At 69.7% G+C, this 115,343-nt stretch carries 84 protein-coding genes and 3 rRNA genes (2 of these 87 running past the window's edge); 39 read left to right on the forward strand and 48 right to left on the reverse strand.

Annotated features, from left to right (window positions below; all coding sequences use genetic code 11):
* Positions 1-260: the 3' portion of a VOC family protein gene (locus tag OHA17_RS09670; RefSeq protein WP_406505854.1), read on the forward strand. Its footprint begins 133 nt before the window's first position; only the last 260 of its 393 coding nucleotides appear in the window; its start codon lies beyond the left edge, outside the window; it ends in the stop codon at positions 258-260.
* 123 nt (positions 261-383) lie between these two features.
* Here OHA17_RS09670 and rrf read toward each other — a convergent pair.
* The 3 genes from rrf to OHA17_RS09685 all read right to left on the reverse strand — a co-directional run bounded on the left by rrf (position 384) and on the right by OHA17_RS09685 (position 5,546).
* Positions 384-500: ribosomal RNA gene (gene rrf / locus OHA17_RS09675) — 5S ribosomal RNA — on the reverse strand.
* A 92-nt stretch (positions 501-592) separates the two neighbouring features.
* Positions 593-3,717 (reverse strand): 23S ribosomal RNA (locus OHA17_RS09680).
* Between the two features lie 303 nt (positions 3,718-4,020).
* Positions 4,021-5,546, reverse strand: a 16S ribosomal RNA gene (locus tag OHA17_RS09685).
* Together the 16S, 23S and 5S rRNA genes form the textbook arrangement of a ribosomal RNA operon.
* A 608-nt stretch (positions 5,547-6,154) precedes the next feature.
* Between OHA17_RS09685 and OHA17_RS09690 the strand changes: the two genes are divergently transcribed.
* The 10 genes from OHA17_RS09690 (at position 6,155) to OHA17_RS09735 (ending at position 16,609) form a co-directional block, all read left to right on the forward strand.
* A complete protein-coding gene (locus OHA17_RS09690; protein ID WP_406505855.1) occupies positions 6,155-6,889 on the forward strand; it encodes a 4'-phosphopantetheinyl transferase family protein in 735 nt (244 codons plus the stop codon).
* Between the two features lie 172 nt (positions 6,890-7,061).
* Positions 7,062-7,436, forward strand: coding sequence for a chorismate mutase (locus OHA17_RS09695; RefSeq protein ID WP_406505857.1), 375 nt, complete (start codon positions 7,062-7,064; stop codon positions 7,434-7,436).
* A 292-nt stretch (positions 7,437-7,728) separates the two neighbouring features.
* Positions 7,729-8,115: a hypothetical protein gene (locus OHA17_RS09700; protein ID WP_406505859.1), complete on the forward strand. Its 387-nt coding sequence runs from the start codon at positions 7,729-7,731 to the stop codon at positions 8,113-8,115.
* Positions 8,116-8,341: 226 nt separating this feature from the next.
* A complete protein-coding gene (locus OHA17_RS09705; protein ID WP_406505861.1) occupies positions 8,342-10,570 on the forward strand; it encodes a HEAT repeat domain-containing protein in 2,229 nt (742 codons plus the stop codon).
* Between the two features lie 217 nt (positions 10,571-10,787).
* Positions 10,788-11,963 carry a hypothetical protein gene (locus tag OHA17_RS09710; RefSeq protein ID WP_406505863.1) on the forward strand — a complete coding sequence of 392 codons (1,176 nt, stop codon included), beginning with the start codon at positions 10,788-10,790 and terminating at the stop codon, positions 11,961-11,963.
* Between the two features lie 227 nt (positions 11,964-12,190).
* The gene (locus OHA17_RS09715) at positions 12,191-13,219 is read left to right on the forward strand and encodes a serine/threonine protein phosphatase (protein WP_406505865.1); all 1,029 of its coding nucleotides are present in this window, start codon (positions 12,191-12,193) and stop codon (positions 13,217-13,219) included.
* A complete protein-coding gene (locus tag OHA17_RS09720; RefSeq protein WP_406505867.1) occupies positions 13,216-14,361 on the forward strand; it encodes a protein kinase domain-containing protein in 1,146 nt (381 codons plus the stop codon). Before OHA17_RS09715 ends, OHA17_RS09720 begins: the two co-directional genes overlap by 4 nt.
* Before the next feature lie 45 nt (positions 14,362-14,406).
* On the forward strand, positions 14,407-15,117 hold the full coding sequence (locus OHA17_RS09725; protein ID WP_406505869.1) for a vWA domain-containing protein: 711 nt from the start codon (positions 14,407-14,409) through the stop codon (positions 15,115-15,117).
* Positions 15,114-15,536: a hypothetical protein gene (locus OHA17_RS09730; protein ID WP_406505871.1), complete on the forward strand. Its 423-nt coding sequence runs from the start codon at positions 15,114-15,116 to the stop codon at positions 15,534-15,536. Before OHA17_RS09725 ends, OHA17_RS09730 begins: the two co-directional genes overlap by 4 nt.
* 29 nt (positions 15,537-15,565) lie before the next feature.
* A complete protein-coding gene (locus OHA17_RS09735) occupies positions 15,566-16,609 on the forward strand; it encodes a hypothetical protein (protein ID WP_406505873.1) in 1,044 nt (347 codons plus the stop codon).
* A gap of 70 nt (positions 16,610-16,679) precedes the next feature.
* On the opposite strand, the gene msrB is transcribed toward OHA17_RS09735, so the two are convergent.
* The 4 genes from msrB to OHA17_RS09755 all read right to left on the reverse strand — a co-directional run bounded on the left by msrB (position 16,680) and on the right by OHA17_RS09755 (position 19,995).
* Positions 16,680-17,081 carry a peptide-methionine (R)-S-oxide reductase MsrB gene (msrB, locus tag OHA17_RS09740; RefSeq protein WP_189965676.1) on the reverse strand — a complete coding sequence of 134 codons (402 nt, stop codon included), beginning with the start codon at positions 17,079-17,081 and terminating at the stop codon, positions 16,680-16,682.
* Between the two features lie 19 nt (positions 17,082-17,100).
* A complete protein-coding gene (gene murC / locus OHA17_RS09745) occupies positions 17,101-18,495 on the reverse strand; it encodes a UDP-N-acetylmuramate--L-alanine ligase (RefSeq protein WP_406505875.1) in 1,395 nt (464 codons plus the stop codon).
* A gap of 96 nt (positions 18,496-18,591) precedes the next feature.
* Positions 18,592-19,059 (reverse strand): indole-3-glycerol phosphate synthase, encoded by a 468-nt coding sequence (locus tag OHA17_RS09750; RefSeq protein WP_078966803.1) that lies wholly within the window; start codon positions 19,057-19,059, stop codon positions 18,592-18,594.
* A gap of 153 nt (positions 19,060-19,212) precedes the next feature.
* Complete coding sequence (locus OHA17_RS09755) at positions 19,213-19,995, reverse strand: pyrimidine reductase family protein (protein ID WP_398881254.1); 783 nt, start codon at positions 19,993-19,995, stop codon at positions 19,213-19,215.
* On the opposite strand from OHA17_RS09755, the gene zapE reads away from it, so the two are divergent.
* The gene (gene zapE, locus OHA17_RS09760) at positions 19,994-21,100 is read left to right on the forward strand and encodes a cell division protein ZapE (protein ID WP_398881252.1); all 1,107 of its coding nucleotides are present in this window, start codon (positions 19,994-19,996) and stop codon (positions 21,098-21,100) included. The genes OHA17_RS09755 and zapE overlap by 2 nt on opposite strands.
* 66 nt (positions 21,101-21,166) lie before the next feature.
* Positions 21,167-21,592 carry an OsmC family protein gene (locus OHA17_RS09765; protein ID WP_053729419.1) on the forward strand — a complete coding sequence of 142 codons (426 nt, stop codon included), beginning with the start codon at positions 21,167-21,169 and terminating at the stop codon, positions 21,590-21,592.
* A gap of 148 nt (positions 21,593-21,740) precedes the next feature.
* On the opposite strand, the gene OHA17_RS09770 is transcribed toward OHA17_RS09765, so the two are convergent.
* Positions 21,741-22,493, reverse strand: a complete 753-nt coding sequence (locus OHA17_RS09770) for a hypothetical protein (protein ID WP_406505878.1) — start codon at positions 22,491-22,493, stop codon at positions 21,741-21,743.
* A 231-nt stretch (positions 22,494-22,724) separates the two neighbouring features.
* Here OHA17_RS09770 and OHA17_RS09775 point away from each other — a divergent pair, with 231 nt between their 5' ends.
* Positions 22,725-23,588, forward strand: coding sequence for a polysaccharide deacetylase family protein (locus OHA17_RS09775; RefSeq protein ID WP_406505880.1), 864 nt, complete (start codon positions 22,725-22,727; stop codon positions 23,586-23,588).
* Positions 23,589-23,613: 25 nt separating this feature from the next.
* Here OHA17_RS09775 and OHA17_RS09780 read toward each other — a convergent pair whose 3' ends face one another.
* Genes OHA17_RS09780 through OHA17_RS09795 form a run of 4 tightly spaced genes read right to left on the reverse strand, consistent with a single transcriptional unit; the run spans position 23,614 to position 26,085 of the window.
* Positions 23,614-23,814, reverse strand: a complete 201-nt coding sequence (locus tag OHA17_RS09780) for a hypothetical protein (RefSeq protein WP_406505882.1) — start codon at positions 23,812-23,814, stop codon at positions 23,614-23,616.
* 32 nt (positions 23,815-23,846) lie between these two features.
* Entirely contained in the window at positions 23,847-24,515 is a 669-nt protein-coding gene (locus tag OHA17_RS09785) for an ABC transporter (RefSeq protein ID WP_406505884.1), read from the reverse strand.
* Positions 24,512-25,384, reverse strand: a complete 873-nt coding sequence (locus OHA17_RS09790) for an ATP-binding cassette domain-containing protein (RefSeq protein ID WP_406505886.1) — start codon at positions 25,382-25,384, stop codon at positions 24,512-24,514. Before OHA17_RS09790 ends, OHA17_RS09785 begins: the two co-directional genes overlap by 4 nt.
* A 23-nt stretch (positions 25,385-25,407) precedes the next feature.
* On the reverse strand, positions 25,408-26,085 hold the full coding sequence (locus OHA17_RS09795; protein ID WP_406505888.1) for an AIM24 family protein: 678 nt from the start codon (positions 26,083-26,085) through the stop codon (positions 25,408-25,410).
* A gap of 70 nt (positions 26,086-26,155) precedes the next feature.
* On the opposite strand from OHA17_RS09795, the gene OHA17_RS09800 reads away from it, so the two are divergent.
* The 6 genes from OHA17_RS09800 (at position 26,156) to OHA17_RS09825 (ending at position 32,541) form a co-directional block, all read left to right on the forward strand.
* Complete coding sequence (locus OHA17_RS09800; RefSeq protein WP_406505890.1) at positions 26,156-26,884, forward strand: peptidyl-tRNA hydrolase; 729 nt, start codon at positions 26,156-26,158, stop codon at positions 26,882-26,884.
* A 169-nt stretch (positions 26,885-27,053) separates the two neighbouring features.
* Positions 27,054-27,659, forward strand: a complete 606-nt coding sequence (locus OHA17_RS09805) for a DUF4142 domain-containing protein (protein ID WP_406510677.1) — start codon at positions 27,054-27,056, stop codon at positions 27,657-27,659.
* Positions 27,660-27,743: 84 nt separating this feature from the next.
* On the forward strand, positions 27,744-29,030 hold the full coding sequence (locus OHA17_RS09810) for a DUF692 domain-containing protein (protein ID WP_406510678.1): 1,287 nt from the start codon (positions 27,744-27,746) through the stop codon (positions 29,028-29,030).
* Positions 29,031-29,229: 199 nt separating this feature from the next.
* Positions 29,230-30,009 (forward strand): DUF4142 domain-containing protein, encoded by a 780-nt coding sequence (locus tag OHA17_RS09815; protein ID WP_406505892.1) that lies wholly within the window; start codon positions 29,230-29,232, stop codon positions 30,007-30,009.
* A 74-nt stretch (positions 30,010-30,083) separates the two neighbouring features.
* The gene (locus OHA17_RS09820) at positions 30,084-30,842 is read left to right on the forward strand and encodes a TIGR04222 domain-containing membrane protein (RefSeq protein WP_406505894.1); all 759 of its coding nucleotides are present in this window, start codon (positions 30,084-30,086) and stop codon (positions 30,840-30,842) included.
* 106 nt (positions 30,843-30,948) lie between these two features.
* Positions 30,949-32,541 carry an alpha/beta hydrolase gene (locus OHA17_RS09825; protein WP_406505896.1) on the forward strand — a complete coding sequence of 531 codons (1,593 nt, stop codon included), beginning with the start codon at positions 30,949-30,951 and terminating at the stop codon, positions 32,539-32,541.
* Between the two features lie 157 nt (positions 32,542-32,698).
* Here the strand turns inward: OHA17_RS09825 and hemQ are convergent, their stop codons facing one another.
* Together hemQ and hemG are read right to left on the reverse strand one after the other, a co-directional pair.
* Positions 32,699-33,415 carry a hydrogen peroxide-dependent heme synthase gene (gene hemQ / locus OHA17_RS09830; protein WP_189965643.1) on the reverse strand — a complete coding sequence of 239 codons (717 nt, stop codon included), beginning with the start codon at positions 33,413-33,415 and terminating at the stop codon, positions 32,699-32,701.
* 4 nt (positions 33,416-33,419) lie between these two features.
* Entirely contained in the window at positions 33,420-34,850 is a 1,431-nt protein-coding gene (hemG, locus tag OHA17_RS09835; RefSeq protein ID WP_406505897.1) for a protoporphyrinogen oxidase, read from the reverse strand.
* A 206-nt stretch (positions 34,851-35,056) separates the two neighbouring features.
* Between hemG and OHA17_RS09840 the strand changes: the two genes are divergently transcribed.
* Positions 35,057-36,433, forward strand: coding sequence for an FAD-dependent oxidoreductase (locus tag OHA17_RS09840; protein ID WP_406505899.1), 1,377 nt, complete (start codon positions 35,057-35,059; stop codon positions 36,431-36,433).
* A gap of 4 nt (positions 36,434-36,437) precedes the next feature.
* Here the strand turns inward: OHA17_RS09840 and hemE are convergent, their stop codons facing one another.
* Positions 36,438-37,505, reverse strand: coding sequence for a uroporphyrinogen decarboxylase (gene hemE / locus OHA17_RS09845; protein WP_406505901.1), 1,068 nt, complete (start codon positions 37,503-37,505; stop codon positions 36,438-36,440).
* Between the two features lie 91 nt (positions 37,506-37,596).
* Here hemE and OHA17_RS09850 point away from each other — a divergent pair, with 91 nt between their 5' ends.
* The 6 genes from OHA17_RS09850 (at position 37,597) to OHA17_RS09875 (ending at position 48,259) form a co-directional block, all read left to right on the forward strand.
* Positions 37,597-38,250 (forward strand): DUF3000 domain-containing protein, encoded by a 654-nt coding sequence (locus OHA17_RS09850; RefSeq protein ID WP_053729433.1) that lies wholly within the window; start codon positions 37,597-37,599, stop codon positions 38,248-38,250.
* Between the two features lie 261 nt (positions 38,251-38,511).
* Complete coding sequence (locus OHA17_RS09855; RefSeq protein ID WP_053729434.1) at positions 38,512-39,174, forward strand: response regulator transcription factor; 663 nt, start codon at positions 38,512-38,514, stop codon at positions 39,172-39,174.
* Between the two features lie 78 nt (positions 39,175-39,252).
* A complete protein-coding gene (locus OHA17_RS09860) occupies positions 39,253-40,536 on the forward strand; it encodes an HRDC domain-containing protein (RefSeq protein WP_406505903.1) in 1,284 nt (427 codons plus the stop codon).
* 148 nt (positions 40,537-40,684) lie between these two features.
* Positions 40,685-44,296, forward strand: a complete 3,612-nt coding sequence (locus OHA17_RS09865) for a beta-galactosidase (protein WP_406505905.1) — start codon at positions 40,685-40,687, stop codon at positions 44,294-44,296.
* Between the two features lie 607 nt (positions 44,297-44,903).
* Entirely contained in the window at positions 44,904-46,130 is a 1,227-nt protein-coding gene (locus tag OHA17_RS09870; protein ID WP_406505907.1) for a thiolase family protein, read from the forward strand.
* Positions 46,127-48,259: a 3-hydroxyacyl-CoA dehydrogenase NAD-binding domain-containing protein gene (locus OHA17_RS09875; protein WP_406505909.1), complete on the forward strand. Its 2,133-nt coding sequence runs from the start codon at positions 46,127-46,129 to the stop codon at positions 48,257-48,259. The genes OHA17_RS09870 and OHA17_RS09875 overlap by 4 nt, the downstream gene beginning before the upstream one ends.
* A 170-nt stretch (positions 48,260-48,429) precedes the next feature.
* Here OHA17_RS09875 and OHA17_RS09880 read toward each other — a convergent pair whose 3' ends face one another.
* From OHA17_RS09880 to ngcE, 11 genes are all read right to left on the reverse strand, one after another.
* Positions 48,430-49,581, reverse strand: a complete 1,152-nt coding sequence (locus tag OHA17_RS09880) for a hypothetical protein (RefSeq protein WP_406505911.1) — start codon at positions 49,579-49,581, stop codon at positions 48,430-48,432.
* A gap of 136 nt (positions 49,582-49,717) precedes the next feature.
* The gene (locus OHA17_RS09885) at positions 49,718-50,620 is read right to left on the reverse strand and encodes a hypothetical protein (RefSeq protein ID WP_406505913.1); all 903 of its coding nucleotides are present in this window, start codon (positions 50,618-50,620) and stop codon (positions 49,718-49,720) included.
* Between the two features lie 54 nt (positions 50,621-50,674).
* Positions 50,675-52,123 carry an amino acid permease gene (locus OHA17_RS09890; protein ID WP_406505915.1) on the reverse strand — a complete coding sequence of 483 codons (1,449 nt, stop codon included), beginning with the start codon at positions 52,121-52,123 and terminating at the stop codon, positions 50,675-50,677.
* A 195-nt stretch (positions 52,124-52,318) separates the two neighbouring features.
* Positions 52,319-54,244, reverse strand: a complete 1,926-nt coding sequence (dxs, locus tag OHA17_RS09895) for a 1-deoxy-D-xylulose-5-phosphate synthase (protein ID WP_053729452.1) — start codon at positions 54,242-54,244, stop codon at positions 52,319-52,321.
* A gap of 177 nt (positions 54,245-54,421) precedes the next feature.
* Positions 54,422-55,726: a sugar ABC transporter permease gene (locus OHA17_RS09900; protein ID WP_406505917.1), complete on the reverse strand. Its 1,305-nt coding sequence runs from the start codon at positions 55,724-55,726 to the stop codon at positions 54,422-54,424.
* Positions 55,723-56,511, reverse strand: coding sequence for an ATP-binding cassette domain-containing protein (locus tag OHA17_RS09905; RefSeq protein ID WP_053729442.1), 789 nt, complete (start codon positions 56,509-56,511; stop codon positions 55,723-55,725). Before OHA17_RS09905 ends, OHA17_RS09900 begins: the two co-directional genes overlap by 4 nt.
* Before the next feature lie 220 nt (positions 56,512-56,731).
* Positions 56,732-57,832: a sugar ABC transporter substrate-binding protein gene (locus tag OHA17_RS09910; RefSeq protein WP_406510679.1), complete on the reverse strand. Its 1,101-nt coding sequence runs from the start codon at positions 57,830-57,832 to the stop codon at positions 56,732-56,734.
* Between the two features lie 133 nt (positions 57,833-57,965).
* Positions 57,966-59,165, reverse strand: coding sequence for an ROK family transcriptional regulator (locus OHA17_RS09915; protein WP_398881212.1), 1,200 nt, complete (start codon positions 59,163-59,165; stop codon positions 57,966-57,968).
* A gap of 227 nt (positions 59,166-59,392) precedes the next feature.
* On the reverse strand, positions 59,393-60,289 hold the full coding sequence (locus OHA17_RS09920) for a carbohydrate ABC transporter permease (protein WP_398881270.1): 897 nt from the start codon (positions 60,287-60,289) through the stop codon (positions 59,393-59,395).
* A gap of 25 nt (positions 60,290-60,314) precedes the next feature.
* Entirely contained in the window at positions 60,315-61,241 is a 927-nt protein-coding gene (locus OHA17_RS09925; RefSeq protein WP_398881210.1) for a carbohydrate ABC transporter permease, read from the reverse strand.
* A 45-nt stretch (positions 61,242-61,286) separates the two neighbouring features.
* Entirely contained in the window at positions 61,287-62,711 is a 1,425-nt protein-coding gene (gene ngcE, locus OHA17_RS09930) for an N-acetylglucosamine/diacetylchitobiose ABC transporter substrate-binding protein (RefSeq protein ID WP_398881208.1), read from the reverse strand.
* A gap of 485 nt (positions 62,712-63,196) precedes the next feature.
* Here ngcE and OHA17_RS09935 point away from each other — a divergent pair, with 485 nt between their 5' ends.
* The gene (locus OHA17_RS09935; RefSeq protein ID WP_406505921.1) at positions 63,197-67,033 is read left to right on the forward strand and encodes a GH92 family glycosyl hydrolase; all 3,837 of its coding nucleotides are present in this window, start codon (positions 63,197-63,199) and stop codon (positions 67,031-67,033) included.
* Between the two features lie 93 nt (positions 67,034-67,126).
* Positions 67,127-68,077 carry an FG-GAP repeat domain-containing protein gene (locus OHA17_RS09940; protein WP_406505923.1) on the forward strand — a complete coding sequence of 317 codons (951 nt, stop codon included), beginning with the start codon at positions 67,127-67,129 and terminating at the stop codon, positions 68,075-68,077.
* A 68-nt stretch (positions 68,078-68,145) separates the two neighbouring features.
* Here OHA17_RS09940 and acnA read toward each other — a convergent pair whose 3' ends face one another.
* On the reverse strand, positions 68,146-70,875 hold the full coding sequence (acnA, locus tag OHA17_RS09945; RefSeq protein WP_406505925.1) for an aconitate hydratase AcnA: 2,730 nt from the start codon (positions 70,873-70,875) through the stop codon (positions 68,146-68,148).
* A gap of 424 nt (positions 70,876-71,299) precedes the next feature.
* On the opposite strand from acnA, the gene OHA17_RS09950 reads away from it, so the two are divergent.
* The gene (locus OHA17_RS09950) at positions 71,300-72,826 is read left to right on the forward strand and encodes a helix-turn-helix domain-containing protein (RefSeq protein WP_406505927.1); all 1,527 of its coding nucleotides are present in this window, start codon (positions 71,300-71,302) and stop codon (positions 72,824-72,826) included.
* Between the two features lie 88 nt (positions 72,827-72,914).
* On the opposite strand, the gene OHA17_RS09955 is transcribed toward OHA17_RS09950, so the two are convergent.
* Entirely contained in the window at positions 72,915-76,766 is a 3,852-nt protein-coding gene (locus tag OHA17_RS09955; RefSeq protein WP_406505929.1) for an FG-GAP-like repeat-containing protein, read from the reverse strand.
* A gap of 418 nt (positions 76,767-77,184) precedes the next feature.
* Between OHA17_RS09955 and OHA17_RS09960 the strand changes: the two genes are divergently transcribed.
* Positions 77,185-84,222, forward strand: a complete 7,038-nt coding sequence (locus OHA17_RS09960) for an RHS repeat-associated core domain-containing protein (RefSeq protein WP_406505931.1) — start codon at positions 77,185-77,187, stop codon at positions 84,220-84,222.
* A 576-nt stretch (positions 84,223-84,798) separates the two neighbouring features.
* On the opposite strand, the gene OHA17_RS09965 is transcribed toward OHA17_RS09960, so the two are convergent.
* From OHA17_RS09965 to OHA17_RS09975, 3 genes are all read right to left on the reverse strand, one after another.
* Entirely contained in the window at positions 84,799-85,734 is a 936-nt protein-coding gene (locus OHA17_RS09965; RefSeq protein WP_406505933.1) for an ornithine cyclodeaminase family protein, read from the reverse strand.
* A gap of 19 nt (positions 85,735-85,753) precedes the next feature.
* Complete coding sequence (locus OHA17_RS09970) at positions 85,754-86,755, reverse strand: proline racemase family protein (RefSeq protein WP_406505935.1); 1,002 nt, start codon at positions 86,753-86,755, stop codon at positions 85,754-85,756.
* 69 nt (positions 86,756-86,824) lie between these two features.
* Entirely contained in the window at positions 86,825-87,733 is a 909-nt protein-coding gene (locus OHA17_RS09975; protein WP_406505937.1) for a dihydrodipicolinate synthase family protein, read from the reverse strand.
* Between the two features lie 242 nt (positions 87,734-87,975).
* On the opposite strand from OHA17_RS09975, the gene OHA17_RS09980 reads away from it, so the two are divergent.
* Positions 87,976-89,346 (forward strand): aminopeptidase P family protein, encoded by a 1,371-nt coding sequence (locus tag OHA17_RS09980; protein ID WP_406505939.1) that lies wholly within the window; start codon positions 87,976-87,978, stop codon positions 89,344-89,346.
* Positions 89,347-89,382: 36 nt separating this feature from the next.
* Here the strand turns inward: OHA17_RS09980 and OHA17_RS09985 are convergent, their stop codons facing one another.
* On the reverse strand, positions 89,383-89,781 hold the full coding sequence (locus OHA17_RS09985) for a RidA family protein (protein ID WP_406505941.1): 399 nt from the start codon (positions 89,779-89,781) through the stop codon (positions 89,383-89,385).
* Complete coding sequence (locus OHA17_RS09990) at positions 89,778-90,887, reverse strand: acyl-CoA dehydrogenase family protein (protein ID WP_406505943.1); 1,110 nt, start codon at positions 90,885-90,887, stop codon at positions 89,778-89,780. Before OHA17_RS09990 ends, OHA17_RS09985 begins: the two co-directional genes overlap by 4 nt.
* A 132-nt stretch (positions 90,888-91,019) precedes the next feature.
* Here OHA17_RS09990 and OHA17_RS09995 point away from each other — a divergent pair, with 132 nt between their 5' ends.
* From OHA17_RS09995 to OHA17_RS10010, 4 genes are read left to right on the forward strand one after another with little or no spacing between them, the layout of a single operon-like run.
* Positions 91,020-92,636: an AMP-binding protein gene (locus OHA17_RS09995; protein WP_406505945.1), complete on the forward strand. Its 1,617-nt coding sequence runs from the start codon at positions 91,020-91,022 to the stop codon at positions 92,634-92,636.
* A gap of 4 nt (positions 92,637-92,640) precedes the next feature.
* The gene (locus tag OHA17_RS10000) at positions 92,641-93,522 is read left to right on the forward strand and encodes a PaaX family transcriptional regulator C-terminal domain-containing protein (protein WP_406505947.1); all 882 of its coding nucleotides are present in this window, start codon (positions 92,641-92,643) and stop codon (positions 93,520-93,522) included.
* Positions 93,519-93,890, forward strand: coding sequence for a BlaI/MecI/CopY family transcriptional regulator (locus OHA17_RS10005; RefSeq protein WP_406505949.1), 372 nt, complete (start codon positions 93,519-93,521; stop codon positions 93,888-93,890). Before OHA17_RS10000 ends, OHA17_RS10005 begins: the two co-directional genes overlap by 4 nt.
* 4 nt (positions 93,891-93,894) lie before the next feature.
* Positions 93,895-94,860 carry a M56 family metallopeptidase gene (locus OHA17_RS10010; RefSeq protein ID WP_406505951.1) on the forward strand — a complete coding sequence of 322 codons (966 nt, stop codon included), beginning with the start codon at positions 93,895-93,897 and terminating at the stop codon, positions 94,858-94,860.
* Between the two features lie 123 nt (positions 94,861-94,983).
* Here the strand turns inward: OHA17_RS10010 and OHA17_RS10015 are convergent, their stop codons facing one another.
* From OHA17_RS10015 to OHA17_RS10025, 3 genes are all read right to left on the reverse strand, one after another.
* Positions 94,984-95,439 carry a tellurite resistance TerB family protein gene (locus OHA17_RS10015; protein ID WP_053730888.1) on the reverse strand — a complete coding sequence of 152 codons (456 nt, stop codon included), beginning with the start codon at positions 95,437-95,439 and terminating at the stop codon, positions 94,984-94,986.
* Between the two features lie 191 nt (positions 95,440-95,630).
* Positions 95,631-97,928 (reverse strand): bifunctional salicylyl-CoA 5-hydroxylase/oxidoreductase, encoded by a 2,298-nt coding sequence (locus OHA17_RS10020; RefSeq protein ID WP_406505953.1) that lies wholly within the window; start codon positions 97,926-97,928, stop codon positions 95,631-95,633.
* A gap of 2 nt (positions 97,929-97,930) precedes the next feature.
* Positions 97,931-98,758: an enoyl-CoA hydratase family protein gene (locus OHA17_RS10025; RefSeq protein WP_406510680.1), complete on the reverse strand. Its 828-nt coding sequence runs from the start codon at positions 98,756-98,758 to the stop codon at positions 97,931-97,933.
* Between the two features lie 307 nt (positions 98,759-99,065).
* On the opposite strand from OHA17_RS10025, the gene OHA17_RS10030 reads away from it, so the two are divergent.
* Positions 99,066-99,506, forward strand: coding sequence for an ATP-binding protein (locus OHA17_RS10030; RefSeq protein ID WP_406505955.1), 441 nt, complete (start codon positions 99,066-99,068; stop codon positions 99,504-99,506).
* Here OHA17_RS10030 and OHA17_RS10035 read toward each other — a convergent pair.
* The 7 genes from OHA17_RS10035 to OHA17_RS10065 all read right to left on the reverse strand — a co-directional run bounded on the left by OHA17_RS10035 (position 99,481) and on the right by OHA17_RS10065 (position 109,671).
* Positions 99,481-100,923, reverse strand: a complete 1,443-nt coding sequence (locus OHA17_RS10035) for an amino acid permease (protein ID WP_398881178.1) — start codon at positions 100,921-100,923, stop codon at positions 99,481-99,483. The genes OHA17_RS10030 and OHA17_RS10035 overlap by 26 nt on opposite strands.
* Positions 100,924-101,067: 144 nt before the next feature.
* Entirely contained in the window at positions 101,068-102,093 is a 1,026-nt protein-coding gene (gene argF, locus OHA17_RS10040; protein WP_406505957.1) for an ornithine carbamoyltransferase, read from the reverse strand.
* Positions 102,094-102,178: 85 nt separating this feature from the next.
* On the reverse strand, positions 102,179-103,411 hold the full coding sequence (locus OHA17_RS10045) for an arginine deiminase (protein ID WP_398881174.1): 1,233 nt from the start codon (positions 103,409-103,411) through the stop codon (positions 102,179-102,181).
* A 90-nt stretch (positions 103,412-103,501) separates the two neighbouring features.
* Positions 103,502-106,069 carry a polynucleotide kinase-phosphatase gene (locus OHA17_RS10050; RefSeq protein ID WP_406505959.1) on the reverse strand — a complete coding sequence of 856 codons (2,568 nt, stop codon included), beginning with the start codon at positions 106,067-106,069 and terminating at the stop codon, positions 103,502-103,504.
* The gene (locus OHA17_RS10055) at positions 106,066-107,715 is read right to left on the reverse strand and encodes a 3' terminal RNA ribose 2'-O-methyltransferase Hen1 (protein WP_406505961.1); all 1,650 of its coding nucleotides are present in this window, start codon (positions 107,713-107,715) and stop codon (positions 106,066-106,068) included. The genes OHA17_RS10050 and OHA17_RS10055 overlap by 4 nt, the downstream gene beginning before the upstream one ends.
* Before the next feature lie 46 nt (positions 107,716-107,761).
* On the reverse strand, positions 107,762-108,739 hold the full coding sequence (gene mmuM, locus OHA17_RS10060; RefSeq protein ID WP_406505963.1) for a homocysteine S-methyltransferase: 978 nt from the start codon (positions 108,737-108,739) through the stop codon (positions 107,762-107,764).
* A gap of 2 nt (positions 108,740-108,741) precedes the next feature.
* Positions 108,742-109,671 (reverse strand): LLM class F420-dependent oxidoreductase, encoded by a 930-nt coding sequence (locus OHA17_RS10065; protein ID WP_406505965.1) that lies wholly within the window; start codon positions 109,669-109,671, stop codon positions 108,742-108,744.
* Between the two features lie 248 nt (positions 109,672-109,919).
* Between OHA17_RS10065 and OHA17_RS10070 the strand changes: the two genes are divergently transcribed.
* Complete coding sequence (locus OHA17_RS10070; RefSeq protein ID WP_406505967.1) at positions 109,920-110,150, forward strand: hypothetical protein; 231 nt, start codon at positions 109,920-109,922, stop codon at positions 110,148-110,150.
* Positions 110,151-110,250: 100 nt separating this feature from the next.
* On the opposite strand, the gene OHA17_RS10075 is transcribed toward OHA17_RS10070, so the two are convergent.
* The 5 genes from OHA17_RS10075 to OHA17_RS10095 all read right to left on the reverse strand — a co-directional run bounded on the left by OHA17_RS10075 (position 110,251) and on the right by OHA17_RS10095 (position 113,498).
* Positions 110,251-110,742, reverse strand: a complete 492-nt coding sequence (locus OHA17_RS10075; protein WP_406505969.1) for a DUF6099 family protein — start codon at positions 110,740-110,742, stop codon at positions 110,251-110,253.
* A gap of 125 nt (positions 110,743-110,867) precedes the next feature.
* Positions 110,868-111,248 carry a nucleotide pyrophosphohydrolase gene (locus OHA17_RS10080; RefSeq protein ID WP_406505971.1) on the reverse strand — a complete coding sequence of 127 codons (381 nt, stop codon included), beginning with the start codon at positions 111,246-111,248 and terminating at the stop codon, positions 110,868-110,870.
* The gene (locus OHA17_RS10085; protein ID WP_053730370.1) at positions 111,245-112,411 is read right to left on the reverse strand and encodes an AAA family ATPase; all 1,167 of its coding nucleotides are present in this window, start codon (positions 112,409-112,411) and stop codon (positions 111,245-111,247) included. Before OHA17_RS10085 ends, OHA17_RS10080 begins: the two co-directional genes overlap by 4 nt.
* Before the next feature lie 125 nt (positions 112,412-112,536).
* Positions 112,537-112,926 carry a cell division protein SepF gene (locus OHA17_RS10090; protein ID WP_053730371.1) on the reverse strand — a complete coding sequence of 130 codons (390 nt, stop codon included), beginning with the start codon at positions 112,924-112,926 and terminating at the stop codon, positions 112,537-112,539.
* Between the two features lie 158 nt (positions 112,927-113,084).
* Entirely contained in the window at positions 113,085-113,498 is a 414-nt protein-coding gene (locus OHA17_RS10095; protein ID WP_053730372.1) for a Fur family transcriptional regulator, read from the reverse strand.
* A 560-nt stretch (positions 113,499-114,058) separates the two neighbouring features.
* Here OHA17_RS10095 and katG point away from each other — a divergent pair.
* Positions 114,059-115,343 carry the 5' portion of a catalase/peroxidase HPI gene (katG, locus tag OHA17_RS10100; RefSeq protein WP_406505973.1) on the forward strand. It continues 947 nt past the right edge of the window, so only the first 1,285 of its 2,232 coding nucleotides appear in the window; the start codon lies at positions 114,059-114,061; its stop codon lies beyond the right edge, outside the window.

The following is a 115,343-nucleotide window of genomic DNA, read 5'->3' on the forward strand; positions in this document are numbered from 1 at the left end:
GCCCGCCCGGCGCCACGGCCGGCGCGGTCTCGCTGCTCCTGGCCCGGGCGAAGGACGACAACCAGTTGGCGAGCGTGGGCGCACAGACCGGTGGCCGGGTCGGGTTCTTCCTCCACACCGAGGACTTCGCGGGCGACCATGCCCGCATGGTGGCGGCCGGCGTCCGCTTCCTGGAGGAGCCGCGGCACGAGCCGTACGGTTCGGTGGCGGTGTTCGAGGACCTCTACGGAAATCGCTGGGATCTGCTGCAGCCGGCTTAGGGGATTTGTATTCAGGGCTCCGGTGCAGGCCTGAATGCATGCCTGATCCGGGTGTGAAACGTGAAAAAGCCCCGCACCGTGACCGTATTCCTACGGTCTGGTGCGGGGCTTTCCCCACAATTTGTTCGGCGGCGTCCTACTCTCCCACAGGGTCCCCCCTGCAGTACCATCGGCGCTGAAAGGCTTAGCTTCCGGGTTCGGAATGTAACCGGGCGTTTCCCTAACGCTATGACCACCGAAACACTATGAAGTTGAACACCGGAACCCACTGAAACCAGGGGTTCTGACGGCTGTTCATTGCTTCAGAACAAACACAGTGGACGCGAGCAACTGAGGACAAGCCCTCGGCCTATTAGTACCAGTCAGCTCCACCCGTTACCGGGCTTCCACATCTGGCCTATCAACCCAGTCGTCTACTGGGAGCCTTACCCTCTCAAGGAGGTGGGAACACTCATCTCGAAGCAGGCTTCCCGCTTAGATGCTTTCAGCGGTTATCCTTTCCGAACGTAGCCAACCAGCCATGCCCTTGGCAGGACAACTGGCACACCAGAGGTTCGTCCGTCCCGGTCCTCTCGTACTAGGGACAGCCCTTCTCAATGTTCCTGCGCGCGCAGCGGATAGGGACCGAACTGTCTCACGACGTTCTAAACCCAGCTCGCGTACCGCTTTAATGGGCGAACAGCCCAACCCTTGGGACCGACTCCAGCCCCAGGATGCGACGAGCCGACATCGAGGTGCCAAACCATCCCGTCGATATGGACTCTTGGGGAAGATCAGCCTGTTATCCCCGGGGTACCTTTTATCCGTTGAGCGACGGCGCTTCCACAAGCCACCGCCGGATCACTAGTCCCGACTTTCGTCCCTGCTCGACCCGTCGGTCTCACAGTCAAGCTCCCTTGTGCACTTACACTCAACACCTGATTGCCAACCAGGCTGAGGGAACCTTTGGGCGCCTCCGTTACTCTTTAGGAGGCAACCGCCCCAGTTAAACTACCCATCAGACACTGTCCCTGATCCGGATCACGGACCGAGGTTAGACATCCAGCACGACCAGAGTGGTATTTCAACGACGACTCCACAACCACTGGCGTGGCCGCTTCAAAGTCTCCCACCTATCCTACACAAGCCGAACCGAACACCAATATCAAACTGTAGTAAAGGTCCCGGGGTCTTTCCGTCCTGCTGCGCGAAACGAGCATCTTTACTCGTAGTGCAATTTCACCGGGCCTATGGTTGAGACAGTCGAGAAGTCGTTACGCCATTCGTGCAGGTCGGAACTTACCCGACAAGGAATTTCGCTACCTTAGGATGGTTATAGTTACCACCGCCGTTTACTGGCGCTTAAGTTCTCAGCTTCGCCACACCGAAATGTGACTAACCGGTCCCCTTAACGTTCCAGCACCGGGCAGGCGTCAGTCCGTATACATCGCCTTACGGCTTCGCACGGACCTGTGTTTTTAGTAAACAGTCGCTTCTCGCTGGTCTCTGCGGCCACCCCCAGCTCAGAGTGCAAGACTCATCACCGGACGTGGCCCCCCTTCTCCCGAAGTTACGGGGGCATTTTGCCGAGTTCCTTAACCATAGTTCACCCGAACGCCTCGGTATTCTCTACCTGACCACCTGAGTCGGTTTAGGGTACGGGCCGCCATGAAACTCGCTAGAGGCTTTTCTCGACAGCATAGGATCATCCACTTCACCACAATCGGCTCGGCATCAGGTCTCACCCTTATATGTCATCCGGATTTGCCTAGATGACGGGCTACACCCTTACCCCGGGACAACCACCGCCCGGGCTGGACTACCTTCCTGCGTCACCCCATCGCTTACCTACTACCACCTTGGGCCGGCGGCTCCACCACTTTCCATTCCCCGAAGGGTCCGGAACGGCTTCACGGCCTTAGCATTAATGGGCTCGATACTGGGCGTTTCAAAGCGGGTACCGGAATATCAACCGGTTGTCCATCGACTACGCCTGTCGGCCTCGCCTTAGGTCCCGACTTACCCTGGGCAGATCAGCTTGACCCAGGAACCCTTAGTCAATCGGCGCACACGTTTCTCACGTGTGTATCGCTACTCATGCCTGCATTCTCACTCGTGAACCGTCCACCACTAGCTTCCGCTGCAGCTTCACCCGGCACACGACGCTCCCCTACCCATCCCAGCAGGCGTTGGCCCTATATGCTGGAATGACACGACTTCGGCGGTACGCTTGAGCCCCGCTACATTGTCGGCGCGGAATCACTTGACCAGTGAGCTATTACGCACTCTTTCAAGGGTGGCTGCTTCTAAGCCAACCTCCTGGTTGTCTCTGCGACTCCACATCCTTTCCCACTTAGCGTACGCTTAGGGGCCTTAGTCGATGCTCTGGGCTGTTTCCCTCTCGACCATGGAGCTTATCCCCCACAGTCTCACTGCCGCGCTCTCACTTACCGGCATTCGGAGTTTGGCTAAGGTCAGTAACCCGGTAGGGCCCATCGCCTATCCAGTGCTCTACCTCCGGCAAGAAACACACGACGCTGCACCTAAATGCATTTCGGGGAGAACCAGCTATCACGGAGTTTGATTGGCCTTTCACCCCTAACCACAGGTCATCCCCCAGGTTTTCAACCCTGGTGGGTTCGGTCCTCCACGACCTCTTACAGCCGCTTCAACCTGCCCATGGCTAGATCACTCCGCTTCGGGTCTAGAGCGTGCAACTCAATCGCCCTGTTCGGACTCGCTTTCGCTACGGCTTCCCCACACGGGTTAACCTCGCTACACACCGCTAACTCGCAGGCTCATTCTTCAAAAGGCACGCAGTCACGACTGACAGCACAAGTGCTGCCAGCGACGCTCCCACGGCTTGTAGGCACACGGTTTCAGGTACTATTTCACTCCGCTCCCGCGGTACTTTTCACCATTCCCTCACGGTACTATCCGCTATCGGTCACCAGGGAATATTTAGGCTTAGCGGGTGGTCCCGCCAGATTCACACGGGATTTCTCGGGCCCCGTGCTACTTGGGTGTCTCTCAAACGAGCCGTTGATGTTTCAGCTACGGGGGTCTTACCCTCTACGCCGGACCTTTCGCATGTCCTTCGCCTACACCAACGGTTTCTGACTCGTCCTGTCGCCGGCAGACGACAGAAGAGAGATCCCACAACCCCGCATGCGCAACCCCTGCCGGGTATCACACGCATACGGTTTGGCCTCATCCGGTTTCGCTCGCCACTACTCCCGGAATCACGGTTGTTTTCTCTTCCTGAGGGTACTGAGATGTTTCACTTCCCCTCGTTCCCTCCACATACCCTATGTGTTCAGGTATGGGTGACAGCCCATGACGACTGCCGGGTTTCCCCATTCGGAAACCCCCGGATCAAAGCCTGGTTGACGGCTCCCCGGGGACTATCGTGGCCTCCCACGTCCTTCATCGGTTCCTGGTGCCAAGGCATCCACCGTGCGCCCTTAAAAACTTGGCCACAGATGCTCGCGTCCACTGTGCAGTTCTCAAACAACGACCAGCCACCCATCACCCCACCAACATCGTGGTGAGTTCACTGGGGCCGGCATCAGAAGGACAGACCTCACGGTCCGTACCCTCAGACACCCAACAGCGTGCCCGACCCGATCCTCCCTGGTTCACGTTCCACGCCGAAGCAGTACTGGTGACCCTGAAGCATCGTGCCGAATAGTCAACGTTCCACCCATGAGCTGACCACCGTCGGACGTTTGCCGACGAAATGGCCTCTGACCAGGCGAACCTGGTGAGAAGTGCTCCTTAGAAAGGAGGTGATCCAGCCGCACCTTCCGGTACGGCTACCTTGTTACGACTTCGTCCCAATCGCCAGTCCCACCTTCGACAGCTCCCTCCCACAAGGGGTTGGGCCACCGGCTTCGGGTGTTACCGACTTTCGTGACGTGACGGGCGGTGTGTACAAGGCCCGGGAACGTATTCACCGCAGCAATGCTGATCTGCGATTACTAGCAACTCCGACTTCATGGGGTCGAGTTGCAGACCCCAATCCGAACTGAGACCGGCTTTTTGAGATTCGCTCCGCCTCGCGGCATCGCAGCTCTTTGTACCGGCCATTGTAGCACGTGTGCAGCCCAAGACATAAGGGGCATGATGACTTGACGTCGTCCCCACCTTCCTCCGAGTTGACCCCGGCAGTCTCCTGTGAGTCCCCATCACCCCGAAGGGCATGCTGGCAACACAGAACAAGGGTTGCGCTCGTTGCGGGACTTAACCCAACATCTCACGACACGAGCTGACGACAGCCATGCACCACCTGTATACCGACCACAAGGGGGCGACCATCTCTGGCCGTTTCCGGTATATGTCAAGCCTTGGTAAGGTTCTTCGCGTTGCGTCGAATTAAGCCACATGCTCCGCTGCTTGTGCGGGCCCCCGTCAATTCCTTTGAGTTTTAGCCTTGCGGCCGTACTCCCCAGGCGGGGAACTTAATGCGTTAGCTGCGGCACCGACGACGTGGAATGTCGCCAACACCTAGTTCCCAACGTTTACGGCGTGGACTACCAGGGTATCTAATCCTGTTCGCTCCCCACGCTTTCGCTCCTCAGCGTCAGTAATGGCCCAGAGATCCGCCTTCGCCACCGGTGTTCCTCCTGATATCTGCGCATTTCACCGCTACACCAGGAATTCCGATCTCCCCTACCACACTCTAGCTAGCCCGTATCGAATGCAGACCCGGGGTTAAGCCCCGGGCTTTCACATCCGACGTGACAAGCCGCCTACGAGCTCTTTACGCCCAATAATTCCGGACAACGCTTGCGCCCTACGTATTACCGCGGCTGCTGGCACGTAGTTAGCCGGCGCTTCTTCTGCAGGTACCGTCACTTTCGCTTCTTCCCTGCTGAAAGAGGTTTACAACCCGAAGGCCGTCATCCCTCACGCGGCGTCGCTGCATCAGGCTTTCGCCCATTGTGCAATATTCCCCACTGCTGCCTCCCGTAGGAGTCTGGGCCGTGTCTCAGTCCCAGTGTGGCCGGTCGCCCTCTCAGGCCGGCTACCCGTCGTCGCCTTGGTAGGCCATCACCCCACCAACAAGCTGATAGGCCGCGGGCTCATCCTTCACCGCCGGAGCTTTTAACCCCCCACCATGCGGCAGGAAGTGTTATCCGGTATTAGACCCCGTTTCCAGGGCTTGTCCCAGAGTGAAGGGCAGATTGCCCACGTGTTACTCACCCGTTCGCCACTAATCCACCCCGAAGGGCTTCATCGTTCGACTTGCATGTGTTAAGCACGCCGCCAGCGTTCGTCCTGAGCCAGGATCAAACTCTCCATGAATGTTTACCCGTAATCGGGTGCACACATCACGTAAGAGCGGGACGACCAAGCCGGAATGAGGCCGGTCGTCCACAGCGTCCTCGCTGTGTAATCGCCACCCACACCCCAAAGGGGCGGGTGGACTTTTCAAAGGAACCTCGATCCGCCGAAGCGGATACGGGGTTGTCAATCTGGCGTTGACTTTTGGCACGCTGTTGAGTTCTCAAGGAACGGACGCTTCCTTCGTACTCACCCTCTCGGGCTTTCCTCCGGGCGCTTCCCTTCGGTATTTCGTGTTCCCGACTCTATCAGACTCTTTCGTGTCCGATTCCCCGTCGGGGCGGGGTTTGTCTTCCCGGCTGTTGGGCCGTTCCGACGTCCCGAACTCTAGCGGATTTCCCCGGCCGATTCATAATCGAGTCTTCCGGTCCGACCGGAAATAGAATTCGGCATGCCGAATTCACCCCGGGCGGGAGATCGTGCTGAGTTGGGTGCCGCAGAATCTGCGGCGGACGGTTGCTGCAGAACCGTTCCGGCTCCGTGGCAACTCGAAGGACCTTACGGCTCTGCCGGTCACGCGTCAACTTGGGCGTCAACCCGGCGCCGTCCAGGGGCGGTAGCGTTCCTCCGTGACCTTGATCCTCGAAACCGACACCGCCGTCGCGCACGCCTGGTGGTGGCGTACCGGAGACGGCCCCATAGATCCGGCCGACCTGGCCCTGCTCAGCAAGGACGAGCGCGACCGCGCCGCGCGGTTCGTGCACGTGGGGGCGAAGGTGGGTTACGTCGCCGGACGTGCCACGAGCCGGCGGATCCTCTCGGAGCTCCTCGATGTGCCGCCCGCGGAGATAGGCCTCGGCCGCAGGCCATGCCCGGGGTGCGGTGATCCGCTGCACGGGCCGCCCGCCGTGCTGCACCCGCAGTCCCCTCTGTGGATCAGCATTTCGCACACCGACGGCTGCGGCATGCTCGCCGTGGCCCGCGTCCCGGTGGGGGTGGACGTGGAAGTCGTACGTGAATTCCCGATCGAGGAGCTCGCGCCGTCCACGCTGACCGCGTCGGAGCGCCACGTCGTGCTCGGCACCCCCGAGGGGGATGCCCGCACCCAGGCTTTCCTGCGCTGCTGGACGCGTAAGGAAGCCGTGCTCAAGGCGGTCGGCGTCGGGATCACCACCGACCTGACCGCCGTCGAGACCCGGCCGGAGAGCTCCGGCCCGGCCGTCGTGGCCGCCGGGGTGCCCGGCACTCCCGAGTCCTGGGCCGTGACCGACCTCGCCGTGCCCAGCACCTGGGCCGCGGCCATCTCCGTGCCTGCGGAAGGAGACGGCGGCCACCTTGAAGTCCGCCTCCACGAGCACGCCTGAGCGGCGCCACCGCCGGGTCCCACCACCGGGCCCCGGCGCCTCAGGAGGACCTCCTGACGCAGGGGTTCTGGTGCTGAACTGTCCTGTTTCATCCGGCGAGTTCATCCGACCAACACGCCATCACTTGATAGGCGTTGAGGCATGGAAAACGACCCGTTGCCCGGCGCCCTCCATGGCTGACCTTCCCGTACCGGCATCCGCACCAGGCCGGCCGTCCCGCACGTCAACTGCCCTGCCCCACGAGGAGAGCACCATGACCCTGCAGACACTGCCGACCAGCGACAAAGCCACCACGGAAGCCGCCATCGCGGACCTCAGAAGCTCCATCGACGTGCTCGACGCCGAGATCCTCGCCCTCCTGGAGCGCCGCCGCGAACTGTCCGAGGCCGTTCAGAAGGTCCGGATCGCGGCGGGCGGGCGGCGTACCGAGTTCAGCCGCGAGAACGTGATCATCAAGCGGTACGCCGACCGGTTCGGGCGACCGGGCGGCGCCATCGCGATGAAGCTCCTCGAAATCTGCCGGGGCACCATCAAAGTGAGCCGTTAGCAGCCCGCGCATCTCGTGCGAAGGACAAAAAAAAGAGGGGCCAGTTCCGCCACCCGCCGACGTCCGCACCGCGCCCGGCCGACCATGCCGGGCTCGGAATCAGCCAACCATTCTCACCTGAGGAGGGTCTGGATACCGCCACGACGTCCCGCGCGGGACAGCAGAGCGGTCTCCTTCTGTCTGGCATATTTCGGCCAACGTTCCGCAACGCTCCCTTCGCGGCAGTGACCGAGGGCAAACTTGCCTGGTCCCACTTGCCTGTGGGGGAAATCGGGGGAGCAGTGTGGATCCGGTGACAGCTGTCGCGGCAGCAAGTGTCGCGCTCGTGGTCAAAGGCGCCTTGGAGGCCGCCGGCCAGGAGGCAGGACATTCCGGTTGGGGCGGCGGGGCAAGGCTCGTCCAGCGACTTCGCGCGCGGTTCCGCGGCGATCCCGATGCGGAACACGCGCTCGACCGCGTGACTCAGGCGCCGGACGATGAGCCGACCCGTCAGGAACTGGAGCGGATCCTCGCCGCCCACATGCTGCGGGACCGGGCATTCGAAACCGACGTGCGGCGGCTGGTCGACGAAGCGGTCGCCGCGACGGGGCATGGCGCACAAGTCAGCGCCGTTCTGATCAAGAACGCACAGGTGTTCAACGAAAAGGTCGAAGTGCAGGGGGACTGGAACGTGTCGTAGGCCCAAAGGCCCTGCGCGCTGCATGTTTCTCCCTCAGGTCCAGCATGGCTGGCGCCTCGACACGTCTTGCCGGACAAGGAGCCCGTATCCGGTCGGCCTCCCGCCGGTGACAGCGCTCGTCGCTGTCTGCGCCTCTCGCCTGGTCCCCCGGCCCCCCTCGTGTTCGCCGAGATGGGGACCGCGGCTGTCTCCCTTTCACTCGTCCCGCCCCGGAAGACCAAGAGTCATGAGCAAGGAATCCCCCGCCGAGACACCCGACATCGGGTCCGAAGGCCCCGATCCTGCTCCGGGAGCCCCAGAGTCGCCGAAGCCCGCGCCAGAGTCCGAGCGGCGGTCCGCCGACACGGAGCAGGACGGGCCAGTCAGTGAATCCGACGCCTTGCGCAACCTGACCGAAAGCACCACGGCCGACGACGCGGAACGGTCCGAAGCACTGCAGGCGGGTGCTATCGCCGATCTCATCGCCCAACGTCTCAACGACGACGCTTCCGGCACCCGGATCGGCACCCTCGCACTGTTCAACGACTCGGTGAGCTTCGGCGGCGGGTTCAACACCACGGGCGGCCGCGGCCCGGCGGCCCAGCGTGGCCTCCGGGCGCTCCCCCTGGAACCGTCCGAAGTCGTCGGCCACACCGAACTTTTCGTGCACCCCGAGGGGTACGACGACGCGCTCGGCGCTCTGTGTGACCAGCGACTGCTCGTACTGACCGGAGTACCGGGCAGCGGACGCGAGGCCGTGGCTGTGAACCTGCTCGGCGAAGCCTTTGCTCTGCGCGGTGGGGGCGATGGCGCCTGCCACCGCCTTCTGGACGCGACGACCATGCTGGAACCAGGCTGGGAACCCCCCGGAAAGAACACCGGGTACCTGGTGAGCATTGACGACGGACCTGCGGGAATGCGGGGTTTCGCCGACCGGATGCACCAACTGCCCTCCGTCGTGGCGGCGTTACGCGCCACGGGCGGTCTCCTGGTGCTCACCGGCGGCCACGACCTCACCATGGCATTGCGTGGACCTGGTGGCGCGGCGGTCGCCACACACGTGCTTGTGCCCGCCGATCCGCTGGCCATCCTTGAGCGGCGCGTGCTCGGTCACGGAGAAGACCCGGAGGCCCAAGCGAAGTTGCACGCGCTCATCGAATCCACCGGAGCCGCCCGCGCCTTACGCGAACAGCCGGCGGCCCGGCACGCCGCACGGCTCGCCTCTGTGATCGGTGCCGGTGGGGATGTGGCCGCCGAAGCAGCCGCACTGCGCGACCCAAGCGATCAGGTGCGCACCTGGTTCGACCGCTACCGCGAACCCGAGGCCCTTGCCTTCGCGCTTGCCTCGGCCACGCTTGAGGGCAGCACCTACCTCACCGTTTCCGAGGCCGCAGTAAAACTCCGCACGTCGCTCACCCCGCCGGAGCTCGCCGCGCCCGACCTGCGCTTCAGGGACAGAGTCGGCCATGAGCAGCAGTGGATCCATCTCGTCCCCACCGACTCGGGACCACCACAGGTGCGCTTCCGCAGCGCCCTGCTCGGACAGGTCATCCTCCGCTACGCGTGGACCAGCCTCGACGGACAGCGTGAAGCCATCCTTGCCTGGCTGCGGCAGCTGCTGAGCCATCGCGATGTCGAGGTACGCGCCCGGGCCGCGGTCGCCGCCGGAGTGCTCGCTTCGGCGGACCACCACTACGCCGTGCATCGCTTCCTCACCGCTTGGGCGGGCAGCGCCTCCTGGCCGGTGCGCCAAGCCGCCGCGACGGCACTGGGGGTGGCCGGGAGCCGGCCTGAATCGACGGATTCCGTATGGGATCTGCTGGACAGCTGGGCGCGCGGTGGCAGCTCGGCGCAGCAGCGACGGCTCGCCGGTACAGCAGCGAATGCCGTGGGCGGGCTCCTTGGCCGCGAAGCCCCCGAGCGGGCCGTCGCCGTCCTGCACGCCGCCTTGGACCGCGGCGACGACTGGGGCACTCTGCCGTCCGTGGCCTGGGGCGGCGTCCATCTCATCCACCAAGGGCAGGCGGGTGCGCTCCTCGATGCCTACCTGGAGTGGTCCGAGCCGCAGGACCTCTCGCCCCTGGTCGTCAAGTCCCTCTCCGCCTTCGTTTTCGCGGCGACCAGGCCGTACGAGCGGGTGGCCGATGGCCCCGCCGAGGGCGTACCCGGGACACCGTTGCTGCTGAGCGGGCTCCCCCTGCACGGCGAGCAGCTCGCGGAGCTGTGGGCCAGGGCCCTGGCGCGACGCCCGGTGCAGGAATCCGCGCTCGAAGCCCTGCGCAAGTGGATCGACACGTACTGCGATAAATGCCCCGGGTCACTGGACGCCTTGGGGACGCTCCTCGTCGATGTCGCGGGCAGGCCCGGCTCGCATCGCCGACGGCTGCTGTGGTGGCTGGATCAATGGGACCGCAGCCGCGACCGGCCCTCGAAGAACGCCGCGGTGCTGCACCGGCGGGTGGAGCGCGAGTCATGAGCACATCGACACAGGACGAGCCGGGAGGGGAACAGTGGAGGAACAGACCTACGATCCGGTGCTGCACAGCGAGGAGCTGCCCAGGTGGCGTCTGACGAACCCGGTGCGACCGCCGGACCCCGGCCGCGCTCTGGTTCTAGTACGGGACAGCGGACCTTCGCTGACGGTCTGTAGCGGCGAGGAGATTCCTTCCTCCCGCTTCGGCACGTACAGCGGCATGTTCATCATCGACATGGCCGAGCACCGTCTGCTGCTCGATATCCCGCTACTCAGCCGCGACCCCACGTTCTCCTTCCGTAGCCGGGTCGACCTCGTATGCCGTGTCGCTGACCCGGCGAAAGTCGTCTCGCGTGGCATTCGGGACATGAGCGCCGCGCTCTACGGATACCTGCGCAAGACGCTGCGCGGGGTGGCCCGCGACTATGACATCGCCGAGTTCCACGAGGCCGAGCAGGCGTTGAATGCCGGGCTTGCCGGATTTACGGGTGACGACGCGATTGGGCTGCGCAATGTTCAGGTCGAGCTTCTCGTCGACCAGGACGAAATCATCGGCAGCGGCCGGGAGTTCCGCGATGTGGAGCGGGAGACTCGGCTCGCGGGCATGCGACGCAGGCGTCATCTCGACATGATTCGCGAGGAGGGCGTCGACGGCCTGATCGCCGAGATCATGGAGCGGGAGGGGCCGCGGGCGGCGCTCGCCTGGATCGAGAAGGGCGAGGCCGAAAGGCGGGAGGTGCGCGGGGAGGTCATGCGCATGGTTCTGGAACGCGGCGACGCCGACCGGGAGCCGTTCGAGCAGGCCGAGCTGGAGCGGGCCGTCCTGGAGGAGGTCCTGCGCGAGGGGGACGGCCTTTTCGACACGGCGACGCGACGCGGCCGACTGCGCGGCACCCTGGCGCGCGCCCTGGAGTCGGATCCCGCGGCCGATGACGACCGGGTGCCGCTCAAGGGTGAGGTTCTCCGGGAGGACAAAGGGGCCCCGCCGAAGGCCCGCAGTGGCCGCGTGTCAGGTACCACCCCAGCGGAAGCACCCGGCGGGCCCGGCGCAAAGGATGCCAGACCACTTCACGGGACCGGCCGTTCGGGGCCCTCGTCCGCCTCTCGCGGTTCCTCGGCGTCCGCACCGCCCGAGGACGAGCCCCTGCCCGACGCGGTGAGCCGCCGGGACCGCCCCGTGGAAGAGCACTGGCCGCCGCGCTCGGGCCCTTCCGTCAGTGCGGGGCGATTCTCCGGAGGAGAGGGATCCCCGCCAAGGCCATTCGGCGACGACAAGGACCCGGCGGGTACTGGCGGCTCTGCCGGCACCCAGCCGTCCGTCCCAACGCCTCGCGTCAGCCGGGTGCGCGGCACCGCCAAGCGCGGGACGACAGGACAGGACGGAAAACACCGATGACCGAACACCAGCCACGGCGCTCCGCACCCGCCCTGCGACGCGAAGCACAGCCTGTGCCCACGTGGCACGATCAAGTCCCTTTGGGAAAGCATCGGTTGGTGTCCCAGCCGGACCCGCGTCTGCCGGCGTCCACCGCTCCGCGCGGCGTATCGCCATCTGCCCTCGCAGGTCCGGAGCCAGACCCTCTGCCGCATGGGATCTGGGCGACTTCTGGCGGCGCGGACCAGGTGCGGGCTCTCTCCGTATGGACCGAGCGGGTGCTGGGGCACGGCGAGGACGCCGAGGCGTTCGTCGCCCACCACTGGGACTCCCGCCAGGGGCTGCTCGCTGTGTTCGACGGCTCAGGCGGCGCGGGATCCGCGCCCGCCTGGCAGGCGCCGGACCGCCCGCCGCACACGGGGGCGTGGGTCGGCTCACGGGTGGCCCGCCTGGCCACGGACTGCTGGTTCCGGGAAGTGGCCCGAGACGGCGAACAGCCCGGACCCGAGAGCCTGCACGGGTATCTCCAGTGGTTCCTGTCCAAGGCGCCCCAACGGCGCAGCAAGATCGGCGGCACCATGCGCCGCCAACTGCCCACCACTCTGGCCGGGGTTCACTACCGCGTACTCGACGACTGGGCCGGTGTTGAACTTCAACCGCTGTGGGCGGGCGACTCCCGAGCCTACGCCCTCCATCCGCAGGATGGTCTGCAGGTGCTCACCCGCGACCACACGCGGGAGAGCGACGCGCTGGAACTGCTCCGCAGCGACCCGCCGATGACCAACCTGGTGTGCGCGGACCGCGATTTCGAGATCGCCACGCAGCGGCTCATGCCCTTTCCGCTGCCCACCATCCTCGTGGCCGCGACGGACGGATTCTTCGGCTACGTGCACACACCGGGCGAATTCGAGTCGGTGCTCCTTGGGACCTTGCAGAAGGCCACCAGTGAGCATGAATGGGCCGACCTGTTGCGCCGCGAGGTGCAGCTTTACACGGCAGACGACGCCTCGCTCGCTCTGGTGGCCCTGGGCCACCGGGACTTCGCCGAACTGCGGGAGACGTACGCGCCACGGCTCGCCCAGTTGCGGAACCGCCTCGACCGCAACCGCCCACGGGCTCTCGACCGGACGCCCCGCCCGTCCGCCGACGGGGCCGTCGCACCGGAGGACCCGGGAGATCTCAACGCTCGCGTCCGCGCCTGGCAGGACCAGAGCTGGCACGCCTACCGCAGCAGTTACGAGACCTACCTGCCGGCGGCACCCGAGGAGCACGCGTGAAAAAGGGCGACACGATCGTCGGCTATCGCATCGTCACGGATCCCACCAATGCCAACGGCGGCAAGTGCATTTGGGCATTCGCGGAGAAGGACGGGGCGAAGTACTTCATCAAGCAGTTCCTGGAGCCCAAGCGGCCTCGCGACGACGCCAGAGAGTCCCCGAGCCTGCAAATCCGGCGTCGGCTGGCTCAGGAGTTCGAGGAGCGCCACCACACGATCATGAAGCGACTGCGCCCGGACGCACGTGGCGGCGGCAACATCGTGCTCGCCACGGACTTCTTCCACGAGGGCAGCACGTACTACAAGGTCACAGAACGCATCGACACCTCCAGCTTGGAGAAGCCTCAGATCCTTGAGCCACGACAGAAGACGGTGCTCCTCAAGACGCTGGGCAACAGCCTCAAGCAGCTCCACGACATCGACGTCGTGCACGGCGACCTCAAGCCGCTGAACGTGCTGGTGCAGAAGCGGGACGGCGCCGCCTTCCACGCGGCGAAGCTGATCGACTTCGACGACTCGTACGTCTCCGGGAGGCCGCCGGAGCCCGAGGACATCTCCGGCGACTCCCTCTACGGCGCCCCGGAGTGGCGCCGCTACCTCCAGCACAACGCGGGGCCAGAGCAGCTCACATGTGCTGTCGACATCTTTGCCCTCGGCCTGATGACACATCTCTATCTGGTGGGCGAACTCCCCTACTACGACGGAAGGTTCGGCTCACCGGCGGATGCCGTGAACGCCGGGGACGAGTTGGCTCTCAGCACACGGCTCTCCGACCAGATGCTCGGCCTGCTCCGCCGGATGACAGCCGGCGACGCGAGCACCCGCCCCCGGATTTCGGCGTTCCTGGCGGCGCTCTCGGACCCGAAGGTGTGCGCGCTGCAGCACCGCCGCCCGGGGACGACCAAGCCGAAGGCCGCGTCCACGGCAAAGGACGAACCGACGCCGACGGCAGCCAGCGGGCGTACGAGCCGTATCCGCACAAATCCCAGCTCGGGGATGACGCCGGGACCTTCATCCTCACCGCCGCGGGCTGCGGATTCCACGGCTCCCGTGTCCGCCCCGGAGCCATCGGGCGAGGCTCCCGGCCCGCGGCCCTCCCGCGTCCGCATCAATCTGGGCGACCGCGGCCGCCGATCCCCCTGACCGCGGCGTTCCAGCACGCCCGAACCCACAAGGAGACCCACCCCCGTGAACAGCAATGCCGAGCAGTACCAGGGGAATCTGCAGTACGCGGTCGACATCGTGCTCTGCATCGATGCCACCGGCAGCATGTTCCCCGTTCTGGACACCGTGAAGTCGAGCGCGCTCCAGTTCCACGAGCGGCTCAACGACGTGATGGGCAAGAAAGGCAAGGCCATCAGCCAGTTGCGCCTGAAGGTGATCGCCTTCCGCGACTTCGGGGACGATCCCTCGACCGCCATCGAGCAGACCGGCTTCCTCCACCTGCCATCTCAGGCCGAGGACTTCAAGCAGTTCCTCAACGGCATCGACGCGTCCGGCGGCGGCGATATCCCCGAATCCGGCCTTGAGGCACTCGCCCTTGCCATCAACTCTCCCTGGGAGACCGGCCTCGACCGCAGGCGGCATGTGATCGTGATGTTCACCGACGCGCCCGCCCACCCCCTCGGCACGGCCGGCGCGGGAGCGCAGGAGTATCCGGCGAGCATTCCGCGCAACATCGACGACCTGTTCGAGCAGTGGGGTTATGCCCGCAGTCAGACCTCGGTGATGGAGCAGTCGGCGAAGCGGCTCGTCCTGTTCGCGCCCGAGGAGGCGCCCTGGTCCGACCCCATCGCCGAGGAGTGGGACCTGACACTCCACTTCGCTTCCAAGGCGGGTCAGGGGCTCGAGGAGTTCGAGATGGACGAGATCATCGAGACGATCGCGAACAGCCTGTGAGTCTGGCCTGGCCCGGATTCGAGCTGAAGTGGGGTTTCGAGGGTCTGCTCGAGTTCATCTGGGCCGATTCGGGAGTGTTCGAAGCCAAGGTGGAGCGCTGCGTCGCCGCCACGCTGTACCCCCCGGGCCAAGAGGGCGGCTGTCAACTGGTTCTTCGGTTCCGCTTCGGCACGGACCACGGTCCGGCCCCGGTCGTGGTCCGCCTGGATGTGCCGCCCGAAGAAGGCCTGGGCGCCAAAGCGTTCATGAGCGTGCTGTGGAACCGGCACGGGATTCCCGACCGGCCGCCTGAGGACACCAGCGCCGCGGACTTCGAGCGTGTTCCGAACGATGCGGGGTGGATCCTCAGTCCGGCGGGCCCGGGGTCCGAAGAACTGTTCCAGGCCGTCATGGCCCATGTGAACGCCCACGACGCTTAGGCGACATACAGCGGGAAGGCAGGACAGAGGTGGCGGCTTCGGCCAACTGGAGGTGCGCGGACTGCGACCAAGTCAACGGTCCCGAGGACCGGTCCTGCGGCGCCTGCGACAGCACCCGCCGCGCTGCCACGCCACGCGAGGGCAGTGCCGGGGCAAAGCCGCCGTCGGCGCCGCGCTCCCCGGCCAAGCGCCCGGCGCCGGCGCGGCCGTCCGGAGACTGGAGGTGCTCCAAGTGCGACACCAACAACGATGCTTCGGACCTCTCCTGCATCGGGTGCGGCACTAGTTGGAAGGCGGCCACAAAGAAGCCACCGTCCCGCAAGACCGCCGGGCCGGGTGGGACAAAGGCGTCCGGCACCAGGCCGACCGGCGCGAGGACGTCGGCCCCGAAGAGGCCGACGCCGAAGCGGAGCGCTTCGCCGCCGCCCCGCACCCCGCGCGCTTCGGCGCCACCGCCAACCGGGGCGACGAGTGCGCACGTCCACCCCGAGGGCGTCTTCTATCCCCCGCCCAGTACCAGTGGCTACTCGCCCACGGCGCCGCGGCCGTCCGCTCCGTACCCGCCGCCCGCTCCAGCTCCACCGCCGTACTTCGTCCCCCACACCCCGTACGCGCCCCCCAAAAGGCGTCCCAACGGGTGCATCGGCTGTCTCACCGCGATAGGTCTCGTCTTCGTCCTCGCCGTCTTCGCCGACGGCTGCAAGAGCCTCCTCGATTCCGGTCCCGCCCAGGCGAACCCGTCGTCGAGCCCGAGCAGCGGCGCTGGCCCCTGCCCTTCCCGCATCTCCGCCAAACTGCCGCGGGGCGACGGAGCCGTACTGGTCGAGGCGTTCCGTACGGCGAACAAGCAGATAACTCTCTGCCGTACGGCGGCTGGAAGTCTCTACTACTTCGGCGAGTTCAGTGACCGTCGCGAGCCGGGCATCGCCATGTCGGCGAAGAAGACAGGCAGCGGGTACGAAGCCGACAACGCTCCCTACCGCTACGTCATTCACGACGGTGTGGTGACCATCTACGAGTCGGGCAACAAGATCGGCCAGGAGACTCTGACTCCCGAGCCGTCCCCGTCCTGAGGTCCCGTCCCCGTGCCGGGAGGGCCAGCGGGACCCGCACCCGCCGCCCCTCCCCTTCCGGCCTTCGGCCCTACTTCTCGGTCAGCCGCAGCGAGATGCTGTTGATGCAGTACCGCTGGTCCGTCGGGGTCGGGTAGCCCTCGCCCTCGAAGACGTGGCCCAGGTGCGAGCCGCAGCGGGCGCAGCGGACCTCGGTGCGGACCATTCCGTGCGTGCGGTCCTCGATCAGTTCGACCGCGTCGGTGTCCTTCGGGTCGAAGAAGCTCGGCCAGCCGCAGTGCGACTCGAACTTCTCGCCGGAGGTGAAGAGCTCGGCCCCGCAGGCGCGGCAGGAGTACACGCCCTCCGTCTTGGTGTCGGTGTACTCACCGACGAAGGCGGGCTCCGTGCCGGCCTGGCGCAGCACCTGGTACTCGGCGGGCGTCAGCTCCGCGCGCCACTGCTCGTCCGGCTTCTCGACGTCGTACGACATGGGGTGCTCCTCGGTCGGATCAGTTCGACAGGCGGGCCAGGATGGCCGGGCCGAGGTCCGTCACGTCGCCCGCGCCCATGGTGAGAACGAGATCGCCGGGGGCTGCCATTCCCGCGACGACGTCGGGGACGGCCGACTTGTCGTGGACGGCGGTGACCTTGGCGCCGGCCGCCTTGGCCGCGTCGATGATCAGCGCGCTGGTGACGCCGGGGACCGGGTCCTCGCGGGCCGGGTAGATGTCGAGGACGACGGAGAGGTCGGCCAGCGCCAGGGCCTCGCCCATCTCCTTGCCGAGCTCCTGGGTGCGGGAGAACAGGTGGGGCTGGAAGACCACCAGGAGGCGGGAGTCGGATGCCGCGCCCCGCATCGCCTCCAGGTCCGCGGTCATCTCGGTGGGGTGGTGCGCGTACGAGTCGATGACCTGGACGCCCTTGGCCTCGCCCTTGAGCTGGAGGCGGCGCTTGACGCCGGTGTACTTGCCGAGCGCGGAGGCCAGGTTGTGCGCCGGGATGCCGAGCGCGACGCCGGCGGCGAGCGCGGCGACCGCGTTGTGCGCGTAGTGGCGGCCGGGGACCGAGACGGTGAAGGTCAGGAACTTCCCCTTCAGGAGGACGGTCACCTCGGAGGTGAGGCCGCGCGGGGTGACCTTGTGGACGCGTACGTCCGCCGTCTCCGACTCGCCGTACGTGACGACCTTCAGCGAGGACAGGTCGCGGACGCGCTGGGTGAGCTCCACCGCGCCGGGCTGGTCGGCGGCGATCACCAAGGTGCCGCCGGGCCTGACCTTGCCGACGAAGGTCTCGAAGGAGTCGTAGATCTCGTCCATCGAGGCGTAGTTGGCGTGGTGGTCGAGCTCGACGTTGAGGACGATGGCGACCTCGGGGTCGTACTTCTGGAAGCTGCGGTCGCTCTCGTCGGCCTCGGCCACGAAGATGTCGCCCTCGCCGTGCCGGGCGTTGGTGCCGGGCCCTTCGAGGTCGCCGCCGATGGCGTACGAGGGGTCCAGGCCCAGCTCGGTCAGGGCGACGGCCAGCATCGAGGTGGTGGTCGTCTTGCCGTGGGTGCCGGCCACGGCGATGGCGCGCAGGCCGCCCATGAGCGAGGCGAGCGCGTCGGAGCGGTGCACGACGGGCACGGACAGCTCGGCGGCGCGGGCCAGCTCGGGGTTGTCGGCGCGGATGGCGCTGGAGACGACCACGCAGGTGGCGTCGTCGGCGAGGTGCTCGGCCGCGTGGCCGATGTGCACGGTGGCGCCGAGCGCCCGGAGCGCCTCTGCGGTGGCGGACTCCTTCGCGTCGCTGCCCGCGACCTCGGCGCCGCGCTGGGCCAGGATCTTCGCGATGCCCGACATGCCGGCACCGCCGATGCCGATGAAGTGCGGCCGTTCCATGGCGGTGGGAATGGCGGATGCCATGCGGTTCTCTCCCGGGGTGCGACGTACAGAAGGAGCCCCCACCCTAATTCCTGCGGGGGCTCCGGCCGCGACACGGCTCCGGACGGGCGTGCGGGGCTACTCGCTGTGGGCGAAGAGCTTCAGGACGGGGACGCCGACCTTGTGGCGGGCCCTCGATGCCCAGTCCCGGTGGAAGAACTCCTCCACGTAGTGCGGGGCGGTCAGGACGATCACCTCGTCGGCGTTCACCTCGTCGACCACGCCCTTCAGCTTGTCCAGGGGGTGGTCGTCGACGATGTGGCCCACGGCCGTACTGCCGGCGTCCCGCAGCGACTGCACCGAGTGCTGGAGCGCCAGTTCGGCGGGGCCCTGCGCGGCCGGGCCCTCCGGTTCCTCACCTTCGTGAACGGCTTCGTCGAGTTCGCCGAGCGCCACGTCGTCGATCGCGCGCAGCAGCCGGTCCTGGTCGCCCCTGGGCTGCATGAGCACGACGAAGGAAGTCGGCTCGTCCCCGTGCAGAGTGGTGACGAATTCCACGTCGACGGAGGTCAGGGGCTTCTCGATCATCAATACGCTCGTGAACACGACAGGCGCCCTTCTGCTCTCTCCATGGCCGCCGCCACCACGAAGTGGCGGGTACGGCCCCTGCGGAAACCATCCTTCCCCGTGCCTGCACGGGGTCTGCGTGAGTAAGTGTGCCCAGCGTGAGCTAACCGGAACGGCAAATTCCGCCGATTGTCAGATCCGACGGTAACGCGTGTACAGGAACCCGGCGTCCTCCAGGACGGACGTCGGCGCGAACCGCTGGGGGACCTTCACCGCGGGGCCGCCGGCGATGCGCTGCGCGTCGCCCGCGGTCAGCGTCGGGGACACCGTCAGGCACAGCTCGTCGAGCACCCCGGCGGCCACGAACTGGCCGAGCAGCCGCGGCCCGCCCTCGGTGAGGAGCCGCAGCAGGCCCCGGTCGGCAAGGGCCCGCACCGCCCATTCGGGCTCGACGCCGGGGCCGTCGCCCGCGACCACCACCTCGGCGCCCGCCCGCTCGGCCGCCCGGACCCGGTCGGGGTCGGCGGCCGCCCCGGTCAGGATCAGGGTCGGGACGAGGGGCGAGGTGAAGAGGGGGAGGGAGAAGTCGAGGTCGAGGCTGGCGGTGACGACGGCGATCACGGGGGCGGGACCCTGCCCGGCCGCCTTGCGGCGCTCGGCGAACCCGGCCCGCGCCCGAGCCGGCCGGTACCCCTCCAGGCGTACCGTTTCCGCACCCACCACCACCGCGTCCGCGAGCGCCCGCAGGGTGCCGAAGATCCGCATGTCGGTGTCCGAGGACAGCGGCTGGGAGCGGCCTTCGTGCTGGCCCGCGCCGTCCAGCGAGGACACCATGTTGGCCCGCAGCCAGGGGCCGTCCGTACGGGGGTAGGCGTAGGCGTCGGCCAGCCGGTCGAGCGACCACTCTGCGCTTTCTGCCTGCTCGGCGCCCTCGGCGCCCGGTGTCTGGTCGGTCACAGGGAACAGTTGTCGCATGCCGTGCAGTCTGGCACGGCCCTTACAGTTAGGAACTGTGTCGACCAGCCCCATAACCGAAGCGGCCCCGGTGTCGCTCTGCGCCCGCGCGCCGCATGTCCCCGCCGATCGTCTGGTCGCCGAGATGGTGCCGCCGCCGCGGTTCGACTCGGTCCGCTTCGAGACGTACGTACCGGACCCGAACCAGCCGAGCCAGAGCGAGGCGGTCACCGTCCTCTCCTCCTTCGCCGCGGGGCTCGGCGGGGCGCATGCCGTCGGTGCCAGGCGCCGGTGGTTCGCGAAGAAGCCGGCCGCCGCGACCGGGCCGCGCGGGGTGTACCTCGACGGCGGTTACGGCGTCGGCAAGACCCATCTGCTCGCCTCGCTGTGGCACGCCACTCCGGCCGAGCCCGCGCTCAAGGCGTTCGGCACCTTCGTCGAGCTGACGAACCTGGTGGGCGCCCTCGGCTTCCAGCAGACCGTGCAGACGCTGAGCGGCCACCGGCTGCTCTGCATCGACGAGTTCGAGCTCGACGACCCGGGCGACACCGTGCTCGTGTCCTCGCTGCTGCGCAAGCTCGTCGAAAACGGTGTGGCACTCGCCGCGACCTCCAACACGCTGCCCGGCAAGCTCGGCGAGGGACGGTTCGCGGCGGTCGACTTCCTGCGCGAGATCCAGGGCCTCTCGGCGCACTTCCGCCCGCTCAGGATCGACGGCGAGGACTACCGCCACCGGGGGCTGCCCGAGGCTCCGGCCCCGTACTCCGACGAGCAGGTCACCAAGGCGGCGTACGCCACCGAGGGCGCGGCGCTCGACGACTTCCCGCAGCTGCTCGACCACCTCTCGCGCGTCCACCCCAGCCGGTACGGCGCGCTGACGGACGGGGTGCGCGCGGTCTGCCTGACCGATGTGCGCCCGGTGCCCGACCAGTCGACCGCGCTGCGGCTCGTGGTGCTCGCCGACCGGTTGTACGACCGCGAGGTGCCGGTGCTCGCCTCGGGCGTGCCCTTCGACCGGCTGTTCAGTGACGAGATGCTGAACGGCGGCTACCGCAAGAAGTACTTCCGGGCGATCTCCCGCCTGACCGCGCTCGCCCGCGACGCGAAGGGCCTTGTGGCGCAGTAGGTTTGGGGCCGAGGGGGCCGAAGCTGCATCCGTCCGTGACCCCCTCGGCCACAGAAGGGAATCACCATGGCCACCACGCGCACGGCGCACACGGTCTGGGAAGGCGAGCTCATCAAGGGCTCCGGCACCGTCACGTTCGACTCCTCGGGCATCGCGTCCCAGGCCGTCTCCTGGCCGTCCCGCGCCGAGCAGGCCAACGGCAAGACCAGCCCGGAGGAGCTCATCGCGGGCGCCCACTCCAGCTGCTTCTCGATGGCGCTTTCGCACGGTCTGACCGGCGCGGGCACCCCGCCCACCCGCCTGGAGACCAAGGCCGACGTCACCTTCCAGCCCGGCGAGGGCATCACCGGCATCCACCTGACCGTGCGCGGCGAGGTCCCCGGCCTCGACGCGGACGCCTTCCAGGCGGCCGCCGAGGACGCCAAGAAGAACTGCCCGGTGAGCCAGGCCCTTTCGGGGACCACCATCACGCTCACCGCCGAGCTGGCCTGAGGCTGCCGCCGGCGGTCATGCCGGACGCCGTTCCCTCGCCTCGCGCGGTCGAGGGAACGGACCGGACCTGAGGGTGGCGACTTCACCGGGCCTTGGGGAGGGCCGACTTCAAGGAAACCGCCCGGACGGGTGAACGTCTCGCCGGGGTTCAGGACGTGCCGCTCATCAGGCCCGAGATGTCGACCGTCTCGGCGGCGGGCGGGGTGGCGGTCGGCACCGGCCGGTCGAAGCCGTCGATGCGCACGGTCGCGTCGGGCGCCGCGCTGCCCTTGGCGACGGTGATCCGCACCGGGTAGGGCGTGCCGGTCGCCGCGACGTCGAGCGTGTAGGTGCGGCCCTGCTCGGTGGCCGTGACGGGGATGACCGCGGTGCCGTCGACCGTGGTCGGCCTGCCCTTGGTGAGGCCGGTGGCCGGCATCTTGGCGGAGGTGTCGAGGTACTTCTGGAAGGTGTCGAGGTCGCACACGCCGGTCGTGTCCCGCAGGACCGGGTCGTTGGTGGTGCCCTTGAGGTACCGGTTGCCGACGAGCGAGGCCAGCGCGCTGCCGCCGCCCGGCACCTCGTTCTTCCAGAACGCGGCGTCCGGCTTCATCCAGACGTCCGCGCCCCGCTTCACGATCTCGACCGAGCCCTGCGGGCCGAGGCTCACCGAACCGCGGCAGTTCCCGGACCGGTCGAGCGTGAGGTCGAACGAGGTCGGGGAGCCGGGCGAGGCCAGGTCGCCCGTGGCCATGACGTGCAGGGATTTCGCGCCGAGCAGGGCTTCGTGGGAGCGCTGGGAGATCTGCTGGGCGGTGAGCGAGCCGGTGTCGTCCGCGTGGGCGACGGCCGCGCCCGCGAGGGAGAGGAGAGCGGCCGAGCAGAGTGCCGCCGAGCAGGTGGCCGTACGGGATCCGGACACGTCGCCTCCCTGGGGCCTTGAACCGCGCCTTGCCCCCGAAGGGGCCTGTTCGGGCGTGTGATCCGTATGCAACGAGCGTAGTCCGCCGAGGCGGATCGGTCGCGTTGCGAGGCTGGGGGGCGGGGATTCCCGGGGGTGCCCGGACTCCCGCTGTGCGGCATTGGCCGGAATCTCCGGGGCGGCGGGAGCGGCGCAAACAAATACGCCGATACGATCGGATACGTTCCGTTTGTGACCATTACTGCACGAAAACTGCTCGCGATTGCCCTGCTCGGTGCCTCGCTCGCAGGCTGCGGCTCCGATCCCGCCACGGCCCCGCGCAAGGACAAGTCCGCTCCCTCCGCCCCGGCGCCCGCGGCCGCCCCCGGGACCGTGAGCGCTCCCACCATGGCGCCCGGCCCCGGCGGGATCACCCCGGTCTTCGACCGTGCGCCCAAGAACCCCCGGGGCGAGAAGGTCGTCGCGCTGACCTTCGACGCCGACATGACGGCCGACCAGGGTCCGCGCGCGGCGGGCGGCGAGCACTTCGACAACCCCGCGCTCATCGCCGATCTGAAGCGCATGAAGGTGCCGGCCACGCTGTTCATGACCGGGCGGTGGGCCAAGGAGTACCCGGCCGAGGCCCGCGCCATCGGGACCGACCCCAACTTCGAGATCGGCAACCACTCCTACAGCCACTACGCGTTCAAGGCCGACTGCTACGGGCTTCCCGTCGTCCCGAAGGACCGGACGCGAGCCGACGTGGAGAAGGCGACGGCCCAGTTCAAGAAGGCCGGGGTGCAGAACGCCGTGCCGTACTTCCGATTCCCCGGCGGCTGCTACGACGACGAGGTGCTGCGCACACTCACCCCGCTGAAGATGACCGCCGTCCAGTGGGACGTGGTGAGCGGGGACGCCTTCGCCAAGGACGCGAACGCGGTGGCCGAACAGGTCCTGGCCGGGGTCCAGCCGGGCTCGGTGGTGGTCATGCACTGCACGCGCAGCGCGGCGCCGGTGACCGACGCGGCGCTCCAGCGCATCGTGCCGGAGCTGCGCAAGCGCGGCTACCGCTTCGTGAAGGTCTCCGACCTGATCCGAAGCGCCGCACAGCACTGAGAGCCTCGCGGCACCGAGGCGCCGGTCAGCCGGAGCAGGCCGTGCGCTGGGCCTCCTGCCACTCGCAGACCGGGCACAGCGTGCTGCCCCTGGTCGACTCCGGGTACTCGGTCGGCCTACGGCACAGTACGCACTCGGCGAAGGGACCTCCGTCCACCGGGCCGGGTGCGGCGGCCTTCACGGGCGCGCCTTCGCAGTACGTCGTGTCGTCGCGCGTCTCGTCCATGCCGTCGAGCCTAATCGGGTACGGGGACGGGCTCAGCGGCGTCGCGAGCTGAGCGCGCAGACCCCGGCCGCTGCCGCCCCCGCGAGCACGATCGCGGCGGCCAGCGGCAGCACCGCCAGGTGTACGGCTCCGGTCCGCGAGCCGCTGACCAGGCCGAACACCGCGTACTGCGCGGGTGAGGGCGCGAGCACCAGGGCGAGCAGCGCGGCCAGTACGGTGAGCGAGAGGGACCAGCCCCTGCCGTGCAGCACCGGACGGCTGCCCAGGGCGCCGACCACCGCGCCGGTCAGCACGCAGACCGCGGCGGCCAGCAGTCCCGCCGCCGTGGCGGCACCCAGCGGCACCGCGACCTTGTGGTCCCCGCTCGCGGGATCGCTCACGGCGGCGACGTACGCCGTGCCGACCAGGCCGAGCAGGGCCGCCGAGCCCGTCGCCGCCAGCAGGGACGCGAGGTGCACCCGGGCCGGGCCGGCCGCCGCGGCGGCGCAGGTGCGGGCCGCCTCCGGCTCCTGGGTGACGCAGATCCGCACGAGCCAGGCCGCGACCGGCAGCAGCCCGGCGGCCGCGTACCCCATGGAGTCGAGCACCGGCTCCCCCGCCTGCACGCCGATGCCCATGAAAGCGGCGTACACCAGGACCGGGCCCAGCCAGCGCTGGGAACGCAGGAGCAGCGCGCTCTGGTAGCGGACGAGCGGGATCACTGGCTGCGCACTCCTTGGATGTGCCAGGGCGGACGGGCCGCGAGCAGGGCGCGCAGCAGGTCGTCGGAGTGGGTGGCGGCCACGCGCAGGGTGCGGGATCCGTCGGGGGCCGCCAACTCCTCGGGGGCACCGGGCAGTTGGGACGGGAGCGGGGCGGTTCCGACCACGTCGATGAGGAGCGTCGGGCCCACATGGTTGCGACCCACATGGTCCCCACCCACATGGCTCCAGCCCACATGGCTCCGACTCACATCGCCCCGGCCCACACTGTTCAGCGGCACGGGTGTGAGGGCCGCGCCCGTCACCGCGTACCGCGCATCCTCCTCGCCGGACAGCCGCATCGGGTCGTGGTCGACGAAGACGACCGTCGCGCCCGCCGCCACGCGCTCGTGCACCGCGCGGTCGAGTTCGGCGCGGGCCTCGGTGTCGAGGCCGGTCCATGCCTCGTCCAGGACGAGCAGCTCGGGGTCGGCGAGCAGGGCCTGGGCCACGGCGACCTTCTGACTGGTGCCCTTGGAGAGTTCGGCGAGCGGGGTGCCCGCGTGCGCGGCCGCGCCGAACCGCTCAAGCCACCGCGCCGCCCGCTCCCTCGCCGTCCGGCGCGGCAGGCCGTGGATGCGCCCCAGGTGCGTCAGATAGCCCACGGCCGTGAACGGCAGGGCCGCCGGGAAGCGTTCGGGTACGTACGCGGTGCGCGGGCGGCCGGTGATACGGCCCTCGGTCGGCGCGTCGATGCCGGCGAGGAGCCTCAACAGGGTTGATTTTCCTGTGCCGTTGACGCCTTCGACCCGGACCAGGGCGCCCGCGGGCAGATCCAGGTCGATGCCGCGCAGGACCCAGGGGCCGCCGATGGAGTACCGGCGGCCCACACCCCGCAGTGCGCGTGCGGTGCTCAGTGCTGCTGCGCCTTCTGCGGCGTCGCCTCGCTCGGCCGGACGATGACGTAACCCTCGCCCTGGAGCATCAGCTGGACGGCCTCGCCGGAGCCGCCGCGCAGCATCGAGCCGATGGACTGCGAACGGTGCAGGGAGGTCTGGAGGTTCGCGCTCCAGCCGACCACCGCGTCGGTGTCGACGTACACCGGCAGCTGCGGGGAGACCGGGATGACCAGCGGGTTGCCCTCGCAGACCAGGCCGAGCCGGCCGTGGCCGCTGAAGACGCTGTTGAAGAGGCCGCCGCCGGCGATGCCGGAGCCCTTGACCGTCTTGATCTCGTAGCTGAGCGAGGAGTCGAAGCACAGCACGTTGCGACCGTTGATCGTGAGGGCGTCGCCCTGCTCGATGTCGACGACGAAGCAGTTCTGCGCCTCGTGCGCGAACCAGGCCTCGCCCTGGCCGCTGACCGCCATCAGGGGCAGGCCCTCGCCGGTCACCGCGCGCTTGAGCATGCCACCGATGCCCTGGCCGCGCCGCTCGAACTGGAGGGTGCCGCGGTAGGCGATCATCGCGCCCTGGCGCGCGAGCATCTCGCCATTGACGGCGTACTTGATCGACTTGGCGTTCTCCAGCGTCATTCCGGCGGCGGTCGCCGGCTGGGCCATGTTGTCTTTGGCAAAAAGGTCGCTCTTCATGCGCGCATCCTGTCCCGGAACGATTCATTCCGCCAAGAATCACCGGTTCGGCGGCTGGCAGACTGGTGGGGTGAGCACTCAGGACACCCCTTCCGCCGGCCCCTTCCACGACGAATCCCCGCGCGACGAGGCGCCGCAGTACGTGCTGCCGCTCGTCGTGCGCATCGAGAAGGCCGAGCCCCCGGCGCGTACCGACGCCCTTGAGACGGCGGCCCGCGCGGTGCTCGTGATGCTCTCCGACGAGCGGTCCCTGGGCGAGGGCGACGACGAGGGCGAGTGGGCGCGGGTCATGCGCGACTGGCAGGACGCGCGGATCCGCAAGGTGGTGCGGCGGGCCCGCGGCGCGGAGTGGCGCAAGGCCTCGGCGCTGGACGGCATCACGGTGACCGGGAAGGCGGCGGAGGTACGCGTCTTCCCGCCCGTCCCGCTGGACGGCTGGCCCAAGGAGCTGGCCAAGCTCCAGGTGTCGGGGACGGACCTGGACGACCCGGCGGATCCGGGCGCCCCCGACCCGCTCGCGCCGGTCCTCTGGCTCAACCCGGACCTCGGCATGTCCGCCGGCAAGGCCATGGCGCAGGCCGGGCACGGCGCCCAACTCGCCTGGTGGGAGCTGTCGGACGCGGACCGCAAGGCCTGGCGCGAGGCGGGCTTCGCCCTCTCGGTGCGCACCGCGGACCCGGCCGCGTGGCGCGAACTGACCCTCAGCGGGCTCCCGGTGGTCCGCGACGCGGGGTTCACGGAGATCGCCCCCGGCTCGTGCACGGTCGTCGCGGACCACCCGGCCCTGCGCGCAGGCTGAGGCACGCCTCCGGCGGGCCCCCTCTCGCTGACTTCCCCCTTCCACTCCCCTGAACGCAACACCCGCCCCATACGTACCTCCCGGTACCGCCGAGTAGCGCTCGCGCTCTCAACTGGCCGTCCCGGGAGGCATCTTGTCGCGTGGAATAGTTCGTTCCGGTCGTTTTGCCCTGCGTCGCGTCAACGGCACGGGGCTGCTCATCGCGGTGCTCGTGGCCACGCTCGGCGCGCTCGCCTTTCCCGTGTGGTCGTACGCCGACCGGGCCGGGACCCCGCAGGCCAACCTCAACTCCTCGTCCACGCCGACCCCTTGGGGCCCGCTGTCCGCGACCGACCGGGAGTTCGTCACCAAGGTGCGGCTCGCCGGGCTCTGGGAGGGGCCGGCCGGGCAGCAGGCACAGCAGCGGGCGCCCAGCGCGGCGATCAAGGCGGCGGGAGACCATCTCGTCATGGGGCACGCGGCGCTGAATCAGCACGACCTCGACGTCGCGTCCAAGCTCGGCATCGAGCTGCCGAGCCAGCCCAACGCCCAGCAGCAGGGCTGGCTGCGCCAGCTGACGGCGGACACCGGCATCACCTACGAGCGGGACTTCGCGAACCTCCTGCGCGCCGCCCACGGCAAGGTGTTCGCGCTGGTCGCCCAGGTCCGCGCGACCACCCGCAACTCGCTCGTACGGGACCTGGCGACGGACGCCAACAACACGGTGCTCGACCACATGACGATGCTGGAGGCCACCGGCCTGGTCGACTTCGACGCGCTGGCCACCCCGAGCTGAGCACAGGGACCGGCAACCTCAAATCAAGCTCTGAACGTGCCCCGCGCGGGATTCGCCGGCGGGGCCCCGGGCCATGACCTGTCCATGAAGCATGTGGGCATCGGCATCGGCTGGCGGCCTGAGATCGCTCAGGCGGTGGAGGGCTTCGACGGCATCGACTGGGTCGAGGCGGTCGCGGAGAACCTCTGCCCCGGCCACCTCCCCGACTCGCTGGTACGGCTGCGCGAGCGCGGCGTCACCGTCGTGCCGCACGGGGTCTCGCTCGGCCTCGGCGGCGCCGAGCCGCCGGACGCGGGCCGCCTCGCGGATCTGGCGGCCCGGGCCGAGGCGCTCGGCTCCCCGCTCGTCACCGAGCACATCGCGTTCGTCCGGGCGGGCGGCGCGCTGACCGCCTCGCCGCGCCTGGAGGCGGGCCACCTCCTGCCGGTGCCGCGCACCCGGGACGCCCTGCGCGTCCTGTGCGAGAACGTCCGCATCGCACAGGACGCGCTGCCCGTGCCGCTCGCCCTGGAGAACATCGCGGCCCTGATCGACTGGCCCGACGAGGAGTTGACGGAGGGTCAGTTCCTGGCGGAGCTCGTCGAGCGCACGGGCGTCGGACTGCTCATCGACGTGGCCAACCTCCACACGAACCGGGTGAACCGCGGCGAGGACCCCGCGAAGGTCCTCGCCGAGCTGCCCCTGGAGGCGATCGCGTACGTCCATGTCGCGGGCGGCGTCGAGCGCGACGGGGTGTGGCACGACACCCACGCCCACCCCGTGTCCCGGCCGGTCCTCGACATCCTCGCCGAACTGGCCTCGCAGGTGACCTTGCCGGGCGTGCTCCTGGAGCGGGACGAGGCGTTTCCGCCGGCGGCGGAGCTGGCCGGTGAGCTCGACGCGATCCGGGCCGCCCTGCGGGCCCCGGAACCACCAAGCGTGCCCTCCGCCCCCATGGAGCCCAGGACCCACAGCGCCCCCGCGGACATCGGCCGCTCGCGTGAGCGCCTTGCGCTGGCCCAGACGGCCCTGCTCTCCTCGCTCACCGCGGGCACGCCCGCGCCCGCCGGGTTCGACGGGCCGCGCCTTGGCGTGCAGGCCCGCGCGCTCGCGGCCAAGCGGGCCGATGTGGTGGCCAGGGTGGCGCCCGAGCTGCCGCGGATCCTCGGGGACGGATACCGGGAGGCGTTCGCGGCGTACGCCAAGTCCCGTCCGATGCGGGGTGGTTACCGCCAGGACGCCCTCGACTTCGCCCGTTTCCTGCTCGACGCGGGGCGGCCCGCCGACGCGAACGCCCGCCGCGCGCTCGCGCGCTGGTGGAAGGAGCGGGCCGGCGCCAGGCCACCGGGCCGGGCGGCGCGGCTGCTCCGCACGCTCACCCGGGCGGCCTGAGCCGAGGTGACCGGGCGGCACCGCCGCACCTCGGGCAACACACCGCGTAACCGGTCAACGTACCTCGTGTGTACGGGAGTTGAGCGGAACTCCCGTACCACGTGACGACCCCCACACCATCCGGCCACCTATTTCACGAAACCGCCTCCGGGATCAGCGGAACCCGCACTACCGTGCGGCACCGCACCAGGAGGCATCCATGCGTCGCTTGTTGTCCGGTACCGGGCTCGTCGTCATCGCGCTTGCCGCGACCCTGCTCGCGCTGCTCTTCCCCGTCTGGTCGTACGCCGACCGCTCCGGCACGCCGCTCGCCGATCTCAACGCCGGTACGGTGGCGACTCGTTGGGGCCCACTGTCCGCCGCCGACCGGGACTTCGTGGTCCGGGTGCGGCTCGCCGGGCTCTGGGAGGGGCCGGCCGGCCAGCAGGCCATCGAGCGGGACCCCAGCGCCGCGGTCAAGGCGGCCGGGCAGCACCTCGTCGACGGGCACGCCTTCCTCGACGCCCGGGTCCGCGAGGTCGCCGCCGACCTGGGCATGGAGCTGCCGGACCAGCCCAACGCCCAGCAGCAGGGCTGGCTGCGCCAGTTGACGGCGGACACCGGCATCACCTACGAGCGGGACTTCGCGAACCTCCTGCGCGCCGCCCACGGCAAGGTGTTCGCGCTGGTCGCGCAGATCCGGGCCAACACCCGCAACTCGCTGGTGCGCGGGCTCGCCGACGACGCGAACACGACCGTCCTCGACCACATCAAGATGCTGGAGGCGACCGGGTTCGTCGACTTCGACGCGCTCGCGCGGGGCGCCGCGACCGCGAGCCCCACCGGGCCGCCGCCGCCCACGCCCGGGGCCACCTTGACGAGCCCGGCCCCCCTCACGCCCCCGCCCTCCAACAGCGCTTGGCCGTCGTTCCCGCTACCACCGGCCGCCTCGCGCCCGAAGGACGAGGCGTCACCGGACCCCGCCTCCCACACTCCGTAACGAAGCGATAACCCGACGTCCAAATTGTGGACAGGCTGTGGCGGCGAAGCGTCAACTTCGCATACAACTCGGCCATGTTCTGGGTCCTCTTCCTTCTGCCGGCAATCGTGGCGGCCGGGTTGTCCTGTGGCCGCCTGTGTCTCGCGGCCGTCGCCGCGGCCCGTCCCCAACCGAGGCCGGACGGGGAGCGGGGCCTGTCCTGTTACGAGGCCGCGTTCCTGGCGGGCGGCCCCTACCGGGTCGCCGACCTCACCCTCGTCTCCATGCACCGCACCCACCGACTGCTGCTCGCGCACACCGGCTGGGCCACCGTCGTCGACCCCGAGGGCCGCGACGACCTGGAGCGGTCCGTCCTCACCGCGATCGGGCCCGGCGGCCAGGAGCGGATAGCGGTGATACGGGCCGGCGCGGCCGCGGCCGACGCGGTGCGCTCGCTCGCCGACCGGCTCGCCGGGGCCGGCCTCGCCGTCCCGGACGCCGTGCGGTCCGGGGTCAGCTCCTCGGTGCGGGCGGTGCGCAGCGCCACCCTGCTGATCTCCGTGCTCGCCATCAGTGCGCTGCTCATGCCGGGCGAAGGCGACACCGGGCGGGGCGAGATCGCCGCCTGGTTCGCACTCCCCCTCGTCCTCACGCTCGGCTGCCTCGCCATCGCCCGGGTGGAGATCCATCCGTACACCCGCTGGGCCTCGCCCGACGGCCAGCGGCTGCTCGGCGGGCTCGACCCGGCGGGCGATCCGCTCACCGCGGTCGCGGTGCGCGGCCTGCGGGCGGTGGACGATCCCCAACTGCGCAGCGCCCTGACGAGCGGCCGCTTCGCGCATCGGGGTCAATGACCGCACCCCGCACGGCCCCGCTGCTTTACTTCACCCCGTGTGAAGTAGTCCCTTTTGATCTGTATGTACTTCTTTAGTACCGCAGCATGAAAGGGATGCACCGGCGATGAGAGCTGTAGCGCTGTACGGAACCCTGGGTTCCCTCGTCCTTTCCGCCCTCGTCGCCGCGCCCGCGGGCAGCGCCGACCCGCTGACCGCCGAGGCCCGGGGCGTGGCCGCGGCCGCCCAGCGCGCGGCCGCGGCCCCGATCCACTTCGGCCGCTGCCCGCAGGTCGAGTCGCTGCCCGCCTCGGTCCAGTGCGGCACCGTCGAGGTCCCGCTCGACTACGCCCAGCCGACGGGGCGTCAGATCGCCCTCACCGTCAGCCGGGCCAGGGCCAAGGGCGCCGGGCGGCAGGGCGCCCTGGTGTTCAACCCGGGCGGGCCCGGCGCCTCCAGCATGTACTTCCCGATGGTCGCCCAACTCGCCGGCTGGAAGCGCATCGCCGGGGCGTACGACCTGGTCGGCTACGCCCCGCGCGGGGTGGCCCGCTCGGCGCCGCTGTCCTGCCAGGACCCGGCCGACTTCGCCAAGGCCCCGACCGAGTCGCCCTCGTACCCCTCGGAGTCGTACAAGAAGGAGCGGATCGCGCAGGCCCAGGCGTACGCGCAGGGCTGTGCGCGCAACGCCGGGGAGGCGCTGCGCTTCTACACCAGCATCAACAACGCGCGTGACCTGGACGTGCTGCGGGCCGCGATCGGTGAGAAGAAGCTGACCTTCATGGGCGCCTCGTACGGCACCTACTTCGGGGCGGTGTACGCGACGCTGTTCCCCTCGCACATCCGCCGGATGGTCTTCGACTCGGTGGTCGACCCGGATCCCCAGCAGATCTGGTACCGCAACAACCTCGACCAGTCGCTGGCCTTCGAGAGCCGCTGGAAGGACTTCCGCACCTGGGTCGCCAAGCACGACGCGGTCTACCACCTGGGCGGCACGCCCGCCGAAGTGCTGGAGAGCTACGAGAAGGTGCGGGCCGCGCTGACCCGCGAACCGGCCGGCGGCAAGGTGGGGCCCGCGCAGCTGCAGGCGGCGATCCTCAAGGCCGGGTACTACGACGACTACTGGTCGAGCCGGGCGACCGCCCTGTCGGAGTACCTCAAGGGCAATCCGAAGCCGCTGGTCGAACAGGCCGCGCCCAAGGCGGAGTCGGCGCACGACGACGAGAACGGCAACGCCGTGTACACGGCCGTGGAGTGCAACGACGCGGCGTGGCCGACGGACTTCGCCACGTGGGACCGCGACAACAGCAAGCTCGCGGCGCTCGCGCCGTTCGAGACGTGGGACAACGCGTGGATGAACCTGCCGTGCGCCTACTGGCCCGCCCCGCAGCAGAAGGCGGTGGACGTACGGGCCGAGGAAGGGGCGCTGCCGCCGACGCTGATCCTGGCGGCCGAGCGGGACGCGGCGACGCCGTACCACGGGGCGCTGGAACTCCAGCGGCGGCTGCCGGGCTCCGTACTCGTCACGGAGAAGGACGCCGGCACGCACGGCATCGCGGGCGGCGCCAACGGGTGCGTGAACGGCTATGTGGAGGACTATCTGCTGAACGGTCGGACGCCGGTGCGGCGCGCATCGTGCGCGCCGCACCCGGAGCCGAACCCGGTGTCGCTGGACGAGCGGGCAGCCGGCAGGCCGGGGCATGTGTTGCCCGCTCTCTGATCTTCCGGGTCAGGGGTGACCGGGGTCCGCTCGCGTGGCGCGGACCCCGGTCACCTGGTCTTGCTAGGCCAGTGAGGCCACGAGGTCGGCCACGCTCTTGCGGCGCCCGGTGCCGCATCCCCCGGGGGACAACCCCCGGACCCCCGGCCGGAGGCCGTCAGGCGAGCCCGGCGACGAGATCGGCAACGGACTTCCTCCTGCCCGTGTAGAACGGCACCTCTTCGCGGACGTGCATGCGGGCCTCGGAGGCGCGCAGGTGACGCATCAGGTCGACGATGCGGTGCAGCTCGTCGGCCTCGAAGGCGAGCAGCCACTCGTAGTCGCCGAGCGAGAACGAGGCGACCGTGTTGGCCCGCACGTCCGGGAAGCCGCGGGCCATCTTGCCGTGGTCGGCGAGCATGCGGCGGCGGTCCTCGTCGGGCAGCAGGTACCAGTCGTAGCTGCGCACGAACGGGTACACCGACACGTAGTCGCGGGCGTGCTCGTCGGCGAGGAACGCCGGGATGTGCGCCTTGTTGAACTCGGCGGGCCGGTGCAGCGCCATGTTCGACCACACCGGTTCGAGCGCGCGGCCCAGCTTGGTGCGGCGGAACAGGTTGTACGCGCTCTGGAGCTCGTCGGAGGTCTCCGCGTGCCACCAGATCATGATGTCGGCGTCCGCGCGCAGACCCGACAGGTCGTAGGTGCCGCGGACGGTGATGTCCTTGGCGGCGAGCTGGTCGAACAGCTCCTGGACCTCGTCGGCGTAGCCCGACCGGTCCTCAGGGAGTACGTCGCGCAGCTTGAAGACAGACCACAGGGTGTAGCGGATGACCTCGTTGAGGTCCTTCGCCTTCTTCCCCGCGTTGGGAATCTTTTCCGGAGCAGCACTCATGTGGCTATTGTCCCGCGTCACTCTGGGTGTTCCGCGCCAGGGTCGACGTGGCGATGATCTCGTCCGCGGCGCGCCGGGCGCTCGCGACGCACGCGGGGATGCCGACACCGTCGTACGCGGCGCCGCAGACGCGCAGTCCGGGCAGCTTGGCGACCTCGGCCCGGATGCGGGCGACCTTGGCGAGATGGCCCACCGGGTACTGCGGAAGCCCGCCGATCCAGCGGGTCACCTCGGTCGCGACGGGCCGGGCGGACAGGCCGACGGCCTCGCCGAGATCGCCGAGCGAGACGTCCACGAGATCGGGGTCGTCCCAGTCCAGGTGCTGCTCCTCGCCGTAGCGCCCGATCGAGGTGCGCAGCACGAACAGGTCCGAGCCGCGCTCCTTCACCCACTGCCACTTGTACGAGGAGAAGGTGGAGGCCTTGATGGTGCGGCCGTCCACCGGCGGCACCAGGAACCCGGAGCGCTCCTCCAACCCGGCCAGATCGGCGCGCCGGAACGCGAGCGTGACCAGGACCATCGAGGCGTACTCGACCTCGGAGAGCTCGGCGGCCGCGACCGGCGACTCGGCGGCGAGCAGCGCGGAGGCGGACCAGGCGGGGGTGGAGAGGATCACGCCGTCGGCCTCGACGAGTTCCGTGTCGGTACGGATCTGCCAGCCGTCGGCGGTCCGGGTGAGGCCGAGCACGGGGGTCTCCGTGCGGATCTCGCCGCCCTGGGCGCGCACCGCGTCGGCGACCGCGCCGGGCAGCGTGCCGAGGCCGCCGTCGAGGCCCGCGAAGACCGGGCCGCTCTGCTGCTTGGCCGCGGCCTTCGCCTGGATGTCCTGGACGCCGTCGAGCAGCGAGTCGTGGGTGCGGGCCGCCTCGAAGAGCTGGGGGACGGCGGCCCGCATGGAGATCTTGTACGCGTCGCCCGCGTACACGCCGCCGAGCAGCGGCTCCACCAGGCGGTCGACGACCTCGCGGCCGACCCGCTTGGCGACGAACTCGCCGACGCCGATGTCCTCGCCGACCTCGGTCGGGGCGAGTTCGCGGTCCTGCTCGACGCGGGCCAGACCCTCGGCGGACAGGATGCCGTGGAGGGTGCCGGGCTGCGCGGGCACGCCCATCACATGGCCCTTGGGCATCGGCCGCAGCGCGCCCCGGGTCCAGATGGAGGCCGCCGCGGTGGCGGGCGCCTGCAACCGGTCGCCGAGGCCGACCGCGCGGGCGAGCTCGACGCCTTCGGGGCGCCGGGCCAGCATCGACTCGGCGCCGAGGTCGACGGGCGCCCCCGCGATCTCCCCGGCGAGCAGCTTGCCGCCGAGCACCGCGCTGCCTTCGAGCACGGTCACCCGGGCGCCGGCCCCGAGCAGCCGGTGGGCGGCGGCGAGTCCGGAGATTCCGCCTCCGACGACGACGATGTGCGGGGCGCGGGTGACGGCGTTGTCCATGCCTCCACTGTCTCAGACCCCGGCCGGCGCCCTGAAACGAGTCCCAGCCCCTTGATCAACTCCCTTTCGGCGCAGGCGAGTTGACCGGCCTGCGGGATCAACACCCGAGAGGCCACCGGCCGGGCGGGGAATTCCCCGCTCCCCCGGTACGTATCTTCACCAGGAGAAGGCGGATCCGGAGCGGCTCACGATCGGAGGCAACCCCCATGGCGGCGGAACGACTGGTGGTCATCGGCGGTGACGCGGCGGGCATGTCCGCCGCCTCGCAGGCCCGCAGGCTGAAGGGCCCCGAGGAGTTGGAGATCGTCGCCTTCGAGCGCTCGGGCTTCACCTCGTACTCCGCGTGCGGGATCCCGTACTGGGTGGGCGGCGACGTGCCGGGCCACGACGACCTGATCGCCCGCACGCCCGAGGAGCACCGGGCCCGCGGGATCGATCTGCGGATGCGTACGGAGGTGACGGAGCTCGATGTGGCGGGCCGCCGGGTGCGGGCGCGCGACCTCGCGTCCGGCGCCGAGGAGTGGACCTCGTACGACAAGCTCGTCATCGCGACGGGGGCGCGGCCGGTGCGGCCGGCGCTGCCGGGGATCGACGCCCCGGGGGTGCACGGGGTGCACACCATCGACGACGGCCGGGCCCTCCTTGAGAGCCTGGAGGCGGTCGGGGAGCGGCGCGCGGTGGTGGTGGGCGGCGGCTACATCGGCATCGAGATGGCGGAGGCGATGCTCGCCCGCGGCTTCGAGGTGACGCTGCTGACCCGCGGCCCCGAGCCCATGCACTCGCTCGACCCGGACATGGGCCGGCGCGTCACGGAGGCGATGGAGCGCTCCGGGATCCGGGTGGTCACGGGCGCGGAGGTCACCAAGGTTCTTACGGCCGGGTCGGGGCGGGTGCGCGCGGTGGCGACGGAGTCCGCCGAGTACCCGGCGGACGTGGTGGTGCTCGGCCTGGGCGTCACGCCCCGCACCGAACTGGCCCGCGCGGCCGGGCTGCCGCTCGGCGTCGCGGGCGCGCTGCGCACGGACACCTCGATGCGGGTGCGCGGGCACGAGGACATCTGGGCGGGCGGCGACTGCGTCGAGGTGCTCGACCTGGTGTCGGGCCGGCACCGCCACATCGCGCTCGGCACGCACGCCAACAAGCAGGGCCAGGTCATCGGCTCCAACGTGGGCGGCGGGTACGGCACGTTCCCGGGCGTGGTCGGCACGGCCGTCACCAAGGTCTGCGAGACGGAGATCGCCCGCACCGGCCTCCTGGAGGAGGAGGCGCGGGAGGAGGGCCTCCAGTACGTCACGGCGACCATCGAGTCGACCAACACCGCCGGGTACTACCCGGGCGCGGCCCTGATGACGGTGAAGATGCTGGCCGAGCGGCGCACGGGGCGGCTGCTCGGCGTGCAGATCGTGGGCGGTGCGGGCGCGGCCAAGCGGATCGACATCGCGGCGGTCGCCCTGACCGCCCGTATGACGGTGGATCAGATGACGGCCCTGGACCTCGGGTACGCCCCGCCGTTCTCGTCGGTGTGGGACCCGGTCCTGGTGGCGGCACGCAAGGCGGCGTCGGCCGTGCGCGCCGCCGGGTAAGCCGCTACTTGGCGGTCTGCTCGTGGACGTACGCGACCAGGCGGGTCAGCGCGTCCGGGTCCATCGACGGGAGCACGCCGTGGCCCAGGTTGAAGACGTGGCCCTCCAGGCCGGCGGCGGCGTCCAGGACCTCGCGGGTCTTCGCCTCGACGGCCGCGGTCGGGGCGAACAGGACGGCCGGGTCGAGGTTGCCCTGGAGCGCCTTGCCGGGGCCGACCCGGCGGGCCGCCTCGTCGAGCGGGACGCGCCAGTCGACGCCGACGACGTCCGCGCCGGCCTCGCCCATCAGGCCGAGCAGTTCGCCCGTGCCGACGCCGAAGTGGATGCGGGGGACGCCGTAGGAGGCGACCGCGTCGAAGACCTTCGCCGAGGCGGGCAGGATCGAGCGCCGGTAGTCGGCGGGGGCGAGCGCGCCCACCCAGGAGTCGAAGAGCTGGACCGCGGAGGCGCCCGCCTCGATCTGCACCTTGAGGAAGGCGGCGGTGATCTCGGCGAGCCGGTCGAGCAGGTCGGCCCACAGCTCCGGGTCGCCGTACATCATGGCCTTGGTGTTCTCGTGGTTGCGGGACGGGCCGCCCTCCACGAGGTAGCTGGCCAGCGTGAACGGGGCGCCCGCGAAGCCGATGAGCGGCGTGGCGCCGAGCTCGCCGGTCAGCATGCCGATCGCCTCGGTGACGTAGTGGACGTCCACGGGGGTCAGGTCGCGCAGCCGGGCGAGGTCGGCCCGGGTCCGGATCGGATCGGCGACGACGGGGCCGACGCCCGGCTTGATGTCCAGGTCGATGCCGATGGCCTTGAGCGGGACCACGATGTCGCTGAAGTAGATGGCCGCGTCAACCTTGTGCCGGCGCACCGGCTGGAGCGTGATCTCGGTGACCAGGTCGGGCCGCATGCACGACTCCAGCATGGGGATGCCCTCGCGCACCTTCAGGTACTCCGGCAGCGACCGCCCCGCCTGGCGCATGAACCAGACCGGCGTGTGCGGGACGGCTTCCCGCCTGCACGCCTTGAGGAACGCGGAGTCGTGCGTCTTGCTGTTCGGCTGGCCCACAGGGCGGTCGTTGGCGCTCACGCCCAGAATCTTCGCATGTGGCCGCAAGCCGCTGCCCCGGGCCGGGTGTCCCTACCGGCGCCGGGCGCCCGTTCCGCCTAGTCTTCCCCGCATGGCTGCCGCTCAGGGACGAACTTCGGATGGCGCTGACGGCAGGGAAGCCGCGGACGGGACCACCGTTCCGATCCCCTTCCGTCAGGCCGTCGACGCACTGCGCACGGCGCGACTGCGCCCCGAGATCGAGGTGGACGAGACCCGTCCGCCACAGCGTCTCGCGCCGCACGCCTACGCCCTGGAAGCGGCGGTCGTCGAGGGCGAGGACGACCTGGCCGACGGCCGGCTCGTCCTGCTGCACGACCCCGCCGGGCACGACGCCTGGCAGGGCACCTTCCGCCTGGTCACCCTCGTACGGGCCGAACTGGAGCCGGAGATGGCGGCCGACCCGCTGCTGCCCGAGGTCTGCTGGTCGTGGCTGACCGGCGCCCTGGACGCGCGCGGACTCTCGTACGGGGAGGCGAGCGGCACGGTCACGCGGGCCGGCTCGCACTACTTCGGCGGGCTCGCGGAACGGCTTCCGGCGACCCAGATCGAGATCCGGGCGTCGTGGACGCCGCGCGAGGGCCTGGGCGGGGTGCCGGACACGGCGGGCCACCTCGCGGCCTGGTGCGATCTGCTGTGCCAGATCGCGGGCCTGCCGCCGGTGTCGGGTCCGACCGAGGCGGGCAGCGGTGTCGTCACCCTGCCGCAGCGCCGCGACCCCCGCTGACGCACCCCTCCTGACGGCCTGCGCCCCGCCTCTGGTGGGGCGCAGGCCGTTTCCGCGGGCCCCCGCTCGGGTCCGGGCGCCCCGCCGATTACTCGACGATCGAGCACGCGTCCGAATTGCCCTAAATGTTTCTCACCAAATCGTGATCATTCTCTAAAGGCCGAGGGGTTTGGTGCCGAAGAGGTTTGTGACCCTAACTGCACGGTTCGCCCCGGCTTCATCCCCGAGCCGGCTTCGTCCCGCACCTTTCCAGGAGGCCTGGTGTCCGTTCTTCTTGAGCAGCCCGCAAGCCTGGTCGCCTACCGCCCGAACAAGCCGACGGCCATGGTCGTCGTTGCCGACCCCCGAGTCCGCTCCACCGTCACCCGTCACCTGTGGGCGCTCGGAGTACGTGACGTCATCGAGGCGTCGTCCATCGCGGAGGCCCGTCCCCGCGTCGGCAACCCGCGCGACATCTGCGTTGCCGACGTCCACCTGCCCGACGGTTCCGGGCTGACCCTGCTGTCCGAGACCCGAGCCGCGGGCTGGCCCAACGGCCTGGCCCTGTCCGCGGCCGACGACATCGGCGCCGTACGCAACGCCCTCGCCGGCGGTGTGAAGGGCTACGTCGTCACCGGTACCCGCACCAACGTCGGGCACCCCGGCCGTCCCGGCGCCGCCCCCATCGGCGCCGCGGCCGCCCGTATGCACCGCCGCCCCCCGGGTGCCCCGAGTCACCCGGGCGGCTACCGCGAGCTCTCCGGCCGCGAGGTCGAGGTGCTCCGGCTGGTTGCGGAGGGCCAGTCGAACAAGGCGATCGGCGTCTCCATGGGGCTGTCCGCCCTGACCGTCAAGTCCCACCTCGCCCGGATCGCACGCAAGCTCGGCACGGGTGACCGCGCCGGCATGGTGGCCGTAGCGCTGCGTACCGGAATCATCCACTGACTGGTTTACGACCCTCGCGCGCCCGTCGACGGAACGTTCCGTCGACGGGCGACGTGCATACACAGATACCCTTGACAGGTGACCGACGCCCATAAGACCGCAGCAGAGACAGCACTGCGAACCACCGGGGGCGCTCCCCCGGACGACGTCGACAAGGCGCCGATTCCCTTGCTGGAGCCCCGAGAGGGCATTCCGCCTGTCGTTGCCACCGATGAAGCACTGGCCGAAGTGGTCGCCGCCTTCGCGGCCGGCACCGGCCCCGTGGCCGTGGACGCCGAGCGCGCGTCCGGCTACCGCTACGGGCAGCGCGCCTACCTCGTGCAGATGCGCCGGGAGGGCGCGGGCACCGCGCTCATCGACCCCGTCGGCTGTCCCGATCTCTCCGCCCTCGGGGAGGTACTTTCGGACACCGAGTGGATCCTGCACGCCGCGACCCAGGATCTGCCGTGCCTGCGCGAAATAGGCATGGTCCCCTCCCGGATCTTCGACACCGAGCTCGCCGGGCGGCTCGCGGGCTTCCCGCGCGTGGGCCTCGGCGCGATGGTCGAGAGCGTGCTCGGGTACGCCCTGGAGAAGGGCCACTCGGCGGTCGACTGGTCGACCCGGCCGCTCCCCGAGCCCTGGCTGCGCTACGCCGCCCTCGACGTGGAACTCCTGGTCGATCTGCGCGACGCGCTGGAGAAGGAGCTCGACCGGCAGGGCAAGCTGGAGTGGGCCCGCGAGGAGTTCGACGCGATCGCCTCCGCCCCGCCCGCGCCGCCCCGCAAGGACCCCTGGCGCCGCACCTCCGGCATGCACAAGGTGCGCAGGCGCCGGCAGATGGCCGCCGTGCGCGAGCTGTGGACCGCCCGCGACAAGGTGGCGCAGCGCCGTGACGTCTCGCCGGGCAAGGTGCTGAGCGACTCCGCGATCATCGAGGCCTCGCTCGCGCTGCCCGCGCACGTGAACGCGCTGACCGCGCTGCCCGGCTTCGGGCACCGGATGGGCCGGCGTCAGCTGGAGCAGTGGCAGGCGGCCGTCGACCGGGCGAAGGCGCTGTCGGAGGCGGAACTCCCGCAGCCCGGCCAGCCGTTGCAGGGCCCGCCGCCGCCGCGTTCCTGGGCGGACAAGGACCCGGCCGCGGCGGCCCGGCTCTCGGCGGCCCGCGCGGCCGTCTCCGAGCTCGCCGAGCGGCTGAACATGCCGCAGGAGAACCTGATCACCCCGGACACCGTGCGCCGGGTCTGCTGGGAGCCGCCGGGCGACCGCTCCGAGGCCGCCGTCGCCGAGGCGCTCGCGGCGTACGGCGCCAGGCGCTGGCAGATCGAGCAGGTCACGCCGCTGCTCTCGGCGGCACTGACGGCCACCCCGGCCAAGTCCTGACCGGCTGAACGGGTCGGGCCCGCGGCACCTCCATGGCGCCGCGGGCCCAGAATTCCCCAAGACCGGACCGTATCCAACAGCCTCGAACAGCTTTAGGCTGTGCGCCGCATCAGATTCTTTCAGTGCACCGCACCACGGAAGGAATGACATGCGCACGCCATTACGCGCGGCGGCTCTCGCGGTCACCACCGTGCTCGCCCTGGGCGCCGCCGGCCTCACCGCCACCGCGCCCACCGCACAGGCCCGCCCGAAGGCGCCGCCCGCCGCCCACACGGTCGGCCACGACGACCACGCCCTCACCATCGACGGCAAGCCGCTCTCCATCTGGTCCGGCGAGTTCCACTACTGGCGGCTGCCCAGCCCCGACGCGTGGCGCGACGTCCTGCAGAAGATGAAGACGGGCGGCTTCAACGCGGCCTCCATCTACTTCGACTGGGACTTCCACTCGCCCAAACCCGGGGTGTACGACTTCACGGGCGTCCGCGACGTCGACAAGCTGCTCGACATCGCGCGGGAGGTGGGGATCTACGTCATCGCCCGCCCCGGCCCGTACATCAACGCCGAGACCGACGGCGGCGGCTTCCCCGGCTGGCTGGTCACCCAGAAGGGCAAGGCCCGCACCACGGCGCCCGACTATCTGGCGGCCGCCGACGAATGGCTCTCGAAGATCGACCCGATCCTGGCCCGCCACCAGCTGACCAACGGCACCGGCACGGTGATCGCCTACCAGGTCGAGAACGAGTACTACCAGGACACCCCCGACGGCCACGCCTACATCCAGCACCTCGTCGACAAGGCGCACGCGGACGGCATCACGGTGCCGCTGACGGGCAATCACAACGGCGTGTTCGCCAAGGAACTCGACATCGACGGGCACGACTCCTACCCGCAGGGCTTCAACTGTTCCAGCCCCGACACCTGGCACGGGCTGCCCGATCTGTCCGGTGCGAAGAAGAGCGACGAACCACTGTTTCTGGCCGAATTCCAGGGCGGCTCCTTCGACCCGTGGGGCGGCCCCGGCTTCGACAAGTGCCGCCGGCTCACCGACGGCGACTTCGAGAAGGCCGCGTACGAGAACAACATCGCCTCGGGCGCCACGATGCAGAACTTCTACATGGCCTACGGCGGCACCTCCTGGGGCTGGCTGCCCTCGCCGAGCGCGGTCTACAGCTCCTACGACTACGGCGCGCCGATCCGCGAGGACCGCCAGCTCAGCGAGAAGTACCTGGTCGACAAGCGGCTCGGGTATCTGGTGCAGTCGGTGGCGCCGCTGACGAAGACGGAGGGCGTGACGGCGAGCGCGCCCGACAACACCGCGGTGCTGCGCCGCGACCGGCGCAACCCCGACGACGGCACCACGATCACGGTCGTGCGGCACAAGGACGTCAACAACAAGGCGAAGGACACCACGCACCTCGCACTCGGCGGGTACGCATCGGTGCCGCAGGAGCCCGGCACGGCCCTGACCGTCGACGGCCGCGACTCGAAGCTACTGGTCTCCGACTACGCCATGGATCACCAGCGGTTGAGGTACTCGACGTCCGAGCTCATGACGCACGGCACGTTCGGCACGCGGGACGTGGCGCTGCTCTACGGCCGGCACGGGCAGGACGGCGAGAGCGTGCTGCGGTACGCGGCGCGGCCCGGCGTGCGGGTGCTGAGCGGACAGGTGAAGCAGACCTGGGACGCGACGAGCGGCGATCTGCGCCTCAACTACACCCACGACGGTCTGACCCAGATCCTCATCACCCCGTCCGACGGCTCAACTCCACTTCTTCTACTGCTTTCTGACGATGCGACAGCCGACACGTACTGGCGGCTCGACACCCCGCAGGGGCCGGTCCTGGCGAGCGGTCCGGAGCTGCTGAGGACCGCCTCGTACGACAGGGGCGTACTGAAGCTCACCGGGGACACCGACAAGGCTGCCTCGCTGCACGTCCTGACCGGCGCGCCCGCGACGTCCGTCAGCTGGAACGGGCGGCCCGCGCCGGGCGCGCTCGACACGACGGGCAGTTTGCTTGCCGGACCCAAGCCGGTCTCCCTTCCCTCGCTGGGGAGTTGGAAGGTCCAGCGCGAGACGCCGGAGGCGGCGCCCGGGTTCGACGACGCGGCGTGGCGGGCCGCCGACAAGCCGGCGCTCTCGGCGGACGACTACGGCTTCCATGCCGGGTCGATCTGGTACCGGGGCCACTTCACGGCGGCCGGATCGGAGTCCGGGATCCAGGTCAACGCCAGTACGGGCAAGGGCGGTTCGTACCTGGTGTGGCTGAACGGCACGTATCTGGGCAGCTCCGCCGACGCGACCCATCTGTTCGCGGTGCCGGGCGGGGTCCTGAAGGCGGGCAAGGACAACGTCCTCGCGGTGCTCGCGGCCGACATGGCGCACGAACAGGACTGGTCGGCCGACGACAGCCACAAGCAGCCGCGCGGCCTGACCTCGGTGCGGCTCGTGGGCTCGGCGAAGCAGATCGGCTGGCGGCTGCAGGGCGCGCTCGGCGGCGAGGACCTCGTCGACCCGGTGCGCGGCGGGCTCAACACCGGTGGCCTGTACGGCGAACGCCAGGGCATGCACCTGCCCGGCTACCCGGACGGCGGCTGGCCCGCCACGTCCCTGCCGGACACGCGGGCGGGCGCGGCCGGGGTCTCCTGGTACCGCACCGGCTTCGACCTCGATCTGCCGCAGGGTCAGGACGTACCGCTGGGCCTGACGATCTCGGACGACAAGGCGAAGCACTACCGGGCGCTCGTCTACGTCAACGGCTGGATGACCGGCCTGTACGTGAACGACCTCGGGCCGCAGAAGTCGTTCCCGGTGCAGCCCGGGATGCTGCGCACCCACGGCCACAACACGGTCGCCATCGCGGTGATCGGCGAGGACGCGGCCGGCGACGGGCTCGGAAAGGTGACCCTGGACGCGTACGGGAACCACACGACGCCGCTGCGGTACGGGGACATCGCCTCGCCGGGCTGGTCGGCGACGGCGAACCGGGATCCCCGGGCGGGCGCGGACGTACGGATCGCTGCGCCGGACGCGATCGCGCGAGGCGCGGTGGGCGAGGTGACGGCGTCCTTCGCGCCGCGCCGGACCACGGCCCGGGACGCCTCTCTCACGATGCGGCTGCCCGACGGCTGGACGGCCTCCACGCCCCTCACCCAGCCGCTGGGGGACGTGCCGGCCGGGCGCACGGTGACGCGCACCTGGCAGGTGACGGCGGCGGGCGGTTCGAGGCCCTGGTCTTCGGTGCTCTCGGCGGCGGTCCGGTACCGGGGCGGCACGGCGTCCGCCGCGGTGGGTGTGGCCTCCCCGCCCCCTTCGCCGGGGGCCGGGGCGCACGACGTAGCCGATCTCGACTTCACCGCGACGAACGGGTGGGGGCCGGTGGAGCGCAACACCTCCAACGGGGAGGACGCGGCGGGTGACGGACGCGCGATGTCCATCGCGGGCGTGCCGTACGCGAAGGGCCTCGGGGTGCACGCGAACGGGGACGTGACGGTGTTCCTCGGCGGGGCGTGCTCGCGGTTCACGGCGTCCGTGGGGGTGGACGACGAGACGGGTGGCGGCGGCTCGGTGGCCTTCTCCGTCCTGGCGGACGGGCGTCCCGTGGCCGCGACGGCGGTGCTGCGGGGGCGGCAGGCGGCGATCCCGCTGGCCGCGGACGTGTCCGGGGCGCAGGTGATCGACCTGGTCGTGACCGACGGCGGCGACGGGAACGGGCTGGACCATGGGGACTGGGCGGGAGCAACCCTGACCTGCGGCTAGCCGGGCGTGGTGCGCCGGGGCTCCGCCCCAGACCCCGTTGAGCCCCACCCCGCCCCTTCCCTAAACCCGCCGGGGGTGGGGTAAGAGTGCGGGTAGGTGATGGGCGATGGGTGACAGCTCGGCTGCGACCGGTGATGCGTGGTGGCTTCGGCTGCGGACCGTGCGTGGCTGGTCGCGCAGTTCCCCGCGCCCCTAGCAGGGCCAACACCGGCCCGCGCGGGCAGCTTCAGCCCGCCCGGCGCACACGGACACCAGCCCACCCCAGCCCACCCCGCCGAACTCGTACATCAGCCCGCCCCAGCCCGTCCGGCGATTGAGGACGAGCGCCCTTAAGGCGCTAACGGGGTCTGGGGCGGAGCCTCAGGGTCCTTCACCCTCGGAGGCCACGCGGCGGAGCCGCAGAGTGTTACAGCGGGAAGGGGCGGGGTGGGGCATCCCAGGGTCTGGGGCGGAGCCCCGGCACGGTCACCCGGAGTGTGACGTTCGACGCTCCCGCCCCCGGGGCTGGGCAGTTTGGTTACTCGTAAGTAGCATGGGCGGGGTGAGCGCGCGCTCAGTCGCGTGCGCAGCAGTGCAGTGCCACCCCGCACCCTGGAGGAGAGCCATCGTGCCTCGTACCGTCAGGGACGTCGTCTTCGTCGACGGCGTCCGCACCCCGTTCGGCAAGGCGGGCCCGAAGGGCATCTACCACGAGACCCGGGCCGACGATCTGGTCGTCAAGGCGATCCGCGAGCTGCTGCGCCGCAACCCGGCCCTCGACCCCGCGAAGATCGACGAGGTCGCCATCGCGGCCACCACGCAGATCGGTGACCAGGGTCTGACCCTGGGCCGCACCGCCGGCATCCTCGCGGGCCTCCCGCAGTCCGTCCCCGGCTACTCCATCGACCGCATGTGCGCGGGCGCCCTGACCGCCGTGACCTCGGTCGCCGGCTCGATCGCCTTCGGCGCGTACGACGCCGTGATCGCCGGTGGCGTCGAGCACATGGGCCGCCACCCCATGGGTGAGGGCGTCGACCCGAACCCGCGGTTCGTCAGCGAGAAGCTGGTCGACGAGTCCGCCCTCTTCATGGGCATGACCGCCGAGAACCTGCACGACCGCTACCCGCAGATCACCAAGCTGCGCGCCGACGAGTACGCGGTGCGCTCGCAGGAGAAGGCCGCCAAGGCGTACGCCGACGGCAAGATCCAGCAGGACCTCGTGCCGATCTCCGTGCGCAACACCAACTCCGAGGTGGGCGAGACCGGTTGGGGTCTCGTCACCGCCGACGAGCCGATGCGTCCGGGCACCACCCTGGAGAGCCTCGCGGGCCTCAAGACGCCGTTCCGTGTGCACGGCAACGTCACCGCGGGCAACGCGGCCGGCCTCAACGACGGCGCCACCGCGTCGATCATCGCGTCCGAGGAATTCGCGCGGGAGAACAACCTCCCCGTGAAGATGCGCCTCGTCTCCTACGCCTTCGCCGGCGTCGAGCCGGAGGTCATGGGCTACGGCCCGATCCCGGCGACCGAGAAGGCGCTGGCCAAGGCGGGCCTGTCGATCGAGGACATCAACCTCTTCGAGATCAACGAGGCGTTCGCCGTCCAGGTCCTCGCGTTCCTGGACCACTACGGCATCGCCGACCACGACGCGCGCGTCAACCAGTACGGCGGCGCCATCGCCTACGGCCACCCGCTCGCCTCCTCCGGCGTACGCCTGATGACGCAGCTGGCCCGGCAGTTCGAGGAGCAGCCGGAGGTCCGCTACGGCCTCACCACCATGTGCGTCGGCTTCGGCATGGGCGCCACGGTCATCTGGGAGAACCCGCACCACAAGGACGCCGGAGGCAGCAAGTGAGCACCACCACCGCTGAGCTTCTCAAGGGCGCGGCCGAGCTGTTCCCGGACGAGGTCGTGACGTCCGCGCACGTACGCCACCTCGAACTGCCCTACGGCGCCGGGCGCTTCGCGCTCATCACGCTCGACAACGGCTTCGACCACACCAAGCCGACCACCTTCGGCCCTGGCTCGCTGGCGAACCTCAACGCCGCCATCGACCAGGTCGAGAAGGAGGCCGCCGAGGGCGCCATCGTCGGCGCCGGTGTCACCGGCAAGCCGTTCATCTTCGCGGTCGGCGCCGACCTCAAGGGCGTCGAGCTGCTGAAGAAGCATGAGGACGCGCTCGCCATCGGCAAGGGCGGGCACGAGGTCTTCAAGCGCCTTTCCGCGCTGGCCGTGCCGACCTTCGCGTACTACAACGGTGCCGCGATGGGCGGCGGTGTCGAGGTCGGTCTGCACTGCACCTACCGCACCGTCTCCAAGGCGCTGCCCGCGTTCTCGCTGCCCGAGGTCTTCCTCGGCCTCGTCCCGGGCTGGGGCGGCTGCACGCTGCTCCCCAACCTGATCGGCGCCGACAAGGCCGTCTCGGTCATCATCGAGAACTCGCTGAACCAGAACCGCCAGCTCAAGGGCAAGCAGGTCTTCGAACTCGGCATCGCCGACGCCCTCTTCGAGGGTGCCGACTTCCTGGAGCAGTCCCTCATCTGGACCGCGAACGTCCTGAAGGGCGACGTCACCGTCGAGCGCCCCGAGGTCGACCGCGGCGAGGCCTGGGACCAGGCCGTCGCCAAGGGCCGCTTCATCGCCGACTCGAAGGTGCACGGCGCCGCCCCGGCCGCCTACCGCGCCCTCGACATCATCGCGGCGTCCAAGGACGGCGACCTCCAGGCCGGCTTCGACGCCGAGGACACCGCGCTCGCCGACCTGATCATGGGTGGCGAACTGCGGTCCGGCATCTACGCGTTCAACCTGGTCCAGAAGCGCGCCAAGCGCCCGGCCGGCGCCCCGGACAAGAACCTGGCCCGCCCGGTGACGAAGGTGGGTGTCGTCGGCGCCGGTCTCATGGCCTCGCAGCTCGCCCTCCTCTTCCTGCGCCGCCTTGAGGTGCCGGTCGTCCTGACCGACATCGACCAGGAGCGCGTCGACAAGGGTGTGGGCTACGTCCACGCCGAGATCGACAAGCTGCTCTCGAAGTCCCGGATCAACCAGGACAAGGCCAACCGTCTCAAGGGCCTGGTCTCCGGTGTCCTCGACAAGGCCGAGGGCTTCTCGGACGCCGACTTCATCATCGAGGCCGTCTTCGAGGAGATCGGCGTCAAGCAGCAGGTGTTCGCGGAGGTCGAGGCGGTCGCCCCGGCGCACGCGATCCTCGCCACCAACACCTCCTCGCTGTCGGTCACCGAGATGGCGTCGAAGCTGAAGCACCCCGAGCGGGTCGTCGGCTTCCACTTCTTCAACCCGGTCGCGATCCTGCCGCTCCTGGAGATCGTCCGCGGCGAGCAGACCGATGACGTCTCGCTGGCCACGGCCTTCGGCGTCGCGCGCAAGCTGAAGAAGACCGCGGTCCTGGTGAAGGACGCCCCGGCGTTCGTCGTCAACCGCATCCTGACCCGCTTCATGGGCGAGATCCAGAACGTCATCGACGAGGGCACCCCGGTCGCCGTCGCCGAGAAGGCCGTCGAGCCGCTCGGTCTGCCGATGTCGCCGCTGGTGCTCCTGGAGCTGGTCGGCCCGGCCATCGGCCTGCACGTGTCCGAGACCCTCAACCGCGCCTTCCCGGACCGCTTCACGGTCTCCGAGAACCTGGCCGCGGTCGTGAAGGCCGGCAAGCGCGGCTTCTACGTCTACGACTCCGGCAAGCCGGAGCTGGACCCGGAGGTCGCCGCTCTCCTCAAGCAGGGCGATGTCGCCCTGACCGAGGAGCAGACCCGGGACCGCGTCCTGGACGCGGTGGCGCAGGAGATCGGTCTGATGCTGGACGAGGGCGTCGTCGCCGAGGCCCAGGACATCGACCTCTGCCTGATCACGGGCGCCGGCTGGCCCTTCCACCTGGGCGGCATCACGCCGTACCTGGACCGCGAAGGCGTCTCGGAGCGCGTGAACGGCAAGAAGTTCCTGGCGCAGGGCGTCGCGAGCGTCCCCGCGTAACACCGCTCCACAGCAGAGGCCCCGCACTTCGGTGCGGGGCCTTTGTCGTGCTCAACTCCCGGTCCGGACAAGGTTGTTGACGGTACGTCATGGATGTACGGGTCTCTTCACGCGCGGAGGCCCGGGACCGATCATGCGGTCCCGGGCCTCCCCGTGCGGTGCGGTGTGCGTCAGACCTGCTGCCAGGCCTCCAGGGCCAGGCCCGGCTCGTCCGTGCGCTGGCGGGTGATGCGCAGGCCGCCCTCCGGGGTGAACACGCCGAGGACGATCCGGCCGTCTGCGTCCAGCGTCAATGCCGGGGCGCCCGCGCAGACTTCGCCGGTCGGGGTCCAGGTGACTCCGGCGTCCTCCTGCTCGGTCGGGTAGGCCGCTATCGCGGGGCGGCCGTCGCGGTCCCGCTGGGCGAGCACCGTGCAGTCGACGCCGTCGATCTCCTTGCGCAGCAGCGCGACCGGGCCCGAACCCCGGCCGCCGAGCGACTCGGTGGGGCCGTCGCCGCGCCAGGCGCGCAGCTCGCCGGACTTGGCGTCGCGCAGGAAGAAGGTGACCCGGCCGCCCTCGCCGGTGACCAGGCCGGCGATGGTGCCGGTCTCCGGGTCGCCCGCCAGCTTCTCGATCTCCTCGAACTCGGCGTCCGCGGCGGCCCGTTCGAAGCGCATGATGCCGGTGTTGGACGGGGCGTGGAGGACCATCCGGCCGGCCTCGCCCGCCACGACCGATATCGACCGGTCGGCGCCGTTGCCGTTGAGGTCGGCCCAGCCCGCCCACTTGCCGGACGGCTCCTGGCCTCGCGCGGAGACCCCGCCGAAGGCGTTGCGCACCACGATCTGGGCGTTGCCCGCCGAGTCCACGCCCACCGAGGGGTGGCCCATCTTCAGGCCCTTCTCCCAGTCGCGGCGGGGGTAGGGGGAGCCGACCACGGCCCAGTTCTTGACCGGGCGGCCCGTCTGGTACTGGATGGCGTGGACGAGCTCGACCCAGGTGCCGCCGTCCTCCATGGGGGTGTGCCGCAGCGCCGTCATGTGCACATAGCCGTCGGCGCCCTGCGCGACCGAGAGGTGCGACTGGAGGCCCTTGCCCGGTGCGACCAGCTCGGGGCCCGTCCAGGCGCCGCCCGGCGACGACTCCGTCCAGCGGGCCACGCCGCCCGCGGCGGGCGCGTACGCGGAGAGCCGGCCGTCCTTGCCGAGCCGGAGCCAGCCGGTGACGGTGGGGCGGCCGTCCTCGGTCGCCACGACCGGGGTGGCGCGGGTCGGCGCGGTGACGATGCCGCCGGACCTGGCGGGCTCCCCGCCCGATGTCTGTCGAGACCTCAGTGCCATGGTCCACGACCACCTTTCCCCACCGGATCCGCGCGACGCGTCCGGGTCCAGCAAACCAGCGACTTTCTGCCGACCATAACACTGGTATGGGCCCTTGTTTTCCCCCGGGATTTCCGTCCCCACGTGCGGCTTTTCGTCACTCGGCACCAGGGCGGCGGGCGAGGTTCCGCTCGTGGTCGTTCACCCGGTCGGGTGAGTTCAGTCGGCACGTGCGTAGAGGACGGCTCCGTCGACGACGGCGCTCCGCTCGTACCGGGAGGCGAGGAAGCGGCGCAGGGTGGAGAGAAGGTCCGGGGCGAAGGGCTTGCCCCGGGAGTCGTCCACGACGAGGGCCGGGGGCCGGGCGGGGTGCGAGCAGGCCCCACAGCACGAAGAGGGCGCAGGCGCAGGCGGAGGTGAGCAGCGCGCTGGTGAGCCCGTACGTCGGCAGGATCTGGAGCGCGCCGGTGGCGAGCAGCACCAGGGGCGGGATGAGCTGGAGGTAGTAGTGGCCGAAGAAGTGGAAACCGAGCAGGACGGCCCCCGCCGACGCGATCAGCCAGAGCCACAGATCGGCGGCGCCGGTCCGCGCGACGCGCAGCACCCGCACGACCGGCGGAAGCAGCCCCGCACAGCCGGCGGACAGGATGGCGGTGTTGGTCAACCCCCGCAGCAGGACGTGGAGTTCGGACCCGGTGACGGGGCGAGGGCCGCGCCGCCGGTCTGTTTGGTGAGGCAGGCTCCGGCGACCGCGAGGCCGGCCCGGGTCCACCGGCCGCGGTCCGCGGTCCGCGGTCCGTACGGCCGCCGCCGTGAAGGGCAGCATGAACACCTCGAAGGTGGCGGCCTGGGCGTCCTCCGGGTTGAGCCCCACCGAGACCAGGAGGTAGAGGACGCCGGCCGCCCGGCCCGCGCGGTCGCCCCAGCGGCGGCGGGCGGTGGAGGCGAGCGCGAGCGCGGTCAGGAGCTGGGCGGCGGCCGCGGCGAGACGGAGCGGGCCGAGCGAACCGTCGCCGCACAGCACGAACGCGGCCCCGTACGCCCTGTTCACGAGGGACATACGGGGCCGCGGCGGAATCGGGCTCCGTTTACTGGGAGTTGTGTGCGGCGCGGGCTATTGGGAGTCGCGTCCGACACGGGCCTCGACCCGGCTGTGACTGCGGCCGTAGCCGAAGTAGACGACGACGCCGATCACCATCCAGACGCCGAACCGGATCCAGGTCTCGGCGGGCAGGTTGAGCATCAGCCACAGCGAGGCGGCCACCGCGGCCGCGGGCACCCAGGGCACCAGCGGAGTGCGGAAGGCGCGGGGCAGGTCGGGGCGGGTGTGGCGCAGGATGACGACGCCGATCGCGACGACGACGAAGGCGAACAGGGTGCCGATGTTGACCAGTTCGGCGAGCTCGCTGAGGCTGGTGAAGCCCGCGACGATCGCGATGATCACGCCGAGCAGGATGGTCGGCCGGTGCGGGGTGCGGAAGCGCGGGTGGACGTGGCAGAAGAACCGGGGCAGCAGCCCGTCCCGGCTCATCGCGAAGAACACCCGGGTCTGGCCGAGCAGCAGGATCATGCACACCGTGGTCAGACCCACGGCGGCGCCGAAGCTGATGACGCCGGCGAACCAGGGGTGGCCGGTGGCCTTGAAGGCGTCGGCGAGCGGCGCGTCCACCGAGAGGGCGGTGTAGTGCTGCATGCCGGTGACGACGATGGAGACGGCCACGTAGAGGATCGTGCAGATGAGCAGGGAGCCGAGGATGCCGCGCGGCATGTCCCGCTGCGGGTTCCTGGTCTCCTCGGCGGCGGTCGCCACGACGTCGAAGCCGATGAAGGCGAAGAAGACGACCGAGGCGGCGGTGAAGATGCCCATCACGCCGAAGTTGGTGGGGGCGTAGCCGGACATCAGCTCGATGAGCGGGGCCTTGAGGTTGCCGCCCGCGGTCTGCGGCTGCGCCTTGGGGATGAACGGCGAGTAGTTGCCGGACTTGATGAAGAACGCGCCCGCGACGATCACGATGAGGACGACGGTCACCTTGACGGCGACGACGACCGAGGTGACCCGGGCCGACAGCTTCATGCCGAGCACGAGGATGCCGGTGAGCACCAGGACGAGGGCGGCCGCCAGGATGTCGAAGCCGAAGCCGTGGGCGCCGTCGCGGCCGCTGAGCGACTCGGGCAGGTGCCAGCCCGCGTTGTCGAGCAGCGAGCGGACGTAGCCGGACCAGCCGACCGCCACCACCGCCGTCCCCAGGGCGAATTCGAGCACCAGGTCCCAGCCGATGATCCACGCGGGCAGCTCGCCGAGCGAGGCGTAGGAGAAGGTGTACGCGGATCCGGCCACCGGCACCGTCGAGGCGAACTCGGCGTAGCACAGGGCGGCCAGGGCGCAGACGATGCCCGCCACCACGAAGGCGAGGGAGACCGCGGGCCCGGCGTTCTCCTTGGCGACCTTGCCCGTGAGGACGAAGATGCCCGTACCGATGATGACTCCGACCCCGAAAACGGTGAGGTCGAGAGCGGAGAGGGACTTTTTGAGTGCGTGTTCTGGCTCCTCCGTGTCCTGCATTGACTGCTCGATCGATTTGGTCCGGAACAGACCGGTACTGGCCACCCGTGCACCTCCGCTAGCTCAACGTCCTCGCCATGATCGGGAGGAGTGGCGGTACGGGTACCGGGCTGGGCGCTTTATTCACGCGAACGGGCCGGACCGATCACCCGTACAGGGAGATCGGTCCGGCCCGTTGACCGAACGGTCACATCATCAGTCGCGGGCGGGCTCCACGGCGGCCCGGCTCTCCTCGAACCGGCCGTCCAGCTTCGAGACGAGACCGGTGACCTGACGCGCGATGTCCGGCGCGGTCAGGCCGATCTCCGCCATGACCTCGCCGCGCGAGGCGTGGTCGAGGAAGCGCGGCGGAATGCCGAAGTCGCGCAGCGGTACGTCCACGCCCGCGTCGCGCAGCGCCTGGCTGATCGCCGAACCGACGCCGCCCACGCGGCTGTTGTCCTCGACGGTGACGACGACGCGGTGCTGCTCGGCGAGCGGCGCCATGGCCTCGTCGACCGGCTTGACCCAGCGCGGGTCGACCACGGTCGTCGAGATGCCCTGGGCGTCGAGCAGGTCGGCGATCTCCAGGCACATCGGCGCGAGCGCGCCGACGGAGACCAGGAGCACGTCCGGGCGCACGGTCTCCGAGGAGGGCCGGCGCAGCACGTCCATGCCGCCGATGCGGCCGACGGCCTTGACGGCGGGGCCGACCGCACCCTTGGAGAAGCGCACGACGGTCGGGGCGTCCTCGACCTCGACGGCCTCGCGCAGCTGGGCCCGTACCTGGTCGGCGTCGCGCGGGGCCGCGATCCTGAGGCCGGGGACGACCTGGAGGATCGACATGTCCCACATGCCGTTGTGCGAGGCGCCGTCGGTGCCGGTGACACCGGCCCGGTCGAGCACGAAGGTCACGCCGCACTTGTGCAGGGCGACATCCATGAGGACCTGGTCGAAGGCGCGGTTGAGGAAGGTCGCGTACACCGCGAAGACGGGGTGCACACCGCCGGTGGCCAGGCCCGCGGCCGAGACCGCGGCGTGCTGCTCGGCGATGCCGACGTCGTAGACCCGCTCGGGGAAGGCCTTGGCGAACTTGTCGAGGCCGACCGGCTGGAGCATGGCCGCGGTGATCGCGACGATGTCCTCGCGCTCCTTGCCGAGCTTGACCATCTCCTCGCCGAACACGGACGTCCAGTCGAGGCCGGAGGTCGACACGGGCAGGCCGGTGTCCGGGTGGATCTTGCCGACGGCGTGGAAGCGGTCGGCCTCGTCCGCGAGCGCCGGCTGGTAGCCGCGGCCCTTCTCGGTGAGGCAGTGCACGATGACCGGGCCGCCGAAGCGCTTGGCGCGCTGCAGGGCCGACTCCAGGGCGTCGATGTCGTGCCCGTCGATGGGGCCGACGTACTTGAGGCCGAGGTCCTCGAACATGCCCTGCGGGGCGATGAAGTCCTTGAGGCCCTTCTTGGCGCCGTGCAGGGTCTCGTACAGCGGCTTGCCGACGACCGGGGTGCGCTCCAGGAGGTCCTTGCCCTTGGCCAGGAAGCGCTCGTAGCCGTCGGTGGTGCGCAGGGTGGCCAGATGGTTGGCGAGGCCGCCGATGGTCGGCGCGTACGAGCGCTCGTTGTCGTTCACCACGATCACCAGGGGGCGGTCCTTGGCGGCGGCGATGTTGTTCAGCGCCTCCCAGGCCATGCCGCCGGTGAGGGCGCCGTCGCCGATGACGGCCACCACGTGGTCGTCCTTCTTGAGCACCTCGTTCGCCTTGGCGAGGCCGTCGGCCCAGCCGAGGACCGTGGAGGCGTGGCTGTTCTCGATGAAGTCGTGCTCCGACTCGGCGCGCGCCGGGTAGCCGGAGAGGCCGCCCTTCATCTTCAGCTTCGAGAAGTCCTGCCGCCCCGTGAGCAGCTTGTGGACGTAACTCTGGTGTCCGGTGTCCCAGAGGACCTTGTCCCTGGGGGATTCGAAAACGCGGTGCAGTGCGATGGTCAGTTCCACCACACCGAGGTTCGGACCGAGGTGTCCGCCGGTCTTGGAGACCGCGTCCACCAGGAAGGTCCGGATCTCTGCCGCCAGCTGGTCGAGCTGCTCCGGGCTGAGCCGGTCAAGATCGCGCGGTCCCCTGATACGGGTAAGCAGCGGCACCCGTGCCTCCTTGCATCCGTGCTGGTCGAGCATGCCGATCCGTTGAGTCTAATGTTCCGCCCGCGACCGTGGTCGCGGGGCGGTGCGTTCCGCGTCACCCGTGCGGCTGACGGGCACTGCAACGCGCAGACGTGCCCGGCACCTCAGGGGTACCGGGCACGTCTACAAGCGGGCAGGTCAGGCGCGGCCCGCGGACTTCTGGGTCTTGCGGGTGACGGCGTCGATGATCACGGTGATCAGGAGCACACCGCCGGTGATCATCTGCTGGATCGCCGCGGCGACGCCTTCGAGGGCGAGGCCGTACTGGATCGAGGTGATCACCAGCACGCCGAGGAGCGCGTTCCAGGTGCGGCCGCGGCCGCCGAAGAGGCTGGTGCCGCCGATGACGGCCGCCGCGATGGCGTTCATCAGGAGGTCGCCGCTGCCGGCGCCCTGGTTGGCCGCGCTGATCTTGGAGGCGATGAAGAGACCGCCGACCGCGGCGAAGGTGCCGGAGATCGCGTAGACCGAGGTGCGGACCGTCACGATGTTGATGCCGGCCCGGCGCGAGGCCTCGACGCTGCCGCCGAGCGCGAAGATCTTGCGGCCGTACGAGGTGCGGCGGAGCACGAAGTCCGTGAGGATCAGCACCGCAAGGAAGATCACCACGGCCAGCGGCAGGCCCTTGCTCTGGTTGAACATGTACGCGGCCGCGAACGCCACCACGGCGAGCAGCGCCGTACGCAGCACGATCTCGCCGAGCGGGCGGGACGGGATGCCCGCGGCCTCCCGGCGGCGGCTGTCGGAGAAGGCCGACAGGAAGAACGCGGCGACGGCGACCGCGGCCGCGCCGTAGGCCACCGCGATGTCGCTGAAGAAGTAGTTGGACAGGTTGTAGAAGACGCCCGAGTCGTTGGTGTTGATCGTGCCGTTCTCGCCGAGGATCTTCAGCATGAAGCCGTTCCAGAACAGCAGACCGGCCAGCGTGACGGCGAAGGCGGGAACACCGATCTTCGCGAAGATGTAGCCGTGGATGGTGCCCGCGACCGCACCCGTGAGGATCGCCAGGACCAGGGCCAGCCACTCGGACATGCCGTGGGTGATGTTGAGCACCGCGAAGGAGGCGCCCGCCACACCGCTGACCGAGCCCACCGACAGGTCGATCTCGCCGAGCAGCAGCACGAAGACGATGCCCACCGCGATCATGCCCGTGCCGACCATGGCGACGGAGATGTCGGAGAGGTTGCCGGCGGAGAGGAACCTTGAGTTCAGGCTCTGGAAGACGATGCAGATGATGACCAGGCCGACGATGACGGGCAGCGCGCCCAGGTCACCGGCCCGCACCTTGCGCTTGAACTCGCCGAGGTAGCCGGCGAAGCCCTGCTCGCGCACGAGGAGGCGGGGGTCGACGGCGGTGGACGCCGCGTCCGCCGCGGGCGGCGCGTCCACGGGAGCCGCGTGCGGCTTGCCGAGGTCGGTCGGGGAGGTCTTGTCGGTGTTCACTTCTGAGCCTCCGCGTTGCGCGCCGCACGGCGGGTCACGGCGTTGTCCGTGGCTCCGGTGATGGCGGAGATGATCTCTTCCTGCGAGGTGCTCTTCACATCGAAGACACCGTTGTTCCGGCCGAGCCGGAGCACCGCGACCTTGTCGGCGACGGCCTTCACATCGGCCATGTTGTGGCTGATGAGGACGACCGCGTGGCCGCGCTCGCGCAGCCGCTCCACCAGGTCCAGGACCTGGGCGGTCTGCTCGACGCCGAGCGCCGCGGTCGGCTCGTCGAGGATGACGAGCTTGGGCTCGCCGAGCATCGAGCGGGCGATGGCCACGGTCTGGCGCTGGCCGCCGGAGAGCGAGGCGATCGGGATGCGCACGCTCGGGATGCGGATCGACAGCGTGGTGAGCAGCTCGCGCGAGCGGCGCTCCATCTCGACCTCGTCGAGGACGCCGCGCTTCTTCAGCTCACGTCCGAGGTAGAGGTTGCCGACGACGTCGATGTTGTCGCACAGCGCGAGGTCCTGGTAGACGGTCGCGATGCCGAGGGTCTGGGCGTCGTGCGGCTTGGCGATCTGGACGGCCTTGCCCTCCCACTCGATGACGCCGTCATCGATGGGGTGCACGCCGGCGATCGTCTTGACCAGCGTGGACTTTCCGGCGCCGTTGTCGCCCACCAGGGCGACCACTTCACCGGCGTGGACCTCAAGCTCTACGTCGGTGAGCGCCTGAACGGCACCGAACCGCTTGGAGACCCCGCGCAACGCCAACACGGGCGTAGCGGACACGTGAACCATCTCCTTCGCCGCCTGACCGGCGGGGATGCCGCGCCCGAAGGGGTGGGGGCGCGGAGGTCGAGCAGAAGAGAACAGAAGAGAACCGAAGGGAACTCGAAGAAGGGGAAACGTTCCGTCCGGCGCCCGCGCCGCAGCGGGGCTGAAAAGGCGGGCGCGGGGGCGCCGGAGGAGCCTTCGGAGTGCTCAAGTCCCTTGTACGGAAAGGGACTTGGCGGGGGACCTACTTGAGGCCGAGCGCGTCGCAGGCGGCCTTGTAGTTGGCCGTGCAGATGTCGGCGATCGTGTAGATCTTGTCCTTGATGACGGTGTCCTTGATGTTGTCCTTGGTCAGCGAGACGACCGGGACGATCGTGGACGGGACGGCCTTGGTGGTCGGCGAGTCGACCTTCTTGGCGTCCAGCGAGCCGAGGTCCTGGCCCTTGGCGAGCTTGACCGCCATCTCGGCGGCGATGGCGTCCTCCTGCGGGTAGGACTTGTAGACGCTCATGTACTGCTCGCCCGTGATGATCCGCTGCACACCCGCGAGCTCGGCGTCCTGGCCGGTGACCGGCGGGAGCTTGGCGAGGCCGGCCGCCTTGAGGGCGGTGATGATGCCGCCCGCCATGCCGTCGTTGGCGGAGTAGACGCCGATGACCTTGTCCTTGCCGAGGGCGGAGAGCGCGGCCTCCATGTTGGAGTTGGCGTTCTCGGGCTTCCACTCCTTGGTGTCGTACTCCTTCCCGATGTTCACCTTGCCGTCGAGCTCGGCGTGGGCGCCCTTCTTGAAGAGCGCGGCGTTCGGGTCGGTGACGGCGCCGTTCATCATGACGATGTCGCCGGACTTGGCCTTGTCGCCCAGGGCCTGGAGGAGGGCCTTGCCCTGCACGTGGCCGACTTCCTCGTTGTCGAAGGACACGTAGGAGTCGATGGGCCCCTGGGCGAGGCGGTCGAAGGCGACGACCGGAATGCCGGCTTCCTTGGCCTTCTTGACCGAGCCCGCGACGGCCTTGGCGTCGACCGCGTCCACGATGAGCGCGTCCACCTTGTTGGTGATCATCGTGTCGGCCTGCTGGTTCTGGGTCGTCGCGTCCTGCTTGGCGTTCGCGTAGACGATCTGGCCCTTGCCGTTGGTCAGCTCCTTGACCTTGGCCTCGATCAGCGGCTTGTCGAACTTCTCGTAGCGCGCGGTCTGGTTCTCGGGGAGCAGCAGGCCGATCTTGAGGTCGTCGCCCTTCTTGGCGCTGCCGGACGACTTGGTGCCGCCGGACTCCTTCGCACTGCCACAGGCGGCGAGCGAGACGGCCATCGCGGTGGCGGCAACGGCTACAGCGGCACGACGCATGTTCGTGTTCACTTCAGAAACCTCCCTGACGAGGCCGCGACGTTGCGGCCGAGGTGGCTGGAAGTCAACTCGGCGTTAAGCCCACCGTCAAGGAGTAAATCCTTAACGAGATGACAACGGTGCCATCCGTTATCTAAGTGAAGGCAGGCGCCGAGGCGGGGAGAGCACTGTCCAACAGGGTCGAATCCCCCATTTCACTCAGTACGAGAGCAAGCGCGCCGAGCACTTCCGCACGGCCGCCGAGCGCCCCCGGAAGAACCGACAACTGCCGTGCGGCGCTGGGGATCGCGTACCGCGACACGGAGTCCCTGATGGGCCCGAGCACGAGCTCTCCGGCCTCCGCGAGGTCACCGCCGAGGACCACCCGGCTGGGGTTCAGGAGGTTGCAGAGGTTGGCGACGCCGCTGCCGATGTGGCGTCCGACGTCGGCGATGACACGGCGGCAGCCGGGGTCGCCCTCGCGGGCCAACTGGACTACGCGCTCCATCGTCAGGTCCGCTCCGTGGCTGGATTGCAGCAGGGGGAGCACATAGCGAGCCGCGGTGAAGGTCTCCAGGCAGCCTCGGTTGCCGCAGCGGCACACCGGGCCCGACTCGTCCAGGGTGATGTGCCCGATCTCGCCCGCGGTGCCACCGGGCCCCCGGTAGATCTGCCCGTCTATCACCAGGCCCGCGCCGACACCGCTCGCGACCTTGATGTACGCCAGGTCGCGCACCCCGCGGCCGCTGCCCCAGACCAGCTCGCCGAGCGCGCCCAGGTTGGCGTCGTTGTCGACGTACACCGGGACACCCAGGCGCCCGGAGAGCTCCTCGCTGGGGTTGATGCCGGTCCAGCCCGGCAGGATCGAGGTGGAGCCGAGCGTGCCGGACTCCACGTCGATGGGTCCCGGCACGCCCAGGCCAACGCCGATGACCTTGTCCTGGCCGATGCCAGTGGCCGCGATCAGCCGCTTGACCAGCTCTTCCGCCCGGCCGAAGCCCTGCGCGGAGGAGGCGTCGACATCCAGCGGCTCGGACTCCTCGGCGAGCACCTGGTGGGCCAGGTTGCCGACCGCCACCCTCAGGTGCGTATGGCCGAAATCGACGCCGATGACGATGCCGGCCGAGCCGCTGAGCGAGACGCTGCGGGCCCGGCGGCCGCCCGCCGAGGTGGGGGTGACCTCGACGGTCCCGCCGTCCTTCAGCTCGCGGACGATGTTGGAGACGGTGGCCGCGGACAGGCCGGTCGTCCTGGCGATCTCGGCCTGGGTGAGCGAGCCCGCCATGCGCACGGCCCGTACGACCCGCTCAAGGTTGGCCCGGTGCAGTGACGTCTGCGACCCCGGAGTCTCCATCGACTCATCCACTCCCGCCGTAGGCGGGCGGCACGACGGCCGCCCCTGCACGGAGCCGCAGCAATGAGGCCCCGTCTTTTCTCCAACATGTGAACTCTAAGCTCAGCCTTACGGGTGGTCTCCCGTCAAGACCTGAGCAGATGCGGAGCGGATCGGGGAAACGCGCGACCGCCCGCGGGCGCGGGGCCCACGGGCGGTCGGGAGAAGCGGGTGGAGCTACGGTCCGGCTACTTGAGCGCTCCCGCCGTCAGGCCCGCCTGGACCTGCTTCTGGAAGACGATGTAGACGGCGAGCACGGGGAGCATCGCGATCGAGAGCCCCGCGAAGAGCGCCCCCCAGTCGCCCTGGTAGCCCTGCTGCACGGCGAGGTCCGCGAGGCCCTGGGTGAGCACCCAGTTCTTGGTGTCGCCCTGGTTGAGCACCAGGGGCAGCAGGTACTGGTTCCACTGGCCGAGCACGTTGAAGATGCCGATGCTGATGATGCCGGGCTTGGCCATCGGCAGCATGATCTGGAAGAACGTGCGGGTGTGCGAGGCCCCGTCGATCAACGCGGCCTCGGCGACCGTGGTCGGCAGCGTGCGGAAGAACGCCGTCATGAAGAACACCGTGAACGGCAGTGAGTACGCGATGTAGATCAGGACCAGGCCGGGCAGCGTGTTCAGGATGCCCAGGTTCTTCGTGACGAAGAAGAGCGGTACGAGCACCATCACCACGGGGAAGGCCATGCCGCCGACGAACAGGAAGTAGATGAACCTGTTGCCGGGGAACTCGAACCGGGCGAGCACATAGGCCGCCATGGAGCCGAGCAGCATCGTGCCGAAGGTCGAAAGGCCCACCACGAACGCGGTGTTGAGGAAGTACTGCCCGATGTTCGCCTTGCTCCAGGCCCGCGACCAGTTGTCGAAGTGGAGCTCGGTGGGCAGCGACCAGGGGTGGGTGAGGATGTCGCCGGAGGTCTTGAACGAGCTCCACAGCGCCCACAGCAGGGGCACGCCCACCATGAGCGCCCAGACCAGGAGGAACACGTGCGAGAAGGCGTTGAGCACGCCCCCCTCGCTGCTGCGCCACTTCCAGCGGGCGGCGCTGGCGGCGGGTGCGGACGACTGCTCGCCGTCCACCTTCATCGTTTCGGTCGTCATCGCGCCACCCCTAGAATTCGATGCGCTCGCGGCGCGACAGACGCATGCTGAGAATGGCGAACACCAGGGTCACGATGAGCATCGCGACACCCATGGCCGCGGCCATTCCGTACTGGCTGTTGTCCCGGAACGCCGTCTTGTAGAGGAGCAGCGGGACCACGTCGGTGGATTCGTCGGGGCCGCCGACGTTCACGGACATCAGCTGTACGTAGATGAAGGCGTCCATGGCGATGATGCCCATGTAGACCCAGGCGGTGGCCACCGTGTCCCGCAGCAGCGGCAGGGTGATCCGGAAGAACGTCTTGACCCGCGATGCGCCGTCCAGGAGGGCCGCCTCGTAGATCTCGCCCGGAATGGAGGCCATTCCGGCGGAGAACAGGACGACGTAGAAGCCGACGTTCGCCCAGACCATCACGACCATGATGCAGATCAGCGCGATATTGGAATCGCCGAGCCACGACTGCTGGAGCGAACTCAGACCGATGTCCGCCAAAAGCGAGTTGAGCATCCCGTTCTGGGGGTCGGGGTTGTAGATCTGCTGCCACAGGATCGCGATGATCGTGATCGAGAGGACCTGCGGGAAGAAGAAGATCACCTTGTAGAGGCCGGAGCCCCGCACGCCGGCGACCCCCGCAGAACCTTTGCGGCGGCCGCCGACATTCAGCATGAAGGCGAAGAAGAGACCGAAAGCCAGCGTGACGACCGGCACGCACAGGAGCAGAAGGACGTTGTGCCACAACGCCTTCCAGAAGAGGTCGTTGTGGATCAGCTTCTGATAGTTGTCCAGCCCGATGAAGTTCTTCTCGGGGGTCAGTCCGCTCCAGCTCGTCATCGAAATCTGGAAGTCCTGGATGAACGGCGAGATCACGAGGACCCCGTACAGCGCCAGGGGAATTGCCAGGAATCCGATGATGAACCGGTACTTGCCGTGTCGCATGTCGCCGGTCGCTCTCGTCTCAGCCAGTAGTGGTAAGCGGCCTCGTCAGAGGTGCTTGAACTTCGGGACGGAGGAGTCCTTCTTCGTGTCGTCCGACGCCTTCTGGGCCTTGTCGATCCACTCGGTCGCCTTGATCTTGCCCGAGAGCAGGTCCAGGGTCAGGTTGCCGATGGTCTCGTTGTTGAGCTTCTTGTACCAGTCCTGCAGGCGGGAGTTGAGCACGTTCGGCCCGGCCGCCTTCAGGGCGGCGTTCGCCGAGGTGAGACCCGGGGTGAGGGTCAGTCCGTCGGCGGCGCCCTGGACGCAGGTCAGCGACTTGATGGCGTTGGTGAAGTTGGTGGTCTGCTTCTTGCTGAGCATGATGCGAAGCAGTTCCATGCCACCGACCGGGTTCTTGCCGTCCTTGGCGACGATGAAGGGCTCGCCGGCCGCCGCGTACAGGGCGCCGAAGGGCAGCTTGTCGCTGGGGCCCGAGCCGATGAGGGAGCCGACCGCGAGGTCGAAGTCCTTCGGCATGGTGGGCGCCGCCTCGTTCTCCACCCAGGAGCCGTCGGCCACCATCGCGGCGCGGCCCTGCGTCCAGGCGGTCTGCATCTGGATGTGGGTCATGCCCTCGGAACCCTGCAGGAAGTAGCCCTGGCCGGCCAGCTCCTCGTAGTACGTGATGACTTCCTTGACCGCGTCCGTCTTGAAGGCGCCGTCGTCGAGGTTGTCGATCGCGTTGAGGGCTTCCTTGCCGCCGATCTTGCCGATCTGGTGCAGCAGGTCGAAGTGCACGTAGTACGGGTACTTGCCCGGGTACGTGAAGGGGGCGATGCCCGCGGCCTTGATCTTCTTGCAGAGCGCCAGCATGTCCGAGAAGGTCTGCGGGTACGTCCAGCCCTTCTCCTTGAACAGCTTGTTGGAGTAGAAGGTGCCGTAGACGGTGAACGCGTAGTTGAACGCGTACATCTCCTTGGAGCCGAACTGGCCCTGCTCGACGGTGCCGGCGATCAGGACGTCGCGGACCTTCTTCGACGGGTCGTCGATGGTCGGCGCGTCCAGGAGCGGGGTGAGGTCCTGGAGCTTGCCGGTCTTGGCGAGGGCGGCGGTGTCGAGGTTGTCGGCGCCGGAGTTGTCCATGAAGTCCGGCGGGGTGCTGCTCGCGAAACGCGGCTGGAGCTTGGGGCCGATCGCCTGCGTTCCGGTGTGCTTGATGGTGATGCCGTACTTGGCGTTGTAGTCGGCCTCGGCGGACTTGATGTAGTCGTCGCCGAAGCCGCCCTTGAAGACGAACGCCTCAAGGGCGGTGCCCTTGTTGACGCCGAGCGGATTGTCCGCCGACTTGGTGCCCTGGGAGCTCGGCTTCTTGGTGCTGTCACCGCTGTCGGAACTGGCACACGCGCTCAGCAGTGACGTCGCCGGCACTGCCAGCAGGCCGATTGCCATGGCCCGCTTGAGTGCGTCACGGCGGTTGATCTCGGATCCCATGCTCAAGTCCTCGCCTTCTCCAGGACTCATGCGGTGCAGCGGAATCCGCCGACGCCCGCGAACAGTTGAAGCGTGAGTGATGCCGTACATCCATCGCGGAGGCTGCCCGGTCCCGGGCCGACCGGCCCGCACGCGGTTCCCCCGCCCGCGTTCAGCGGGTTGCCCGGACGCCGACAGGTATAGTCCACTTCCCGTCAACTGAGCAAGATCGAAAGCATGGTTGGCCGACAGTCTTTCCCGAGTTGAGACCTCGCGGATATATCCATTGGTACGTACCAACGTGGAGGAGGCTGCTGCTTTTGACGCGCATTACACACCTTGACGGCCGCATTGCCCCGGATGATTCAGGCCATCCATTCCTTCCCAACGCCCTTGACACCAACCTGCACTTGCCGCGCTACTGGATCCTGCGTTTCTACTCTGACAACGTTGTCCACCTCGCACTTGCCGACTGAGACCGGCTTGCGCCGAAGGAAAGGGCTCGCATGCTGCCCAGATCCCGGTACCGACGAGGACCGGCGGCCGCCCTCGTGGCGGCCTCGTTCCTGCTCGTAGTGACGGCGCAGTCCGCCGTCGGGGCGCCGTCCGCGACCGCCCAACCGCCGGATGGCGGCGGCCGGTTCAGCACCTCGTTCGAAACGGGCCAACCCCAGCCGGACTGGACCAATACCGTCGATACGGACCGCGCGGGGAACAAGCGGGCCTCGGGCGTCGACGGCGGCTTCACCAGCGGCATACCGGGCAATGTGACCGACAGGGTCACCGACGTCCGGGCCAGCGCCGAGAACACCGACGGCGGCGAGGTGAAGGAGAACCTCGTCGACGGGCAGCCCAGCACGAAATGGCTCGCCTTCCAGCCGACGGCTTGGCTCGAATTCGACCTGTCCGAACCGGTGAAGACGGTCACCTACGCATTGACGTCCGCCAACGACGCCCCCGAGCGGGATCCCAAGGACTGGACCCTGAAGGGCTCGGCGGACGGCAAGGACTGGAAGACCCTGGACAGCCGCACCGGCGAGAGCTTCAAGGACCGCTTCCAGACCAGGACGTACGACTTCGCGAACACCACGGCGTACGCCCACTACCGCCTGGAGATCACCGCCAACGGCGGCGCCCCCATCACCCAGCTCGGCGACATCCAGTTCTCCAACGGCGACACCAGCACCCCCACCCCGCCGGACATGCTGACCGCGCCGGACCGGGGCCCCGGCGGCTCCCCCACCGCCAAGGCGAACGCGGGCTTCACCGGGAAGCGGGCGCTGCGCTACGCCGGCACCCACAAGGCGGACGGGCGGGCCTACTCGTACAACAAGGTCTTCGACGTCAACCTCCCCGTCGGGCGGGACACCGAGCTCGACTACAAGATCTTCCCGTCGATGGCGGAGACCGACCTCAGCTACCCGGCCACGAACGTGTCCGTGGACCTGGCCTTCACCGACGGCACCTATCTGAGTGACCTGAAGGCCCTGGACTCGCACGGCGGACCGCTCAGCCCGCAGGGCCAGGGCGCCGCCAAGACGCTCTACGTCAACCAGTGGAACCAGGTCTCCTCGGTGATCGGCACGATCGCCGCCGGCCGGACGGTGGACCGGATCCTGGTGGCGTACGACTCCCCCAGGGGACCGGCCAAGTTCCAGGGCTGGATCGACGACCTCTCGATCGCGCCGAAGCAGCCCGAGAAGCCGCTCGGGCACCTCTCGGACTACGCGCTCACGACCCGCGGCACCAATTCCAGCGGCTCGTTCTCGCGCGGCAACAACTTCCCCGCGACCGCGGTGCCCAACGGGTTCAACTTCTGGACCCCGGTCACCAACGCCGGTTCGCAGGACTGGCTGTACGACTACGCGCGGCGCAACAACGCCGACAACCTGCCCGCCCTCCAGGCCTTCAGCGCCAGCCACGAGCCGAGCCCCTGGATGGGCGACCGGCAGACGTTCCAGGTGATGCCGTCGGCGGCGGCCGGCACCCCCGACGCCTCCCGGACCGCCCGCGCGCTGCCCTTCAAGCACGAGAACGAGACCGCGAAGCCGTACTACTACGGCGTCACCTTCGAGAACGGCCTCAAGACCGAGATCACCCCGACCGACCACGCGGCGATGATGCGGTTCACCTATCCCGGTGACGACGCGAGCCTGATCCTGGACAACGTCACCAACCAGGGCGGGCTCACGCTCGACCCGGCGACGCGCTCCTTCACCGGCTATTCGGACGTGAAGAGCGGCCTGTCCACGGGCGCCGGACGGCTCTTCGTGTACGGCGTCTTCGACACGCCCGTGACCGCGAGCGGCAAACTGCCCGGCGGCGGGGGCGCCGACGTCACCGGCTACGCGCGCTTCAAACCCGGCAAGAACCGCACGGTGACCCTGCGCCTGGCGACCTCACTCATCAGTGTGGACCAGGCGAAGGCCAACCTGGCCGCCGAGATTCCCGCGAAGGCCGGCTTCGACAAGATCAAGGACCGGGCGCGGCAGGCCTGGGACGACATCCTGGGCCGCATCGAGGTCGAGGGCGCCTCGCACGACCAGCTGACCACCCTGTACTCCTCGCTCTACCGCCTTTACCTCTACCCCAACTCCGGCTTCGAGAAGGTCGGTTCGAAGAACCAGTACGCCAGCCCCTTCTCGCCGAAGACCGGCGAGGACACCCCCACGCACACCGGCTCGAAGGTCGTCGACGGCACGGTGTACGTCAACAACGGATTCTGGGACACCTACCGGACGACGTGGCCCGCGTACTCCCTCTTCACCCCGAAGAAGGCCGGCGAGATGGTCGACGGCTTCGTGCAGCAGTACAAGGACGGCGGCTGGATCTCCCGCTGGTCCTCGCCCGGCTACGCGGACCTGATGACCGGCACCAGTTCGGACGTGGCCTTCGCGGACGCCTATGTGAAGGGCGTGAAGTTCGACGCCGAGGCGGCGTACGAGGCGGCCCTGAAGAACGCCACGGTCGCCCCGCCCTCCTCGGGGGTGGGCCGCAAGGGCATGGACACCTCCCCCTTCCTCGGCTACGCCCCGACCTCCACGCCCGAGGGCCTGTCCTGGTCGATGGAGGGCTATGTGAACGACTACGGCCTCGCGAAGATGGGCCAGACGCTGTATGAGAAGACGAAGAAGCCCCGCTACAAGGAGGAGTCGGCGTACTTCATGGGCCGCGCCCAGAACTACGTGAAGCTCTTCGACGCCAAGGCGGGCTTCTTCCAGGGCAAGGACGCGAACGGGCAGTGGCGCGTGGACAGCGCCAAGTTCGACCCGCGCGTGTGGGGCTACGACTACACCGAGACCAACGGCTGGGGCTACGCCTTCACCGCCCCGCAGGACTCGCGGGGCCTGGCCAACCTGTACGGCGGCCAGGCGGGCCTCGCCAAGAAGCTGGACGCCTACTTCTCGACGCCGGAGACCGCGTCGCCCGAGTTCGCCGGTTCGTACGGCAGCGTCATCCACGAGATGACCGAGGCGCGGGACGTGCGGATGGGCCAGTACGGCCACTCCAACCAGGTCGCGCACCACGTGACGTACATGTACGACGCAGCCGGTCAGCCCTCCAAAGCGCAGGAGAAGATCCGCGAGGTGCTGCGGCGCCTGTACAACGGCAGCGAGATCGGGCAGGGCTACCACGGCGACGAGGACAACGGCGAGCAGTCGGCCTGGTACGTGTTCTCGGCGCTCGGCTTCTACCCGCTGGTGATGGGCAGCGGCGAGTACGCGATCGGCTCACCCCTGTTCACCAAGGCGACCGTCCATCTGGAGAACGGCCGCGACCTGGTCGTGAAGGCGCCGAAGAACAGCGAGCGGAACGTGTACGTGCAGTCCCTGAAGGTCGACGGGAAGCCGTGGAACTCGACGGCGCTCCCCCACGACCTGCTCGCGCGCGGCGGCACGCTCGACTTCACCATGGGCGCGCACCCCTCGTCGTGGGGCACCGGCAAGAACGCGGCGCCGGTCTCCGTCACCAAGGACGACAAAGTGCCCGCCCCCGCGAGCGACGCGATCACCGGCTCCGGCCCGCTGTTCGACAATTCCTCGGCGACATCGGCGGAGTTCGGGCCGACGGACCTGCCAGTGAGCAAGGCCACGAAGGCCACGCAGTACACGCTCACCTCGGCTACAGCCGGAAAGGCGCCGTCCGCTTGGGTCCTCGAAGGCTCACAAGACGGGGTGAAGTGGACCGAGTTGGACAGGCGATCCGGCGAATCCTTCACCTGGGACCGGCAGACTCGGGTGTTCTCCATCCATTCGCCCGGTTCCTACACCCATTACCGACTCGTCCCGACAAAGACGGCTTCGCTGGCCGAAGTGGAGCTACTCGCCGCGTCCACAAACTAGTTGACACGCAAAGATCGCGTGAAAGGATCCAGAAGATCTCGCGTCGTGCCTCGACCAGGCGCGGCGCGTCTCTTCCTCGACATGGAGAAATACGTGGCCATACTTTCCGGCCGTAAGGGCGGTCGCGCCCTGTCCCGCATCGCCGTCGCAGCGATCGCAGCAGCTCTCGTCGGAACGACCGCGGGTGCGGCTTCCGCGGACAGCACGCCGTCCAGCGCGGCGAAGACGGCCCAGTCGGCGCAGAAGACCGCCAAGGCCAAGCAGTCCGGCTCCGCCGCCAACCGCTCCTTCGCGGCGGGCGACGAGACCCCGGCTGCCGAAACGTTCCCGCTGATCGCGGCGGACGGCTCGGGTCAGGCCTACCTCTACCCGCCGAACGGCTCGGGCGGCTTCGGTGACCGCAAGGCGCTGGGCGACTACAGCGAGTTCAGCCAGGTCACCAAGGTGGACAACAACAAGGACGGCGCCTTCGACGCCTTCTACGAGCTGTACACCAACGGCCACCTGGTCTTCGACAGCGTGGACGGCACCCCGAAGGACCTGGGCGCGGGCTGGGACGCCTACAACCTCGTCTTCTCGCCGGGCAACCTCGCCGGGGCTCCGGCCGACGACCTGATCGCCCGCGACAAGGCCGGCGTGCTGTGGCTCTACACGGCCAAGGGCGACGGCTCGTTCACCCCGCCCGTCAAGCTCGGCGGCGGCTGGGGCGTCATGACCAAGATCGCCGGTCGTGGTGACATGAACGGTGACGGCAAGGCCGACATCGTGGCCGTCGACAACTCGGGTGTTGCCTGGCTCTACCCGGGCACCGGCAACTGGGCCGCCCCGTTCGGCAACCGCGTCAAGCTCGGCGCGGGCTGGAACACGTACAACAAGCTCGTCGGCCTCGGCGACCTGGACTTCGACGGCAAGGTCGACCTCGTCGGCCGCGACGCCTCCGGCGCCCTCTGGTTCTACGCGGGCACCGGCACCACCAACGGCGCGCCCTTCAAGGACCGCGTCAAGGTCGGCACCGGCTGGAACGGCATGCGCCTGATGTTCTGATCCAGAACGTGGCACACGAGTAAGGCCCGCACCCCCAACCGGGGTGCGGGCCTTGCTCGTTGGGGTGCTTAGTTGCGGATCAGGTTCCGCAGCACGTACTGCATGATGCCGCCGTTGCGGTAGTAGTCCGCCTCACCAGGGGTGTCGATGCGGACGACCGCGTCGAACTCCACGCCCGTGTCGGTGGTGACCTTGACCGTGCGCGGGGTGCTGCCGTCGTTCAGGACGGTCACGCCGGTGAAGGAGAAGGTCTCCTCGCCGGTCAGGCCGAGCGAGGCGGCGGTCGCGCCCTCCGGGAACTGGAGCGGCAGGACGCCCATGCCGATGAGGTTCGAGCGGTGGATGCGCTCGTACGACTCGGCGATGACGGCCTTGACGCCGAGCAGCGCGGTGCCCTTGGCGGCCCAGTCGCGGGACGAGCCCGAGCCGTACTCCTTGCCCGCCAGGATGACCAGCGGGATGCCGGCGGCCTGGTAGTTCTGCGAGGCGTCGTAGATGAAGGAGACCGGGGCGCCCTCGACGGTGAAGTCGCGGGTGAAGCCACCCTCGGTGCCCGGCGCGATCTGGTTGCGCAGGCGGATGTTCGCGAAGGTGCCGCGAATCATGACCTCGTGGTTGCCACGGCGCGAGCCGTAGGAGTTGAAGTCGCGGCGCTCGACGCCGTGCTCCGTGAGGTACTTGCCGGCCGGGGTGTCGGCCTTGATCGCACCGGCCGGGGAGATGTGGTCGGTGGTGACCGAGTCGCCCAGCTTCGCCAGGACGCGGGCGCCGGCGATGTCGGAGACCGGGGTGGTCTCCATCGTCATGCCCTCGAAGTAAGGGGGCTTGCGGACGTAGGTCGACTCGGCGTCCCACTCGAAGGTGTTGCCGGTCGGGATCGGCAGCGACTGCCACTGCGCGTCACCCGCGAAGACGTCCTGGTAGGACTTGTTGAACATGTCCTCGCCGATGGCGTTGGCCACGACGTCGTTGACCTCGGCCTCGGTCGGCCAGATGTCCTTGAGGAAGACCGGGTTGCCCTCGGTGTCGGTGCCGATCTCCTCGGTGGTGATGTCGACCTTCATCGAACCGGCGATGGCGTACGCGACGACCAGCGGCGGGGACGCCAGGTAGTTCATCTTGACGTCGGGGTTGATCCGGCCCTCGAAGTTGCGGTTGCCGGAGAGCACCGAGGTGACCGCGAGGTCGTGCTCGTTGATCGCCTTCGAGATCTCCTCGTCCAGCGGACCGGAGTTGCCGATGCAGGTGGTGCAGCCGTACCCGACGAGGTTGAAGCCCATCTTGTCGAGGTACGGGGTGAGGCCGGCCTTGTCGAAGTAGTCGGTGACGACCTTCGAGCCCGGGGCCAGCGTGGTCTTGACCCACGGCTTGCGGGTCAGGCCCTTGTCCACGGCCTTCTTCGCGACGAGGGCCGCGGCGACCATGACGTACGGGTTCGAGGTGTTGGTGCACGAGGTGATCGCGGCGACGGTGACGGCGCCGTGGTCGATCTCGAACGAGGAGCCGTCGGCCAGGGTGACCAGCGTCGGGCGGCTCGGCACGCCGTTGGCGGAGGCCGGGGAGTCGGAGGCCGGGAAGGACTCCTTGCCCGCCTCGTCGTCCTCGTCGACGTAGTTGCGGACGTCGAGCGCGAACTGCTGGGACGCGTTCGCGAGCACGATGCGGTCCTGCGGACGCTTCGGGCCGGCGATGGAGGGGACGACCGTGGAGAGGTCGAGCTCCAGCTTCTCGGAGAAGTCGGGCTCGGCGGCCGGGTCCAGCCAGAGGCCCTGCTCCTTGGCGTACGCCTCGACGAGGGCGACCTGCTGGGCGTCGCGGCCGGTCAGGCGCAGGTACTTCAGCGTCTCGTCGTCGATCGGGAAGATCGCGGCGGTGGAGCCGAACTCCGGCGACATGTTGCCGATGGTGGCGCGGTTGGCCAGCGAAGTGGCGGCCACACCCTCGCCGTAGAACTCGACGAACTTGCCGACGACGCCGTGCTTGCGGAGCATCTCGGTGATCGTGAGGACCAGGTCGGTGGCGGTGGTGCCCGGGTTCAGCTCGCCGGTCAGCTTGAAGCCGACGACGCGCGGGATGAGCATCGAGACCGGCTGGCCCAGCATCGCGGCCTCGGCCTCGATGCCGCCGACGCCCCAGCCCAGCACGCCGAGGCCGTTGACCATCGTGGTGTGCGAGTCGGTGCCGACCAGGGTGTCCGGGTAGGCCTGACCGCCCCGCACCATGACCGTACGGGCGAGGTGCTCGATGTTGACCTGGTGGACGATGCCGGTGCCCGGGGGGACGACCTTGAAGTCGTCGAAGGCGGTCTGGCCCCAGCGCAGGAACTGGTAGCGCTCCTTGTTGCGGCCGTACTCCAGCTCCACGTTCTGGGCGAACGCGTCCTTGGTGCCGAACTTGTCGGCGATGACGGAGTGGTCGATGACCAGCTCGGCCGGGGAGAGCGGGTTGACCTTCGCCGGGTCGCCGCCGAGCTCCTTGACGGCCTCGCGCATGGTGGCGAGGTCCACGACACAGGGCACACCGGTGAAGTCCTGCATGATCACGCGGGCCGGCGTGAACTGGATCTCCTCGCTGGGCTGGGCCTGAGAGTCCCAGTTGCCGAGCGACCGGATGTGGTCGGCGGTGATGTTCGCGCCGTCCTCGGTGCGGAGCAGGTTCTCCAGGAGAACCTTCAGGCTGTAAGGGAGGCGCGCGGAGCCCTCGACCTTGTCCAGCTTGAAGATCTCGTACGACTCGTCGCCCACGCGCAGCGTGCTGCGGGCGTCGAAGCTGTTCGCCGACACGACAGTCTCCTTCATATATGTGCGCGTTCCACCACAATCCTGCCGCCACGACGTGTTGTCGATCCGCTAAGGTAAGGCTAAGTTAGGTAACCCTTACCGAGCGTCGGCTGCGGTGCGCCTCGGTAGATATCTCGATGTCGAGATAACTCTAGTACATGGCCGCCGGTAGGTCATGCGCGGGCGAGGCCATTCAGGGGCCGGAGGCGTCGGCGCCGGCTCGCGCCACACCCTCGACCTCGGGTTACGCGGTCACGCGACCCCGGGTTCCACACGCATGGCGTACGACATGCCTGGCAAGCGCATAAATGCCCCGCTTCCGGATGAATCCCTTCCACTTGCCGCCCTCGCGCGCGGACCGCAGTATCGGAATTGACGGTTCCTCACCCCGTTGGCCCACCTCAGCGCGAGCGGCATCTCATATCTGAGATAGCCTGCCCCTATGGCAGACGACTACCTCGTACGCATCGGCAAGCTCATCCGTGACGCCCGGCAGCACCGGGGCTGGACACAGACGCAGTTGGCCGAGGCTCTGGGCACCAGCCAGAGCGCCGTGAACCGCATCGAGCGCGGGAACCAGAACATCAGCCTTGAGATGATCGCGCGCATCGGTGAAGCGCTCGACAGCGAAATCGTCTCCCTCGGCTACTCGGGCCCCATGCACCTCCGCGTCGTCGGCGGCCGCCGTCTCTCGGGCTCGATCGACGTCAAGACGAGCAAGAACGCCTGTGTCGCGCTGCTCTGCGGCTCGCTGCTCAACAAGGGCCGCACCGTGCTGCGCCGGGTGGCCCGCATCGAAGAGGTCTACCGGCTCCTCGAAGTCCTCAACTCCATTGGTGTGCGCACCCGTTGGATCAACGACGGGACCGACCTGGAGATCGTGCCGCCGGCCCGGCTCGACCTCGACTCGATGGACGCGGACGCCGCCCGCCGCACCCGCTCCATCATCATGTTCCTCGGCCCGCTCCTTCACCGCATGGACAACTTCCGGCTTCCGTACGCCGGCGGCTGCGACCTCGGCACCCGCACCATCGAACCGCACATGATCGCGCTCCGCCGGTTCGGCCTGGACATCACGGCCACCGAGGGGATCTACCACGCCGTGGTGGAACGCACCGCGCCCGACCGTCCGATCGTGCTGACCGAACGCGGCGACACCGTCACCGAGAACGCGCTGCTCGCGGCCGCCCGCAACGACGGCGTCACCGTCATCCGCAACGCCTCCTCCAACTACATGGTCCAGGACCTGTGCTTCTTCCTTGAGGCGCTGGGCGTCCGGGTCGACGGCGTCGGCACCACCACGCTGACCGTGCACGGCATGGCCGACATCGACGTCGACGTCGACTACTCGCCCTCCGAGGACCCGGTCGAGGCGATGAGCCTGCTGGCCGCGGCCGTCGTCACCGAGTCCGAGCTGACGATCCGTCGGGTCCCGGTGGAGTTCCTGGAGATCGAGCTCGCGGTCCTCGAAGAGATGGGCCTCGACCACGACCGCACCGCCGAGTACGCCGCCGACAACGGGCGCACCCGGCTGATCGACCTCACCGTGCGCCCCTCCAAGCTGGAGGCGCCCATCGACAAGATCCACCCGATGCCGTTCCCCGGCCTCAACATCGACAACGTGCCGTTCTTCGCGGCGATCGCGGCGGTGGCCCAGGGCCAGACGCTCATCCACGACTGGGTCTACGACAACCGCGCGATCTACCTCACGGACCTCAACCGCCTCGGCGGCCGCCTCCAGCTCCTCGACCCGCACCGGGTCCTGGTGGAAGGCCCCACCCGCTGGCGCGCCGCCGAAATGATGTGCCCTCCGGCACTGCGCCCGGCGGTGGTCGTCCTGCTCGCCATGATGGCCGCGGAGGGCACGTCCGTGCTGCGCAACGTGTACGTCATCAACCGCGGCTACGAGGACCTGGCCGAGCGGCTCAACTCGGTGGGGGCGCAGATCGAGATCTTCCGGGACATCTGAGACACAGGGGCCGCCGCACTCCCGTCCGCACTCCTGAACGGAGGTCGGTCCACGATGCGGCGGCCCCTGTCGGGCTGCGGACGCTCCGCTAGCTGACGAGCTTCATGGCGCCCCAGCTGCTGTCCGGCCACATGGGCACCTCGGCGGACAGATGGCCCGCTCCGTCACCGGCGTACAGATGGAGGCTTCCGTCGCCCCAGACCGCCGCGACGTCCGTCTTGCCGTCGCCGGAGAAGTCACCGGCGATGAGGTGCTGGACCGAGGACCAGGTGTCGCCTCCGATCATCTGAGTGCCTGCGGTCAGGCTGCCTTGGCCATCGCCCAGATAGAGGTGAAGCGTGCCGTCGCCCCACTCGGCGAGGATGTCGGCGAACGAGTCGCCGTTGTAATCGCCCGCGGCCAGGAGCTTCATCGTGCCCCAGCTGTTCCCGGACCACATGGAGACGGCGGAGTTGAGGCCTCCTGTCCCGTTGTTCGTGTACAGGTGCAGGGAGCCGTCGCCCCAGATCGCGACCAGGTCGGTCCGGCCGTCTCCGTTGAAGTCGCCGGAGGTCAGCTGCTTGACGGAGCCCCATGTGGTGCCCTCGGGCAACTGCGTGGCGTTCGCACCGTCCAACCCGCCCTGCCCGGTGCCGGGATAGAGGTGAAGGGACCCGTCGGCCCACTCGCCGACCAGGTCGGCATTGCCGTCCCCGTTGAAGTCGCCCGTGGTCATGAGCTTCATGCTGCCCCACGTCTTGTCCCACATCTGAGGTCCGGCCGCGAGCCGTCCGCCGGAGTCACCGGCGTAGAGGTGGAGCGTGCCGTCGCCCCACTCGGCGGCGATGTCGGGCCGGGCGTCGCTGTTGAAGTCGCTGCGGCTGGAGGGGAGATAGGGCGAGCCCTCGACGGACTGGGCGGTTGCGGTCCAGCCGCGCTTGCTGAGGTCGCTCGGAGCCGCCAGGGTCACCAGATCACCCGTGGGGTTCTGGCCGGGGAATTCGGTGAGGCGGCCGTCCCAGGTGACGGCGAGCAGGTCGGGCCGTCCGTCGCCGTCCAAGTCGCCGTCGCTGGTGAGCGCGGGGTAGGACAGGGGGCCGATGCCGCTGCTGATCTGCCGGCGCGTCGCCGGGTCTGCGAGCCCCTTGGGGTCGCCGGCGCGGTTGGGGTAGACGTACACGACGCCACTGGCCCTGTCCCGGGCCCACAGGTCCGGCAGACCGTCACCGGTCACGTCCCCAGGAGCCACGGCGGTCATGGTGCTCCAGTCGCCGTTTCCAATCAGGACGGGGGCGAGAAGGCGTCCGCTGCCGTTGCCGGGGAAGAGCCAGAGCCTGCCGCCTTCGACAGTGATCAGGTCGTTGTGATGCGCGCTGTCGCCGTCCATGTTGCCTGCGGCAATGATCTGGCTGGCCTGCGACCAGTCGGATGCGTAGGTCGAGCAGTCGGTGACGGTGGTCACGCACTGCGGCCGGGTGACGGGGGTCGCCTGCGCCTTGGTGAAGTTGCCCGGGCCGGGGTTGAGATAGATGTACAGCTTGCCGTTCTTGAGGACGAAAAGGTCGTCCACGCGCGCCGCACCGTGCATGGCACCACGGTGGGCCAGGATCGCGCCCTTCCAGTTCTTGTCGGCAGTCGGGGCCTGCGCGGCCTTGACCGTGGAGCCCAGGGCCGGGTCGGCTCCCACCGTGTAGAGCACGATGTCACCGTTCTTGTCGACGATCGCCGTGTCCGGGACCCCGTCCCCCGTCAGATCGCCCGGCTCAACGGGAGCCGTGGGACTGTCGGGCACGTAGAAGGCGTACTCGTACGACTGCGAGTGGTTGCCAGCCTTGTCCACCGCACTGACGTCGACGAAGTTGGTGCCCCAGTGACTGGGCGCGAGCTTGATGGTCGCCGAGCCGTCGGTGGCCGCTACCGTGCTCGCGCCGCCCACCGGCAGCGAGGAGTTGAAGGCGTACTCGAAGTGGTCGACGCCGCTCGTGGCGTCCGTGGCGTGGAGGGTGAACTGGCCCTGGAATCCATCGCCCATGACGTGCGTGGTGCCGATCGCGGAACCGGCGGCAGGGTAGTCGTCCGAGGCGACCGTGGGCTGGCCCGGTGGGGTTCTGTCGACCTGGAAATGGCAGCCGGCGCTGGGGGCCGAGTGGTTGATCCCGTCGTCGGCGCGCACGTTCCAGCTGTAGGTGCGTCCGTCGTCGAGCGCGCCCACGGCTTTGTCGACGGTGGTGTTGTTGCCGACCCACGGGGTGCTCGAGTTCGCGTCGCCGGTCGCGATGATCGAGGCGCCGCTGGTGTAGTCCCACAGAGCGAACTGCCCCCGAACCTGCTGGCTGCCGTCCGGATCCGAGATCGTGGCCCGCAGATGGATGCCGTCGCCGGCGACATCGGTCGAGCCGATCCAACCGAAGGGCGCGGCCACGCCGCAGTCCGGCGTGGCCGGAGCCTGCGCGGCCGGGACGGTGGTGGCTGAAGTGGGCACGTTGGGAACGGAGTTGTACTGAACAGTGAGGCTCGGGTTGGTGGAGAACCGTTTGAACGCGTTCTTGTCTCCTTCATCGGCGGCGAAGACGCCCACCGAGAGACTGCTGCCCGCGTTCGCCACGGCCGAAGTGATGTCGGCGAGCGCCGGCTGATTGCCGGGGCAGTCGTTGTTCCGGGTCCCGGTGACCGATGCGCTCCCGATCTTCTCGTGCGTCGCCGGTGCGGTGTTCCAGGAGATGCCGGAGCCGAACGAGTCGGCGCGGTAGACGTTGACGCCGTACTTCTCACAACCTATCGATGCCGAATAGGTCTCCAGCATGTTCAGTGTGGCCGAACCGATGGTCTTGCCCGAGTAGAAGGAGGTGTCGAACTTGTAGAAGACGCGCTCGATGCCGGTGTCCGTCTGCCAGCCTTGGTAGCCGACTCCGGGGTCGTCCCACTTGGCGGTGTCCCAGGGCTCGGACTTGTGGGCCTCCCAGATGCCGCCCCAGGCCGTATTGCCGGTGTTGCGCGGTATCCAGTTCGGGTCGATATAGACGGGGAAGTGCGTGTCCGGCGCGGTCAGGAGCTTCTGGTCCGGCGTCAGGGTGATGCCGTCCCGGCCTGCCGTGGCCCGCAGGTCTTCCTGCTTGGCGCCCCCGGAAGGGCCGGAGGCCGTCGTGTCGGTGACGCCGACCGGGGCCGGGCTCTGCAGGAAGAGCGCCTGTGACTTCGCCGGAGCGAGGGCTGAGGTGCTTGAGTCCCACATGACGGGGGTGGGCGCAGAGAAGATCGTCGTCCCGGTGCTGTCCTTGGCGTCGAGGGCTCCGGTGCTGTCGTTCGTCAGCGTGAGACCGCTCGTCGCGGCGCTGAGGCGCACGGTGGCGAGCTTGGAATTGCGCGCCGCTTGCGGGGTCTTGACGATCAGTACCTGCGTGAACCCGCCCTGATCCTGCGCGGTGACACGGAGATCGACGTCCGGAAGCACGTTGGGATACAGCGCACTGGTGCCGGACAAGGTCGGAGCGGGTAGCGGGTCGGGCCAGGCCAGGGCCAGTTCCTTGCCATCAGGGGCGGTCATCTTGGCGAGCGGGCCGCTGCCTCCCGAGGAGAAGGCCAAAGCTGTGGGAGTCGCCGTGGTCGCGATCGTCCCGTCCGCGCTCCGACGGAGCCTTGCGTCGACCGGAGCCCAGGTCCCGCCCTTGTTGACCCGTACGGGCTGAAGGGTCTGGGTCTGGGTGAAGCTTCCGTCCGGATTGGCCGTCAAGGTGCTCGTCGGCGTCGTCGCCGCGCTCACAGGGACGGCGGCTCCCGCCGACTTGGCCTTGGCCGATGCCGAGATCGCTTCCGCCTGAACGGGGGCCGACGGCGTGTCGGGCGAACCAACCTGCCTGCTCTTGACGGAAGTTGACTCACCGTCGAAGGCCATCGCGACGCCGGTGCCGACAGTGAGAGGAATGAGCGCGGCGCCGACGGCCAGGCTTACAAGGGAGGCCATGCCCCGGCGTCTATGTCGGCTCTGTGTCTTCATGCTGCTCCTGACGTGCCTCTGCATTACCGATTTCCACTGCGGAATCCGCGAGCTTTCCGGAGCATATCCGGCACGAAGTTCAGGAGTTATCGATGGGGACCACAGAACGGGACACCGCGGGGTCAGGTCGCCACTTTCCCGGCACAGGTATGGCGAATTACCGTACATAATGCTCCAAGCTCCTCCTTGTCCTGACAACGGGGTGGCCAACTATGAAGACACCGTGCCTGTTCTGTGAGTTCTAGAGCCTTGTGTGCACGATTGCGCTCGAATCATTACCGGTCCATGGCTCATTGTTTTCTCACGCTTTCTCAGTGCATGGGAAAGGCAATAAGGGTCCACTGGTAGTTTTCCCATCTATTTTGTTTCCAGGGGTGGGGCTTTAGTGAAGAGCAAAAGCGGGAGCTTCTCGCTGATTTTCGGCTGGATCCGGCAGGCCTGCGCACGGCGCAATACGGTCGCTCTGGCGACCTGCCTGGCACTGACGCTGACCATGTTGTCGGGGGCTCCGGTCTTCGCCACCGGCCACAAACTGCCGAAGCTGTGGTCGCCTCGGCCGCTCGACAAACAGCATTCGGTCACCGGACATGACGGTGTATCAGCGGCGCCTCCGCAGGGCTCGGCATCACCCGCCCCGGGCCAGTCCGCGCCCGCTCCGGCTCCCGTGGCGTGGCCCAAGGCCACTCGCACGCTGGCGAATCCCGCCGGGGGCAACCCTGGATCCGCGCAGTCCCTCTCACCGAAGACCGCCCCCTCCGTTGCGCCCGGGCCCGCTCCTGTCATCGGAACGCCCGTCTGGCTGGGCCGTCCCGGATCCCTGACCAAGAACCATCCCACCGAGGCGCCCGGCCAGACGCCGGACAAGGTCGCGGTCACGGTCGCGGGACGCGACGAGGCGCAGCGGGCCGGTATCAACGGTGTCCTGGTCTCACTGGCCAACAACGCCACGACCAAGGGGGACGGCAACGTCTCGGTGGGCCTGGAGTACTCCGGGTTCGCCAATGCCTACGGCGGTGACTATGCCTCCCGACTGCAGCTGGTCCAGCTCCCGGCGTGCGCACTGACCACGCCTCAGGCCGTCCAGTGCCGCACCGCCAAGCCCGTCCCCTTCCACAACGACTTCGCGCACCACCGGCTGGTCGCCGACGTGGCTCTGCCCGCCTCGGGGACCGCCTCCGGCGCCGCTTCGCCGTCCACGGCACGGCTGAACAGTGCCTCGGTCACCCCGCAGGCCTCCTCGGCTGCCGCCCAGCCCATGGTCCTCGCAGCCGCGCCGGCGCCGGGCGGCGCCGCCGGCACCTACACCGCCACCACCCTTGCCCCGTCGGGCAGTTGGAGCGCCGGCACCTCGACGGGCGACTTCAACTGGACCTACCCGATCAGCGTTCCGTCGCCGCTGGGCGGCTCCGCCCCCGCGGTCTCGCTCTCCTACGACTCGGCGAGTCTCGACGGCAGGAACTCGGCCACCAACAATCAGGCGTCCTGGATCGGCGACGGCTGGGACTACGATCCCGGCTACATCGAGCGCTCCTACAAGCCGTGTTCCAAGGACGGCCAGCCCGACACCGTTGGCGACAACTGCTGGTCCGGCGAGAGCATGACCATGTCGCTGGGCGGGCGCTCCGTGAAGCTGGTCAAGGACGACGCCACCGGCACCTGGCGTGAGAACAGCGACGACGGCTCGCGGGTCGAGCACCTCACCGGCGCGGCGAACGGCGCCCAGAACGGTGAGTACTGGCGGATCACCACGACGAACGGTGTGCAGTACTACTTCGGCCTCAACCACGCCCCGGGCAGCACCACCACCCCCGCGACCAACTCCACGTGGACCGCCCCCGTCTTCGGCAACAACAGCGGCGAGCCCTGCCACGGGTCGACCTACGACACATCCTGGTGCCAGCAGGCCTGGCGCTGGTCGCTCGACTTCGTCGTGGACGCCAACCAGAACGTCACCACCTACGCGTACAACACGGAGTCCAACTACTACGCCAGGGGCACGACCAACACCCTGACGCCCTACATCCGGGGCGGATACCTGACGGCCATCACCTACGGCCAGCAGCTGCCGGACGTCGTGGCAGGCAAGAAGGCCGCAGCGCAGGTCCTCTTCACAACCGCAGAGCGCTGCATCCCGGACGCGAACTTCACCTGTGCCCCCAACCTGCTGACCACGGCCAACGCAACTCGCTGGCCGGATGTGCCGTTCGACCAGAACTGCCCCGCCACCGGGACCTGCACGAACCACGCTCCGTCGTTCTGGAGCACCAAGCGGCTGACGACCATCACCACTCAGGTCCTGGTCGGCTCCGCCTACTCCACCGCCGACACCTACGCGCTCACCCACCAGTTCCCGGCGCCGGGAGACACCGGCAAGCCCGCCCTGTGGCTGGCCTCGGTCACCCACACCGGCCACGACGGCGGCACGGCGGCCACCCCCACGGTCACCTTCCTCGGACAGCGGATGGCCAACAGGGTCGGGGCCGTTGACAACATTCCGCCGATCTTCCGGCTGCGGATCAACGCCATCAACACCGAGTCCGGCAGTCAGATCAACGTCGTCTACAAGGACCCGGAGTGCGTCAAGGGCAGCAACATGCCCGCGTCGCCCGACAGCAACACGATGGCCTGCTACCCCGTCTACTGGACTCCGCAGGGCGCGAGCGACCCGGTGCTGGACTGGTTCCACAAATACCTGGTCCAGCAAGTCACCGAGGTCGACAAGACCGGGATCGGCGCGGCCACCAAGACGACGTCGTACGAGTACCGCGGCGGCGCGGCCTGGCACCACGACGACGAGGAACTCGCCGACCCCAAGAACCGCACCTGGGGGCAGTTCCGCGGCTACGGCGAGGTCGTCACCCACACCGGTGCCGCGCCGCAGACGCTGACCCAGTCCTCCACGCTCTACATGCGTGGAATGAACGGCGACCTGAAGGCCGACGGCTCCAAGCGTGCCGTCGCCGTGACCGACTCGGGCGGCGGAAAGCTCGACGACGACGACCAGTTCGCGGGATTCGCGCGGGAGAGCCGGACGTACGACACCAACGGCGGCGCGCTGCAGTCGGCGACCCTGAACGACCCGTGGGCCGGCCGTGTCACCGCCACCCACAAGCGCACCGGGCTGCCCGACCTGACCGCTCGCCTGGGCGGGACCGCCGCCGTGCACCAGCGCGCGCTGCTGGCGGACGGTTCCTGGCGCACCACCGAGGTGGACACCACCTTCAACTCCGATGGACTGGTCACCGCCGTCGACGACAAGGGCGACGGCACCGCCGCCACTCCCGAGACGTGCACCAGGACCAGCTACGCCCAGAACACCGCGGCGAACATGCTGGCCTTCCCGGCCGAGGCCATCAAGGTCTCCGGGCCGTGCGGCACCACTCCCGATGCCTCCAACACCATCGCCGACACCCGCAACATCTACGACGGCAAGGCGTTCGGCACGCTGGGCGCGACGGGTGACATCTGGGAGACCCAGGCACTCGACCACTACGACAGCTCGGGCACCGCGCAGCTCAAGACGATCGGCACCACGACGTACGACACCTACGGCCGTACCACCAGCGTGACCAACGCGGCGGGTGCCACCACCTCCACCGCCTACACCCCGGCCACCGGCGCGCTGCCGACGTCTATCACCAGCACCCAGCCGGCCGTCGCTCCCGCCACCACCGGGTGGAAGAGCAGCACGACCTACGACCCGCTGCGCTCCGTCCCCCTCACCACGACGGACCCCAACGGCCGGATCACCGACGTCACGTACGACCCGCTGGGGCGGATCTCCGCCGTGTGGCTGCCCGGCCGGCCCAAGGCGAGCAAGTCCCCCAACACCAAGTTCTCCTACACCCTCACCAACACCACCCCCAGCGTGGTGACCACCCAGACGCTCCGCGAGGACGAGTCCTACGGCATCGACCACAAGCTCTACGACGGGCTGCTGCGCATGCGCCAGGAGCAGCAGAGCAGCGGCGACGGCGGCTCGGGCCGTTTGATCTCGGACACCTACTACGACAGCCACGGCTGGACGGTGAAGACCAACGCCGAGTACTACAACACGGCCGACCCCTCCACCACGCTCTACGTCGTCAACGACGACCAGGTGCCCTCGCAGACCGGCACCTACTTCGACGGAATGGGCCGCCCGGTGGCCCAGGCCCTCTCCAGCTACGCGGTCGAGCAGTGGCGCAGTACCACCGCCTATCCGGGTGCGGACCGGGTCGACGTGACACCGCCTCCCGGCGCATCGGCGACCAGCACGGTCAAGGACGCCCGCGGCCTGACCACCGAGCTGCTCCAGTACCACGGCGCCACTCCCACCGGAGACGCCGACGCCACGCACTTCCACTACAACGCCGCGGGCCAGCAGGACCTGGTGACGGACAGCGCGGGCAACAAGTGGAGCACCAGCTACGACCTGCGGGGCCGTAAAGCCTCCTCCACCGACCCGGACACCGGCACCACGAAGTTCACGTACGACGACCTGGACCAGGTCACCTCCACCACGGACGCCAGCGACAAGACGCTGGCCTACACCTACGACGCGCTCGGCCGGAAGACCGCGGAGTACGCCGGTTCGACCTCCGGCACCAAGCTCGCGTCCTGGACGTACGACACCCTGGCCAAGGGCTACCCCACCTCCTCGTCCCGATACGTCGGCGCCAACGCGTACACGACATCCGTGAACGGTTACGACACGGGCTACCGCCCGACGGGGTCGTCCGTCACCATTCCCACCTCGGAAGGAAAACTGGCGGGGACGTACAACACGGGCATGGCGTACACGCCGAACGTCGGGCTGCTGGACAGTACGACGATGCCCGCCGCGGGCGGCCTGAGCGGCGAGACCGTGTACTACTCGTACAACATCGCCGGACAGCTCCTCCTGGCCGGGGGTGACGCCGACTACCTGAGCGGCATGACCTACACCCCGCTCGGCCAGGTCCAGCGGAGCACGGCCGGTGACGTCCCCAACCAGGTCGTGCAGACCAACAGTTACGACGCGGCCACCGGTCGGGTCCTGAAGTCGACCCTGGACAAGGAGACCAACACCACCTCCTCGGTCGACTCCACGAGTTACACCTACACGCCGTCCGGGGCCGTCACGTCCGTCTCCGACGTCCAGGACACCGGAGCGACCGACACCCAGTGCTTCACCTACGACTACCTCGACCGGCTCACCGAGGCCTGGACCGACAAGGGTGGCACCGGCACCGAACCGGCGCCCAAGGCCGCTGGCATCGGCGGCTGCACGAACACCAAGCCCAGCGCCGCGAACCTGGGCGGCTCGAACCCGTACTGGCAGTCCTTCGGCTACGACCTGACCGGCAACCGCACCAGCGAAGTCGACCACGACGTAACGGGCAACACCGACAAGGACGCCACGCACACCGAGACCTACCCGGTCGCCGGGCAGGCGCACCCGCACGCGGTCCAGTCCATGACCACTGCCAGCAAGGCGGCCGGGACTAGCACGGACACCTTCGCCTACGACGCCTCGGGCAACACCACCGCCCACACCACGGGCGCCGGCACCCAGAACTTCACCTGGACCGACGAAGGCAAGCTCGACACCATCACCAAGACGCAGCAGGAAACGGGCACCGACTTCGTCTACGACGCCGACGGCAACCAGCTCCTGCGGCACGACGCCAGCACGGCGACCCTGTACCTGCCGGGCACCGAAGTCGTGCTCAACAAGGCGGCCAACACCACTTCGGCCACCCGCTACTACACCGCGCCCGGTGGTCTGACCGTCGCCCGCAGCACCGACGGCCACCTGACCTATCTGGCCTCCGACCCGAACGGCACCGACAACGTCGCGATCGACTCGGCCACCCTGTCCGTCCAACGCCGCCCGATGACCCCCTTCGGCCAGAACCGCAACGGCACCCCGGCCCCCACCAATTGGCCAGGTGACAAGGGCTTCGTCGGCGGCACCACAGACACCGACACCGGGCTCACCAACCTCGGCGCCCGCGAATACGACCCGGACCTGGGCCGCTTCCTCTCCGTTGACCCCGTCTTCGACGCGACCAACCCGCAGTCCATCAACGGCTACGCCTACTCGGGCAACACCCCGGTCACCAGCAGCGACCCGACCGGCTTGATGCAGATGTGCGGCGAGGGCGGCGCGGCCTGCTACGGGGACGACTTCAACACCGACGGCACGGCCAACACCGACAACAACCGGGGCACGACGAACGACAAGCCGAAGCCGCGGTACGTCAGCAAGCCGAAGCCGAAGAAGCACCACCACTGGTGGGACAAGGCCGTCGACTGGGCCGCGGACCACGTCGTGGAGATCGCGGTCACCGTGGTCGTCGTCTCGGTGGTCGTGGGATGCATCGCCGCGACGGCGGGGGCCTGCGCCGGAGTACTGGTGGCAGCCGCAGAAGGATTCGCGGCTGGTGCCGAGTTCGGGGTGACCACAGCGGTCGTAGGAGCCGCCGTCGGGGCGGGAGCCGAAGCGGTATCAGTGCTGGGCGTCGGATCAGCGATCGTGGCCGGCGCGGCCAGGATGGCGAAGTCGGCGAAGTCAGCGGGTAAGGCGAGTGCGGAGGACGAGGCAGCGGCAACCGCGGCCAAGGGAGACGGTGGCCTGGCCGCCGGCAAGGAAGAAGCTCCCTCATCGGGAGGCTGCGCCAGCAAGAACAGCTTCCCCGCCTCGACCACCGTCCTACTGGCCAGCGGCGCGGCCATTCCGATCAGTCAGGTCAAGGTCGGCGACACGGTCGAGGCGACCGATCCGCTGACCGATACGACGAAGTCCGAGAAGGTCACGGACGTCATTGCCACGCTGACGGACAAGGACTTCACCGACGTCACGGTCCGCGCAGCGGATGGCGACCACACGATCACTTCCACGCAGCATCACCCGTACTGGGACGCCAGCCGGAAGCAATGGGTCGATGCGGCCGAACTGAAGCCAGGCGAGCTTCTCCGGGAACCGGATGGCACCCTGATCAGGGTCGTCAGCGTGCGGAGTTACCACCGTTCCGTCACCACGTACAACCTGACCGTCGACCACATCCACACGTACTATGTGCTGGCGGGGGCTACGCCAGTACTCGTCCATAACTGTGGCGAGCAGATATATGAGGCGGGTGGAAAGCACGGTTCTGAGGCGCGAGGCAGTTCTCGTGGTGAGAATAGCGCTGAGCCTCAGGATGGACAGGGGGCACTGGATAACTCGGTGCAGATTAAGCCCACTTCGCCACGCCGAGTTGGAGTTGACCCTTCCAACGGAGACACTGTAATCCTGGACCGGACTGGTGAGGTCCCCTGCGACTGCACTACACCCAGTGGAACTAACGAGGTCTATCATGGGCACGTTCGAACCAATTTGGGCACAGATCCTGGCATGGCAAAAGCGCAGGCCGTCCTACGCAGAGGGATCAAGGCGGGGCTGATTAAGGTGCCGTGATGAATCAAGAACAACAGGAACTAGAAGCTTGGCGGGCAGCCATGGTGTCTGACCTTGAGGGTACAGACACCGGGCTAGCCACCAGGGCCCTGCTAGCGTTGACGTATGACGATCCAGACCGTAGGACGGTTGAAGTCATCTTGCTCCGTCAGCTTTCTCCTGAAGTTAACGATCAAGTTAGGGCTCTCGCTGTAACTTGCATGGGGCACATCGGGAGAATTCATCAAGCGGTGAGTTCTGACGTAGTCCATCGCCTCAAGGAATTGCTCGACGATCCAATATTGGGCGGTCGAGCAGAGGATGCACTTGACGACATTAGATCCTTCACACGTGGCGAGCTGGATCTTTAGCGATCTGAATCCTCACCCCGAAGGCGAGTACTGATGTTCGGCAGGCGTTGACGGGACTCGAATGTCGCAACGCTCGTGCCGTCAAACGCCGATGGAGCCCGCCGGAATTTCATTCCGGCGGGCTCCATCGGCGTTTGACGGCTACGGCTACGGCAACGTCAGCACCCAGGGTGGGCTCAAGGGCCGCTGTCCCACGCACCGTGGACAGCTGAACAAGCAGTAGCGCTCAGGTCGCGCGAGGGCCCACCGGCCACCGCTCGTGCACCGCCCCCGCCACCGCCAGATCCTCCCAGGCCATGCCCACGCTCTTGAAGAAGCGCGGGCGGTCGCCCGGAGGTCGCACCCCGTCGCGTACCAGGTCGGACAGGGTGCCCGTGATGTGGGCCTCGCCGATTACACCCTCGGCCAGCGGGATCAGCAGGTCTCCCGCCTCGCGCAGGGCGGCCGTCCGCGCCTCCACCCAGAGCGAGGAGCGCCGCACCAGCTCCGAGTCCGCTTCGCGTACGGCGGGCTGGTGCGAGCCGACCGCCACGACCGTGGCGTGGGCGGGGATGCGGCGCCCGTCGAAGAGCGGTTCGCGCGCCGTGGTGCAGCAGATCACGAGGTCGGCGGACGACACATCCGACGGCTCGCCGGTGCGGGCCTCCAGACCCAGCTCGTGGGCGTACGTCACCAGGCGTTCGGCTGCCTCGCCTGTGCGCGACACGACCACAACATGCGTCAAGTCCCTTGTGTTCAGGGCTGATTCGAGGTGTGCGTAAGCCTGCGGCCCCGCCCCGAACAGGACCAGGCGGGTCGCGTCCGGTTCGGCGAGGGCTTCGATCGCCAGGGCCGAGACGGCCGCCGTGCGCACCGTGGTCAGCGCGGCCGCGTCCAGTACCGCGAGCGGCAGCAGGGTCGGGCCGTCCAGGAGGAGGTAGCTGCCGGTGATGCGGGGCAGCCCTCGGCCCGGGTTGGCGGGTGCGACCCCCGCGATCTTCACGCCTGCGTACGTCGTCGAAGCGGCCGGCATGATCAACAACTCCCCTGCGGGAACAGGAACGTTGGACCGGGCCGGGCACTGCTCCGGGTCGAGGCCCGCGCGCAGGGCCCCGGCCAGGGCGGCGGCCGCCCCGGCCGGGGGCAGCAGCGCCGCGATGTCGTCGGCGTCGAGATGGATCACAGCGGCGAGCCTTCGTGGGTCACAGCAGGAACCCCGCCGGGAACGGGTCCGACGGGTCCAGGAAGTACTGGGCCGTCCCTGTGATCCAGGCCCGGCCGGTGACCGTGGGCACGACCGCGGGGAGCCCGCCCACGCTGGTCTCGTCCACCAGGCGCCCGGTGAACTCCGTACCGATGAACGACTCGTTGGTGAAGTCCTGGTGCAGGGGCAGCTCGCCCCGCGCGTGCAGTTGGGCCATCCGCGCGGAGGTGCCCGTGCCGCACGGCGAGCGGTCGAACCAGCCCGGGTGGATCGCCATGGCGTGGCGTGAGCGCGTCGCGTTCGAGCCGGGGGCGGCCAGGTAGACGTGCTTCACCCCGGCGATCTCCGGATTCTCGGGGTGCACCGGCGGGTCGGTCGCGTTGATGGCGGCCATGATGGCGAGCCCCGCGGCGAGCAGGTCGTCCTTGCGCTCCCGGTCGAAGGGGAGGTCGAGCGCTTCGAGTTCGACGAAGGCGTAGAAGTTGCCTCCGTACGCGAGGTCGTAGGTCACCGTGCCGAGGCCCGGGACCTCCGTCTTGCGGTCGAGGGCCAGGCAGAACGAGGGGACGTTGGTCAGGGTGACCGAGCGGGCCTCGCCGTCCTCGACCTGTACGTCCACACTCACCAGGCCCGCCGGAGTGTCCAGGCGCACGGTGGTGACGGGTTCGGTGACCGCCACCATTCCGGTCTCCACCAGCACGGTGGCCACCCCGATCGTGCCGTGTCCGCACATCGGGAGGAGGCCGGAGACCTCGATGTAGAGGACGCCGTAGTCCGCGTCGGGCCGGGTCGGCGGCTGGAGGATCGCGCCGCTCATCGACGCGTGGCCGCGCGGCTCGTACATCAGGAGCGTACGGATGTGGTCGAGGTGCTCCATGAAGTGGAGGCGCCGCTCGGCCATGGTGGCGCCGGGGATGACGCCGAGACCGCCGGTGATGACGCGGGTCGGCATGCCTTCGGTGTGCGAGTCGACGGCGTGGTAGACGTGTCGGGTCCGCATGAATTCGCCTTCCTGGAAAGCTGGTTGGGTCCGGGCCGCCCGCACCGGACTGCCCTGCTCCGGTCCGGGCTACTTGTGGCCTTCGGCGAGCGCCTTCTCGGTGGCGGCGCGCACCACGGCGTCCTGTTCGGCGGTGAGCGGCTGGCGGGGCGGCCGGACCGGGCCGCCCAGCCGGCCGGCCAGGTCCATGGAGAGCTTGATGGCCTGGATGAACTCGGTCTTGGAGTCCCAGCGCAGCAGCGGGTGCAGCGCCCGGTAGAGGGGGCGGGCGGTGGCGAGGTCGCCCGCGAGGGCCGCGTGGTAGAGCTCGGCGCAGGAGGCGGGCAGGGCGTTGGGGTAACCGGCGATCCAGCCGACCGCGCCGGCCAGGGCCAGTTCGAGCAGCACGTCGTCGGCGCCCACCAACAGGTCCAGTTCCGGGGCGAGTTCGGCGAGTTCGTAGGCCCTGCGCACATCTCCGCTGAACTCCTTGACGGCGACGATGCTGCCGTCGGCGTACAACTGGGCGAGCAGCGCGGGCGTCAGGTCGACCTTGGTGTCGTACGGGTTGTTGTAGGCGACGACGGGCAGGCCCGCCTTGGCGACCTCGGCGTAGTGGGCCCGCACCGAGCGCTCGTCGGCGCGGTAGGCGTTCGGCGGGAGCAGCAGCACGGAGCCCGCGCCGGCCTCGGCGGCCTGTTCCGCCCAGCGGCGGGATTCCGTGCTGCCGTACGCGGCGACACCCACCATGACGCGGTCGCCGTCGCCCGCCGCCTCGACGGCGGTGTGTACGACGCGGGCCCGCTCCTCGTCGGTCAGGGTCTGGTATTCGCCGAGCGAACCGTTCGGCACGACGCCGTCGCTACCACTGTCGATCAGCCAACGCACGTGCTGCGCATAGGAGTTGAGGTCGACGGAAAGGTCGGAGCGCAGGGGAAGCGCGGTCGCGACGAGGATTCCGTGCCAGGGGCGGATGCGCTGGGGTGCTGCAGACGTCATGGTCGAACTCCCTAGTGTGGTGTGTGACATTTTACTGACCAATGGCGGGTGCCCACAAGGGTCCGACCTCGGTCGACTCGGCCGAATGGGCACTCGGGCAGATGGGCGCTTGGGCGGCTCAAGGGAGGGGTTGTGAGCTGTGACATAGTAATGTGAAATTGCACTACGCGCCCCGTGCACCCGCTCATCCGTGCACCCCGGCGCACCCACCCTTGCCCATCCCCCTCACCCCGGGAGACCCGATGGCCGAGCGCCCCGCACCCCTCAACACCGGCAGCCACGACCTTCCCATCAGCCCTGAACTCGCCGCGTTCATGAGCGGCGACTGGGCCCCGACTCCGCTGCCCCGGGACGCCCGGGTGTCCGGATCCGACGTCATGCCGGGCCGCCGGGCACGGCTTTCCGCCCGCTTTCCCGGAGAGCGACTGATCGTGCCCGCCGGGGAGTTGAGGGTACGCACCAACGACTGCGACCACCGCTTCCGCCCGCACAGCGCGTACGCCTGGCTGACCGGCCTCACCGGCGAGGACCAGCCCGGCCACGTCCTGGCCCTGGAGCCGTCCGGCTCCCGGCACGAGGCGGTGCTCTATCTGCGGCCCCGCTCGCCGCGTGCCGACGGCGACGACGAGTTCTACCGCGACCGCAGGTACGGCGAGTTCTGGGTGGGCCGCCGCCCCGACCTCGCGGAGACCGAGCGCCTGACCGGCATCCGCTGCGCCCACGTGGACGAGCTGGACGCGGCGGCCCCCGGCCGCGACGCCGCCACCGATCCCGAACTCGCCACCGCACTCTCCGAGTTGAGGCTGGTCAAGGATGCCTGGGAGGTGGCTCAGCTCCAGCTCGCCGTCGACCACACCACCGCGGGCTTCGAGGACGTCGTGCGCTCCCTGCCGCGCGCACTGGCCCACCCGCGCGGCGAGCGGCTGCTCGAAGGCGCCTTCGGGGCGCGGGCCCGCGCCGAGGGCAACGGCACCGGGTACGAGACGATCGCCGCGTCCGGGGCGCACGCCTGCGTACTGCACTGGATCCGCAACGACGGGCGGCTCGACCCCCAGGACCTGCTCCTGCTCGACGCGGGCGTGGAGACCGACACCCTGTACACGGCCGACATCACCCGCACCCTGCCGCTGTCCGGCCGCTTCTCCCCCGTCCAGCGCCAGGTGTACGAACTCGTCCTGGCCGCGCAGGACGCGGGCATCGCGGCGCTGCGGCCGGGCGCCGCCTTCCGCGACTTCCACCGGGCCGCGATGGGGGTGATCGCGGAGGGCCTCGCCGAGTGGGGCGTCCTGAAGAGCGCGTCGGGCGAGCTGCACCGCCGCTACACGCTGTGCGGCAGCGGGCACATGCTCGGCCTGGACGTCCACGACTGCGCGAAGGCCCGCGCCGAGACGTACCTGGACGGCGTCCTGGAGCCCGGCCAGGTCCTCACGGTGGAGCCCGGCCTCTACCTCCAGCCGGACGACGAAACCCTGCCGCCCGAACTGCGCGGCATAGGCGTCCGCATCGAGGACGACCTGGTGATCACGGAGACCGGCGCCCACCTGATGTCGGGCGCGCTGCCGAGGTCGGTGGCGGGGGTGGAGGACTGGATGGGGGCGTTGCTGGAGGGGTGAGTCGGTTGCCTCGGTGGGCGGCACCACCCCTGGCGCCTACTCCAGCACCGCGAACCCGTCCAGCTCGACCAAGGCCTCCGCGTCCCACAGTCGAACCACCCCGATCACCGCCATCGCCGGGTAGTCCCGCCCCGCCAACTCCCGCCAGATGGCGCCCAGTTCACGCGCCTGCTCCCGGTAAGCGGCAACATCCGTCGCGTACACGGTGACCCGCGCGAGGTCGCCCGGCGAACCCCCCGCCGCGGCCAGCGCCGCGAGCAGGTTGGTCAGGGCCGTGCGGAACTGCTCGGGCAGGGTGGCGCCCACCACCTTGCCGTCCCCGTCGAGCGCGGTCTGCCCCGCGAGGAAGACCACGCGCGACCCGGTGGCGACGACGGCATGGCTGAACCCCGTCGCCGGGGACAGCGCGGCGGGGTTCACTCGGTCGAGGCTCACCGGTACAGCTCCTTCGCGATGATCGTGCGCTGCACTTCGCTCGCCCCCTCGTAGATGCGGGGCGCGCGGACCTCACGGTAGAGGTGTTCGAGGAGGTGCCCGCGTTGCAGCGCGCGGGCGCCGTGGAGCTGGACCGCCGCGTCGACGACGTACTGCGCGGTCTCGGTGGCGAACAGCTTCGCCATGGCCGAGCCGCGCGCGATGCCCGCCTCACCCCGGTCGTGGGCGGCGGCCGCCGCGTACACCAGGAGCCGGGCCGCCTCGGTCCGCGTCGCCATGTCGGCGACCCGGTGGGCGACCGCCTGGAGGTCTTTGAGCGGGCCGCCGAACGCGGTGCGCCGGGCGGTGTGCGCGAGCGTCGCGTCAAGGGCCGCCTGCGCCATGCCGACGGCGAACGCCCCGACGCTCGGCCGGAACAGGTTGAGCGTGTTCATCGCGACCCGGAAGCCCTGGTCGGGCTCGCCCAGGACGTCGTCGGCGCTCACCGGCACGCCGTCGAAGTCGAGGCTGCCGATCGCGTGCGGGGAGAGCATGTCGAGCGCGGCGCCGGTGAGGCCGGGCCGGTCGGCGGGGACCAGGAAGGCCGTCACTCCGCGTGCGCCGGCGTCCGGTGTCGTACGGGCGAAGACGGTGTAGAAGTCGGCCTCGGGGGCGTTGGAGATCCAGCACTTCTCGCCCGTCAGGCGCCAACCCCCTTGGTTCTCAACGGCGTTGAGGCTGAGGGCGGCCGCGTCCGAGCCCGCGTCCGGCTCGCTCAGCGCGAAGGCCGCGACCGCGCGGCCCGCCGTCACCTCGGGCAGCCAGCGCCCGCGCTGCGCGGGCGTCCCGTACGCGGCGACCGGGTGCGCGCCGAGGCCTTGGAGGGCGAGCGCGGTCTCGGCCTCGGTGCACGCGTACGCCAGCGCTTCGCGCATCAGGCACAGGTCGAGCGCGCCGGATTCGAAGAGCCGGGCGAGCAGCCCGTGCTCGCCGAGCGCCTCGACGAGTGGCCGGTTGACCCGACCTGGCTCACCCTTGTCCGCAAGGGGGCGCAGCCGCGCCCCGGCGAGCACCCGCAGTTCCCCGCACCATTCCAGCTGGTCCGGCTCCAGCGCGAATCCGGGCATGGCCACCCCTTTCCACTCGGGTTCCGACTGTTCCACTCGGCTCCGACAACGACAGACACCTGCCCTATCGCGAACTGTTGACTGTCGTCATCCAAACGATACGCTCCAGAGGCGACAAGGGGGCGATCCCGTATGGAGCTGAAGAACTCAGCGCACGCCGACACCTTTCCCCGCGACCATCTGCCGCCCACCGATCAGTGGCCGGACCTGGTCCTCGGCCCGCCGGGGCCGCACTACCCCGAGCGGCTCAACTGCGGCGCCGAACTCCTCGACGCCACCATCGAGCGCTTCGGCCCGGACCGCCCCGTCTTCCGCACCGGCCAGGGCGAGGTCTGGACGTACCGGGAACTGCGCGACCGCGTCGACCGGATCGCGCACGTCCTGACCGGTGAGCTCGGCGTGGTGCCCGGCAACCGGGTGCTGCTGCGCGGGCCGACCACGCCGTGGCTGGCCGCGTGCTGGCTGGCGGTGATGAAGGCGGGCGCGGTCGCCGTCACCGTGCTGGCCCAGCAGCGCGCGCACGAGCTGGGCGTGATGTGCTCCATCGCGCGGATCAGCCACGCGCTGTGCGACGCCCGCGCACTCGCCGACCTGGAGCAGGCCGATGCGCCCGGCCTGCGCATCACGGCGTACGGCGGCGACGGGCCCGTAGATCTCCTGAACCTGGTCAAGCGGGCGCCCGCCGGGCGGTTCACCGCCGTGGACACCTCGGCGGACGACGTCGCCCTGATCGCCTTCACCTCGGGCACGACCGGACGTCCCAAGGGCTGTATGCACTTCCACCGCGATGTGCTCGCCATAGCCGACACGTTCGCCCGGCACGTCCTGAAGCCGACACCCGACGACGTCTTCGCGGGCAGCCCCCCGCTCGGCTTCACCTTCGGGCTCGGCGGCCTGGTCGTCTTCCCGCTGCGGGCCGGCGCCTCGGCCCTGCTGCTCGAACAGGCGGGCCCCCGGCAGCTGTTGCCCGCCCTCGCCGAGCACCGCGTATCGGTCCTGTTCACCGCGCCGACCGCGTACCGGACGATGCTGGAGGAACTCGACGCGCACGACCTGGGCGCCCTGCGCCGCTGCGTATCGGCCGGCGAGAACCTCCCGGCGGCGACCTGGCGGGCCTGGGAGGAGCGCACCGGCCTGCGCATCATCAACGGCATCGGCGCCACCGAACTCCTGCACATCTTCATCTCCGCGGCGGACGAGGACATCCGGCCCGGCACCACCGGCCGGCCCGTGCCCGGCTGGCAGGCCCGCATCGTCGACGGGCAGGGCAGGCCCGTCCCGGACGGCGAGCCCGGACTGCTCGCCGTGCGCGGCCCGGTCGGCTGCCGCTACCTCGCGGACGAGCGGCAGCGCGAGTACGTGCGCGACGGCTGGAACGTCACGGGTGACACCTATGTGCGCGACAGCGACGGCTGGTTCCGGTACGTGGCCCGCGCCGACGACATGATCATTTCGGCCGGGTTCAACATCGCGGGCCCCGAGGTCGAGGACGCGCTCCTGCGCCACCCCGACGTCACGGAGGCCGCGGTGGTGGGACGGCCCGACGAACGGCGCGGTCATGTCGTCGTCGCGTACTGCGTACTGCGGCCGGGGGTGGCGCGCGGCGCGGACACGGTGGCACTGCTGCGCGACTTCGTGAAGTCCGAGCTCGTCCCGTACAAGTGCCCGCGCGAGATCGTCTTCCTGGACGCGCTCCCCCGCACACCCACCGGCAAGCTCCAGCGCTTCCGGCTGCGGGAACTAGAGTGATCACGTGGCCGAGCTGCACACTCCCCGATCCCTGATCGTGACTCTGTACGGCGCCTACGGGCGCGAGACCTCCGGCTCCCTCGCGGTCGCCGAACTGATCCGGCTGCTCGCGGCGGTCGGCGTCGACGCGCCCTCCGTGCGCTCGTCGGTGTCCCGGCTCAAACGGCGCGGGCTGCTCGTGGCGCAGCCCACCGCGGCCGGGGCGGCCGGCTACGCCCTGTCGGCCGACGCGCGCCAGCTCCTGGACGACGGCGACCGGCGCATCTACGCCCACCCCTCGCCCCAGGCGTCGGACGGCTGGGTGCTCGCGGTGTTCTCCGTCCCGGAGTCGGAGCGCAGCAAGCGGCACGTGCTGCGCTCGCGCCTGGCCGGACTCGGCTTCGGCACGGCCGCGCCGGGCGTGTGGCTCGCTCCCGCCCGGCTGTACGACGAGACCCGGCACACCCTGGATCGCCTCCAACTCGCCCCGTACGTCGACCTGTTCAGGGGCGAGCACCTCGGCTTCGCGCCCACCGCGGAGGCCGTCGCCCGCTGGTGGGACCTGCCGGCCATCGCCAAGCAGCACGAGGAATTCCTCGACCGGCACGAACCGGTGCTGCGCACCTGGGAGTCGCGGGCGCACACCCGGCCGGGCGCCCTCGCCGCCCCCGGGGACGACACCGAGGCCGCCTACCGGGACTACCTCCTCGCCCTCGACTCCTGGCGCCGGCTGCCGTACGCCGACCCGGGGCTGCCCGCCGGACTCCTGCCCGGCGACTGGCCGGGCGGGCGCTCCGCCGAGGTGTTCGGCCGGCTTCATGAGCTGCTGCGGGAGCCGGGCGCCGCGTTCGTACGGGGTGCGCTGCCGGGCCGGGGACCGCGGCCGCCTCGTACGATGACGACGTGACGGAGCAGACGAGGCGCCCCCGCCGGGGGCAGGGGGAGCTGGAGGCGCGGGTGCTCGCGGCGCTGCGCCAGGCGCCGGGCCCGGTGACCGCGGGCTGGGTGCAGCAGTGGCTCGGCGAGCCGCTCGCCTATACGACCGTCGTGACGATCCTGACCCGGCTGCACACCAAGCAGGCGGTGGCCCGCGAGCGCGCGGGCCGCTCCTTCGTATGGATTCCGGCCGACGAGGCGGGGCTCGCGGCCCGCCGGATGCGCAAGGTGCTCGACGCCGAGCGGGACCGGGGCGCGGTGCTCGCCAGCTTCGTCACCGACCTCTCGCCGGACGACGAGCGGCTGCTGCGCGAACTGCTCGGCGGGGCCGGGGACTGATCCGGTGGGTGTGTTCGTCGTCCTGCCGCTCGTGCTGCCGCTGACCGCCTGGCCGATCGCCCGCCTCGCCGGTCCGAGGCTGCATCCGCGCACGGCGACGCGCGTCCTGTCCCTGGTGGGCGGGGTGCTCGCGGTGTGCAGCACGCTGTGTCTCCTCCTCCTCATGGTGGCCGGAACCGCGCAGTTGCCCGGCAATCCGCTGCCGGACGCCTGGGCCGATCCGGAGGTCCGGGCGGTGGTGCCGTACGACGAGGCGGTCGGGCAGGCCGCGCTCCTTGTGCTGGCCGCCGTCGCCCTGGCCTGCGGTCAACTCCTGTGGCGCCATGGGCGGGTGCGGGCCGGGGCCAAGCGGGCGCTGACCGGACTGCCGCCGTCCCGGCGGGCGGTACTGCCGGACGAGCGGCCCTATGCGTACGCGCTGCCCGGCGGGCCTCACGGGCGCGGGCGCGTCGTGGTGTCCAGCGGGATGCTGGACCTCCTCGACACCCGCGAGCGCGAAGCCCTGATCGCTCACGAGGAAGCCCATCTGGCGGGCCGTCACCATCGGTTCCTCCTGGTGGCCGGTCTTGCCGCGCGCGCCAATCCGTTCCTGCGCCCGCTGCGTTCCGCCGTCGCGTTCACCACCGAACGCTGGGCGGACGAGGACGCCGCCCGCGCGGTGGGCGACCGCAGGGTGGTGGCGCGCGCCATCGGCAAGGCGGCGCTGGCGTCGGGCCCGGGCCGCGACCTGCGCCGGGTGCCGCCGCTGCCCGCCTTCGCGGCGGCCGGGCCGGCACCGGGGCCCGTGCCGCGAAGGGTGGCGGCGCTGCTGCGGCCGGTGCCGAACGCTCGCGCCTGGCCGCCCGCGGGCACGGCGGCGGGGCTCGCCCTGTGGACCGCCACGGCGGGCGCGGCGACCTCGGCCCTGTCCTCGGCGAACGCGACACTGGTCCTGGTCACGGTCCTGCGGGGCGCGACTTCGGCCCTGTAGCTCGGCCACGCCGAGAACGGGCGAGACCGCGACCCCGTAGCCGTGGACCTTCCCAAGGGGCGCGACCAGCACCCTGTGACGCGACCCGAGACGATGCCGGGACCGGCTCCCGGAGCGCGGCGCCTACAGGTCGAACTCCACCGGCGACAGGCCGAGCGCGTAGCAGGCCTCACGGACGACGGCCTGTTCGGTCTTGTCGAAGTCGCCGTCCGCGCCGCCGATGACGATGCCTATCTGAATGACGGCGCGCGCCTCGGCGGGCTTCTTCTTCGCCTTGGCGACCTCCTGCAACAGGCCCACCTTGCCGAAGTCGAAGTCGGCGGCCAGCTTGTCGAGCCCCTCGTCGAAGCGGCGCTGCAGATCGGCGGCCGGGAAGTTCTGCAACACCTCGTTGGACGCGATGAGTTGGGCCACCCGGCGCCGCTCGGCCGCGTCGATGGAGCCGTCGGCGGCGGCGACCAGGGCACACATCGCCATGCTCGCGTCGCGGAAGGCGCCGCTCTTCAGGTCGTTCTTCTTGGCCACGAGCTGCGTCTGCATCGTCGTGGCGGATTCCTTGAGGCGGTCCCAGAGGGCCATGGTGCTTCTCCATGCATGTCGTCAAACTTCTACAGCAATGTAGAAACTGACGGGCCTCCCGAATGGTTCCCGGGAGAGCCGAGTGTTTTCGGCGTGCCTTTGCACCGAGGGCGCCCCGGGTGCCGAGAGCGCTGAGAGTGCCGAGAGCGCTGAGGGCACGGCGGCCGCCTGACGGACTGTCCGCGGGGGCGTCAGTTCAGGCTGAGCCGTGGCCTCGGCGCATCCGTCCGTCCCGTCGGCGGCTTGCGGCTGCCCGCCCGGTAAGGCGGCGGCCAGCTCGCGCCGGGGCCCGCATAACCCTGCTCGGCCGCGGCGTGCAGCGTCCAGTGCGGGTCGTACAGATGCGGCCGGGCCAGCGCGCACAGGTCGGCGCGGCCCGCCAGGAGCAGGGAGTTGACGTCGTCCCAGGACGAGATGGCCCCCACCGCGACGACCGGGATGCCGAGCGCGTTGCGGATCCGGTCGGCGTACGGGGTCTGGTACGAGCGGCCGAACTCGGGGCGTTCGTCGGGGACGACCTGGCCGGTGGAGACGTCGATGGCGTCGGCGCCGTGCGCGGCGAAGGCCCGCGCGATCTCCACGGCGTCCTCGACGGCGGTGCCGCCCTCGGCCCAGTCGGTGGCGGAGATACGGACCGTCATGGGCTTGTCGGCGGGCCAGCCGGCGCGCACCGCGTCGAAGACTTCGAGGGGGAAGCGGAGCCGGCCCGCGAGGGAACCGCCGTAGGCGTCCGTCCGTTGGTTGGTGAGAGGGGAGAGGAATCCGGAGAGCAAGTAGCCGTGTGCGCAGTGCAGTTCGAGGAGGTCGAATCCGCAGTCGGCGGCGCGGCGGGCCGCGGCCGTGAACTGGTCGCGGATCTCGGTGAGCCCCGCGCGGTCCAGCGCGTGCGGGACCTGGCTGACGCCCGGCCGGTACGGGAGAGGAGAGGCGGCGGCGACGGGCCAGTTGCCGGTGTCGAGCGGCTCGTCCATGCCGTCCCACATCAGCTTGGTCGAGCCCTTGCGCCCGGAGTGGCCGAGCTGGATGCCGACGGCGGTGCCCGGCGCCTGCTGGTGGACGAAGTCGGTGATCCGCCGCCAGGCCCCGGCCTGTTCGGGGGTGTAGAGGCCGGCGCAGCCTGGGGTGATGCGGCCTTCGGGGCTGACGCACACCATCTCGGTCATGACAAGACCCGCGCCGCCCAGCGCGCGGGCGCCGAGGTGCACGAGGTGGAAGTCGCCGGGGACACCGTCCACGGCGGAGTACATGTCCATGGGCGAGACGACCACGCGGTTCTTCAGTTCGAGGCCGCGCAGCCGGAAGGGGGTGAACATGGGCGGGGTTCCCGGCGGGCAGCCGAATTCCCGCTCGACGGTGTCGGTGAACCCGGGGTCGCGCAGCCGCAGGTTGTCGTGGGTGACCCGGCGGCTGCGGGTGAGGAGGTTGAAGGCCAACTGCCGGGCGGGCTGTTCGAGATAGCGTTCCAGCTCCTCGAACCAGCGCAGGCTGGCGGCGGCCGCGCGCTGCGTCGACTCGACGACGGGCCGGCGCTCACTCTCGTACGCGCTGAGGGCCGCGGGCAGATCGGGCTGATCCTCGATGCACGCGGCAAGGGCCAGGGCGTCCTCGACGGCGAGCTTGGTGCCGGAGCCGATGGAGAAGTGGGCGGTGTGCGCCGCGTCGCCGAGAAGCACCGTGTTGCCGTACGACCAGCGCTTGTTGACGACGGTCCGGAAGGCGGTCCATGAGGAGTTGTTGCCACGCAGCGGCCGTCCGCCGAGGGCGTCGGTGAAGATCTTGGCGCAGTAGTCGGCGGAGGCGGTCTCGTCGAGCGCGTCGAACCCGGCGGCCGCCCACACCTCTTCGCGCATTTCGACGATGACGGTGGAGGAGTCGGCGGAGTAGGGGTAGCCGTGCAGCTGCATCACGCCGTGTTCGGTCTCGGCGATCTCGAAGCGGAAGGCGTCGAAGGCGAAGTCGGCGGCGAGCCATACGTAGCGGCAGCGGTGCGTGGTGATGCGCGGCGCGAAGTGGTCGGCGTGCGCCTCGCGGGTGAGGCTGTGCACCCCGTCCGCCGCGACCACCAGGTCGTGGGCCGCGGCGAGTTCGGCGGCGGGCGGCGCCTCCGCGCGGAAACGCAAGGTGACACCCAGTGCGTGGCAGCGCTCGTGCAGGATCTCCAGGAGCCTGCGCCGTCCGAGCGCGGCGAAGCCGTGCCCGCCGGAGGTGAGCGTGCGTCCCCGGTGCACGATGTCGATGTCGTCCCACCGGACGAACTCGGCGCGCAGAGCCTGGTAGACGGCCGGGTCGGCGTGTTCGATCCCGCCGAGGGTCTCGTCCGAGAGCACGACGCCGAAGCCGAAGGTGTCGTCGGGGGCGTTGCGCTCCCACAGCGTGATCTCGCGGTCGGGACCGAGACGCTTGAGCAGGGCCGCGGCGTAGAGCCCGCCGGGGCCGCCGCCGATGACGGCGATCCGCAGCGGGGCGCCCTCGGCGCGCGAGGCCGGCATCGCTAGCGTCCCTGCCACTTCGGGAGCCGCTTCTCGCTGAAGGCCGCGTGGAACTCGGCGTAGTCCTCGCCGTTCATCAGCAGGGCCTGGGTCGCCGCGTCCATTTCCACCGAGGCCGCGAGCGGCATGTCGAGCTCCGCGGTGAGCAGCGCCTTGGTCTGGGCGTACGCGAGGGCGGGTCCGTCGGCGAGGCGGCGGGCGAGCTCGGCGGCGCGCTCGTCCGCGCGGCCCTCGTCCGTCAACTCACTGAGCAGGCCGATCCGTTCGGCCTCCGTGGCGCGTACGGGATCGCCCAGCATGAGCAGGCGGGTGGCGTGGCCGAGGCCGACGACACGGGGCAGCAGATAGGCCGCGCCCATGTCGCCGCCCGACAGGCCCACTTTGGTGAAGAGGAAGGCGAACCGCGCCGAGGGGTCGGCGATGCGGAAGTCCGCGGCAAGCGCGAGCACCGCGCCCGCGCCGGCCGCGACGCCGTGCAGCGCGGCGATCACCGGGAAGGGGCATTCGCGGATCGCCCGGACGACCTGGCCGGTCATGCGGTTGAAGTCGAGGAGTTCCGCGGTGTTCATCGACAGGGTGGCGCCGATGATGTCGTCGACGTCGCCGCCCGAGCAGAACCCGCGACCTTCGCCGGCCAGGACCAGGGCGCGCACCGAGCGCTCCCTGGACAGTTCGGCGAGCAGGTCGCGCAGGTCGGCGTAGGCGCCGAAGGTCAGCGCGTTGAGTTTCTCCGGCCGGGCCAGGGTGACGGTCGCGACCCCGTCGGCCACCGTGAGCCGTAGATGGCGCCAGTCCTCGGTGGGCGATGCGGAGCTGGGAAAGGGGCTCATCCGGGCGGCCTCCTTCGGCGGGACGGCAGGTGCCGCCACCTCTTCTGCTGCCTGCCCGACGACGGTATCACTCATACGTGACCGTCGTCACGAGTACGCAATACGGCGGACGGGCCGACCAGAGGCCAAGGTCCCTCGCACCGGTGCCCCACGGCCCGGCCGCGCCGGCCGGGGTCCTCTACTGAGCCGGATCCGGGCTTCGTAAGGTTGAAAGCAGGACGAGCCCACGCGACCCGGCGTCGCCACGCAACACCACGTCCCCCTGCGAACCCGACAACGCCACGCACCCCGAACGGAAACCTCCGCCTTGCCCGAGCCCTCCGGCCCCGACCGCGACGCCACGCCGTCCGCGTGGCGCATCGAGCTCCCGCACAGCGCGGCCGCCGCGCCGATCGCCCGCGCCCTGGTGCGTACCGCGCTCGCGGACATCGACGCGCCGGCCGACAGCGACACGGCCGAGCTGCTCACCGCGGAGCTCGTCGCCAACGCCGTCGAGCACACCTCGGGCGAGGCGCCGATCGAGCTGGTGGTGGAGCTGCTCGCGTCCGGCTGTCAGGTCGAGGTGCACGACGGCTCGCGGCTGCCGCCGGGCGACCTCTCCGCACCGGGGGCGGACGAGCATCCGGACCCCTGGCAGGAGCACGGGCGCGGACTGCTGCTCATCCGCACGCTGAGTTCGGCCTGCGGCCACCGCCCCACCGCGCACGGCAAGGCGGTCTGGTTCACGCTGCCGAGCCGTCGGGGCTGACCAGCCGCGAGCGGCTGCGCCCGTAAAAGGCGTACACCAGCGCGCCGGCCAGCAGGAACACGGCGAACTGCAGCCAGGTCGCCCAGCCGGTCCCGTACATCAGATAGAGGCAGAAGCCGACGCCCAGGATCGGGCTGACGGGGTACAGCGGCACCCGGAACGAGCGCTTCAGGTCCGGTTCGCTGCGGCGCAGCGCGATGACGGCGATGTTCACGACGGCCATGACGGCGAGGGTGCCGATGGTGGTCAGGTTGACCACCGCGTCCAGGGAGGCGAACGCGGCCGGGACCGCGAAGACCAGCGCGACGATCCAGGTGTTGGCCACCGGCGTCGCGGTCTTCGCCGAGACCCGCTCGAAGACCCGCGGGACGAGGCCGTCGCGGGACATCGACATCAGGATGCGGGTCTGCCCGTACATCACGGCGAGCACGACGGACGCGATGGCGACGACCGCGCCGAACGCGATGACGCCGCCACCGAACGTCGAGTGGGTGACGTGGTTGACGATCAGCGAGAGCGCGGCGGGCTTGTCGCCGACGGCGTCCGCGCCGAGCCCGCCGATCGCGGCCACGGCGACCGCACAGTAGAGCAGCGTGACCAGACCGATGCAGATCATGATCGCTATCGGCACGTTCTTGCGCGGATTCTTCACTTCCTCGCCGGCCGTGGTGATCGCGTCGAATCCGATGTACGAGAAGAAGGCCAGCGAGGCGCCCGCGGTGACCCCGCCGGGGCCGTGCGTCGCGAACGGCGAGAGGTTGCCCGCCCTGAACGCGGTGAACGCGATCGCCAGGAACAGCAGCAGGATCCCGATCTTGAGCACGGCCATCGCGGCGGTGGCCCGCGCGCTCTCCCTGACACCGCGCACCAGGAGGGTGGCGGCGAGCAGGATGACCACGACGGCCGGAAGGTTGATCACCCCGCCGTCGCCGGGCCCCGCGGAGAGCGCGGCCGGCAGCTGCCATCCGACGAGGCTGTTCAGGAGCTCGTTCAGATACTGGCTCCAGCCGACGGCGACCGCGGACACCGAGACGCCGTACTCCAGGAGCAGGCACCAGCCGACCAGGAAGGCGGTTCGCTCGCCGAGCGTCGCGTACGCGAAGGAGTACGAGGAGCCGGAGACGGGGATCGCGCCGCCGAGCTCGGCGAAGGAGAACGCGGTGAAGACGCAGGTCACCGCGGCGAGCACGAAGGAGAGGACGACTGCGGGTCCGGCCTTGGCGACGCTGTCGGAGAGCCCGACGAAGATGCCGGTGCCGACGATCGCGCCGACGCCGAAGCACACGAGCTGGAAGAGCCCCATCGTGCGGCGCAGACCGTGCCCCTCCAGGTCCGCGCCGGATTCGGCGATCAGCTGGCGCGGCGGTTTGATGCGCAGCGCGGGGGCAGGGCGGGGGGCGAGGTGGGGGCGCCGCATGGGGTGGTTCTCATTCCTGGTCTACACAACGGCCTGGCAGGGGCCGTACACAAAGAAAGCGGGGCCCGAGCTTGCGAGCTCGGACCCCACCAAGAAGCGACATAGTAGCCACCCCGGCGCATGTTCACCCAATCGGGCGCATTCCTATTCGGCGGCGTTGCGCCCCGGCCCGTCCCCCAGCGTGGCGACCATGACCGCCTTGATGGTGTGCATCCTGTTCTCCGCCTCGTCGAAGACGACCGAGTGGGGCGATTCGAAGACCTCGTCGGTCACTTCGAGTTCGGTCAGCCCGTACTGCTCGTAGATGTCGCGGCCGACCTGGGTGCCGAGGTCGTGGAAGGCCGGCAGGCAATGCAGGAACTTGACGCGCGGATTGCCGGTGGCGCGCAGCACGTCCATGGTCACGGCGTACGGCGCGAGGGCCTTGATGCGCTCGGCCCAGATCTCCTTGGGCTCGCCCATCGAGACCCACACGTCGGTGGCCACGAAGTCCGCGCCGACGACACCTTCCTCGACGGACTCGTTGAGGGTGATGCGGGCGCCGCTCACCCCCGCCACCTCCCGGGCCTGCGCGACGATCTCCTCGGCCGGCCAGTACGCCCGGGGCGCCACGATGCGGACGTCCATGCCGAGCAGCGCGCCGGTGACCAGGTAGGAATTGCCCATGTTGAAGCGGGCGTCCCCCAGATAGGCGAAAACGACCTCGCCCAGCGGCTTGTCGGTGTGCTCGGTGACGGTGAGGACGTCGGCGAGCATCTGGGTCGGGTGCCACTCGTCGGTCAGGCCGTTGTAGACGGGAACCCCGGCGTTCGCGGCGAGGGTCTCGACGGTCTCCTGCGCTTCGCCCCGGAACTCGATCGCGTCGAACATCCGGCCAAGGACGCGGGCGGTGTCACGCGCGGACTCCTTCTTGCCGATGTGCGAACCGGCCGGGTCGATGTACGTCGTCGACGCACCCTGGTCGGCGGCGGCCACCTCGAAGGAGCAGCGGGTACGGGTCGAGGACTTCTCGAAGATCAGCGCGACGTTGCGGCCGCGCAGCCGCTGGACCTCGGTGCCCGCCTTCTTGGCAGCCTTGAGTTCCGCGGCGAGCTCGACGAGCCCGAGGAACTCCTCGGCCGTGAAGTCCAGCTCCTTGAGGAAGTGGCGGCCTGCGAGATCTGTCGCCATGGTGGCTGCTCCTGGGGGCGGGTAGGGGGACGACTGGGCTATGAACTGAATGCAACTCTGGAAGTATATACGTAAGAGTGCATCACTATACGGCATCGCGTTCGACGGGACAGCTCATGCAGCGCGGGCCTCCCCTCCCCCGCCCCAGCTCACTGCCCCTGATCTCGATCACCTCGATGCCCTCCTTGCGCAGATGCGTGTTGGTCGTGACATTGCGCTCGTACGCGACGACCACCCCCGGCTCGACCGCGAGCACATTGCAGCCGTCGTCCCACTGCTCGCGCTCCGCGGAGTGCACGTCCTGGGTGGCGGTGAGCACCCGGATCCGGTCGAGGCCGAGCGCCGCCGCGATCGCGCGGTGCATGTGCTCCGGCGGATGGTCGGTGACCTTGAGCTCCTGCTCGCCCGCGCCCGGCTCGATCGTGTACGAGCGGAGCATGCCCAGGCCCGCGTACTGGGTGAAGGTCTCGCCGTCGACCATCGTCATCACCGTGTCGAGGTGCATGAACGCCCGCCGCTTCGGCATGTCGAGCGCCACGATGGTGCGCGCCGAGCCCGCCGCGAACAGGCCCCGGGCCAGCATCTCCACGGCCTGCGGGGTGGTCCGCTCGCTCATCCCGATCAGCACGGCGCCGTTCCCGATGACCAGGACGTCACCGCCCTCGATGGTCGAGGGATAGTCGCTCTGCCCGCGCGACCAAATGTTGAACGGACCTGCCTCGGGGCCCTTGAACAGCGGGTGGTGGCGGTAGATCGCCTCGAAGTGCACGGTCTCGCGCTGCCGGGCCGGCCAGCGCATCGCGTTGATCGAGACACCGTCGTAGATCCAGGCGGAGGTGTCGCGGGTGAAGAGGTGGTTCGGCAGCGGGCCGAGCAGGAAATCATCCAGATCCATCGCGTGGAAGCGCACCGACGTCGGCTCCGGATGCCCCTCCAGGAACTCCCGCTTGGTCATCCCGCCGACCAGCGCCTCCGCGAGATCGGCGGCGGGCAGTTCGTCGAAGGCCGCCCGCAGATGCCCGGTCGCGAGCGGCCCGTACTCCTTCTCGTCGAAGACCCGGTCAAGGACGAGTCCGCGAGCCGCCGGGATCTCCAGCGACTCGCGCAGCAGGTCACCGAAGAGATGCACCTGGACGCCCCGGTCGCGCAGCACGTCCGCGAAACCGTCGTGCTCCTGTCTGGCCCGGCGCACCCACAGCACGTCGTCGAAGAGCAGCGCGTCCTTGTTGCTGGGCGTGAGCCGCTTCAGCTCAAGATCTGGCCGGTGGAGTATGACGCGGCGCAGCCGCCCGGTCTCGGAATCGACATGGAATCCCATGCCCCCATCCTGTCCCGCGGCGGCCCCCCTCACCCGGCGAACACCGCCGCCGCACGGGCCGGCGGGCCACCGAAGCGGCCCGCCGCCACGTCACAGCCGCGGGTCGACCGGCTCCGACTCCAGGGCGAGGACGGCGAACACCGCCTCGTGGACCCGCCACAGCGGCTCGCCGCCCGCCAGCCGGTCGAGGGCCTCCAGGCCGAGCGCGTACTCCCGCAGCGCGAGCGACCGCTTGTGCCCTAGGAAGCGCTGCCGCAGCCGGTCGAGGTTGTCCGGACGCGTGTACTCGGGACCGTAGATGATCCGCAGGTACTCGCGGCCGCGCACCTTGATGCCCGGCTGCACCAGCCGCCCCTTGCCATCCCGGGCGAGCGCCTGGAGCGGCTTGACGACCATGCCCTCGCCGCCCGCGCCGGTCAGCTCCAGCCACCAGTCGACCCCGGCCCGTACCGACGCCTCGTCACCGGTGTCGACGATCAACCGCCGGGTCACCTGGAGCAGTCCCGTCGGGTCGTGCTCGACCAGCCGGTCGAGCCAGGCCAGCTGCTCGTCGTGCGGCACCGCCGCCAGGCTGCGACCCCGCGCGGCCAGGATCTGGAACGGCGCGATCCGCACCCCGTCAAGACCGTCGGTCTCCCAGCAGTATCGCCGGTACGCCTCGGTGAACGCGGCCGCGTCAGCGGTCCGCCCGCGCTGCCGCTCCAACAGCCCCGTCACCTCGACGCCCCGCGCCGACGCCGCCTCCAGCGCCTGGACGGCAGCCGGAAGCGCGGCCCCGGACGCGGCACCCACCGCGGCATACTGCGAGCGCAGCAGGCCCGATGCCTTCAGCGACCAGGGCATCAGCTCGGCGTCCAACAGCAGCCAGTCCGTGCCGAGTTCGTCCCACAGCCCGGCTGCGGTCACCGCCGACCGCAGCCGGGCAAGAATCTCCTCGGTGACCGTCGCATCGTCGAAGAACGGCCGTCCGGTACGGGTGTGCAGTGCCCCGGTCGGGCCCTGGACGCCGAACCGCTCGCGCGCCACCTCCGCGTCACGGCAGACCAACGCCACCGCCCGCGAGCCCATGTGCTTCTCCTCGCACACGACCTTCGCGACGCCGTCCTTCCGGTACTGCGCGAACGCCTCGGCCGGGTGCTCCAGGTAGCCGTCCGCACCGGAGGTCGCGGTCGGCGCCATGGTCGGCGGCAGGTAGGCGAGCAGCCTCGGGTCGACGGCAAACCGGCTCATGACCTCCAGCGCGGCCGCCGCGTTCTCCTCCCGCACCGCGACCTTGCCCATCAGCCGGGTCTCCACGACCCGGCGTCCGTGCACATCGGCGAGGTCCAGCGGCCGGCCCTCGTGACCACCGGGTGCCTCGGTGGCCAGCGGCTTGACCGGCTCGTACCAGACCTGCTCCGCCGGCACATCGACGAGCTCGCGCTCCGGCCAGCGCAGGGCAGTCATCTTCCCGCCGAACACCGCACCGGTGTCCAGGCAGATGGTGTTGTTGATCCACGAGGTGTTCGGCACGGGAGTGTGTCCGTACACGACCGCCGCGCGCCCGCGGTAGTCCTCGGCCCACGGGTAGCGCACGGGCAGCCCGAACTCGTCGGTCTCCCCGGTCGTGTCCCCGTACAGCGCGTGCGAGCGGACCCGGCCCGACGTGCGCCCGTGGTACTTCTCGGGCAGACCCGCGTGACAGACGACCAGCTTGCCGCCGTCGAGCACATAGTGGCTGACGAGCCCGTCGATGAACTCCCTCACCTGCTCCCTGAAGCTGTCGTCCTCCTTCTCCAACTGCCCGATCGTCTCGGCCAGTCCGTGCGTGTGCTGGACGTTCCTTCCCTTCAAGTAACGTCCGAGCTTGTTCTCATGGTTCCCGGGCACGCACAGAGCGTTACCGTCGGCGACCATCCTCATCACGCGGCGCAACACCCCGGGGCTGTCGGGCCCCCGGTCGACGAGGTCCCCGACGAAGACGGCGGTGCGGCCCTGCGGGTGGACGCCGTCGACGTAGCCGAGCCTGCCAAGCAGGGTGTCCAGTTCGGACCGGCAGCCGTGGACGTCGCCGATGATGTCGAAGGGGCCGGTGAGGTGGGTGAGGTCGTTGTAGCGCCGCTCGATGGCGATCTCGACGCTCTCGACCTCCTCGACGCTCCGCAGGACGTGCACCTTGCGGAAGCCCTCGCGCTCCAACCCACGCAGGGAACGCCGCAGTTCACGCCGGTGCCGGCCGATCACATGGCGGGGCATCCCGGCCCGGTCGGGGCGCTTGGCGTTCCGCTCGGCGCAGACGTCCTCCGGCAGGTCCAGGACGATCGCGATCGGCAGCACATCGTGCTCGCGGGCCAGCCGGACGAGCTGCTTGCGGCTCTCGGGCTGCACGTTCGTGGCATCGACGACGGTCAGCCGCCCCGCCGCGAGCCGCTTGGCGGCGATGTAGTGGAGCACGTCGAACGCGTCGCGGCTGGCGCTCTGGTCGTTCTCGTCATCGGCGACCAGGCCCCGGCAGAAGTCCGAGGAGACCACCTCGGTCGGCTTGAAGTGGCGCCGGGCGAACGTGGACTTGCCCGATCCGGTGGCGCCGACGAGGACGACGAGGGAAAGGTCGGTGACGGCGAGCGCCCGCCCGCCGTCCGGGGTGTGCGTGCTGGTCGTGCCGGTCTCGGTACTCATGCTGCGGTCGCCTCCTTCGGCGTCGTCGGGGCGGGCTCGCCCTGCTGGTTCATCGCGGTCGGCGTGGTCGGCGTGGTCGGCGTGGTCGGCGCGTCTGCCCGCGGCTTCGTAGTGGGTGCGCCCGGCTGCGTCTCGGCGGGCGATTCGCCCCTCCGCGCCGTCGCGGCGGATCCGTTCCCCTGTGTCTCCGTGGTGGGCCCGTCCGCGCCGGTCAGCGTGAACACCGCCAGCTGGGTGGGCGGTCCCACCTCCGGGTCGTCCGGGCCGACCGGCCCGAACTCGACGCCGTAGCCGTGCCGTTCGGCCACCGCACGCGCCCAGGACCGGAACTCCGCCCGGCTCCACTCGAACCGGTGGTCCCCGTGGCGCACATGCCCGGCCGGAAGCGTCTCCCAGCGGACGTTGTACTCGACATTCGGGGTCGTCACGATCACGGTGCGCGGCCGCGCCGATCCGAACACCGCGTATTCGAGCGCCGGCAGCCTCGGCAGGTCCAGGTGCTCGATCACCTCACTGAGCACCGCGGCGTCGTAGCCCTTGAGCCGCTTGTCCGTGTACGCGAGAGAGCCCTGCATCAGCGTCACCCGCGCCGCCTGACGCTCCGTCATCCGCTCCAGGCGCAGCCGCCGCGACGCGACGCCCAGCGCGCGCATGGAGACGTCCACTCCGACGATCTCGGTGAAGCGCACATCCGTGAGGAGCTTCTGCACCAACTGCCCCTGCCCACAGCCGAGATCGAGCACCCGGCTCGCCCCGGCCGCGGTGAGCGCGGCGAGGATCGCGACCCGGCGCTGCTCGGCCAGCGTCGCCGGCCGCTCCGTCGTGTCGCTGGACTCGTCGACGGCATTGTCGACCTCCTCGACGTCCAGGCCCTCGGCCTCGGCCAGCCGCACCAGTTCGAGCCGCTCCATCGCCTGCCGGGCCAGGCCCCGGCGCCGCGACAGGTACCGGCTGGCGATCAGGTTCTGCTCGGGGTGGTCGGCCAGCCAGCCGTCACCGGCCCGCAGCAGCTTGTCCACCTCGTCCGGCGCGACCCAGTAGTGCTTGGCGTCATCGAGCACCGGCAGCAGGACGTACAACTGCCGCAGCGCGTCGGCCAGCCGCAGCTCCCCTTCCAGGACGAGCCGCACATAGCGCGAGTCGCCCCACTGAGGGAACTGTTCGTCCAGCGCGACCGGTTCCGCGGTCACCGAATCCCAGCCGAGCGGCCCGAACAGCTTGTGCACGAGTTCCGCACCGCCGCGCGCGGGCAGCGCGGGTATCTCGATGCGCAGCGGCAACGGCGCCGCCGCCCGCTCCGGCAGCGCGGCGCACACACCGCGCAGGGCGCTCTTGAAGACGGTGGACAGCACGACCGACATCAGCGAAGAGGCCGCGTACGGCCGGTCGTTGACGTACTGCGCGAGCGCCGCATCAGGAGCTCCGCCCCGGCCCTTGCCCTGGCCGCGCCGAACCAGCGCGACGGGATCCACCTCCAGGAGCAGCGCGGCCGTGCAGCGCTCGGCGGTCGCCTCGGGATAGAGGACGTGCGCCGTGCCGTTGGAGGTGGAGAAGCGCTGCGCCTTCCCGGGGTGCTTGTGCAGCAGGAATCCGAGGTCGGTCGCGGGGCTTTCAGGGGTGCCGGTGGTGGTGATTGTCAGGAACACGCAGCGAGTATCGCCCGATCTGTACCACCCCCACCAGCGGTTTTCTTTACGCCTGCCCACCCCGCACCCGGGCCGCCAACTGGGCGATCTCCGCCGGCCCGACCCGGCAGCAGCCACCGACGAGCCGCGCCCCGGACGACACCCAGTCCCCCACCCGCGCCGCGTCGAACGTCGTGCCGCCGGCCCAGCCGCGCCGCTCCGCGTCCCACCGCTCGCCGCTGTTCGGATAGACCACCACCGGCTTGCCCGTCACCGACGCCGCGAGCGGCACCGCCCGGTCGGCATCGGCGGGAGTGCAGCAGTTCACCCCGACCGCGATCACCTGGCCATGTCCCGCCACCAGACCAAACGCCGCGGCCAGATCCTGGCCGGCCCGAGTGCGCCCGCCGGCGATGCTGTACGAGAGCCACACCGGCACCCCGCACCCCTCGACCGCCCGCAGCAGCGCCTCCGCCTCGTCGGCATCCGGCACCGTCTCCAGCGCGAGCACATCGGGCCCGGCCGCCACCAGCGCCTCGATCCGCGGCCGGTGGAACCGCTCCAGCTCACGCACGCTCAGCCCGTAACGCCCCCGGTACTCACTGCCGTCGGCGAGGAAGGCGCCGTAGGGGCCGATGGAGGCGGCTACCCAGAATTCGGGGGTTTGGGCGGGGCTTCGGGGGGCCTCCCCCACTCCCCTCCCCCACCCCACCCCTCCCCCCGAGCCCCCGCCCAACTCGCCAGCCGCACGCGCCAGTTGGACACTATTCGCCAGCAGCAGCTCGGCCTCGCCATGGCTCAGCCCTCGGCGGGCGAAGCCTTCGAAGGTGGCCTGGTAGCTGGCCGTGGTCACGACTTGGGCGCCCGCCCGTACGTATGCGGTGTGCGCGGCCTGGATCTGCCGCGGGTCGTCGGCGAGCAGCCGGGCCGACCACAGCTCGTCGCTCAAGTCGCAGCCCTGAGCCTCCAGTTGGCTGGAGAGGCCGCCGTCGAGGACGACCGGTCCCTGCGCGAGGGCTGCGGCGAGTGTCCGGGCGGGCCGCACGGTCAGGCTCCGGTCAGCTGCGGCAGCACCTGCGAGGAGATCAGTTCGAGCTGGTCGAGGTCGTCGAGGTCGAGCAGTTGGAGGTAGATGCGGGACGAGCCGGTCGCCTCGTACTTGCCGATCTTCTCGACGACTTCGGCGGGCGAGCCCGCGAGTCCGTTGGCCTTGAGTTCCTCCACCTCCCGTCCGATGGCGGCGGCCCGGCGGGCCACCTCTGCGTCGTCCTTGCCCACACAGACGACCAGCGCGTTGGAGTACACGAGGTCGTCCGCCCTGCGTCCGGCGGCTTCGGCGGCCGCCTTGACCCTGGTGAACTGCCGCTCGCTGTCCTCGATGGAGGCGAACGGGATGTTGAATTCGTCGGCGTACTGGGCGGCCAGCCGCGGCGTGCGGGTCGCCCCGTGCCCGCCGATCAGGACGGGCACCTTGGCCTGCGCGGGCTTGGGCAGCGCAGGCGAGTCGCTGAGTTGGTAGTAGGTGCCGTGGAAGTCGAAGGTGTGGCCCACTTCGGTGGACCAGAGTCCGGTGACGATGGCCAGCTGTTCCTCCAGCCGGGCGAATTTCTCCTTCGGGAAGGGGATGCCGTACGCCTTGTGCTCGTCCTCGAACCATCCGGCTCCCAGGCCCAGTTCGACCCGGCCGCCCGACATCTGGTCGACCTGGGCGACCTGGATGGCGAGGACGCCGGGCAGCCGGAAGGTGCCGGCGGTCATCAACGTGCCGAGCCGGATCCGCTTGGTCTCGCGGGCGAGTCCGGCCAGGGTGATCCAGGCGTCGGTCGGGCCCGGGAGTCCGTCGGCGGACCCCATCCGGAGGTAGTGGTCGGAGCGGAAGAAGGCGTCGAAGCCGAGGTCTTCGGTGGCCTTGGCGACGGTCAGGAGGGTGTCGTAGCCGGCGCCCTGCTGGGGCTCGGTGAAGATGCGAAGATCCATGCCTCCATCCTGCACCGTCGGGCCGCCGTCAACCCTGCCTCCACCACGCGTCCCGCCGAAGCCCTGTCGGGTGAATATTCGTCGATCGGGCCGGTCGCACCCCCTCTGACCAGTGACGTTGGCGTCAAGTGGTCGTTGCCCCGAGGGGAGCCGGACCGCCCGGCCCGCGTGTCGGCGGCCCTGCCCGGTGCGTCGACCGATTCTCCGCCCTGTCCGCCCCGCGGAAGGGCTGGGCCGAGGAGGCCGCCATGTCCCAGGAAGCCGTGCCCGAACCGACCGTGCCGCAGCAGCCGGCGCCGCAGTCCGCCACCGAGCGGAAGGGTGCCCCGAAGGGGCTGCTCCAGCAGATGGAGGAGCTGATGGCGGCGCTGAGTGCCGATCTGACGCAGCTCGACGCGGACCTTCAGCCCACCGGCGACCCGGACGAGCGGCAGCAGGCGCACGGGACCGAGGAGCGCGAGCAGCGCGAGAACGGCTAGGACAGCCGGGGCGGAGCGGGCCTCGGGGGCCGGTCGTCCAACGACGGTTGTGGTGGCTGCGGCACGTGCCGGCGTGTGCAGGGCCCCCGGAGCCCCCCCCTCACGGCGGCCCCGTAGCGGTGTCCCGCAGCACCTCACCCGATCTCTCCTGTTCTCGCAAGGTGAGCCGGCGCAGCATTCCGCGGATGCGGTCGGTCGATTCGTCGGCGGCGTCGATGGCCTCGATGCACTGCCAGTACAGCCCCTCCTCGTCGGTGGCGCAGGCCACCGAGACGAGGGCCATCGAGACGTCGCCGAGCAGTCCGCCCAGGGAGGTCAACGCGCCTGCGGGGTCGGCCACTTCGGTCAGCTGGGCGGCTCGGATGCCGCCGCGGCGCATGCCGGGGTGGTCGAGGACGGCGCAGCCCCGGCCGCCGGCTTCGCTGAGGCCGCGGGCTTCGCCCCTCAGTTCCGGCGGGCCGGTGGCCGCGAGGTGGCCGCCGATCGCCTGGGCGAGGGCTTGTGCCTGCCAGGCCTCGGCGACGATGTCGAGCACTGCCCGGCTCTGAGCCAGGGCGTGTTGGCTGACTTTGACGAGCCGTACCGCATCCATCCGATTTCCCCGTTCGTGCGACGGACCCGAGCTTCGCGTCCACTACCTAGCGTGAGCGCGAGTGGCTCGGAAAGCCAGAGGAAATCGGAAATCTGTGCACAGCAAGCCGATTGTGAGTATCTCGGTCACTCGGATGAGTGACTCTCCGTGTCCGTCGGCGAGTTGTTCGGGGTCTTCGGCGGTTTCGGGACGGGGAAACGGAGTTCGTTGCGGTCGATCTTGGCGGAGAGCGCGGCCAACGCGTCGATGCCGAGCACCTCGCAGAGTTGGAGGAGGTAGGCGAGGACGTCGGCGACCTCGTCGGTGACGCGGTGGGCCTGGTCCGGGTCGGTCATCACCCGGTCCGACTGTTCGGGGGTGAGCCACTGGAAGATTTCGAGCAGTTCGGAGGCCTCGACGCTGAGGGCCGCGGCGAGGTTTTTCGGGGTGTGGTACGGCTGCCAGTCGCGGGCGGCGGCGAAGGCTGCGAGCCTGCGCTGGAGGGCCGGTACGTCGAGTTGGTTCACGGTTCCAGGTCTACCACCGTCGCCCCGTGGGCCTCATGGGCGCCCGCTCCGTCCCCGACGGCGGCGAGCAGCCGGATGTGGCCGCGGGCGCACATCTCGGCGGCCAGGGCGATGAGTTCGCGGCTCTGGCGGGGGTCGAGTGCGCGGTCGAGCCCGTCGGCGAGGACGGCGAGGGTCTGCATGGCCGGGGGTACTTCGGCGACGGTGTCGACGGCGAGGACGCCGGGTCCGGTGAGCAGCACGAGGGCGAGGGCGAGGTAGCGGAGTTCGCCTTCGCCGAGCCGGCCGACGGGGGTGCCGTGCCGGGCGCCGCCGCGGGCGAGGACGGCTCGTAACGTACCGTCGGCGAGTTGCTCGGTGGTGAGGCCGGTGACGGGTCCGGCGCAGCCCGCGCGGGCCGCGGTGACGAGGCGGCCGTGGCGGATGCCGCATTCGGTGCGGGTGCGGAAGAGGACTTCGGCGAGGTTGTCGCAGCCGCGCCTGAGCCGCCCGGCGCCGCTCCCCTGGGCGGGGACGACGGGTTCGCGCATGCGCTGGGGCTGGGGGTCGCAGGCGAACACCGAGCGCAGGGCGACGACGACTTGTTCGGCGGCGGCCAGGACGCGCAGTTGTCCTTCGGTCTTGCCCGCGACGCGCAGGGGGAGCAGTGCGGTGCCGAGGCGGTCGTCGGGGAGCGGTGCGCGCGTGACGGGGACCGCGCCCGCGGTGTGCCAGGCCGCCTGGACGGTGGAGCGGCCGGGGTCCCGGAGCGCGGTGCTCAGGAGGGTCTGTCCTTCGCTGGTCAAACGTTCGCCGACGACGCGGAGTTCCGGCTCGGCCTGGACGGCGAGGTCGAGGCGGACCGGGCCGGCGGGGCCGTCCACCGTGCAGCCGATCCGGAATCCGCGGCGGCCCTGGGCGTCGGCGTCGGCGCGTTCGGGCACGCAGCCCGCCGGGTCGCGGAACACGGATCCCAGTGACGCGCCCGAGCCGAGTCTGGCGAGCGCTTCGAATGCTTCGAGGACGCTCGTCTTGCCGCTGCCGCTCGGCCCGGTGACCAGGGTGAGCGGGCCGAGCGGGATGGCCGCGCCGCGGTGTGCCCGGAAGGAGGACAGCCTGAGTTCGGTGACGGTGGGTCGATCGGGGCGGGCGGCTCGGTCACTGTTGGTGGTCGTCGTGGTCATGGCTGGGACCGTACGCAGCCGTAAAACTGACGAACCGTTCCGCCGCGTTGACCTTCCTACTAATGAGGGACGGCACAGCGCTGCGGGACGGTCCTGGGCGGGGCGGTGGAGCGAGGGCGGGCGGGTCAGGGGTGTGGGACGGCCGCCGCGGCGATGCCTTCCACTTCGGTGCCGGCCGGGGCGAGCAGGAAGACGTTGCGGTCGACGCGGTGCATTCCGCTGCCCAGGCCGAAGACGACGCCGGTGCTGAAGTCGAGGATCCGCTTGGCGACTTCGGGGTCGGCGCCCGTCAGGTCGAGGAGGACCGGGATCTGTGCGATGAGGTATTCGGCGACTTCTCGGGCGTCCGCGAAGATCTGCACCCGGAGGACGACGAAGCGGCGTTGTTCGACGGTCGCGTAGTCGCCGGGGATGGTCTGGTGGTCGACTCTGGACGGCCACTCGTTGCGGCCGCGCAGCGGAACGACCTGGGCGAGCCCCTCCCACTGTTCGTCGGTGACGTCGTACCTGCTCACCGGACCACCTCGCCCACGTGCTGTATCTGCATCCGGCCATGATGACGCCGCTCACCCGTTCAGCCCAACTTCGACACGGCCCAAGAGGTGTCGGCTATGACTCATCTCATGGGCGGGGCGGGTCTCGCGTCCCTATGGGAGGTCGAGCGGGTTCGTGTCTAGGAGCAGGACGGGCACAGTCCGCGGTAGGTGACCTCGGCGCGGGACAGGGTGAAGCCGAAGCGTTCGTCGGCCGGGAGGTCGGCCAGCGGGTCGCCGGTGGGGTGGACGTCGCGGATGGTGCCGCAGTTGGAGCACACCAGGTGCTGGTGGGGGTGGTGGGCGTTGGGGTCGTAGCGCTTGGCGCGGCCGTCGGTGGAGACCTCCATGACCTCGCCGAGCAGCACCAGTTCGCCCAAGGTGTTGTAGACGGTGGCCCGGGAGATCTCGGGCAGCCGCTCGGCCGCCTGGACGTGCACTTCGTCGGCCGTCAGATGGACGTGGTCGCCGTCGTCCAGGACCTCCGCGACGACACGCCGCTGGGACGTCATCCGCCAGCCGCGCCCTCGCAGCCGTTCGAGCAGGTCACTCATGCCGGTTCACCTGTCCACGCTCAGGGGGTCGGGGTTGGGTGGAACACGCGCAGTGTGCCAGGGAGCGGGCGCGTTCCGAAGGGATATGGGTTTGGTGTACTTCTTGACTTGGATTTGGTCCATCGTAGGATCGATGCCGCCGATAGCCTAGGGACAGGAAGACTCCGGCCCCACCCGCAACAGGACTTCACCTCACCCAGGAGACAGAGACGTCATGGGGGATCGCCGCCGCGAAGGCGCGTGCCGCGCCGCGGGTGTCCGCCCGGGCGGACACCGGCCCCGCCGTCGCCGTGCCGCGTTCCGGGGTGCGTGATCGCGTGGGCCGTATTGTCCTGCCAAGTCGTGTACGCGGCCCGTTGCTTGCCCACCCCGTCGTGCGCGGGGCGCGCCATGTGGCCAGACCGTCGCGGCGGGGGCCCTGACCCGGCCCCGTCGAAGGCCCGGCTTCTCAGACGCTCAGACGTCACCAGGCCGAGGCCGTCCGCCGGGGCCCGTGCCCCGGCCGTTTCACCGCCCGCAGTTCCTGAGCACCGTGATCCACCGAGTCAAGAAGGATTGCCATGTCCGAGAACCCCGATGCAATCGTCACCGACGCCAAGACGGAGGGCACGGGCGGCTGCCCGGTCGTGCACGAGCGTGCCCCGCATCCGACGCAGGGCGGCGGAAACCGCCAGTGGTGGCCGGAGCGGCTGAACCTGAAGATCCTCGCGAAGAACCCGGCGGTGGCCAACCCGCTCGGCGAGGAGTTCGACTACGCCGAGGCGTTCAACGCCCTCGACCTGCCGGCGGTGAAGCGGGACATCGCGGAGCTGCTCACGACGTCGCAGGACTGGTGGCCGGCCGACTTCGGCAACTACGGCCCGCTGATGATCCGCATGGCGTGGCACAGCGCGGGCACGTACCGCATCAGCGACGGGCGCGGTGGCGCCGGGGCCGGCCAGCAGCGGTTCGCCCCGCTCAACAGCTGGCCGGACAACGCGAGCCTCGACAAGGCCCGCCGCCTGCTGTGGCCGGTGAAGAAGAAGTACGGCAAGAGCCTTTCGTGGGCCGACCTCCTGATCCTCACCGGCAATGTGGCCCTGGAGACGATGGGCTTCGAGACCTTCGGCTTCGGCGGCGGCCGCGCGGACGTGTGGGAGCCCGACGAGGACGTGTACTGGGGTCCGGAGACCAACTGGCTCGACGACGAGCGCTACACCGGCGACCGTGAGCTGGAGAACCCGCTCGGCGCGGTCCAGATGGGCCTGATCTACGTCAACCCCGAGGGCCCCAACGGCAACCCGGACCCCATCGCCGCCGCGCGCGACATCCGCGAGACGTTCCGCCGGATGGCGATGAACGACGAGGAGACCGTCGCCCTGATCGCCGGCGGCCACACCTTCGGCAAGACCCACGGCGCGGGCCCGGCGGACGCCGTCGGCAACGACCCCGAGGCGGCCCCGCTGGAGCAGCAGGGCCTCGGCTGGAAGAGCAGCCACGGCACCGGTGTGGGCGCCGACGCGATCACCAGTGGCCTTGAGGGCATCTGGACGAACACCCCGACCGCCTGGGACAACAGCTTCTTCGAGATCCTCTTCGGCTACGAGTGGGAGCTGTTCAAGAGCCCTGCGGGCGCGCACCAGTGGCGGCCGAAGGGGGGCGCCGGTTCGGACACCGTGCCGGACGCCTTCGACGCGTCGAAGAAGCACGCCCCGACGATGCTGACGACCGACCTCTCGCTCCGCTTCGACCCGGCGTACGAGCAGATCTCGCGGCGCTTCCTGGCGGACCCCGCGGCGTTCGCGGACGCCTTCGCCCGCGCCTGGTTCAAGCTGACCCACCGCGACATGGGCCCCGTCGTGCGCT

The organism is Streptomyces sp. NBC_00212 (assembly GCF_045206365.1).
Taxonomy (GTDB): domain Bacteria; phylum Actinomycetota; class Actinomycetes; order Streptomycetales; family Streptomycetaceae; genus Streptomyces.

Bases quoted from the DNA above. Each gene is read 5' to 3' on its own strand.
- OHA17_RS09935 (WP_406505921.1), top strand. From the start codon at position 63,197: ATGCTGCCCAGATCCCGGTACCGACGAGGACCGGCGGCCGCCCTCGTG.
- OHA17_RS10015 (WP_053730888.1), bottom strand. From the start codon at position 95,439: ATGGCCCTCTGGGACCGCCTCAAGGAATCCGCCACGACGATGCAGACG.
- OHA17_RS09710 (WP_406505863.1), top strand. From the start codon at position 10,788: ATGTTCATCATCGACATGGCCGAGCACCGTCTGCTGCTCGATATCCCG.
- OHA17_RS09795 (WP_406505888.1), bottom strand. From the start codon at position 26,085: ATGAAGAGCGACCTTTTTGCCAAAGACAACATGGCCCAGCCGGCGACC.
- OHA17_RS09910 (WP_406510679.1), bottom strand. From the start codon at position 57,832: ATGCGTCGTGCCGCTGTAGCCGTTGCCGCCACCGCGATGGCCGTCTCG.
- murC (WP_406505875.1), bottom strand. From the start codon at position 18,495: ATGGCATCCGCCATTCCCACCGCCATGGAACGGCCGCACTTCATCGGC.
- OHA17_RS10070 (WP_406505967.1), top strand. From the start codon at position 109,920: ATGTCCCAGGAAGCCGTGCCCGAACCGACCGTGCCGCAGCAGCCGGCG.
- OHA17_RS09865 (WP_406505905.1), top strand. From the start codon at position 40,685: ATGCGCACGCCATTACGCGCGGCGGCTCTCGCGGTCACCACCGTGCTC.
- OHA17_RS09780 (WP_406505882.1), bottom strand. From the start codon at position 23,814: ATGGACGAGACGCGCGACGACACGACGTACTGCGAAGGCGCGCCCGTG.
- OHA17_RS09815 (WP_406505892.1), top strand. From the start codon at position 29,230: ATGCGTCGCTTGTTGTCCGGTACCGGGCTCGTCGTCATCGCGCTTGCC.
- OHA17_RS10045 (WP_398881174.1), bottom strand. From the start codon at position 103,411: ATGGGATTCCATGTCGATTCCGAGACCGGGCGGCTGCGCCGCGTCATA.
- OHA17_RS09850 (WP_053729433.1), top strand. From the start codon at position 37,597: ATGGCTGCCGCTCAGGGACGAACTTCGGATGGCGCTGACGGCAGGGAA.
- OHA17_RS10065 (WP_406505965.1), bottom strand. From the start codon at position 109,671: ATGGATCTTCGCATCTTCACCGAGCCCCAGCAGGGCGCCGGCTACGAC.
- OHA17_RS09915 (WP_398881212.1), bottom strand. From the start codon at position 59,165: ATGGAGACTCCGGGGTCGCAGACGTCACTGCACCGGGCCAACCTTGAG.
- OHA17_RS10050 (WP_406505959.1), bottom strand. From the start codon at position 106,069: ATGAGTACCGAGACCGGCACGACCAGCACGCACACCCCGGACGGCGGG.
- OHA17_RS09705 (WP_406505861.1), top strand. From the start codon at position 8,342: ATGAGCAAGGAATCCCCCGCCGAGACACCCGACATCGGGTCCGAAGGC.
- OHA17_RS09995 (WP_406505945.1), top strand. From the start codon at position 91,020: ATGGAGCTGAAGAACTCAGCGCACGCCGACACCTTTCCCCGCGACCAT.
- msrB (WP_189965676.1), bottom strand. From the start codon at position 17,081: ATGTCGTACGACGTCGAGAAGCCGGACGAGCAGTGGCGCGCGGAGCTG.
- OHA17_RS10020 (WP_406505953.1), bottom strand. From the start codon at position 97,928: ATGCCGGCCTCGCGCGCCGAGGGCGCCCCGCTGCGGATCGCCGTCATC.
- OHA17_RS09825 (WP_406505896.1), top strand. From the start codon at position 30,949: ATGAGAGCTGTAGCGCTGTACGGAACCCTGGGTTCCCTCGTCCTTTCC.
- zapE (WP_398881252.1), top strand. From the start codon at position 19,994: ATGCCGTGCAGTCTGGCACGGCCCTTACAGTTAGGAACTGTGTCGACC.
- OHA17_RS09755 (WP_398881254.1), bottom strand. From the start codon at position 19,995: ATGCGACAACTGTTCCCTGTGACCGACCAGACACCGGGCGCCGAGGGC.
- OHA17_RS09955 (WP_406505929.1), bottom strand. From the start codon at position 76,766: ATGGCCTCCCTTGTAAGCCTGGCCGTCGGCGCCGCGCTCATTCCTCTC.
- OHA17_RS10075 (WP_406505969.1), bottom strand. From the start codon at position 110,742: ATGGATGCGGTACGGCTCGTCAAAGTCAGCCAACACGCCCTGGCTCAG.
- acnA (WP_406505925.1), bottom strand. From the start codon at position 70,875: ATGAAGGAGACTGTCGTGTCGGCGAACAGCTTCGACGCCCGCAGCACG.
- OHA17_RS10035 (WP_398881178.1), bottom strand. From the start codon at position 100,923: ATGCGGCGCCCCCACCTCGCCCCCCGCCCTGCCCCCGCGCTGCGCATC.
- OHA17_RS09820 (WP_406505894.1), top strand. From the start codon at position 30,084: ATGTTCTGGGTCCTCTTCCTTCTGCCGGCAATCGTGGCGGCCGGGTTG.
- OHA17_RS09975 (WP_406505937.1), bottom strand. From the start codon at position 87,733: ATGACGTCTGCAGCACCCCAGCGCATCCGCCCCTGGCACGGAATCCTC.
- OHA17_RS09970 (WP_406505935.1), bottom strand. From the start codon at position 86,755: ATGCGGACCCGACACGTCTACCACGCCGTCGACTCGCACACCGAAGGC.
- OHA17_RS09885 (WP_406505913.1), bottom strand. From the start codon at position 50,620: ATGTCCCTCGTGAACAGGGCGTACGGGGCCGCGTTCGTGCTGTGCGGC.
- OHA17_RS09880 (WP_406505911.1), bottom strand. From the start codon at position 49,581: ATGGCACTGAGGTCTCGACAGACATCGGGCGGGGAGCCCGCCAGGTCC.
- OHA17_RS09905 (WP_053729442.1), bottom strand. From the start codon at position 56,511: ATGGTTCACGTGTCCGCTACGCCCGTGTTGGCGTTGCGCGGGGTCTCC.
- OHA17_RS09810 (WP_406510678.1), top strand. From the start codon at position 27,744: ATGAAGCATGTGGGCATCGGCATCGGCTGGCGGCCTGAGATCGCTCAG.
- argF (WP_406505957.1), bottom strand. From the start codon at position 102,093: ATGGCGACAGATCTCGCAGGCCGCCACTTCCTCAAGGAGCTGGACTTC.
- OHA17_RS09890 (WP_406505915.1), bottom strand. From the start codon at position 52,123: ATGCAGGACACGGAGGAGCCAGAACACGCACTCAAAAAGTCCCTCTCC.
- OHA17_RS10025 (WP_406510680.1), bottom strand. From the start codon at position 98,758: ATGAGCCCCTTTCCCAGCTCCGCATCGCCCACCGAGGACTGGCGCCAT.
- OHA17_RS09980 (WP_406505939.1), top strand. From the start codon at position 87,976: ATGGCCGAGCGCCCCGCACCCCTCAACACCGGCAGCCACGACCTTCCC.
- OHA17_RS09925 (WP_398881210.1), bottom strand. From the start codon at position 61,241: ATGCGACACGGCAAGTACCGGTTCATCATCGGATTCCTGGCAATTCCC.
- OHA17_RS09695 (WP_406505857.1), top strand. From the start codon at position 7,062: ATGGCTGACCTTCCCGTACCGGCATCCGCACCAGGCCGGCCGTCCCGC.
- OHA17_RS09990 (WP_406505943.1), bottom strand. From the start codon at position 90,887: ATGCCCGGATTCGCGCTGGAGCCGGACCAGCTGGAATGGTGCGGGGAA.
- hemG (WP_406505897.1), bottom strand. From the start codon at position 34,850: ATGGACAACGCCGTCACCCGCGCCCCGCACATCGTCGTCGTCGGAGGC.
- OHA17_RS10085 (WP_053730370.1), bottom strand. From the start codon at position 112,411: ATGACCACGACGACCACCAACAGTGACCGAGCCGCCCGCCCCGATCGA.
- hemQ (WP_189965643.1), bottom strand. From the start codon at position 33,415: ATGAGTGCTGCTCCGGAAAAGATTCCCAACGCGGGGAAGAAGGCGAAG.
- OHA17_RS09765 (WP_053729419.1), top strand. From the start codon at position 21,167: ATGGCCACCACGCGCACGGCGCACACGGTCTGGGAAGGCGAGCTCATC.
- ngcE (WP_398881208.1), bottom strand. From the start codon at position 62,711: ATGGGATCCGAGATCAACCGCCGTGACGCACTCAAGCGGGCCATGGCA.
- OHA17_RS09840 (WP_406505899.1), top strand. From the start codon at position 35,057: ATGGCGGCGGAACGACTGGTGGTCATCGGCGGTGACGCGGCGGGCATG.
- OHA17_RS10095 (WP_053730372.1), bottom strand. From the start codon at position 113,498: ATGAGTGACCTGCTCGAACGGCTGCGAGGGCGCGGCTGGCGGATGACG.
- OHA17_RS09920 (WP_398881270.1), bottom strand. From the start codon at position 60,289: ATGAAGGTGGACGGCGAGCAGTCGTCCGCACCCGCCGCCAGCGCCGCC.
- OHA17_RS09950 (WP_406505927.1), top strand. From the start codon at position 71,300: ATGGCAGACGACTACCTCGTACGCATCGGCAAGCTCATCCGTGACGCC.